This window comes from Ruegeria sp. CL5, from assembly GCF_056536485.1.
In genome coordinates this window covers 224750-336375 of the sequence record NZ_JBQFPS010000004.1, presented here as the reverse complement: position 1 = coordinate 336375, position 111626 = coordinate 224750, and the positions used below count along the sequence as shown (strand labels likewise).

Annotated in this window: 119 protein-coding genes (2 of these 119 running past the window's edge); 50 read left to right on the top strand and 69 right to left on the bottom strand. The window is 57.0% G+C overall.

Translation table 11 applies throughout. The annotated features are described in order from the left end of the window. From ACR0IU_RS09635 to ACR0IU_RS09625, 3 genes are all read left to right on the top strand, one after another. Positions 1-635 carry the end of an aldehyde dehydrogenase family protein gene (locus ACR0IU_RS09635; RefSeq protein WP_480716089.1) on the top strand. The gene continues 805 nt to the left of window position 1, outside the view, so the window shows 635 of its 1440 coding nt (coding positions 806-1440); its start codon lies off the left edge, out of view; its stop codon occupies positions 633-635. A 131-nt stretch (positions 636-766) separates the two neighbouring features. Next, positions 767-1309: an RNA polymerase sigma factor SigZ gene (gene sigZ, locus ACR0IU_RS09630; RefSeq protein ID WP_480716088.1), complete on the top strand. Its 543-nt coding sequence runs from the start codon at positions 767-769 to the stop codon at positions 1307-1309. 64 nt (positions 1310-1373) lie between these two features. Further along, positions 1374-2084 carry a glutathione S-transferase family protein gene (locus ACR0IU_RS09625; RefSeq protein WP_480716087.1) on the top strand — a complete coding sequence of 237 codons (711 nt, stop codon included), beginning with the start codon at positions 1374-1376 and terminating at the stop codon, positions 2082-2084. A gap of 45 nt (positions 2085-2129) precedes the next feature. Here the strand turns inward: ACR0IU_RS09625 and ACR0IU_RS09620 are convergent, their stop codons facing one another. Together ACR0IU_RS09620 and ACR0IU_RS09615 are read right to left on the bottom strand one after the other, a co-directional pair. Continuing rightward, a complete protein-coding gene (locus tag ACR0IU_RS09620) occupies positions 2130-2564 on the bottom strand; it encodes a glyoxalase superfamily protein (protein WP_480716086.1) in 435 nt (144 codons plus the stop codon). 176 nt (positions 2565-2740) lie between these two features. Continuing rightward, on the bottom strand, positions 2741-3592 hold the full coding sequence (locus ACR0IU_RS09615; protein WP_480716085.1) for a methylated-DNA--[protein]-cysteine S-methyltransferase: 852 nt from the start codon (positions 3590-3592) through the stop codon (positions 2741-2743). 118 nt (positions 3593-3710) lie between these two features. On the opposite strand from ACR0IU_RS09615, the gene nth reads away from it, so the two are divergent. Both nth and ACR0IU_RS09605 read left to right on the top strand, forming a co-directional pair. Further along, positions 3711-4355 (top strand): endonuclease III, encoded by a 645-nt coding sequence (gene nth / locus ACR0IU_RS09610; protein ID WP_480716084.1) that lies wholly within the window; start codon positions 3711-3713, stop codon positions 4353-4355. Then, positions 4352-5341 carry an adenosine kinase gene (locus ACR0IU_RS09605; RefSeq protein WP_010438587.1) on the top strand — a complete coding sequence of 330 codons (990 nt, stop codon included), beginning with the start codon at positions 4352-4354 and terminating at the stop codon, positions 5339-5341. The genes nth and ACR0IU_RS09605 overlap by 4 nt, the downstream gene beginning before the upstream one ends. A gap of 13 nt (positions 5342-5354) precedes the next feature. Here the strand turns inward: ACR0IU_RS09605 and ACR0IU_RS09600 are convergent, their stop codons facing one another. Beyond that, complete coding sequence (locus ACR0IU_RS09600; RefSeq protein WP_010438583.1) at positions 5355-5744, bottom strand: MerR family transcriptional regulator; 390 nt, start codon at positions 5742-5744, stop codon at positions 5355-5357. A gap of 89 nt (positions 5745-5833) precedes the next feature. Between ACR0IU_RS09600 and ACR0IU_RS09595 the strand changes: the two genes are divergently transcribed. Next, complete coding sequence (locus ACR0IU_RS09595) at positions 5834-6157, top strand: hypothetical protein (RefSeq protein WP_010438581.1); 324 nt, start codon at positions 5834-5836, stop codon at positions 6155-6157. Between the two features lie 4 nt (positions 6158-6161). Continuing rightward, entirely contained in the window at positions 6162-6380 is a 219-nt protein-coding gene (locus ACR0IU_RS09590) for a GDCCVxC domain-containing (seleno)protein (protein WP_083828990.1), read from the top strand. Positions 6381-6492: 112 nt separating this feature from the next. On the opposite strand, the gene ACR0IU_RS09585 is transcribed toward ACR0IU_RS09590, so the two are convergent. Then, complete coding sequence (locus ACR0IU_RS09585; RefSeq protein WP_480716083.1) at positions 6493-6984, bottom strand: RNA pyrophosphohydrolase; 492 nt, start codon at positions 6982-6984, stop codon at positions 6493-6495. A gap of 137 nt (positions 6985-7121) precedes the next feature. Between ACR0IU_RS09585 and ACR0IU_RS09580 the strand changes: the two genes are divergently transcribed. Next, positions 7122-9149 carry a 2,4-dienoyl-CoA reductase FMN-binding domain-containing protein gene (locus tag ACR0IU_RS09580; RefSeq protein ID WP_480716082.1) on the top strand — a complete coding sequence of 676 codons (2028 nt, stop codon included), beginning with the start codon at positions 7122-7124 and terminating at the stop codon, positions 9147-9149. Positions 9150-9249: 100 nt separating this feature from the next. Next, positions 9250-10539 (top strand): MFS transporter, encoded by a 1290-nt coding sequence (locus ACR0IU_RS09575; RefSeq protein ID WP_480716081.1) that lies wholly within the window; start codon positions 9250-9252, stop codon positions 10537-10539. Between the two features lie 4 nt (positions 10540-10543). Here ACR0IU_RS09575 and ACR0IU_RS09570 read toward each other — a convergent pair whose 3' ends face one another. Beyond that, on the bottom strand, positions 10544-10864 hold the full coding sequence (locus ACR0IU_RS09570; protein WP_480716080.1) for an NIPSNAP family protein: 321 nt from the start codon (positions 10862-10864) through the stop codon (positions 10544-10546). Positions 10865-10936: 72 nt separating this feature from the next. Here ACR0IU_RS09570 and ACR0IU_RS09565 point away from each other — a divergent pair, with 72 nt between their 5' ends. Continuing rightward, complete coding sequence (locus tag ACR0IU_RS09565; protein WP_480716079.1) at positions 10937-11617, top strand: ArsR/SmtB family transcription factor; 681 nt, start codon at positions 10937-10939, stop codon at positions 11615-11617. A gap of 3 nt (positions 11618-11620) precedes the next feature. Here ACR0IU_RS09565 and ACR0IU_RS09560 read toward each other — a convergent pair whose 3' ends face one another. Next, a complete protein-coding gene (locus ACR0IU_RS09560; protein WP_260023377.1) occupies positions 11621-12061 on the bottom strand; it encodes a DUF4399 domain-containing protein in 441 nt (146 codons plus the stop codon). 228 nt (positions 12062-12289) lie between these two features. On the opposite strand from ACR0IU_RS09560, the gene ACR0IU_RS09555 reads away from it, so the two are divergent. Beyond that, complete coding sequence (locus ACR0IU_RS09555) at positions 12290-13195, top strand: LysR family transcriptional regulator (protein ID WP_010438570.1); 906 nt, start codon at positions 12290-12292, stop codon at positions 13193-13195. An 81-nt stretch (positions 13196-13276) separates the two neighbouring features. On the opposite strand, the gene ACR0IU_RS09550 is transcribed toward ACR0IU_RS09555, so the two are convergent. From ACR0IU_RS09550 to ACR0IU_RS09530, 5 genes are all read right to left on the bottom strand, one after another. Then, on the bottom strand, positions 13277-14092 hold the full coding sequence (locus tag ACR0IU_RS09550; RefSeq protein WP_480716078.1) for a DUF2189 domain-containing protein: 816 nt from the start codon (positions 14090-14092) through the stop codon (positions 13277-13279). A gap of 148 nt (positions 14093-14240) precedes the next feature. After that, a complete protein-coding gene (locus ACR0IU_RS09545) occupies positions 14241-15143 on the bottom strand; it encodes an OmpA family protein (protein ID WP_480716077.1) in 903 nt (300 codons plus the stop codon). Then, the gene (locus ACR0IU_RS09540; protein WP_480716076.1) at positions 15140-15712 is read right to left on the bottom strand and encodes a peroxidase-related enzyme; all 573 of its coding nucleotides are present in this window, start codon (positions 15710-15712) and stop codon (positions 15140-15142) included. Before ACR0IU_RS09540 ends, ACR0IU_RS09545 begins: the two co-directional genes overlap by 4 nt. 10 nt (positions 15713-15722) lie before the next feature. Next, on the bottom strand, positions 15723-16433 hold the full coding sequence (locus ACR0IU_RS09535) for a GNAT family N-acetyltransferase (RefSeq protein ID WP_480716075.1): 711 nt from the start codon (positions 16431-16433) through the stop codon (positions 15723-15725). After that, complete coding sequence (locus ACR0IU_RS09530) at positions 16430-17152, bottom strand: competence/damage-inducible protein A (RefSeq protein WP_480716074.1); 723 nt, start codon at positions 17150-17152, stop codon at positions 16430-16432. Before ACR0IU_RS09530 ends, ACR0IU_RS09535 begins: the two co-directional genes overlap by 4 nt. Before the next feature lie 51 nt (positions 17153-17203). On the opposite strand from ACR0IU_RS09530, the gene sfsA reads away from it, so the two are divergent. Together sfsA and map are read left to right on the top strand one after the other, a co-directional pair. After that, complete coding sequence (sfsA, locus tag ACR0IU_RS09525; RefSeq protein ID WP_480716073.1) at positions 17204-17905, top strand: DNA/RNA nuclease SfsA; 702 nt, start codon at positions 17204-17206, stop codon at positions 17903-17905. Positions 17906-18014: 109 nt separating this feature from the next. Next, the gene (gene map, locus ACR0IU_RS09520) at positions 18015-18827 is read left to right on the top strand and encodes a type I methionyl aminopeptidase (RefSeq protein ID WP_480716072.1); all 813 of its coding nucleotides are present in this window, start codon (positions 18015-18017) and stop codon (positions 18825-18827) included. On the opposite strand, the gene ACR0IU_RS09515 is transcribed toward map, so the two are convergent. The 4 genes from ACR0IU_RS09515 to ACR0IU_RS09500 are packed head-to-tail and all read right to left on the bottom strand — an operon-like array spanning position 18815 to position 21422. Beyond that, positions 18815-18994 carry a hypothetical protein gene (locus ACR0IU_RS09515; protein WP_480716071.1) on the bottom strand — a complete coding sequence of 60 codons (180 nt, stop codon included), beginning with the start codon at positions 18992-18994 and terminating at the stop codon, positions 18815-18817. The two genes, map and ACR0IU_RS09515, sit on opposite strands and share 13 nt — an antisense overlap. A gap of 25 nt (positions 18995-19019) precedes the next feature. Then, a complete protein-coding gene (locus ACR0IU_RS09510) occupies positions 19020-19655 on the bottom strand; it encodes an HAD family hydrolase (RefSeq protein ID WP_480716070.1) in 636 nt (211 codons plus the stop codon). A 1-nt stretch (position 19656) separates the two neighbouring features. Continuing rightward, complete coding sequence (rsmD, locus tag ACR0IU_RS09505) at positions 19657-20214, bottom strand: 16S rRNA (guanine(966)-N(2))-methyltransferase RsmD (RefSeq protein WP_480716069.1); 558 nt, start codon at positions 20212-20214, stop codon at positions 19657-19659. After that, entirely contained in the window at positions 20211-21422 is a 1212-nt protein-coding gene (locus ACR0IU_RS09500) for an NAD(P)/FAD-dependent oxidoreductase (protein WP_480716068.1), read from the bottom strand. The genes rsmD and ACR0IU_RS09500 overlap by 4 nt, the downstream gene beginning before the upstream one ends. Before the next feature lie 99 nt (positions 21423-21521). On the opposite strand from ACR0IU_RS09500, the gene ACR0IU_RS09495 reads away from it, so the two are divergent. The 4 genes from ACR0IU_RS09495 to ACR0IU_RS09480 all read left to right on the top strand — a co-directional run bounded on the left by ACR0IU_RS09495 (position 21522) and on the right by ACR0IU_RS09480 (position 23044). Then, a complete protein-coding gene (locus tag ACR0IU_RS09495) occupies positions 21522-22007 on the top strand; it encodes a peroxiredoxin (protein ID WP_170541899.1) in 486 nt (161 codons plus the stop codon). 102 nt (positions 22008-22109) lie between these two features. Then, positions 22110-22355: a glycine zipper 2TM domain-containing protein gene (locus ACR0IU_RS09490; RefSeq protein WP_010438542.1), complete on the top strand. Its 246-nt coding sequence runs from the start codon at positions 22110-22112 to the stop codon at positions 22353-22355. Beyond that, on the top strand, positions 22349-22714 hold the full coding sequence (locus tag ACR0IU_RS09485; RefSeq protein WP_480716067.1) for an EF-hand domain-containing protein: 366 nt from the start codon (positions 22349-22351) through the stop codon (positions 22712-22714). Before ACR0IU_RS09490 ends, ACR0IU_RS09485 begins: the two co-directional genes overlap by 7 nt. 21 nt (positions 22715-22735) lie before the next feature. Beyond that, on the top strand, positions 22736-23044 hold the full coding sequence (locus ACR0IU_RS09480) for a hypothetical protein (RefSeq protein WP_170471619.1): 309 nt from the start codon (positions 22736-22738) through the stop codon (positions 23042-23044). On the opposite strand, the gene ACR0IU_RS09475 is transcribed toward ACR0IU_RS09480, so the two are convergent. From ACR0IU_RS09475 to ACR0IU_RS09460, 4 genes are read right to left on the bottom strand one after another with little or no spacing between them, the layout of a single operon-like run. Then, a complete protein-coding gene (locus ACR0IU_RS09475) occupies positions 23027-23332 on the bottom strand; it encodes a 4a-hydroxytetrahydrobiopterin dehydratase (protein WP_170471617.1) in 306 nt (101 codons plus the stop codon). The two genes, ACR0IU_RS09480 and ACR0IU_RS09475, sit on opposite strands and share 18 nt — an antisense overlap. Further along, on the bottom strand, positions 23329-24516 hold the full coding sequence (locus tag ACR0IU_RS09470) for a GNAT family N-acetyltransferase (protein WP_480716066.1): 1188 nt from the start codon (positions 24514-24516) through the stop codon (positions 23329-23331). The genes ACR0IU_RS09475 and ACR0IU_RS09470 overlap by 4 nt, the downstream gene beginning before the upstream one ends. Before the next feature lie 45 nt (positions 24517-24561). Then, positions 24562-25332 carry a glycerophosphodiester phosphodiesterase family protein gene (locus tag ACR0IU_RS09465; RefSeq protein ID WP_480716065.1) on the bottom strand — a complete coding sequence of 257 codons (771 nt, stop codon included), beginning with the start codon at positions 25330-25332 and terminating at the stop codon, positions 24562-24564. Further along, positions 25329-25784: a RidA family protein gene (locus tag ACR0IU_RS09460; RefSeq protein ID WP_010438528.1), complete on the bottom strand. Its 456-nt coding sequence runs from the start codon at positions 25782-25784 to the stop codon at positions 25329-25331. The genes ACR0IU_RS09465 and ACR0IU_RS09460 overlap by 4 nt, the downstream gene beginning before the upstream one ends. Before the next feature lie 296 nt (positions 25785-26080). On the opposite strand from ACR0IU_RS09460, the gene ACR0IU_RS09455 reads away from it, so the two are divergent. Together ACR0IU_RS09455 and ACR0IU_RS09450 are read left to right on the top strand one after the other, a co-directional pair. Next, positions 26081-26896, top strand: a complete 816-nt coding sequence (locus ACR0IU_RS09455; protein ID WP_010438526.1) for an MlaA family lipoprotein — start codon at positions 26081-26083, stop codon at positions 26894-26896. Then, positions 26886-27494, top strand: a complete 609-nt coding sequence (locus tag ACR0IU_RS09450; RefSeq protein ID WP_170541913.1) for an MlaC/ttg2D family ABC transporter substrate-binding protein — start codon at positions 26886-26888, stop codon at positions 27492-27494. Before ACR0IU_RS09455 ends, ACR0IU_RS09450 begins: the two co-directional genes overlap by 11 nt. A gap of 77 nt (positions 27495-27571) precedes the next feature. Here the strand turns inward: ACR0IU_RS09450 and ACR0IU_RS09445 are convergent, their stop codons facing one another. Genes ACR0IU_RS09445 through ACR0IU_RS09430 form a run of 4 tightly spaced genes read right to left on the bottom strand, consistent with a single transcriptional unit; the run spans position 27572 to position 31741 of the window. Continuing rightward, complete coding sequence (locus ACR0IU_RS09445; RefSeq protein WP_010438520.1) at positions 27572-28669, bottom strand: ABC transporter ATP-binding protein; 1098 nt, start codon at positions 28667-28669, stop codon at positions 27572-27574. Between the two features lie 5 nt (positions 28670-28674). After that, entirely contained in the window at positions 28675-29574 is a 900-nt protein-coding gene (locus ACR0IU_RS09440) for a carbohydrate ABC transporter permease (protein WP_010438517.1), read from the bottom strand. Next, positions 29567-30439, bottom strand: a complete 873-nt coding sequence (locus tag ACR0IU_RS09435) for a carbohydrate ABC transporter permease (RefSeq protein WP_170387762.1) — start codon at positions 30437-30439, stop codon at positions 29567-29569. The genes ACR0IU_RS09440 and ACR0IU_RS09435 overlap by 8 nt, the downstream gene beginning before the upstream one ends. Positions 30440-30496: 57 nt before the next feature. Continuing rightward, on the bottom strand, positions 30497-31741 hold the full coding sequence (locus ACR0IU_RS09430; protein WP_010438511.1) for an ABC transporter substrate-binding protein: 1245 nt from the start codon (positions 31739-31741) through the stop codon (positions 30497-30499). Between the two features lie 216 nt (positions 31742-31957). On the opposite strand from ACR0IU_RS09430, the gene ACR0IU_RS09425 reads away from it, so the two are divergent. Together ACR0IU_RS09425 and ACR0IU_RS09420 are read left to right on the top strand one after the other, a co-directional pair. After that, positions 31958-32695, top strand: a complete 738-nt coding sequence (locus ACR0IU_RS09425) for a response regulator transcription factor (protein ID WP_010438510.1) — start codon at positions 31958-31960, stop codon at positions 32693-32695. Further along, positions 32692-34134 (top strand): sensor histidine kinase, encoded by a 1443-nt coding sequence (locus ACR0IU_RS09420; RefSeq protein ID WP_480716064.1) that lies wholly within the window; start codon positions 32692-32694, stop codon positions 34132-34134. The genes ACR0IU_RS09425 and ACR0IU_RS09420 overlap by 4 nt, the downstream gene beginning before the upstream one ends. A 1-nt stretch (position 34135) precedes the next feature. On the opposite strand, the gene fliP is transcribed toward ACR0IU_RS09420, so the two are convergent. The 4 genes from fliP to fliF are packed head-to-tail and all read right to left on the bottom strand — an operon-like array spanning position 34136 to position 37326. Beyond that, the gene (fliP, locus tag ACR0IU_RS09415) at positions 34136-34864 is read right to left on the bottom strand and encodes a flagellar type III secretion system pore protein FliP (RefSeq protein WP_480716063.1); all 729 of its coding nucleotides are present in this window, start codon (positions 34862-34864) and stop codon (positions 34136-34138) included. Then, on the bottom strand, positions 34861-35148 hold the full coding sequence (locus tag ACR0IU_RS09410; RefSeq protein WP_170471601.1) for a FliM/FliN family flagellar motor C-terminal domain-containing protein: 288 nt from the start codon (positions 35146-35148) through the stop codon (positions 34861-34863). The genes fliP and ACR0IU_RS09410 overlap by 4 nt, the downstream gene beginning before the upstream one ends. Next, entirely contained in the window at positions 35141-35737 is a 597-nt protein-coding gene (locus ACR0IU_RS09405; RefSeq protein ID WP_480716062.1) for a FliH/SctL family protein, read from the bottom strand. The genes ACR0IU_RS09410 and ACR0IU_RS09405 overlap by 8 nt, the downstream gene beginning before the upstream one ends. Beyond that, on the bottom strand, positions 35737-37326 hold the full coding sequence (gene fliF / locus ACR0IU_RS09400; RefSeq protein WP_480716061.1) for a flagellar basal-body MS-ring/collar protein FliF: 1590 nt from the start codon (positions 37324-37326) through the stop codon (positions 35737-35739). The genes ACR0IU_RS09405 and fliF overlap by 1 nt, the downstream gene beginning before the upstream one ends. A gap of 119 nt (positions 37327-37445) precedes the next feature. Between fliF and ACR0IU_RS09395 the strand changes: the two genes are divergently transcribed. The 5 genes from ACR0IU_RS09395 to ACR0IU_RS09375 are packed head-to-tail and all read left to right on the top strand — an operon-like array spanning position 37446 to position 42064. Beyond that, positions 37446-37943: a flagellar basal body-associated FliL family protein gene (locus tag ACR0IU_RS09395; protein WP_480716060.1), complete on the top strand. Its 498-nt coding sequence runs from the start codon at positions 37446-37448 to the stop codon at positions 37941-37943. Between the two features lie 9 nt (positions 37944-37952). Next, the gene (locus tag ACR0IU_RS09390) at positions 37953-38414 is read left to right on the top strand and encodes a hypothetical protein (protein WP_319545562.1); all 462 of its coding nucleotides are present in this window, start codon (positions 37953-37955) and stop codon (positions 38412-38414) included. Beyond that, positions 38411-39004 carry a MotE family protein gene (locus tag ACR0IU_RS09385; RefSeq protein WP_480716059.1) on the top strand — a complete coding sequence of 198 codons (594 nt, stop codon included), beginning with the start codon at positions 38411-38413 and terminating at the stop codon, positions 39002-39004. The genes ACR0IU_RS09390 and ACR0IU_RS09385 overlap by 4 nt, the downstream gene beginning before the upstream one ends. Before the next feature lie 46 nt (positions 39005-39050). Continuing rightward, entirely contained in the window at positions 39051-39920 is an 870-nt protein-coding gene (gene motA, locus ACR0IU_RS09380) for a flagellar motor stator protein MotA (protein ID WP_170541948.1), read from the top strand. Positions 39921-39928: 8 nt separating this feature from the next. After that, a complete protein-coding gene (locus ACR0IU_RS09375; RefSeq protein ID WP_480716058.1) occupies positions 39929-42064 on the top strand; it encodes a hypothetical protein in 2136 nt (711 codons plus the stop codon). Between the two features lie 119 nt (positions 42065-42183). Here the strand turns inward: ACR0IU_RS09375 and ACR0IU_RS09370 are convergent, their stop codons facing one another. From ACR0IU_RS09370 to betB, 3 genes are all read right to left on the bottom strand, one after another. Further along, positions 42184-43536, bottom strand: coding sequence for an MmgE/PrpD family protein (locus ACR0IU_RS09370; RefSeq protein WP_170780270.1), 1353 nt, complete (start codon positions 43534-43536; stop codon positions 42184-42186). Beyond that, positions 43533-45974, bottom strand: a complete 2442-nt coding sequence (locus ACR0IU_RS09365; protein ID WP_480716057.1) for a GcvT family protein — start codon at positions 45972-45974, stop codon at positions 43533-43535. Before ACR0IU_RS09365 ends, ACR0IU_RS09370 begins: the two co-directional genes overlap by 4 nt. A gap of 120 nt (positions 45975-46094) precedes the next feature. Then, on the bottom strand, positions 46095-47549 hold the full coding sequence (betB, locus tag ACR0IU_RS09360; RefSeq protein ID WP_480716056.1) for a betaine-aldehyde dehydrogenase: 1455 nt from the start codon (positions 47547-47549) through the stop codon (positions 46095-46097). Positions 47550-47739: 190 nt separating this feature from the next. On the opposite strand from betB, the gene ACR0IU_RS09355 reads away from it, so the two are divergent. Further along, positions 47740-48069: a hypothetical protein gene (locus ACR0IU_RS09355; RefSeq protein ID WP_480716055.1), complete on the top strand. Its 330-nt coding sequence runs from the start codon at positions 47740-47742 to the stop codon at positions 48067-48069. A 6-nt stretch (positions 48070-48075) separates the two neighbouring features. Here ACR0IU_RS09355 and ACR0IU_RS09350 read toward each other — a convergent pair whose 3' ends face one another. Beyond that, positions 48076-48576: a potassium channel family protein gene (locus tag ACR0IU_RS09350; protein ID WP_170541963.1), complete on the bottom strand. Its 501-nt coding sequence runs from the start codon at positions 48574-48576 to the stop codon at positions 48076-48078. A gap of 63 nt (positions 48577-48639) precedes the next feature. Beyond that, complete coding sequence (gene trhO / locus ACR0IU_RS09345; protein WP_480606905.1) at positions 48640-49545, bottom strand: oxygen-dependent tRNA uridine(34) hydroxylase TrhO; 906 nt, start codon at positions 49543-49545, stop codon at positions 48640-48642. Positions 49546-49641: 96 nt separating this feature from the next. Between trhO and pncA the strand changes: the two genes are divergently transcribed. Further along, on the top strand, positions 49642-50235 hold the full coding sequence (pncA, locus tag ACR0IU_RS09340; RefSeq protein ID WP_480716054.1) for a bifunctional nicotinamidase/pyrazinamidase: 594 nt from the start codon (positions 49642-49644) through the stop codon (positions 50233-50235). A gap of 3 nt (positions 50236-50238) precedes the next feature. Here the strand turns inward: pncA and ACR0IU_RS09335 are convergent, their stop codons facing one another. Further along, complete coding sequence (locus tag ACR0IU_RS09335) at positions 50239-50769, bottom strand: hypothetical protein (RefSeq protein WP_480716053.1); 531 nt, start codon at positions 50767-50769, stop codon at positions 50239-50241. A gap of 164 nt (positions 50770-50933) precedes the next feature. On the opposite strand from ACR0IU_RS09335, the gene pncB reads away from it, so the two are divergent. Further along, positions 50934-52226, top strand: coding sequence for a nicotinate phosphoribosyltransferase (gene pncB / locus ACR0IU_RS09330; RefSeq protein WP_480455897.1), 1293 nt, complete (start codon positions 50934-50936; stop codon positions 52224-52226). On the opposite strand, the gene ACR0IU_RS09325 is transcribed toward pncB, so the two are convergent. From ACR0IU_RS09325 to ACR0IU_RS09300, 6 genes are read right to left on the bottom strand one after another with little or no spacing between them, the layout of a single operon-like run. Next, the gene (locus tag ACR0IU_RS09325) at positions 52223-53674 is read right to left on the bottom strand and encodes an aldehyde dehydrogenase family protein (protein ID WP_480716052.1); all 1452 of its coding nucleotides are present in this window, start codon (positions 53672-53674) and stop codon (positions 52223-52225) included. The two genes, pncB and ACR0IU_RS09325, sit on opposite strands and share 4 nt — an antisense overlap. Before the next feature lie 40 nt (positions 53675-53714). Next, entirely contained in the window at positions 53715-55313 is a 1599-nt protein-coding gene (locus ACR0IU_RS09320; RefSeq protein WP_480716051.1) for an ABC transporter ATP-binding protein, read from the bottom strand. Next, positions 55310-56125: an ABC transporter permease gene (locus ACR0IU_RS09315; RefSeq protein ID WP_480716050.1), complete on the bottom strand. Its 816-nt coding sequence runs from the start codon at positions 56123-56125 to the stop codon at positions 55310-55312. The genes ACR0IU_RS09320 and ACR0IU_RS09315 overlap by 4 nt, the downstream gene beginning before the upstream one ends. Then, positions 56122-57069, bottom strand: coding sequence for an ABC transporter permease (locus ACR0IU_RS09310; RefSeq protein ID WP_170471567.1), 948 nt, complete (start codon positions 57067-57069; stop codon positions 56122-56124). The genes ACR0IU_RS09315 and ACR0IU_RS09310 overlap by 4 nt, the downstream gene beginning before the upstream one ends. Before the next feature lie 40 nt (positions 57070-57109). Continuing rightward, positions 57110-58129: a hypothetical protein gene (locus ACR0IU_RS09305; RefSeq protein ID WP_480716049.1), complete on the bottom strand. Its 1020-nt coding sequence runs from the start codon at positions 58127-58129 to the stop codon at positions 57110-57112. A gap of 19 nt (positions 58130-58148) precedes the next feature. Next, positions 58149-59636: an ABC transporter substrate-binding protein gene (locus ACR0IU_RS09300; protein WP_480716048.1), complete on the bottom strand. Its 1488-nt coding sequence runs from the start codon at positions 59634-59636 to the stop codon at positions 58149-58151. A gap of 170 nt (positions 59637-59806) precedes the next feature. Between ACR0IU_RS09300 and panB the strand changes: the two genes are divergently transcribed. The 3 genes from panB to glpK all read left to right on the top strand — a co-directional run bounded on the left by panB (position 59807) and on the right by glpK (position 63043). After that, positions 59807-60646, top strand: a complete 840-nt coding sequence (gene panB, locus ACR0IU_RS09295; RefSeq protein WP_480716047.1) for a 3-methyl-2-oxobutanoate hydroxymethyltransferase — start codon at positions 59807-59809, stop codon at positions 60644-60646. Next, a complete protein-coding gene (panC, locus tag ACR0IU_RS09290; RefSeq protein ID WP_480716046.1) occupies positions 60643-61494 on the top strand; it encodes a pantoate--beta-alanine ligase in 852 nt (283 codons plus the stop codon). Before panB ends, panC begins: the two co-directional genes overlap by 4 nt. A gap of 70 nt (positions 61495-61564) precedes the next feature. Beyond that, positions 61565-63043, top strand: a complete 1479-nt coding sequence (gene glpK / locus ACR0IU_RS09285) for a glycerol kinase GlpK (protein ID WP_480716045.1) — start codon at positions 61565-61567, stop codon at positions 63041-63043. Here glpK and smpB read toward each other — a convergent pair. From smpB to ACR0IU_RS09235, 10 genes are all read right to left on the bottom strand, one after another. Next, on the bottom strand, positions 63040-63522 hold the full coding sequence (gene smpB / locus ACR0IU_RS09280) for an SsrA-binding protein SmpB (protein ID WP_170471555.1): 483 nt from the start codon (positions 63520-63522) through the stop codon (positions 63040-63042). The two genes, glpK and smpB, sit on opposite strands and share 4 nt — an antisense overlap. Before the next feature lie 44 nt (positions 63523-63566). Continuing rightward, positions 63567-64109 (bottom strand): isopentenyl-diphosphate Delta-isomerase, encoded by a 543-nt coding sequence (gene idi / locus ACR0IU_RS09275; protein WP_170471553.1) that lies wholly within the window; start codon positions 64107-64109, stop codon positions 63567-63569. A 147-nt stretch (positions 64110-64256) separates the two neighbouring features. Then, positions 64257-64670, bottom strand: coding sequence for a c-type cytochrome (locus tag ACR0IU_RS09270; RefSeq protein WP_010438429.1), 414 nt, complete (start codon positions 64668-64670; stop codon positions 64257-64259). Between the two features lie 113 nt (positions 64671-64783). Further along, the gene (locus ACR0IU_RS09265) at positions 64784-65797 is read right to left on the bottom strand and encodes a P1 family peptidase (protein ID WP_170780252.1); all 1014 of its coding nucleotides are present in this window, start codon (positions 65795-65797) and stop codon (positions 64784-64786) included. An 82-nt stretch (positions 65798-65879) separates the two neighbouring features. After that, the gene (locus tag ACR0IU_RS09260; RefSeq protein WP_480716044.1) at positions 65880-66626 is read right to left on the bottom strand and encodes an SDR family oxidoreductase; all 747 of its coding nucleotides are present in this window, start codon (positions 66624-66626) and stop codon (positions 65880-65882) included. Between the two features lie 60 nt (positions 66627-66686). Further along, positions 66687-67106, bottom strand: coding sequence for an alternative ribosome rescue aminoacyl-tRNA hydrolase ArfB (gene arfB, locus ACR0IU_RS09255; protein ID WP_480716043.1), 420 nt, complete (start codon positions 67104-67106; stop codon positions 66687-66689). A gap of 263 nt (positions 67107-67369) precedes the next feature. Continuing rightward, the gene (locus ACR0IU_RS09250; protein ID WP_010438419.1) at positions 67370-68017 is read right to left on the bottom strand and encodes a queuosine precursor transporter; all 648 of its coding nucleotides are present in this window, start codon (positions 68015-68017) and stop codon (positions 67370-67372) included. A gap of 91 nt (positions 68018-68108) precedes the next feature. Further along, positions 68109-68993, bottom strand: coding sequence for an esterase-like activity of phytase family protein (locus tag ACR0IU_RS09245; protein WP_480716042.1), 885 nt, complete (start codon positions 68991-68993; stop codon positions 68109-68111). Then, a complete protein-coding gene (gene mepA / locus ACR0IU_RS09240) occupies positions 68966-69829 on the bottom strand; it encodes a penicillin-insensitive murein endopeptidase (RefSeq protein ID WP_480716041.1) in 864 nt (287 codons plus the stop codon). The genes ACR0IU_RS09245 and mepA overlap by 28 nt, the downstream gene beginning before the upstream one ends. Continuing rightward, the gene (locus ACR0IU_RS09235) at positions 69826-71220 is read right to left on the bottom strand and encodes an MFS transporter (protein WP_480716040.1); all 1395 of its coding nucleotides are present in this window, start codon (positions 71218-71220) and stop codon (positions 69826-69828) included. Before ACR0IU_RS09235 ends, mepA begins: the two co-directional genes overlap by 4 nt. A 102-nt stretch (positions 71221-71322) precedes the next feature. Here ACR0IU_RS09235 and ACR0IU_RS09230 point away from each other — a divergent pair, with 102 nt between their 5' ends. From ACR0IU_RS09230 to yaaA, 3 genes are all read left to right on the top strand, one after another. Next, positions 71323-71610, top strand: a complete 288-nt coding sequence (locus ACR0IU_RS09230) for a YggT family protein (protein WP_010438415.1) — start codon at positions 71323-71325, stop codon at positions 71608-71610. Positions 71611-71688: 78 nt separating this feature from the next. Further along, positions 71689-73728: a DNA helicase RecQ gene (gene recQ / locus ACR0IU_RS09225; protein ID WP_480716039.1), complete on the top strand. Its 2040-nt coding sequence runs from the start codon at positions 71689-71691 to the stop codon at positions 73726-73728. A 33-nt stretch (positions 73729-73761) separates the two neighbouring features. Continuing rightward, complete coding sequence (yaaA, locus tag ACR0IU_RS09220) at positions 73762-74532, top strand: peroxide stress protein YaaA (protein ID WP_480716038.1); 771 nt, start codon at positions 73762-73764, stop codon at positions 74530-74532. On the opposite strand, the gene ACR0IU_RS09215 is transcribed toward yaaA, so the two are convergent. From ACR0IU_RS09215 to ACR0IU_RS09190, 6 genes are all read right to left on the bottom strand, one after another. After that, positions 74523-74984, bottom strand: coding sequence for a VOC family protein (locus ACR0IU_RS09215; protein ID WP_010438409.1), 462 nt, complete (start codon positions 74982-74984; stop codon positions 74523-74525). The genes yaaA and ACR0IU_RS09215 overlap by 10 nt on opposite strands. Before the next feature lie 9 nt (positions 74985-74993). Continuing rightward, positions 74994-77207 (bottom strand): response regulator, encoded by a 2214-nt coding sequence (locus ACR0IU_RS09210; protein WP_480716037.1) that lies wholly within the window; start codon positions 77205-77207, stop codon positions 74994-74996. Positions 77208-77274: 67 nt separating this feature from the next. Continuing rightward, positions 77275-79317, bottom strand: a complete 2043-nt coding sequence (locus tag ACR0IU_RS09205) for a hypothetical protein (RefSeq protein ID WP_480716036.1) — start codon at positions 79315-79317, stop codon at positions 77275-77277. Further along, on the bottom strand, positions 79314-82076 hold the full coding sequence (locus ACR0IU_RS09200; protein WP_480716035.1) for a DUF4159 domain-containing protein: 2763 nt from the start codon (positions 82074-82076) through the stop codon (positions 79314-79316). Before ACR0IU_RS09200 ends, ACR0IU_RS09205 begins: the two co-directional genes overlap by 4 nt. Next, the gene (locus ACR0IU_RS09195) at positions 82073-82948 is read right to left on the bottom strand and encodes a DUF58 domain-containing protein (protein ID WP_480716034.1); all 876 of its coding nucleotides are present in this window, start codon (positions 82946-82948) and stop codon (positions 82073-82075) included. The genes ACR0IU_RS09200 and ACR0IU_RS09195 overlap by 4 nt, the downstream gene beginning before the upstream one ends. Beyond that, on the bottom strand, positions 82945-83952 hold the full coding sequence (locus ACR0IU_RS09190; protein WP_480716033.1) for an AAA family ATPase: 1008 nt from the start codon (positions 83950-83952) through the stop codon (positions 82945-82947). The genes ACR0IU_RS09195 and ACR0IU_RS09190 overlap by 4 nt, the downstream gene beginning before the upstream one ends. A gap of 64 nt (positions 83953-84016) precedes the next feature. Between ACR0IU_RS09190 and ACR0IU_RS09185 the strand changes: the two genes are divergently transcribed. Then, positions 84017-84595 (top strand): DUF1285 domain-containing protein, encoded by a 579-nt coding sequence (locus tag ACR0IU_RS09185; RefSeq protein WP_480716032.1) that lies wholly within the window; start codon positions 84017-84019, stop codon positions 84593-84595. On the opposite strand, the gene ACR0IU_RS09180 is transcribed toward ACR0IU_RS09185, so the two are convergent. Continuing rightward, complete coding sequence (locus ACR0IU_RS09180) at positions 84553-85611, bottom strand: DMT family transporter (protein ID WP_480716031.1); 1059 nt, start codon at positions 85609-85611, stop codon at positions 84553-84555. The genes ACR0IU_RS09185 and ACR0IU_RS09180 overlap by 43 nt on opposite strands. A 95-nt stretch (positions 85612-85706) precedes the next feature. Here ACR0IU_RS09180 and ACR0IU_RS09175 point away from each other — a divergent pair, with 95 nt between their 5' ends. Continuing rightward, positions 85707-86462: a hydroxypyruvate isomerase family protein gene (locus tag ACR0IU_RS09175; RefSeq protein ID WP_480716030.1), complete on the top strand. Its 756-nt coding sequence runs from the start codon at positions 85707-85709 to the stop codon at positions 86460-86462. Between the two features lie 72 nt (positions 86463-86534). Next, complete coding sequence (locus tag ACR0IU_RS09170) at positions 86535-86765, top strand: DUF2798 domain-containing protein (RefSeq protein WP_010438389.1); 231 nt, start codon at positions 86535-86537, stop codon at positions 86763-86765. 36 nt (positions 86766-86801) lie between these two features. Here the strand turns inward: ACR0IU_RS09170 and polA are convergent, their stop codons facing one another. From polA to ACR0IU_RS09155, 3 genes are all read right to left on the bottom strand, one after another. Then, complete coding sequence (gene polA / locus ACR0IU_RS09165; RefSeq protein ID WP_480716029.1) at positions 86802-89603, bottom strand: DNA polymerase I; 2802 nt, start codon at positions 89601-89603, stop codon at positions 86802-86804. A gap of 104 nt (positions 89604-89707) precedes the next feature. Continuing rightward, entirely contained in the window at positions 89708-90373 is a 666-nt protein-coding gene (locus ACR0IU_RS09160) for a YrbL family protein (protein WP_480716028.1), read from the bottom strand. A gap of 41 nt (positions 90374-90414) precedes the next feature. Further along, a complete protein-coding gene (locus tag ACR0IU_RS09155; RefSeq protein ID WP_480716027.1) occupies positions 90415-90600 on the bottom strand; it encodes a zinc-finger domain-containing protein in 186 nt (61 codons plus the stop codon). Between the two features lie 87 nt (positions 90601-90687). Here ACR0IU_RS09155 and ACR0IU_RS09150 point away from each other — a divergent pair, with 87 nt between their 5' ends. Further along, on the top strand, positions 90688-91680 hold the full coding sequence (locus ACR0IU_RS09150) for an ABC transporter ATP-binding protein (protein ID WP_480716129.1): 993 nt from the start codon (positions 90688-90690) through the stop codon (positions 91678-91680). Here the strand turns inward: ACR0IU_RS09150 and ACR0IU_RS09145 are convergent. Then, positions 91677-92144, bottom strand: a complete 468-nt coding sequence (locus tag ACR0IU_RS09145) for a DUF1203 domain-containing protein (protein ID WP_480716026.1) — start codon at positions 92142-92144, stop codon at positions 91677-91679. The genes ACR0IU_RS09150 and ACR0IU_RS09145 overlap by 4 nt on opposite strands. A gap of 197 nt (positions 92145-92341) precedes the next feature. On the opposite strand from ACR0IU_RS09145, the gene ACR0IU_RS09140 reads away from it, so the two are divergent. Beyond that, the gene (locus tag ACR0IU_RS09140) at positions 92342-93280 is read left to right on the top strand and encodes a DMT family transporter (protein WP_480716025.1); all 939 of its coding nucleotides are present in this window, start codon (positions 92342-92344) and stop codon (positions 93278-93280) included. 38 nt (positions 93281-93318) lie between these two features. Here ACR0IU_RS09140 and ACR0IU_RS09135 read toward each other — a convergent pair whose 3' ends face one another. Both ACR0IU_RS09135 and ACR0IU_RS09130 read right to left on the bottom strand, forming a co-directional pair. After that, a complete protein-coding gene (locus tag ACR0IU_RS09135) occupies positions 93319-94038 on the bottom strand; it encodes an NYN domain-containing protein (RefSeq protein ID WP_480716024.1) in 720 nt (239 codons plus the stop codon). A gap of 96 nt (positions 94039-94134) precedes the next feature. Beyond that, positions 94135-95247 (bottom strand): S-(hydroxymethyl)glutathione dehydrogenase/class III alcohol dehydrogenase, encoded by a 1113-nt coding sequence (locus ACR0IU_RS09130; protein WP_010438374.1) that lies wholly within the window; start codon positions 95245-95247, stop codon positions 94135-94137. 129 nt (positions 95248-95376) lie between these two features. On the opposite strand from ACR0IU_RS09130, the gene ACR0IU_RS09125 reads away from it, so the two are divergent. Next, complete coding sequence (locus ACR0IU_RS09125; RefSeq protein WP_170774604.1) at positions 95377-95664, top strand: I78 family peptidase inhibitor; 288 nt, start codon at positions 95377-95379, stop codon at positions 95662-95664. Positions 95665-95666: 2 nt separating this feature from the next. Here the strand turns inward: ACR0IU_RS09125 and ACR0IU_RS09120 are convergent, their stop codons facing one another. Then, a complete protein-coding gene (locus tag ACR0IU_RS09120; RefSeq protein ID WP_480716023.1) occupies positions 95667-96392 on the bottom strand; it encodes an SDR family NAD(P)-dependent oxidoreductase in 726 nt (241 codons plus the stop codon). A gap of 183 nt (positions 96393-96575) precedes the next feature. Between ACR0IU_RS09120 and ACR0IU_RS09115 the strand changes: the two genes are divergently transcribed. Genes ACR0IU_RS09115 through ACR0IU_RS09095 form a run of 5 tightly spaced genes read left to right on the top strand, consistent with a single transcriptional unit; the run spans position 96576 to position 100773 of the window. After that, the gene (locus tag ACR0IU_RS09115; protein WP_480716022.1) at positions 96576-97904 is read left to right on the top strand and encodes an NAD(P)/FAD-dependent oxidoreductase; all 1329 of its coding nucleotides are present in this window, start codon (positions 96576-96578) and stop codon (positions 97902-97904) included. Further along, positions 97861-98397, top strand: coding sequence for a hypothetical protein (locus ACR0IU_RS09110; RefSeq protein WP_480455928.1), 537 nt, complete (start codon positions 97861-97863; stop codon positions 98395-98397). Before ACR0IU_RS09115 ends, ACR0IU_RS09110 begins: the two co-directional genes overlap by 44 nt. Then, on the top strand, positions 98397-99620 hold the full coding sequence (locus ACR0IU_RS09105; RefSeq protein ID WP_480716021.1) for an MFS transporter: 1224 nt from the start codon (positions 98397-98399) through the stop codon (positions 99618-99620). The genes ACR0IU_RS09110 and ACR0IU_RS09105 overlap by 1 nt, the downstream gene beginning before the upstream one ends. After that, positions 99617-100234 (top strand): DUF3833 domain-containing protein, encoded by a 618-nt coding sequence (locus tag ACR0IU_RS09100; protein WP_480716020.1) that lies wholly within the window; start codon positions 99617-99619, stop codon positions 100232-100234. Before ACR0IU_RS09105 ends, ACR0IU_RS09100 begins: the two co-directional genes overlap by 4 nt. After that, the gene (locus tag ACR0IU_RS09095; protein WP_170774592.1) at positions 100231-100773 is read left to right on the top strand and encodes a DUF3833 domain-containing protein; all 543 of its coding nucleotides are present in this window, start codon (positions 100231-100233) and stop codon (positions 100771-100773) included. The genes ACR0IU_RS09100 and ACR0IU_RS09095 overlap by 4 nt, the downstream gene beginning before the upstream one ends. 36 nt (positions 100774-100809) lie before the next feature. Here the strand turns inward: ACR0IU_RS09095 and ACR0IU_RS09090 are convergent, their stop codons facing one another. The 3 genes from ACR0IU_RS09090 to ACR0IU_RS09080 all read right to left on the bottom strand — a co-directional run bounded on the left by ACR0IU_RS09090 (position 100810) and on the right by ACR0IU_RS09080 (position 103761). Further along, positions 100810-101598 carry an ATP-binding cassette domain-containing protein gene (locus ACR0IU_RS09090; protein ID WP_010438358.1) on the bottom strand — a complete coding sequence of 263 codons (789 nt, stop codon included), beginning with the start codon at positions 101596-101598 and terminating at the stop codon, positions 100810-100812. A 1-nt stretch (position 101599) separates the two neighbouring features. Then, positions 101600-102724: an ABC transporter permease gene (locus ACR0IU_RS09085; protein ID WP_010438354.1), complete on the bottom strand. Its 1125-nt coding sequence runs from the start codon at positions 102722-102724 to the stop codon at positions 101600-101602. 86 nt (positions 102725-102810) lie between these two features. Beyond that, positions 102811-103761, bottom strand: coding sequence for a sugar ABC transporter substrate-binding protein (locus tag ACR0IU_RS09080; RefSeq protein WP_029621694.1), 951 nt, complete (start codon positions 103759-103761; stop codon positions 102811-102813). A gap of 188 nt (positions 103762-103949) precedes the next feature. Between ACR0IU_RS09080 and ACR0IU_RS09075 the strand changes: the two genes are divergently transcribed. Next, a complete protein-coding gene (locus ACR0IU_RS09075) occupies positions 103950-104948 on the top strand; it encodes a LacI family DNA-binding transcriptional regulator (protein WP_010438347.1) in 999 nt (332 codons plus the stop codon). A 2-nt stretch (positions 104949-104950) separates the two neighbouring features. On the opposite strand, the gene ACR0IU_RS09070 is transcribed toward ACR0IU_RS09075, so the two are convergent. The 3 genes from ACR0IU_RS09070 to ACR0IU_RS09060 are packed head-to-tail and all read right to left on the bottom strand — an operon-like array spanning position 104951 to position 108114. Next, complete coding sequence (locus ACR0IU_RS09070; protein WP_480716019.1) at positions 104951-106084, bottom strand: Gfo/Idh/MocA family protein; 1134 nt, start codon at positions 106082-106084, stop codon at positions 104951-104953. 13 nt (positions 106085-106097) lie between these two features. Then, positions 106098-106991 carry a TIM barrel protein gene (locus ACR0IU_RS09065; protein WP_480716018.1) on the bottom strand — a complete coding sequence of 298 codons (894 nt, stop codon included), beginning with the start codon at positions 106989-106991 and terminating at the stop codon, positions 106098-106100. A gap of 19 nt (positions 106992-107010) precedes the next feature. Continuing rightward, complete coding sequence (locus ACR0IU_RS09060; RefSeq protein WP_480716017.1) at positions 107011-108114, bottom strand: Gfo/Idh/MocA family protein; 1104 nt, start codon at positions 108112-108114, stop codon at positions 107011-107013. A 129-nt stretch (positions 108115-108243) separates the two neighbouring features. Here ACR0IU_RS09060 and iolD point away from each other — a divergent pair, with 129 nt between their 5' ends. The 3 genes in view from iolD to iolC are tightly spaced (each overlapping or abutting the next) and all read left to right on the top strand, a layout consistent with a single transcriptional unit that may run on beyond the window. Next, positions 108244-110112 carry a 3D-(3,5/4)-trihydroxycyclohexane-1,2-dione acylhydrolase (decyclizing) gene (iolD, locus tag ACR0IU_RS09055; protein ID WP_480716016.1) on the top strand — a complete coding sequence of 623 codons (1869 nt, stop codon included), beginning with the start codon at positions 108244-108246 and terminating at the stop codon, positions 110110-110112. Then, the gene (locus ACR0IU_RS09050) at positions 110112-110951 is read left to right on the top strand and encodes a phytanoyl-CoA dioxygenase family protein (RefSeq protein WP_480716015.1); all 840 of its coding nucleotides are present in this window, start codon (positions 110112-110114) and stop codon (positions 110949-110951) included. Before iolD ends, ACR0IU_RS09050 begins: the two co-directional genes overlap by 1 nt. Further along, on the top strand, positions 110948-111626 hold the 5' portion of the coding sequence (gene iolC / locus ACR0IU_RS09045; protein WP_480716014.1) for a 5-dehydro-2-deoxygluconokinase. The gene runs 299 nt beyond the window's last position; 679 of the gene's 978 nt are visible here — the first part of the coding sequence; the start codon lies at positions 110948-110950; its stop codon lies beyond the right edge, outside the window. The genes ACR0IU_RS09050 and iolC overlap by 4 nt, the downstream gene beginning before the upstream one ends.

Genomic DNA, 111626 nt, shown 5'->3' with positions numbered 1-111626 from the left:
GCGGCGTGCTGCACATGATGAACAACACCGGCCAAAGCTGCAACGCGCCCAGCCGGATGCTGGTGCAGCGTCCGATCTATGACCAGGCGGTTGAGACCGCCGCCGAGGTGGCCAACAAAATTACCGTGGGCAGCGCCGCTGAAGAAGGTCGCCATATTGGGCCGGTGGTGAATGAGGTTCAGTGGACCAAGATTCAGGACCTGATCCAGAAGGGTATCGACGAAGGGGCGCGCCTGGTTGCTGGCGGCACCGGACGGCCCGATGGATTGAACAAGGGCTATTATGTGCGCCCCACTGTATTTGCTGATGCCAACAACCAGATGACAATCGCCCGCGAAGAAATCTTTGGCCCCGTCCTGACCATGATCCCGTTTGATACCGAGGATGAGGCCATCGAGATCGCCAATGACACGCCTTATGGGCTAACCAATTATGTGCAGACCCAAGATGGCGACCGCGCCAATCGAATGGCCCGCGTGCTGCGATCCGGCATGGTTGAGATGAATGGCCAGTCTCGCAGTGCAGGGTCACCGTTTGGAGGCATGAAGCAATCCGGGAACGGACGCGAAGGCGGCGTGTGGGGGTTGGAAGACTTCCTCGAAGTGAAGGCAGTAGGCGGCTGGGCTGCGGAGTAAGCATCCATAACAATTGACTTTGGGGGAGTGCGCTTCGCAGGCGCGCTCCGCTTTCATTTGGATACGCATCCCAGCGTCTCGGAACTGGCCAAACTTGAAAAAAGCCTTCTGGGTGACCATACCTGCCAGTTATGCAAATAGAAGAAATCTGGCCAAACTACCGCGCACGTATCAAGGCGTTCCTGCATTCCAAGGTGGCAAACCCGGCGGATGTAGACGACCTTTTGCAGGAAATCTCGATCAAGGTTTTCACAGGGCTGCCGACACTCAGCGACCCTTCCAAATTGCAATCCTGGCTGTTCCAGACTGCTGACCGCACAATCATCGATTTCTACAGAAAAAACGCGCGGGCAAAGACCGTTGATCCTGAAGATCTTTGGTATTCCAGTGACAATCCGGGCATCCGTCAGGAACTGGAAAATTGCGTCGAGCCATTTATCCGCGGCTTGCCCGCCGAGACGGCAAAGTTGCTTATGGACATCGACATCAATGGCGTGTCCCAAAAAGAATATGCCAAGGCTCACGGACTATCTTATTCGACATTGAAATCCAGAGTTCAAAAGGGTCGCGACGACCTGCGTAAAGCATTTGACGATTGCTGTAACTGGACCATCGATACACGCGGAAATATCGCGGAATATCATTTAAAATCTGATAACTGCAAAAAATGTTGAGCCAATCTTCGTCTTTTTGATGCGGGCGCCGTCTTACAGGTGAACGTATCAAAAGGATAAAACGATGATCAAAATTATCAGCTTCAAAATCTGCCCGTTCGTGCAGCGTGTCACCGCGATGCTGGAAGCAAAAAACGTAGCCTATGACGTGGAATACATCAGCCTAAGCGACAAACCGGACTGGTTTTTGGAAATTTCACCGACGGGCCAAGTGCCTGTCCTGTTAACCGAGAACGGTACCGCGCTGTTCGAATCCGACGCGATCGTAGAATATATCGACGATGTCACCGCGCCATTGCAGGCAAACATTTCGCCCGAGCAACGCGCAGTTAATCGCGCTTGGAGCTATCAGGCGACGAAACACTATCTAGTCCAATGCGGTACGATGCAGAGCGCCGACAAGGCGACGCTGGATGATCGCATCCTCAAACTGGATGCGTCATTCGCCAGGATTGAGAAACAACTGGGCGAGGGCTCATTTTTTGCCGGCGAAGAACTCGGCAATGTTGATATCGCCTGGCTGCCGCTGCTGCACCGCGCGGCTATTGTCGAAAAACACAGCGGTTATGACATGCTGGCGGGTTATACCAAGGTGAAGGCATGGCAGCAGGCTGTGCTGCAAACGGGAATTCCGGCGAAATCCGTACCCGCGGATTTCGATCAGAAGTTCTCGGATTTTTATTTGGCCGAACGCACATGGCTTGGGCGAGGCGCAAACCTGAATGAAGCACCCAGCGCGCCCGCAAAATCAACCGGGAGCGGGTGCTGCGAATAGAATAGAAATGCTCCTGCCCTGCAAACGCCGGGCAGGAGCTCGCCATCAAACCGGTCGAATGGTCAGTTGAGGCTCTCCATTCGAGGTGTGCCGGGTGGATCGACCATCCCAGCCAATCTCGCCGGTGACACGCTGCCGATAAGCCGAAAAACTATCGAACTGTACCACATCTACAGGCGCGCCGAACTGCAGGGTCACCCGCCAATGTGATCCATCACTCAAAATTGTCAGGCCACGGATTTCCGCAGTAAAGGGCTGACCCAAATATCGGCCCTCAACCCGGTCACCAACGCGTAGTTGCATTCGATTACCGGCCATCGAATGCAATGTATTCCAGTCGCGGGCACCATGCTGATTCGCCAGCAGTTCCAAGGCCTCGCTATGCGATAGTTTCACCCCGCTATCCTGCAAACGTTTGCGCAGGCGCTTAGCCTGCTCTTTCAGCTCCGCAATCGGAGCGATGTATTGAGTATGTGTCATGATCTGCCTCGTTTCCTTGAACGGGCGCGAAATCTGGACGGGGCTCGCATTGCCATCCGCGCGCCTGGAAAGGGCAACAGATGCTATTCAACCGGGTTTCACCAAAGCCAAAGGCTGCGAACGGCGGGGGACCCGAACCTGCCGCGCCTTTTGGCAGCCTCGGATCGACCTGTCAATCAGGCGTCTGCCTGCGCCGCCTCAAAGGCCAGCATGGCGCGTTTGACCGGCAGTCCCCAGTGGTAACCACCCAGACCGCCCGATTTGCGCAAAGCACGGTGACACGGGATCAGCCAGCTGACCGGGTTCCGGCCCACCGCCGTGCCCACCGCACGCACCGCTTGTGGCGAGCCAACCCGCTGCGCGATTTCTGAATAGGTAGTGACCTGTCCAGATGGGATATGCATCAACGCCTCCCACACTTTGATCTGCAGCGGCGAGCCAATCAGATAGAGCGGGGTCGGCTGCAAGCGGTCACTTTCCGCGCCAAAGGCACTAAGAACCCACGGGCGCAAACGCATCGGGTCTTCGACGAACTCCGCCAGTGGCCAGCGCGACAGCATGTCTTCCATCGCCTCTTCTTCACCTGTTTCAGCGCCAAAGGCGATGCCGCAGATCCCCTTGTCGGTCCCCATGACCAGAGCCGGGCCAAATGGGCTTTCAAACCAACCCCAATAGATCGTCAGACCCGCGCCTTTACGCGCGTATTCGCCGGGGCTCATGGATTCCCATTTCAGGAACAGATCGTGTAACCGCCCGCTACCGGATAATCCGACGTTATGCGCGGTCTCTAGCGTGGTAAAACGTTCGCGCAGCAGTGCCTTGGCATGGCCCAAAGTCAGGTATTGCTGGTATCGCTTGGGCGACACCCCAGTCCAGCGCGAGAACAGGCGCTGGAAATGCGCTGGGCTCATATCCATTTGGCGCGCGAGATCTTCGAGGCTCAGGGTTTCTCCACCCTGATCGATCAACTCGATCGCACGCCGCATGACGTTGTAGTGATATCCGCTTTCCGAGTTCTGGATGTTCATGGGTCTCACCTCATTCGCTTGTGTAAATCATAGCGTGCAGGTCACGCCCCCGCGACCCGGAACATGCGCAATGGCTTTGGGCTTGTGTCAGAGGCCTGCGGGCGGCATTAAGGCCGGAATGGCAAAACAGCTTGGATATCACAGGATCCGCGAGATCTTTACCCGGTTTCAGGACGCTGATCCTGAGCCCAAGGGCGAACTGGATCATGTCAACGTCTACACACTGGTTGTAGCCGTGGCACTTTCGGCACAGGCAACCGATGCCGGGGTCAACAAGGCTACCCGCGACTTGTTCAAGATCGCCGATACCCCGCAAAAGATGCTGGATCTGGGCGAGGAGGGTCTGATCGAACATATCAAGACCATCGGTCTGTTCCGTCAGAAAGCCAAGAATGTGATCAAGCTGAGCCGCATTCTGGTCAAGGACTATGGAGGCGAGGTGCCGAACTCCCGCGCCGCGCTGCAATCGCTGCCGGGTGTGGGGCGCAAGACCGCTAATGTCGTACTGAACATGTGGTGGCGGTATCCGGCGCAGGCAGTAGACACGCACATCTTCCGCGTTGGCAACCGCACCGGCATCTGTCCAGGCAAGAATGTGGACGCGGTTGAGCGCGCTATCGAAGATAACATCCCGACCGATTTCCAGTTGCATGCGCATCACTGGCTGATCCTGCATGGCCGCTATCACTGCAAGGCACGCAAACCGCAGTGCCCGACCTGTATCATCCGCGATCTCTGCGAATTTGAGGACAAGACTCTATGAAGACCTACCAACTGACGGGCATCGGAAACGCCGTTGTAGACGTGATTTCCCAGGCGGATGACAGTTTCCTTGAGCTGATGGGTATCGAAAAGGGCATCATGCAGCTGATCGAGCAGGAACGCGGCGAAGTGCTGTACGCCTCGATGGAAGGTCGGGTGCAGACACCGGGCGGTTCGGTTGCAAATACCATCGCCGGGGCGGGTGCATTGGGCCTGGATTCCGCTTTCATCGGACGCGTACATGATGACGCACTGGGCCGGTTCTATGCGGATGCGATGAACGAAGATGGGGTTGATTTCGTGAACCCGCCGGTGCCGGGTGGAGAGCTGCCAACCTCGCGCTCGATGATCTTTGTCTCGCCGGATGGTGAGCGGTCGATGAATACTTATCTGGGTATCTCCTCTGAACTGTCTTCTGAGGATGTCTCGGAAGATGTCGCAGGCAACAGCCAAATCATGTTCCTCGAAGGCTATTTGTTCGACAAGGAAAAGGGCAAGGCGGCGTTTTTGGAAGCTGCGCGCAACTGCCACAAGGGCGGTGGTAAGGCAGGCATCGCCATTTCCGATCCGTTCTGTGTTGAACGGCACCGGGTCGACTTCCTGCTGCTGATCGAGAATGAGCTGGATTTCGTGATCGGCAATGAGGCCGAGATCAAATCGCTATTCGAAACCGACGATCTGGAAGAGGCGTTGGCCAAGACAGCCGAGATTTGCCCTCTGGTCGTCTGCACCCGGTCTGGCGACGGGGTGACCGTATTGAACGGCGACGCGCGAATCGACGTACCGGTCGAAAAGGTTATCCCGGTGGACGCGACCGGCGCAGGCGATCAGTTTGCTGCCGGGTTCCTGTACGGTATGGCCACAGGCCGCGATTACGAGACCTGCGCGCGGATCGGCAATGTCTGCGCCCGGGAGGTGATCAGCCATATCGGGCCAAGGCCGGAGGCAAACATGCTTGAGTTGTTGCGGGGGAAAGGGCTGCTTTGAGCCCAAAGTTACACTAGTCGGTGCGCAGTTTTGAGAGCATCGGGCAAGAGACATTCCCGCTGTCGCAGTTGGCTGTGAGTTCGTTCAGCGCCGCTTCCAATCGCTTCAGTTCGTTTATCTTTTCCCGCACATTGAAGATATGAAGCTCAGCCAGCTCTTTTACGGATCGGCAATCCTCTCCGTCGCCTTCGGACAGGCTGAGAAGCGTTTTTGTATCGGCTAGTGGAAAGCCCAAATCACGGCATTTCTTCAGGAAACGAAGCCTTCCAACATCGTGCGCGGAGTACATCCGCCGGTTATTAGGTGCCCGTTCTGGTTTGGGCACGATCCCTTCGCGTTCGTAGTAGCGGATCGTTTCAATGCCGACACCGCTTTGCCGGGATGCTTCCCCAATCGCAAACATGTGAGTTTTCCCGTCTTGATCCTGTAGCGTCTACAGAAGTTATACAAGCGGCTGACACTTCGACAACTCCAACTAGTCAAGGGAAAGAAATGCAGAAGTACCTTAGCGTTAGTTATCTGGGATCACTGTCAGCACTCGGCGTCGCGACTTGCTGTGTATTGCCCATGACAATGATGTTGATGGGACTAGGAGGCAGTTGGCTTGCCATTTTCGGAAAGATCGCGGCGGCAAGCAACTACGTATTGGCGATTTCGACGGTGCTTGTCGCTATATCGTGGCTTGTATCTTATCAGCGCGGTTCCCTAACAAAGTTGAAATGGTGGCTTTCGGGGACGACCGCAATCACCGCGTTAGCTTGGGTCGTCGTCTTTAACGAGGCCCGGATCAACGACTACCTGATAATGCAGATGTGAGACAATGACAGAGCAAACTGTAGTGCTTGAAAGCACCCTAACGTGCCCGAAATGCGGTCACAGCGAAACCGAAATAATGCCGACGGATGCTTGCCAGTGGTTCTATGAATGCAAGTCTTGCGCAGCGGTCTTGAAGCCGTTGGAAGGGGACTGTTGTGTCTACTGCTCCTATGCCACGGTGCCTTGCCCGCCGATCCAGAATGGCGATAGTTGTTGCGGATGACAAAGTCTGCTTTGTTCCGCATATCGGCCATTCTTCAGACCCTTCGGTACCGCTCCGCTTTGAGAGATTGACTGTCTGCAAACCGACATGCACTCAATGAAGTGAACTGCGGTCAAATCTCAGGCAAATGTCCTCGAAAGACCTCGACCACACGCGCATACACGTCTCGTTTGAAGGGTACGATTTCATCAACGAGCCGTGACGGTGTCTGCCACTTCCAGTGGGTGAATTCCGGGTGCTCAGTTGAGATGTTGATCTGATCATCCCGCCCCAGAAACCGCATCAGGTACCATTTCTGCTCCTGCCCGCGATACCGGCCCTTCCAGATTTTGGGCACAATGTCATGCGGCAAGTCATAGGGCAGCCAGCCGTCGGTCTCGGCGATGATTTCGACTAAATCAGAAGTCACGCCGGTTTCTTCCCACAGCTCGCGCAACGCCGCATCGCGCGGGTCTTCATCCTTGTCCACTCCGCCTTGGGGCATCTGCCACGCGTCTTTGTGGCGGTCATTGCGCTGACCGACAAAGATCTTGCCCTCTGCATTCATCAACATCAACCCCACGCAGGAGCGATAAGGCAGTTTGGCGATTTGGTCGGGGGTCATGCTTGGCCTCATGAAGATGCTTTGAAGCGTCTGTAGCAAGCACTGCGGAAAACGCAAAGGGAATGACGTTAGGTTTCGCGTGACAACGGTGACGCGAAGGTCAATCTGACGGACAAAGTCGGGAGGGAGAGTTTGCCATGACTGCGTACCCAAACATGCTGGCCCCGCTGGATTTGGGCTTTACCACGCTGAAGAACCGCGTGCTGATGGGCTCGATGCATACCGGGCTGGAAGAGACTGGCGACTGGAACCGTGTCGCCGAGTTTTACGCGGATCGCGCGCGTGGCGGTGTGGCCTTGATGGTGACGGGTGGAATTGGCCCAAACCTAGAGGGCTCGGTCCTACCCGGAGCCTCGATGATGACCAATGAGACAGAAGTGGCAAACCACTCCATCGTGACCAAACGCGTGCATGAGGCGGGTGGTAAGATCGCAATGCAGATTCTGCATGCGGGGCGGTACGCCTATGGGCCGAAATGCGTCGCCCCCAGCCCGGTGAAATCTCCAATCTCTCCGTTTCCGCCGCATGAACTGGACGAAGAGGGCATCGAAAAGCAGATCAGCGATATCGTCAACGCCGCTGTTCTGGCCCAGAAGGCGGGCTATGACGGGGTCGAGATCATGGGGTCCGAGGGGTATTTCCTGAACCAGTTCCTCGTGACCCACACCAACAAGCGCACCGACCGCTGGGGTGGGTCCTATGAAAATCGGATGCGCCTGCCAATCGAAGTGGTACGCCGCACGCGCGAAGCCGTGGGGACCGATTTCATCATCATCTATCGCCTGTCGATGATTGATCTGGTGCCCAATGGGTCGACCCATGACGAAGTCGTTGAACTTGCGCAGCGGATTGAGCAGGCCGGGGCGACAATCATCAACACTGGGATCGGCTGGCACGAGGCGCGAATTCCAACGATTGCCACCAGCGTACCCCGTGCGGCCTTTGCGTGGGTCACAAAGAAACTGATGGGCAAAGTTGGCATCCCGGTGATCACCTCGAACCGGATCAATACGCCTGAAGTGGCCGAAGAGGTTTTAGCCACCGGCTGCGCTGACATGGTGTCTATGGCCCGTCCGATGTTGGCCGATGCGGATTTCGTGAACAAAGCGATCGCCGGTGAAGCAGCGAAGATCGCCCCCTGCATCGCCTGCAATCAAGCTTGCCTGGATCATACCTTCAGCGGCAAGCTGACCTCGTGCCTGGTCAATCCGCGTGCCTGTCATGAAACCGAACTGGTGATCGGCAAGTCCGCGGTACGCAAGACCGTGGCCATTGTCGGCGCGGGACCTGCCGGTTTGTCGACCGCGATGACTGCCGCCCAGCGCGGCCATGACGTAACCCTGTTTGATCGCGCCGCCGAGATTGGCGGACAATTAAACATGGCCAAACAGGTGCCGGGGAAAGAAGAGTTCTGGGGACTGGTCGACTGGTACCGCACCATGATGGACGATCTGGGTGTGACGGTCGAACTGAACCGCGAAGTCAGCGCGGATGATCTCACCAGTTACGATGAAGTGGTCATCGCCACCGGTGTCACCCCGCGCGATCCGCAGATCCCCGGACAAGAGCAAGACAATGTGCTCAGCTATATCGACGTGCTACGCGACAAGGCCGAGATCGGCAAATCGGTTGCTGTGATCGGGGCCGGAGGCATCGGGTTCGACGTCTCCGAATTCTTGCTGGAAGATGGCCACAGCCCGACCACGGACCTGCCTCTTTGGATGAAGGAATGGGGCGTCACTGACCCGGCCGAACATCGCTCGGGACTGGCACCCGAAGGTCCGCAGCCTGAGGCGCCCGCGCGGCAGGTCACGTTGCTGCAACGCAAAGCAAAGCGTCACGGCAAGGGGCTCGGCAAGACAACGGGTTGGATTCACCGTGCGACCCTAAAGATGAAAGACGTTAATTTCGTAGGCGGCGTGAATTACGAGCGCATCGATGATGACGGCCTGCACGTGAGCTTTGGCGAAGCCCACGAAGACCCGACTGTGATCCCGGTGGATACGATCGTACTGTGCGCGGGTCAGGTCTCGGACCGTTCACTGGCAGATGAGCTAATTGAACGCGGGATAACACCTCATGTGATCGGTGGTGCAGATTTGGCCGCCGAGTTGGACGCAAAGCGCGCAATCAATCAGGGGACGCGGCTGGCGGCAACTTTCTAAATTGCATCGGATTGGCGCCAATCCGGTTGCCAATCCTTGCTATAGTCTCCCGTTTATCGTGAAGTTGGCACGATCAACACACGTTGTTTGAAACGGGACTATGAGTCAGGAGCCGTTCGTACCGCGCCGCAGCAACCTGCCGATTATAGCCGGCCAAGGTGCGCTGTCCGTCATGGCCTGGTCCATGGCCAGCCCGGCGATCGTATTGACTTTTCTTGCGGTGTCACTGGACCTGCCCGTCTTTTTGGCTGGCCTTTTGGTGACCATTCGGCACGCGGCGGGCACGCTTGCGGATATGTTCTTTGCACAGTCGATCGCCCGACTTCCCCAAAAGAAGTCAGCCATCGCCCGGGCTGATCTGGCGGTTGCTATATGTTTTCTGATTGTCATTTTCGCCGTTACCTATGGCAGTAGACCGGTAACCATTGCAGCATTTGTTGTTGGGATATTCGTCATCGGTGTCTTGGGAGAGATCAAGAGCCTGATGATCATCGATTTCATCAGCGACAATCTGACCTCAAAAGACAGGATGCGAATTAGTTATACGCAGAAGGCGCTTGGAGGCGCTGCAACGATTGCCATTGTACTGTTGCTGCATCAGCTATTTCAGGATGCCCCCGCACTGACACGACACAGCACAGTAGTCGGACTTGGTGCCACCTGCTTCGTTTTCTCAGCCGTATTCATGATGACTCTGCAAGAGAAATCGCCGGATCAGACCTCGAGCACCGCGTCGTCCGCCAACACACGTTCGGAGGCGATGAAGGCATATTGGCAAAAGGCCAAAGCGCTACTGAAAGAACGCTGGTTTCAGAAATATGTTCTGATCCGGCTTGCTTTTGTTCTGACCGGCCTGTCAGTTCCCTTCTACGCATTGCTGGCGGCAGAGGCGCACCACAGCTCGTCGCAGGGTCTGACAGCGCTTGTTGTATCGTCGGCAGCCGCATTGTTGGTGGCGTCGCCCCTTTGGAGGGCGCTCAGCAGTTATTCCAATCGAGTCGTCATGGTGGCCGGGGCGTCGATGGTTGCCCTTACAGGGATAGGGTTGGTAGCGATCCATCGTTGGGGATTTGATCACAACGTGCATCTGCATGCCGTGTCGCTGTTTATCGTAACTGTAGCCGTCACCGGGCTGGGCAGTGCTCGTGGGCTTTATTTTATGGACGTCGCCCCAAAATCCCAACGGATCGCGGCGCAAGCGATCTCACAAACGCTGGTGCGGGTTGCCGTCGTCGCCATCTCAGCGGCTTTGGCTGCGATTGCCCACATGAATGAAATCGTATGGGCGGTCGCTGCCATTTCGGCCGGTAGCCTGCTTGCGGTTGTGGCGATTCTGTCCTTTGTCGAACCGAGTATTCCGAAGGACGCGAGGCAGGAAGAAAAGGCGTAGTTCGTTACGTTCTATCATACGGCGCTGAGACACATCTGAGCCAAGTTCGATCCTCCCGTAGTATAAAGCCTTCTTGTTGCGCAAATGCGTAGTTCTCCTGCCCAAGTGGATCAGCCGACAGACGAGCGCGGTAGGACTCATATTCAGCAAGACTGGGAATGTTGTAGATTCCATAGGCTAAGGTCGATGACCCCTCATGCGGTGCGAAATATCCGACCAGATCAGCCCCGCATCGCGGAATCGCCTGTCCCCAATTGCGCGCATAGGTCTGAAACTGCTCTTTTTTCGTCGGATCGATCTGGTATTGGATTATACAAGTGAGCATAGATGCCTCCAGTTGATGATTGGCAAAGAATAACCTCTTGGATGCGGCTTATGTTTCGACTATGGTCGAAGCATGCGAGACGGACCGGATATTGCACAGATCGCGGCGCTGATTGGCGATCCTGCGCGTGCCAATATGTTAACAGCACTGATGTCAGGCAAAGCGCTGACGGCTGGCGAACTGGCGCGTGAGGCCGGGATCAGCCCCCAAACCGCAAGCTCACACCTGAAAAAGCTGCTTGCAGGCAGCCTGGTCCGGGTGCGTGGACAGGGACGGCACAAATATTACGGACTGTCCGGAGAAGATGTAGCGCATGTGCTGGAAAACCTTATGGGGCTGGCTGCAGGGCGCGGCCATCTGCGGACGCAGACCGGACCAAAAGATGCGGAAATGCGGTCAGCGCGGGTTTGCTACAACCATCTTGCGGGCAGCCGTGGGGTGCAGATGTTCACCGCAATGCAGAAACAAGGGTATCTTGAGGCAACGGAGGACGCGGTTCACCTGACCAAAGAGGGCACTCAATTCTGCACCGGCTTTGGCATCGATCTGGAAGGGCTCAGCCGCAGCCGCGCACCGCTTTGCCGCCCCTGTCTAGACTGGAGCGAACGAGAAACGCATTTGGCCGGTAAGCTTGGCCGCGCCATGCTGACCCGCATGGAAGAGATCGGCTGGCTGGTGCGTATACCTGACAGCCGCATCATCCGCTTTACCCGAACAGGAGAAACTGAGTTCGACGCACAATTCAGCGCTTAACCACTACTCTACAGTGATTGTAATCACCTCTGAAACGATTGGCGTCGCGTGGGGCACATGACCCGCATCACCCAACACAAGCTGCAAAGTGTGTTCCCCCGGGCTCAATTCCAGCGTGACCTCGGTCTGGCCGCCGCCAAAGTGGATGTGATTGTCATCTGCGGGCAGCCCATAGGCCAGTTCATCCGCGCCGTCTTCACCCTGCCCCAACGGAGGACGATCAACCAGAAGGTGATGGTGGCCCGTGTTCTCCTTTTCGGTTCCGGCAGGAGCGACACCCATGCCACTTAGGCCAAACACGATCGTGACGGGTGATTGTACGGTGTCTCCGTCAGTCAGATTTGCGAAATAAACCCTGGCATCAGGGTTTGACGGCGTTTCTCCTCCGGCCGACGCGAGAGTTGCGGACAGGCACAGAGCGGCAGCAGCAAATAGGGCTTTCATGATCTCCTCCATGGTCACAAAAATGCCATCCTCACCATAGCACGATAGAGAAAAAGTCCAGATATCGGTTATTTGTGTTGGGTGTTTGGAATTACAGCACGACAACTTCGGCGTTTCCCAGTCGCAAACGATCCCTATCAAAACCCTGATATTATCTCATGTCTGCCCAGTTCTCGCCCAGATTGATCGCGATAAAGAGACAACGAACAGAAGACCTGGGGAACGAGAATGGATCGACTGACCGAAATGGAGGCCTTTTCCAACGTGGTGGACCAGGGTGGTTTCACCGACGCGGCCAAAAAAATGGGTATCTCCAAATCAGCCGTGTCCAAACACGTGTCGAGCCTTGAGGCGCGGCTGGGTGCGCGACTGCTAAACCGCACCACACGCCGGGTTTCACCGACCGAGATTGGACTGGCCTATTATGATCGCGCCCGGCGCGTGCTCAACGATGCGGGCGAGGCAGATGCGCTTGTAACCTCGATGCAATCCGACCCTTCTGGTCTTCTGCGGATCAGTGTGGCGACAGATTTCGGTGTCAATCACCTGTCACCTGTGCTTTCGGAATTCCTGTCTGCCTATCCCGATATCACCGTGAACATGGTGCTGAACAACCGTTACGTCGAACTGATCTCGGAAGGCTTTGACGTGGCCGTGCGCATTGGGGAACTGGAAGACAGCACCTTGCGCGCCCGCAAACTGACTGAAACCGTAAAACGCATGGTCGTAGCGCCCAGCTATATCGAGCAGTTTGGGCGCCCGCAAAAGATCGACGACCTGAATGAACACAAGCTACTGCACTATTCGAGCCAGTCCTCGGGCAGCGTCTGGAAACTGACCGCGCCGTCGGGCGAAAAACGTCAGGTGCGCACCGCTGGTTGGTTAAGCGTAAATGACGGGCAGTCGCTGTTGAACGCCGCAATCTCAGGCCTTGGGATCGCACATCTGCCAAGCTATCTCTATGCCGACGCGCTGAAATCGGGCGAGGTGGTGGATGCGATGCCTTCGCTTCCGGACGAGGTGCAAGGCGTTTACGCAGTTTATCCGCCGGGCCGGTTCACCCAGCCCAAGGTGCGTGCTTTCATCGATTTTCTGGTCGCATCCTTCGCTGAAAAAGGTCCGATGGATTGGTAGAATTCTCCCTGTGGAACCTAAATGACCCGCGCTGATCAGTGCGGGTCTTTTTTTGTCGCTCGTTCGATCTGAATCTGCCGGTCAAACCTCAGCAGGTGATACAGCCCGCTGATACAGGTGCCATGTGGTGTGACCCAGGATCGGCAGCGTAAAGACAAGTCCCAAAAACGCAGGTACCAGCGATATCAGCATGGTGACCGAGATGATCGCAGCCCAGCCGAGCATCACCACCGGATTCTCGGAGACGGCGCGAACCGAGGTAAGCATGGCAGAGACGAAATTGGTTTCACGATCCAGCAGCATCGGCATGGCGATAACGGTTACCGAGAACAGCACAGCCGACAGAAACGCCCCGACGCAGGTGCCAATCGCAAGGAAGGTCCAGCCCTGCGGCGTGAAAAGCACGATGTTCAAGAACCCCTCAAAATCGGAAAATGACGCTTTTTGCAGAGTGATCGCCAGCCAAAGGCGGATTTGATAGGTCCAGACCCAGAATATGAACAGGGTGACGAAGGCCATCCAGCCCAGTTCGCGTTTGCGTTGATTGGCCATGACGGTGAGGATGTCGGACCACCCGAAGCTTTCCCCTTTTTGCAAGCGACGGGACATCTCATAGAGCCCCGCGGCTGCGAAGGGCGCGACCAGCGGAAAGCCTACCGCCGCAGGAATGATCATCCAGATTTTGCCAAGCCAGACTAGGCACCAGACGAACAGGATGCCGAATACCGCATAGAACAGGCCAAAAAAGCCGCTCATGACCGGGCGCGCAAGGAAGTCGGAAAACCCGGCCTTAAGCGACGCGGTGATATCTGCAGCTGTTAGCCTGTTGACCTCGGGCATGGCTTGTTGTGGGGCCATGTTATCCGGCGGTGTGGAATCGTCGGTCCTGGATGCCATGACGCACTCCTCCCTATGCATGGTGGCGGGTGGGACTGCCTGCCAACAGGTCCGACGGCAAGGCAGATGCCCCGTTCATCTGCAAGTGTGCATCAGGGTGCGGCATCAGGGCAAGAGGTGCGCAGGGCAGCTACGATGCCCGCGCCCGTCAGTTGACCAACAACACCGCCTCGACCCGGCGATTGATATCTCGGCCCTCGGGCGTGGCGTTCGAGGTGATGGGCGCAAGATAGCCCACACCCTGCGCCTCGATCCGGTCGGCGGCAACGCCATGCGCTTCGATCAGGCGCGCGCGCACGGCTTCGGCCCGTTTGGTACTGACCGCAATATTGGCCGACAGGGCGCCGGTATCATCCGTGTGTCCGACCAGCGCCAAGCGGGTCGATGGATTGTCGGCCAGATAGCCCGCAAGCAGCGCTAGCGAGGTAAATGGCCCTTCGCCCAGCGCGACTTCGCCGGTGCGAAAGTGCAGATCATCGAGAATGACGTGACCGGTGCCGCTGAGATCGCTGAGCAACCCGGCCGAGCCTTCAACGGTATCTTCGATCACCAATGGCGGCGCGGGTTGCGTGCCCAGCGGAGTCACCCGGATCATCTGCACATAGCCATCTGGCGGGTTACGGCTGACCAGCAGGCTCAGCACCTCGTCGCCGCGGGTCGCGGACAGAAAGCGGTAATCGTGGATCGCCACATACATGTCGGGTGTCGGCACCACCTCGGTGCCAAAGCGGAAATCGAACCCGCCACAATTGCGTGCCTCGCATTCAAACGCGATCTCGAAACCCTGCGCCTGAAGCTGGTCCCGCAGGGGCGCAAGGATTTGCAGCGTTGTGCTGGACCCAGCCTGAAGCCGCCATGTCAATCGCTCAACGCGCCCTTCGACGGTCCGCGACGGAACCGAGCCATCGGCAAACACGCCGGTCGGCACGTCATAGCTGTCCAGCGCGCTGGTGCGGTCAGATATCTGCCGGGTACCCGCAGGAAAATTCAACTCCTGCGCCAAGGCAGGCGCGGCTAGCAAAGCAATACAGATGCACAGGGTTCGGATCATCGGAACTGGGCGTGATACTCGGGGTTCGGGACCATCGCAGTGGCACTGGCCACGCGGTTGGTCATGTTGAAGAAACCGGTGACGTTGGCGATATCCCAGATGTCGCGGTCCGAGAATCCGGTATCGCGCAAAAGCTGGCGATCGGGCTCTTCTATTGTGGTGCTGGCGGTGGTCATCTTGGCGGCGAAATCCAGCATCGCACGTTGGCGTGCATCCAGCTTGGCGACACGGTAGTTCATGACCAGCATCTCGCCCAGTTGCGGGTCACCCGAAAGCTGCCGCACCGCCGCACCATGGGCTACGAGGCAATAGAAACACTTGTTGATCGAGGACACGACGACCGCGATCATCTCACGTTCCAGCTTGGTCAGCCCGCTGTCGGCCAGCATCAGGTCATTATACATCGAAGTGAAGGCGTTTAGTTTGTCGATATCGAAGGCATAGGCGCGCAGGACATTCGGCACCATTCCCAGTTTGTCGACACAGATATCAAAGTATTTCTGCGTCTCTGACGGTAGTGGGTCCACCATTGGCAGATCCAGGGCAGTGGGCATGTCCGGTTTGGTCAAATCGCTCTCCTCAGATGCGCTGGCGATAGTGGTATTCTCCGACGATCTTCATCCCCAGCGAGTGGTAGAGGCCATTGGCCCCCGCGTTCGCCTTGGTACAGATCACGCTAAGGGTCTGCGCGCCATTGTCCAGCGCCCAAAAGGCCGCGGCGCGCATGGCCCACTGGCCCAACCCCTTGCGGCGGTGATCCGGCAGGATTTCCAGCGCGTGCACCATCGCAATACCTTCATGAATAGCCACAAAGCCGGTTCCTGCGGGTTGATCGCTGTGGCGCAACAAAAGGCCGGTCTTTGGGCCCGGTGCCCGGTACATGATGGCAATCCGCTCGGGGCCGATACCGCCCTGCGCCCAGATCTCGCGCATGATGGCCAGCGGTTCCCAGATGTTGAACACGGTCACGCGCGGGATCGGGATATCGGTCAACTGCTGCGCCGGGCAGGAGTAGATATTGACCGGATCAAGGATGTCGTAGCCGCGTTCAGCAAGCTGAGCGTCCAGCGCCTCATCCCCCGGGCGCAGACAAAATATGCGCTTTTGGCCCATCGCCTGCATGGCGCTTTCAGCTGCTTCGATATCGGCGCAGGTTACCTCTCCGATCCGGCTGGCGGCGGATACGCGCGACCCTCCGCCCTGCCCTTGTCGCAGCCGAAATGGGCCTTGCATTTGATAGCCTGCAGCAGGCCATGTGCCGTCAACGATGGCGGCCCAATCGGGGCTCAAAGCTCGATCTCTTTCGCGAGGCGGGTCATGGCGGCATCGATGCGCCCGCCATCGACGCCACGGACGACCACATTTGCCCCGAACACACCATTGGTTTGGAACGGATAGCAACCGATCGCCAGATCGTCGAAATCCTTGGCCAGTGCGGCCAGGGTCGCCGCAATATCGCCCTCACCCCGATCCACGCGGAGGGTCTGCGACAAAAGCGGGCTGCCGCCGGTGAGCAACGGTAGGACGCTTGCCACCATGGCCTGAAAAACCAAAGGCACCCCGGCCATGACATGGACGTTCGCGATGGTAAAACCGGGCGCGGTTGAGACCGGGTTGTCGATCAATTCCGCCCCGTCCGGGATACGCGCCATCCGCAGGCGGGCTGCGTTCAGCTCCAGCCCGGATTTGTCGTAATGCGCCTCAAGCAGCGCCCGCGCGTCGTCACGAACATCGATATGCACGCCAAAAGCGCGGGCGATACAATCGGCGGTGATATCGTCATGGGTCGGACCGATGCCGCCGCTGGTGAACACATGGTCATGGGCCTGGGACAGCGCCCCGACTGCCGCTTCGATCGCGCGCGCATCATCGCTGACGATGCGCACCTCTTTCAGATCGATGCCGTGTTTGGTCAGCTCTCCGGCCAGATAGTGCATATTGGCATCGCGGGTGCGGCCCGAGAGGATCTCATCCCCGATCACCAACATTGCAGCGGTTGGATTGGCCATGGCGCGCCCTCCCTCTTGATCGACCGTTAGGGCAGGTATAGGCCCTTGGCCATGCGATTTGAAACCCCCCTTGTCCCCGCCCGCCTGATCCGCCGCTACAAACGCTTTCTGGCCGATTGCAGGTTGGAAGACGGGCGTGAGGTGACAGCCCATTGCGCCAATCCCGGCTCAATGTTGGGTCTGGCGGAACCGGGTGAGAAAATCTGGCTGGAGCCCAACGACGATCCCAAGAAAAAACTGAAATACGGCTGGCGGCTGGTCGATCATGAGAACGGGCATTTCACTGGGGTCGACACATCAGTCCCAAACAAGGCGCTTCGGGCGGCGCTCGAGGCACGTGAAATCCCCGAACTGTCGGCCTATGAAACCGTCCGCCCCGAGGTCAAATACGGTGAAAACAGCCGCATCGATTTCCTGCTGACTGGGCCGGGCCTACCCGATGCTTATGTCGAGGTCAAAAGCGTCACCCTATCGCGCCAGCCCGGTCTGGCCGAGTTTCCCGACAGCGTTACAACGCGCGGCACCAAGCATTTGGGGGAGTTGGCGGCCATGGCGGCGCAGGGGCACCGGGCAATCATGCTCTATCTGGTGCAGCGCTCCGACTGTGACAGGTTCGCTCTGGCTGCGGATATCGATCCGGCTTATGCGGCGGCATTTGAGTCCGCGATAGGGGTTGAGCGTTTTATCGTTGGTACGCGGATCACACCCGAAGGCGTCTGGGTCGAACCCGCCCGGCGATGGCACATGGGCTAGTACATAAATTACTCAGCCCTATTTACTGGTTGAAAACTGCACCCTCTGGTACTTTCTGCACAAGCAGCGTAAAAGAAGTGCTGCGTGAAATATTTGGAGTCTCGCACCGATGAAAGAACATCGTGGCCGTCTGACCAAGGATGGCATCCGTATCTACGAACAGACTGACTTTGCCGGAATGCATGCGGCAGGGGCGCTGGCTGCGCAGATATTGGACGATATTGCTGATCATGTTTTTGTTGGTCAGACCACTGGTGCGATTGACGGGCTGATCACTCAGATGGTCGAGGATGCGGGCGCAGAATCAGCGACCATTGGCTATAAAGGTTATCAGCACGCAAGTTGTATCAGCGTGAACCATGTAGTCTGTCACGGCATCCCCGGCGAGAAGAAGCTGAAGGATGGCGATATCCTGAATATCGACGTCACTGTGATCGTCAATGGCTGGTTTGGTGACACCTCGCGTATGTACGTGGCTGGTAAGCTTCCGCGTAAAGCCGAGCGGCTGATTCAGGTGACCCATGATGCGCTGTTCAAGGGCATCGATATGGTCAAGCCGGGCAATACCTTCGGGGATATAGGCCATGCCATTCAGGCCTATGTCGAGGCGCACCGGATGAGCGTTGTCCGCGATTTCTGCGGCCATGGGCTGGGCCGTGTTTTCCACGCGCCGCCCAATGTCCTGCACTATGGCCGTCCGGGTACAGGCGCGGTTTTGGAAGAAGGCATGTTCTTCACCATCGAACCGATGGTCAATCTGGGTCGCCCCGAAACCAAAACACTTGCCGATGACTGGACTGCCGTGACTCGCGACAAATCTCTGTCGGCGCAGTTTGAGCATTCGGTGGGTGTGACGGCCGATGGGGTTGAGATTTTCACGCTGTCACCGGGTGGCAAATATCATCCGACCTATTCGTCCTGATCGGTCGCCTGATCGCGTAACAGTTTCAGCAACAACGTCTCATCGCGCCAGGGGATCACCGCGTCGTTGATAAAAATCGGCGCGCGCATCGGTTTGGTCGGCGGCCCGGTGGTGGCGTCGCTGTCTGTCAAAAAGCCCCAAAACGGAGGTGTGATGGCGCGGTCCATGGGCCGACCTTAGCATATTTCTCGGTCAGAGTCCCAAAAGCCCCGGCACGTGTGACATATCCGTGAAGACCTCGGCCCCCAGCGTTGCCAGCCGCGCGCCGTCGTCGTGGGCTACATAGGCGAGGCAGCGCATATTGGCACGGATGGCGGCGGTGACGCCGTTCTCACTGTCTTCGATCACGACCGGCGATTTGGCGCCAAATTGCTGCGCCGCTGTCAGGAACAGGGTGGGGTCAGGTTTACCTGAGCCCAGCACATGGGCCGAAAACATGACCGTGCTGAACCGCTCCCACAGACCGTTCTGACCCAGAGTAATCTGCATTTTCTCTGGCCTGCCATTTGAGGCGACACAATAAGGAATGCTGGCTGCATCCAATTGCGTCAGCAATTCTGGGATGCCTTCAACCAAAGGAGTGCCCGCTCGCAGCCTCTCATAGATTTCCGAGTAGATTTGATCGGTCCAGTCGTCAGGCAGATCCGCACCGAGATCGCGCGCCTTGTCTCGGACACCAGTCATCGTACCACCGACGAAAAGAGACATGCACTCTGCAAGGGTCAGGTGCAGACCATATTGGGCCAGATTGTCGATCATGACCTGATTGGACAGAACCTCGCTATCAACCAGAACCCCGTCGCAATCGAAAATGACCAGATCATGCATATCAGCCCCCAGTTCGCCTCATCAGCGAAATGCACGTGTCGCCATATTTTCGCGCCTCATGCAGAGTGAACCCATTTGGAGCAATCATGGGGGCGTTTTCCTCCCACACGATCAGGGCGTCCTGGGCCAGCCAGCCACCTTTGGTGGCCGCCGCCAGCGCCTTTTGACCCAGGTCTTTGCCATAAGGCGGATCAAGAAAGACCAGATCGCATGCGTCGCCTGGGTTTTCCCCCAACCGCGTTGCGTCACGTCTGATCAGAGTGGTCTGGTCCCGACTTCCGGTCAGATCGATATTCTTGCGGATCAGACTCTGCGCAATTCGCCCATCATCGACAAACGTAACATGGGCCGCTCCGCGCGACAGCGCTTCAAGCCCCAACGCACCAGTACCTGCAAACAGGTCCAACACGTGCAGACCATCAATGTCGATCTGATGGTTCAGGACGTTGAAAAGGCTTTCCCGCACCCGATCGGTGGTGGGGCGCAGATGTGCTCCAGCATCGCCCTTGCCGACCGAGGCCAAAGCGCGGCCCCGGAAGTTACCGGCGATGATCCTCACGCTTTGAGCAGCGGTTTCAGTTCCGCTTCTGGGTCAGCCACCACCGTCGGATCGGCTGTTTTACCCGCATCGATCAGGCGTTTACCTACCATATAAGCGCGCGGGTCATTCATCGCGTCGACCGCAATCAGCTGATCGCCTTTATAGTACCAGAAGGACACCGTCGCGCCTTCACCCTTTCGGGTCACGACGCGATCATAGCCTGTATTTAGGCCCGCAATCTGCAGCTTGACGTCGTACTGATCCGACCAGAACCACGGCGTCGCGGTATAATCCTTGGCAGCACCCAGCATGTTCTGGGCCACAATCTCGGCCTGGTCGATGGCGTTGGGCACGCTCTCCAGACGAATGCGGCCCTCACCATGCGGGAACGAGGCACAATCACCCGCCGCCCAGATCGACGGGTCCGAGGTGCGGCCATGGGCATCGGTTTTGATGCCGTTGTCCAGCTCCAACCCCGCCATTTCAGCCAGTTGCGTTGAGGGCGCGATTCCGACCCCCACCACGACGAAATCCACCTTTAATTCAGTGCCATCGGACAGAATAGCACCCGTCACCTTACCATCTTCTCCAACCAAACGATCCAGCCCAACGCCTTCGCGAATGTCGGCTCCGTATTCCGTATGAAGCGTACGGAAATAGTCGCTGGTCTCTTTCGCGGCGACACGTTGCAGAATACGGTCTGCCATCTCGACCAAGGTCACCTTGACCCCACGCTTGGCACAAACCGCGGCGGCCTCGAGCCCGATATAGCCGCCACCGACGATCAAAGCGCGCGCGCCGTCGGTTACCCGAGGCTCCATCTCGTCGATATGCGCAAGATCGCGCACCACATGGACGCCTTCAAGATCGCCACCAACGGCTGCGGGCAGGCGACGCGGATCAGAGCCTGTGGTCAGTGCCAACTCGTCATAGGCGATCACGTCATCACCTATCGTTACCGTTTTGGCCTTGGGGTCAATTCCGGTCACACGCTGCCCCAGTCGCAGGGTGATGTTATTCTCGGCATAGAAGCTCTCGGGTCGAAGGAACAGGCGTTCCAACTCCATCTCGCCCAACAGGTAACCCTTGGACAAAGGTGGGCGCTGATAGGGCAGGTGCGGCTCGGCACCAATCAAGGTGATGTCGCCCTCAAACCCATCTTTGCGTAGCCGCGCCACGAGTGAAGCACCAGCCTGCCCTGCTCCGATCACGACGATATGGCTCATGTTGTGCTCCCCTGCAGAATTCCGATGGTCTCTTTCTTTCGACAACCTATATTGCGACAAAGCCCGACTCTGCAAATCCAAATGACAGGAGCTTAATAAATGATCTCAACAGGTGACATGCTGCCCGACGCGACGCTAATTCAGATGGGAGCCGATGGCCCTGAAGAGGTGCGGATTTCAGAAAAAACAAAAGGGCGCAAGGTGGTGATCTTTGCTGTGCCCGGCGCATTTACCGGGACCTGCACGACCGCGCATGTCCCAAGCTTCATGCGGACAAAAGGCCAATTCGACGCAAAAGGAGTTGATGAGATCATCTGTATTTCGGTCAACGATCCCTTCGTGATGGGCGCTTGGGGTGAAAGCACTGGAGCAACTGCCGCAGGACTGACCATGCTGGCTGACGCCGCATCAGAATTCACCAAGGCGATAGACATGGATTTCGATGCACCACCGGTTGGTCTTCTGGCACGGTCCAAGCGCTATGCCATGTTCGTCAATGACGGAAAGGTAATCGCCTTGAACATCGAAGAGAATCCGGGCGTTTGCGAGATTTCGGCTGGCGAAGGTCTGCTTGAAACCTTCTGATCCCGGTTGGCCCCGGCATCACCGGGGCCACATGAAACGCATTTAACTTGATGCAACGACCCGATGTGCCAATACTTGGACATACAACCCGGGAGTTCATTGATGCGACTGAAATTAATCACTTTGATTCTTGGTGGCGCCGGCGCCTTAGCCGCGTGCGGCCCTGCCCCTACACCCCAGCAACAAGCTGCTCGGCAACACGAGATCGCTTGTCTGAGCGGCACCATAGGCGGCGCATTGATCGGCGGAGTGATCGGCAATCAATTTGGCGGTGGATCGGGCAAAACCATTCTGACGGCGGCGGGCGCTGCTGCAGGTGGGTTGTCTGGCGAACGTTACGCATGCTGAGGAGATTGGATTTTAAACAAGCATTGATCATCATCGCTGTCATTCTGATGTCTGGCACCGCAAGCGCCGAAAGTGTCGCAGAACTGCACGATGCCGAGCTGAACAATATCGACAAGAACAATGATGGGTTTCTGTCCCGGGACGAATTCAACGCGTTCTCGGATTATGCGTTTCAAGCGATGGACGAAGACAAGAACGGCACACTTGGCCTGGATGAAGCTAAACCGTTCCTAGACATCAAGCAGTTTCAGAATGTTGACCGCGATGGAGATAACGCTATCTCACGGCCAGAATACGACGCCCAGATGGACAGCGATTTCACCTCGGCTGATCTGGATGGCAATGGGCAATTAAACTAATGCTCAATCAGGAGGCGTAAGATGACGAGATGGATCAGCCTCGGCGCGCTTCTGGTGCTCGCGGCTTGTGATGTACCGCAATCACCTGTTGTTACCGGCCCAGACGGACAGACCCGCATTCAGATCAATACCGCCGGTTTGACCTGTTATGAGACGCGATGCCTCGACATCAACCCGTCGACCCGCAGCGTCCGCTCGGTCGGCAGCCGCACGATCAGAATTCCGGCCAATATCGATATCAGCGGAGGAACCATTTCTCCAGATGATTTCAAACAACTAGGAACCGCTGCGTTGCTGGCAGGTGGTGCAGGGTCAGCTGGCGACCGATAGAAGGCTATCCATCTTGCGCGCCAGCTTGGCGTCTTGTGCGGACAGGCCGCCAACATCATGGGTGGACAGCACCACCTCGACTGTGCGGTAGACATTCGACCATTCGGGGTGGTGGTTCCATTTCTCGGCCCAGATCGCCACTTGCGTCATCCAGCCAAACGCGGCGACAAAATTGTCGAAGATGAAGGTCTTGGTGATCGCATCGCGGTCTTCAACCATGGTCCAGCCATTTCTGAACAGCGGGTCCAGCAGCGGGCCGCGGGTCTCGGTCGACAGAAGTTCGGTCATTGCTGTTCCTCCGGGTTCGATTTCCTGAACGGACCGTAATCCGTCAGAATCTCGATCTCTTCTCCCACTGCGTGGGCTTCGGCGTCCAGATATTTCTGAACTGCATCAGCAAAACCCGGATCACCGACCCAGTGCAAGCTATGCGTGCGGGTCGGCATATAACCGCGCGCTAGCTTGTGCTCGCCCTGGGCACCTGCCTCAACCCGGGCCAGCCCTTCGGCAATGGCAAAGTCGATCGCCCTATAATAGCACAGTTCGAAATGCAGGCAGGGATGGTGTTCCACGCAGCCCCAATAGCGGCCATAGAGCGTTTCCCGGCCGATGAAATTCAAGGCCCCGGCTACCGCGTATCCGTTGCGTTCGGCCAGCACCAGAGCGATGTCATCTGTCATGGTTTCCTGAGCGATATCAAAGAATTGCCGCGTCAAGTAGGGTGATCCCCATTTGCGCGCGCCGGTATCCTGGTAGAATCGCCAGAAGGCATCCCAGTGCTCGGGCCGCAGATCATCGCCTGTGATCGTACGAATCTGCCCGCCGAAGTCACAGGCCTGCTCGCGTTCTTTCCGGATATTTTTGCGTTTGCGCGAAGATAGCGCTGCCAGAAACCCATCGAAATCGGTGTATCCATCATTGAGCCAGTGAAACTGCTGCGAATGCCGGACCATCAGGCCCATCTGTTCGCCAGCCAGCGCCTCGGCCTCGGTGCAGAAGGTGGCGTGCAGTGAGGAGATGCGATTTTCGGCGGCTAACTGCACCGCGCCTTGCACCAGCGCTGACATGCCCACCGCATCATAGCCGGGCCGTACCAGAAAACGTCGGCCTGTTGCGGGTGTAAATGGCGCAGCGATCTGCAGTTTCGGATAGTATCGCCCGCCTGCACTTTCATAAGCATGGGCCCAGCTGTGATCGAAGATGTACTCACCCTGCGAATGCGATTTGGCATACATCGGCGCCGCACCGATCAGCATTCCATCAAGATAAGCCGTCAGATATTGCGGCTGCCAGCCTGTGCCGCGTCCGACCGAACCGCTTTCTTCCAAAGCCAGCAAAAATCGGTGTGCGGTGAACGGATCATGCGGTCGCCCGCCATCAGCAACCTCAGGACAGGCGCAACTGTCCCAATCGCCCGCTGTTATCTGCGATAGCGATGTCAGAACCCGAACCTCAATCTGTGCCTGATCCATGTCCCCTCCGCGCTGCACCTTTATCTGTGATCGCGCGCGGCAGGATCAAGCGGGATATTCGGCCAGATAGCCTTCGAAGGTCACATTATCGGCAACCCTGCGCGCCTCGGCCTCTTGTTCAGGCGAGCGCACCGTCCAGCACAGGATCGGCACACCTTGCTCCTTCAGCTCGGCGACCCGGGGTCGGTCAAGATCAGAAGCTTCATGGCTGATGAAACTGGCCCCAACACGGTCAAAATCCGGGATATTGCGCAGATGGTCGCAAATGGATTGCGGCAAAAGCTCGGCCTTTGGGTCGTAAGAGCCGGTAACGAGACCGCGCGGTAGGTGTGGCGCAAGGCGCGCGAGTTCGGCAACCGCGTGTGGGTTGAATGACATTAGTGCGACCAGTCCGACATAGCCTTTCAGCGCTATTACTACATCCGCTTCCAACGCACCGATATCAGGTCCCATTGCCCCATCCTGATCCTTAAGCTCAATCAGAAGAGGCACCCGACCGGCAACCATGTTCAACACCTCTTCGAATGACGGGATACTCTCACCGTCGGAATGCAGCAGAGGCTGCGCCTGAGCCTGCGCCGCAGTGATTTGCTGAATAGGTCCCGCGCGTCCGGTCAGGCGAGTCATGTCATAGTCATGAAACACCATCGCACGGTTATCGCGCGTGCGCTGCAGATCAATTTCAATGCCATATCCCGCGTCGATCGCAGCACGAATGGCGGACCGGCTGTTCTCGGGCCGCTGGTCTGCAACGTCATGCAGCGCCCGATGTGCAATCGGGCGCTTCAGAAACTCAAGGGGCAGCGAAGGTGTCATTGAACCTCGAAGATGCCTTCGATTTCGACCGCGACGCCTAGCGGCAGCGACGCCGCGCTGACGGCTGAGCGCGAGTGACGACCAGCCTCACCCAGCGCCTCAACCAGAAAATCGGACGCGCCATTGATCACCTGCGGTTGCGCGGTGAAATCAGCAGTCGAGTTCACGAAACCAGTCAGTTTGATCACCCGCACCAGTTTGTCGATATCGCCGTCGCACGCCGCTTTTACCTGAGCCAGCAGATTGATGGCGCAGACCTTGGCCGCAGCCGCACCTGCCTCAATATCCATGTCATCGCCCAGCTTGCCTGTGATCAGATCGTCCGCCTTGGAGATTTGGCCCGACACATAGACGATGTTGCCGATGCGCACGAACGGAACGTAGTTTGCTGCGGGCGCGGGCGCGTCCGGTAAATTGACACCCAAGCTGTCCAGTTTTGCTGCAATACTCATGTGGTTGATCCTCATCTCACAGTGATTCCGCGCGGACGCTAACCGGGAACGCAGGTTTCGGAAAGCGGGAAAGCGGTAATTTTCTTAAGGCCTGCGAACTGCGCGGGTGTTCTCCTGTTCAGGAAGTGTTGAATTCGTGTCACTTTACGACCTCCCACCTACTGAGGTAAACGCGAGTCGTTGTTTCATATTCCGCGCGAAACCTCTATGTGAGACGAATTGCGCACCATGAGCGCAATGGCCGTATTGATTGAAGGCCCGGCACACCACCGGGTATTTTTGGAGTAAAGAAGACAGTGCCAAGCTATATTCGCCTGAAGCACCTATTCATATTCGCCATCATGACGGTTCTGTCGGCATGCGCAACGCAGCCACAGGACGCTGCCGCGCGAGGTGAGATTTTCGACCCTTACGAAGGTGCCAACCGTGGCATTCACAAGTTCAATCTGGGCGTTGACCGGTTCCTGTTCCGTCCAGCCTCAAAAGGCTATGTGAAGATCGTGCCCGATCCGATGGTCACCAGCTTCAATCACTTTGCTGAAAACCTGACCATGCCAGGGCAGGCTCTGGATTATCTGTTGCAAGGCAATCTGAAACAATCGGGCAACGCGTTGCTGCGCTTTCTGATCAACTCGACCGTGGGTGGATTTGGCCTGTCCGCTCCGGCGGATGAATTGAACCTGCCGCCCGTCGACACTGATTTCGGAGAAACCTTGCATGTTTGGGGTGTCAGCGAGGGCGCCTACGTGGAACTTCCTTTCTATGGCCCGTCGACCGCACGTGATGCTGTCGGCGTCGTATTCAATCTTTTCTCGAACCCAATTAACTTCTCTCCGGTGCGTCCGGTCGACAACATTGGTGTCTATGCCGAGGTTGTGCGGCGCATGGGGGATCGTGGACGGTTCTCGGATACGGTCGATTCAATTCTTTATGACAGTGCCGATAGTTACGCGCAGGCACGTACGATCTATTTGCAAAATCGCCGCTTTGAACTGGCAAGGGATGATGAAGACGCCTATCTGGGTCTGTATGACGATCCCTACGCCAACACCGGGACCGACCCTGTCAGAGACCCCTATCTTGACCCGTATGAGGACCCCTATGCCGAATAACCTGTTGAACAGACGCCGATTTGTAGCCGCTGCCCTGACCGGGATGACAGTTGCCGCATTGCCTCTGCCCGCGTTTGCGCTGACCGAAGCGCAGGCCAAGCAACTGGTCAACAGCGTGGTGGCCGATATCACGCGTATCATCGACTCCGGCAAATCCGAAAATGCCATGCTACGCGATTTTCAGAAGATTTTCGTTCAATACGGTGATGTGCCGATCATGGCCCGCTATGCGTTGGGGGCGGATGCACGCACAGCGTCATCCGCGCAGCTGCGCCAGTTCACCAAGGCGTTCGAGGGCTATATCTCGCGCAAATATGGTCGCCGGTTCCGCGAGTTTATCGGCGGCGAGGTAACCGTGCGCAATGCGCGTAAGATCAAGACCGGATACGAGGTCAGAACCTCAGTCAAACTGCGCGGCTCGTCCCCATTCGAGGTGACCTTCCTGGTGTCGGACAAATCGGGTCGCGGCAAGTTCTACAACATGTTCATCGAAGGCGTGAACCTGCTGCTGACCGAACGCACTGAAATCGGCGCGATGCTGGATGCGCGTGGCGGTGACCTAAATCGCCTGATCAAGGACCTGAAAAACACCGGCTGATCCTGATATCCGAAAACGAGCGTGCCGCCGGTTAACACCGGCGGCACAGTGGTGATCCGTTGCCTGAATCCACGGAATCAATTGAGCCGTTCACCGGTTTCCTTGGCGAAATACGACACCTTGCTCATGTCGAAAGCCAGGTTCAACATCTGGCCCGCCTGCGCGCTGGTTTCGGCATGCAGGCGCGCTGTGACCTGCTTGCCCCCCAGTTCTGACACCACATAGGTGTCGGCCCCGGCAGGTTCGACCATATCGACCATGCAGGCCGCCTCTTGCACACCTGCCCCGGCGCGGAAACCGGCCTCGGCGATGTCTTCCGGGCGTAGACCGAGGATGACATCCTGCGGCAGTTCCGGTGCGCGCGCATCGGTTAAGACCAGCGTATCGCCGGTTTCTCGCGTGATCGAAATCTGCGTCCCCGAACCATTGTTCGATGCCTGTGCTGGGATCAGGTTCATCGCCGGAGAGCCCATGAAATCCGCTACGAAAAGGTTGGCCGGGTTGTTGTATATCTCGGCCGGTGTTCCGATCTGCTGCACGATCCCGCCTTTAAGCACGACGATCTTGGTCGCCAGCGTCATCGCTTCGATTTGGTCGTGGGTCACGTAAACGATCGAAGCGTCCAGCGTCTGGTGTAGCTTCTTGATCTCGGTCCGCATCTCGACCCGCAGCTTGGCATCAAGGTTCGACAGGGGTTCGTCAAACAGGAACAGCTTAGGATCACGCACCAGCGCCCGACCCATTGCGACCCGTTGACGCTGACCGCCCGACAATTGGCTTGGGCGGCGGTTGAGCAGCGGTTCGATCTGCAGCAGCGACGCGACCTCTTTCAGCTTGGCATCCTGAGTGGCCTGATCGACCCCACGCACTTTCATGCCGAAGGTGATGTTCTTGGCGACCGACATGGTCGGGTACAAAGCGTAGGACTGGAACACCATCGCGATGTCGCGGTCCTTTGGGCTGACATGAGTCATGTCGTTGCCGCCGATGGACAATGTGCCGCCGGTGATCTCCTCCAGCCCCGCGATGCAGTTCAGCAGGGTGGATTTACCGCAGCCTGAGGGGCCGACAAGCACCAGGAAATCGCCCGGTTCAATCGAGATGTTTATGTCTTTCAGAATTTCGACAGGGCCGTAATTCTTGTAGAGTTTGTTGATATCAAGGATGGGAGCCATGGGTCTTATCCCTTCACTGAGCCAGCGGTCAGGCCGCGGATGAAATACTTACCGGCAACGACATAGACGAGCAGCGTCGGCAGACCCGCGATGATCGCGGCCGCCATGTCGACGTTGTATTCTTTGACGCCGGTGGTGGAGTTTACGATATTGTTGAGCGCCACGGTCACGGGCTGTGTCCCCGCCTGGCTGAAGGACACACCGAACAGGAAGTCATTCCAGATCTGCGTGAACTGCCAAATGACGGTCACCACGATGATCGGCAGCGACAGCGGCAGGAAGATCGACCAGAAGATCCGCATAAACCCGGCCCCATCGACGCGCGCAGCCTTGGTCAGCTCAGCCGGAATGGTGACATAGTAGTTGCGGAAGAACAGCGTGGTGAAGCCCAGCCCGTAGATCACGTGGACGAAGATCAGACCCGGAATGGTTCCTGCGATTCCCATGATGCCCAGAAGGCGCGCCATGGGCAGCAGAACCACCTGGAACGGGATAAAGCAACCAAACAGCATCAGCGAGAAGATGATATTCGCGCCTTTGAACCGCCACTGCGCCACGACATAGCCATTCAGCGCGCCCAGCAGGGTCGAGATGGCCACCGCAGGGACCGCGATCAGGACCGAGTTCCAGAAGTAAGGCCGCAGACCTTCGCACTGGATACCGGTACAGGCGCCGGACCATGCAGTTTTCCAGGCGTCAAAGCTGACCTCTCGCGGAAGCGAAATCAGGCTGCCAGTACGAATTTCCTCAAGGCTTTTCAACGATGTGGTCAACATCACGAACAGCGGCATCAGGTAATACAGCGCGAACAGGCCCAGCAGGACGTAAAGCAGCCAACGCAGGGCAATCTTACCAGTGGCGCTTTGGGTACGGGTTTGGGTTTGGGGCATCGACAGATCAGTCATTTTTCGCCCTCAGCTCTGAGTAAAGATAGGGAACCACGATGGCAAAGACGACCAGCATCATGATCATCGCGGACGAGGCCGCCTGACCAATATCGCCGCGAGAAAACGCCATGGCGTACATATAAGTGGCAGGCAAATCAGTCGCGTAGCCCGGACCGCCACCCGTCAGGGCGATGACAAGGTCAAAGCTTTTGATCGCGAGATGCGCCAGTACGATGAAGGCTGACAGGAAGATCGGGGCCATCGAGGGGATGATGATCGCAGTATAGATGCGCCATGTCGGGATGCCATCGACCTGCGCGGCCTTGATGATCTCTCCGTCCACTGACCGCAGACCGGCCAGGAACAGCGCCATGACGAAACCCGAGCTTTGCCAGATCGCGGCCATCACGATGGTGTAGATGGCGTAATCAGGGTTCACCAACCAATCGAACTCGAAGTTTGTGAAGCCCCAGCCCTGCACCATGGATTCTATGCCCAGGCCCGGGTTCAGAATCCACTTCCACGCGGTACCGGTCACAATCATCGACAGCGCCATCGGGTAGAGGTAGATCGTGCGGATGGCTCCTTCGACGCGGATTTTCTGATCCAGCAGGATGGCCAGCAACAGGCCCAGTACCATCGCGATGACGATGAACAGCGCGCCAAAGATATACAGGTTGTTGATCGCCGTATCCCAACGGGGCGAGTCAAAGAGGCGTTCATACTGGATGAAGCCCTTGATCTCGTATTTCGGCAGTAGTTTCGATCGGGTCAGCGACACCCATGCGGTCCATCCGATAAATCCGTAGACAAAGATCAATACGGCGATGAACGACGGTGCCAGCACCACCTTGGGCAGGTGGTTTTCCAGCCATTCGGACATTTTAGCCTCCGGGGAAAAATGCTCTGCCCCTCAGTATAGGGGGCAGAGCGTATTGGATCAGTAGCTGTTTGCTACCGCGTCCGCCAGTTGCTGAACCGCGTCAGCAGAGGACATATCCGAGTTGAAATGTGCGGTCACAACATCGGTGATCGCACCGGACTGCGACCCGCGCAGCGCCATGCCATGGGCGTAAGACGGCAGCAGCGAACCTGCGGCAGATGTCGAGCCCATGTCTTCGGCCGACAGGTTGGCACAGATGTCAAAATCTTCCAGACCAACATCGGTCCGCGCAGGGATCGAGCCTTTGTTCAGGTTGAACACTTTCTGGAAGTTCGGTGCAACGATCAGCTTGGCGAGCAGGTCCTGACCGGCTTTCTTGTCGTCGCCTTCCACGTCAAACATGGCAAAGCTGTCGACGTTGTACAGATACCCGTCGCCGGGGGTCGAGGCGCACAGGAAATCTTCGCCGGGCTTTTTGCCAGCCGCCAGGAATTCACCCTTTGCCCAGTCACCCATGATCTGGAACGCGGCTTCGCCGTTCATCACCATCGCGGTTGCGAGGTTCCAGTCGCGGCCCGAGAAGTTCTCGTCCACGTATCCGCGCAGGGTACGCATCTGATCAAACGCCTGCACCATGGTGTCCGAGGTCAACGCTTCGGGGTCCAAGTCGACCAGTGCTTTCTGGTAGAACTCAGGTCCACCGACGCCCAGCACAACTGCTTCGAATACGGTGGCGTCCTGCCATGCCTGACCGCCATGAGCCAGCGGGATCACACCGGCGGCTTGCAGTTTTTCGGCAGCGGCATTGAATTCATCCCAAGTGCTGGGCATCTCGATACCGTTTGCAGCCAGAACGTCCGCGTTGGCCCAGATCCAGTCAACACGGTGAACGTTCACCGGAGCCGCGCACCAGGTCCCTTCACACTTCATGTGCCCCGCGATCGACGCAGGAAGGACATCAGCCCAGCCTTCTGCCTCGGCCACGGCCGAGATGTCTGCCAGAACGCCTTCTTCATACCATTCCTGAATGGCGGGGCCTTTCAGCTGAACAGCTGTCGGCGCGTTACCGGCCAGAACACGTGCGCGAAGCGCAGTCATGGCCGCATCACCGCCGCCACCTGCGACCGGCATATCGGTCCATGTGCCACCGTTCGAGGCAAACTCCTCCTGCAGAACCGCGACTGATTTCGCTTCACCGCCGGATGTCCACCAGTGCAGAACTTCTGCCTGCGGTTCGGCCACTACCGACGACCCGGCCGCAATGGCAAAGGTCGACACAGTGACAAATGCAAAACGCTTCATATTTGTTCTCCTCCCTGAGAATTCGGTGCCACCCAATGGGCGGCGATGCTCGATATAGCGCTAACAGAATGCCGCATGGCAACGCAGAATGCAGAGCAATATCCTGACAAGGCGGAAATTTTCACCGCTTTTGTTACCGCGTGTTACTTTGGGCTTGAATCCGTTTCCATTCGTTACAATTGGCGGCAGCGGAGGAAGTTTGAGAGGAGGATTAGAGTGGGTATTCCCCGGCTCCTGGTGGTGGACGACGATTCTGAGATGCGTTCGATGATGACCCAGTTCTTTCAGCAGAACGGGTATATAGCGCTGCCTGCCAGTTCGGAAAGTGAAATACGCACGCATCTGACCTCAGGTCGGATCGACCTGATCCTGTTGGACGTGATGCTGGGCGATGAGAACGGTGTGGAAATTTGCGCCAGATTGCGTGCCGAGCAAGATGTACCGATCATTCTGGTCTCTGCCTTGTCGGCAGATCACCAGCGCATGGCGGGATATGAAGTTGGCGCGGATGACTACATTGCCAAGCCATTCAACCCGCAGCTTCTGCTGGCCCGCGTCCGTGCTGTGATGCAGCGCGCGCAACGCACCCCTTCGCTGGCTTATCGCCGCCGTACCCGTACATTTCACTTTGACGGCTGGGTCTTTGACGGCAAACGGGACGAGGTACATTCGCCCGACGGCTATTTAGTCTCGCTTTCACAGCGCGAGACCGCCCTGCTGAAAGTCTTGCTAGCAAATCCGCACATCCCGCTAACCCGGGATGAGATCGCCACCGCGCTTGATGTCACCGGCGAGGCTGACAAGCCCGAGGCGCAAGGCCGCGCCATCGATATGTTGGTTGGGCGACTACGCTCTAAAATCGAGGCTAATCCGAAAGAGCCTCAGATGCTACGCACTGAGCGTGGGGTTGGGTACATATTTACCGCCGACATTTCGGTAGATGAGGACGCATGACATTGCGCCTGCGCAGTTTTGGTTGGGTCTGGACGCTGTCAGCCTTCGCTGCAGGGATGTTGGCAACCGTATTGTGGTTCACCTCTGCACAGGCCTGGAACCGTTTCCAAACTCAGGCATTTGTTGCGGGATTCACCGTATACGAGGATTTGCGGACGGGGATGGCACCGCCACCCGGCTTGCTGATCAATCCCTTGCCGGCCAAGGCCGCCGCACTTGCCGATAGGGGAGAATTCCAACAAATGCCGGGCTTTTCGGATCGCCGCTTTGTCACCAATCTGTCGATCCTGACCGACAGTTCAGCCCCTCTGAGTGGACGCGAACTGACGCTAGCGGTATTGTCCGATCGTCTGGTCTATCCGGTCTCGGATATCGTGTCGGGCAACGATCAGACCGGGCCCGAGAAGATGGGCAATCTGACGCGCCTGCTTGCGACCTATTGCAGCGAACCCATCCTGATCGCGCAATTCGGGCGCGGGGTTTGGCAGCAGGTCGATGGCACCGAAATCTGGGGCTGCAAAGCTGCGCCGATTGATCTGCGCCTGCCCGCGATATTGCTGGGAATAGTCGCGCTGGCCGCGTTGCTGACCTCGGTCGGGAATGTCTCAGACAGCTTCACGCGCTTTGCACAGGCACTTGGTGACCGCAAACGTCGCGGTGGGCCACAAAGTTATGATGCGGACGGGCCGGAAGAGCTGCGCGATATCGTGGCTGCAGTGAATGATCACCTTGAGGCTGAACGCGCGCAGCTTGAGAAACGCGCCATTGTGCTGTCGGGTGTTAGCCACGATCTGGGTACGCCGGCAACGCGTGTCCGGCTGCGTGCCGCCCTGATCGACGATGCCGAATTGCGCGAGAAGCTCGAAGCAGACGTGGATCAGATGACCGGCATGATCGAAAGTGTACTAACCTATACAAGGTCCGAGCTCAGCGTTGAAGAACCGCGGCAGATCTCGTTGACCTCACTGGTCGAGTCACTGGTCGCCGACTATCAGGATATGAACTTGCCGGTATCTTTGAAAGCAATTGAACCTGTGGCTGTCGAAGGTGCGCCGTCATTGTTCATGTCGCGCCGGGGGCACGGATCGCTGCCTGAGACACGGCGCATTCTGGTGATGGGTCGACCAATCTCGTTGAGGCGGGCGCTGTCAAATCTGATCGACAACGCCTTGAAATATGGGCGCCGGGCCGAGGTTGAGCTGGAAACCGATGCTCAATCCGCCACGATTATTGTCGAAGATAAAGGCACCGATTTGTCGGTTGATGATATCGAGGCATTGCTGGCCCCGTTCCAGCGTGGGTCAAACACCGGTTCGTCAGATGGCTTTGGGCTTGGCCTGACCATCGCACGCACCGTTGCCGAGCAACATGGCGGAACGCTGAGCTTTGAGGCCGGAGACCAAGGCTTGCGCGCCTGCCTGCAGATCACCCGGCAATAGATCAAGGCGAATAGCTGCGTACCAGCGCGCTTGCGATCAAAGCCCAACCATCTGCAATCACGAAAAATGCCAGTTTGAACGGCAGGGAAACCGTGGCCGGAGGCACCATCATCATACCCATCGACATAAGGACGGCCGCAACAACCAGATCGATGATCAGGAACGGCAAAAATATCAGAAACCCGATCTGAAATGCCCGCGCAATCTCGGACAGCATGAATGAAGGCATCAGAACGGACAGAGGTGCCTCGGGTGACAGCTGCAAATCCACGCCATCCGGTCGCAATGCTGCCATCGCCTGGAACGTATCGACATCCAAACGCGCCGCCATGAAGCTGCGAAACGGCACCAGCGCGCGTTCCAGCGCGGGCTCCACGTCGATTGTTTCCTCGACCATTGGCTGGATGCCGACTTCCCACGCTTCGGTAAAAACCGGCTCCATGATGAAATAGGTCAGAAACAGCGCCAGACTGACAATCAGCATGTTGGGCGGCGATTGCTGCAACCCAATCCCTTGCCGCAGTATCGCCAATACGGTGATCAGAAACGGAAAACAGGTGATCATGATCGCCAGACCCGGTGCCAGGCTGAGCACCGTGATCAGCAATATCAGCTGAATCGTCCGGGCCGAAATCGATCCATCTTCGCCCATAGACAGCGACAACTCCTGCGCCATGCCGCTGGTGGGGACGACCAGCAGAATTGCCAGCCAGATCAGATGGCGCATCATCCGATCCCGTTTTGCAGATCCGAGATCTCTGTCAGCCGCACAGCCAGCTGCCCAGCCTGATCTCCTTCCATTTCCTCCAGCAGCCCGCGCGCGACCAATTGGTCCCCGACATACAGGTCGACGGGGTCTTCAATACGTTTGTCCAGCGCCAGAACGGCGTTTTCGCCCATGTTCAGCAGATCACGGATCAAAGGTCGCGCCCGACCGACCGAAACTGTGACTTCGATCGGAACCGCTTCGAACGGATTTGGCTTTTCGGATTTCGGAGCTTGGGAATCACTCATTTGACAGAGCCTCTTTTGCTTCAAATAGATAGGCTTCGAAAGTTGCGGCAATGGACGCGAGCAAAGCGCTACAATCCACCTCTCGATAGGCGGTGCCCACTTGCAAACGCGCCTGTCCCGGCTGCAGAGAAGGGTCCTCGGCAACTTGTGGCAACGGCGTGAGATCTTGTGGAAGAACTGCCTGAACCTGATCGGCGGCACCGTCCGGAACGGTAAGTAGCATCGGCTGCCCGATCTGTTCCCGGGCCATCTCACAAAGCTGTTCAGTCAATCTGGCGGAAAAGCCCAGTTCGACGGTTTCGGGCAAAACCACCTTTATCAGGCTCTGAAACATCGGTTCCAGCGACAATGTCATCCGGGTTAACGCCTCCTGATAGGTAAACGACAGGTCTGCTAGCGCTGCAGACAAGTCAGAGCTCAGCTGCGCCCCACCCTGTTCCCGCGCCTGCACCGCATCTTCCCAACCGGCACCATAGCCTTGCTCAAAGGCCGCAAGGCGTTGTTCTTCCAGTGCCTCTTCATCCAATAGATGAACAGCGACACAAGCTGCTGGGGCGGTGAAATCCTCAAGGAGATGAGCGATAGACATCACACCCTCTCCTCACCTTCTTCAAGCCAGCTTCGCAGGATCTCAACCGTCTCTTCCTGTTTGTCACCGATCATGGCGCGCAATCGGTCGACGGGGTCTTCACCATGGGCGCTGGCTATTACCGGAACATTTGTCTGAGCGGTCTCAGGAAGTGATGTGAACTCTTGCGCATCACCATTTGCGATCTCTCCCGTCAAGTAAGTTGCAGGCTCCGCTTCCAGCGGTATGCCTGCCGGTAGCAACGCAGGTGCAGCAGATTGTGTCAAAATGGGTCGTATGACAAACAGACCCAAAACAAGGGATACCAGTGCCAAAACGAACATCTGAATCAGCGACAAGGCATCAAGATGAATCTTCTGCCAGATCGACGACGATACCAATGTACCCTGCGGCTCAACAACAGGTAGATCAAGCGATTTCAGGGTAATGACGTCACCGCGTTCGGCATCATAACCTACGGCTGAGGAAACGAGCTCCTCCAACGCGTCAAGCTCTGGCTGCGGCATGGGTTCAAATCGTTCGACGCCTTCTGCATCAACCGTTCGGGCACCGTTGACCAGCACTGCAACGGTCAGACGTTTGATGGCGCCCGGCGCTCGGTGAACCTCGAGTTCGGTCTCGGAAACCTCATAATTCACCCGCTCGCGGGTCTGGGTGGCATTTGAATTGGATTCGTCCCCGCCAGCACCATCCCCATCCGGCAGATTTGACGCCACGGTCACGTCTGCAGACTGATTTCGCGCACTGTCAGACCGTTCTTCAACATCCGTACTGATCGCTACGCGACCTTTAGGATCGAAGCGGCGCTCACGGATCGACTCGGTTTCGGTCACCGTATCCACGCTGACCTCGACCACGGCATTACCGGCCCCGACGCGTGCTTCGACAAGTCGAAGAACTTTTTCCCGCAACTGGCGTGCTTTATCGTCTGCAGTATCAGCGGCCACGGTTGATTCCTGTGCTCCGATCACAGCGCCGTTCGAATCGATTACGGTGACGTTTTCTGGTGCAAGCCCGCTGACAGCTGACGCCACCAGTAACCGGATCGCCTTGGCCTGATCTCCTGTGATCTGCGCACCCGATGGCACCAAATATACCGAAGCAGTCGGCGCAACACTACGTTGAAACGGGTTGGCCGAACCGTTGGCGATGTGTACGCGTGCCTGGCTGACATGTGAGCTGCCGACAATCGTGCGGGCCAACTCGCCCTCTTTTGCCCGCCAATAAGCAGCGTCAAACATCTGCGACGTCGTGCCAAATCCACTGAGTGAGTCCAGCAACTCGTATCCGCGGTTGCCGTTTGCTGGCAGTCCTTCACTGGCCAACGTCATGCGCAACTCATCCCGTTGCGAACCCGGTACATAGATCGAACCACCCCGGATTTCATACGCAACACCGCGCTGATCCAGCGATCGCACGATATCACCCGCCGCACCGCTTTCGAGACCTGAATATAACAGCGTCATCGACGGTGCCGTCGCAATCCGTGACATCGCAAGCACGCCCAGAAACACCAGCACTACCGCACCGGCCACGAAAATTTGTTTGCGCTTGTCCAAACTTGCCCAGACAGTTCCGATCTGCTGCACACTCACCTCCGACTCACCGACATTCTGCTCGGCTCAACCCCTGTTTGGACGATTGCCCTTAACAATCGGTTAGTCCCTGCGGGGTTATGACAGTTGCCGAACAGATTCATGAGGACGGCATGACCGATGCAACAGCTGACGAAGTGGAAACCCCTAAAAAATCAGGAAATAAGGGCCTGATTCTTGGGATGATTCTGGCCGTGGCAGGCGGTGTTGGTGGCTATTTCATAACCGCCTCTGGCTTACTGCCAATTGGTAGCGGTGCCGAAGCAAAAGAAGAAGATAGCAATAGCAATAAAAGGCCAGCGACGGCGTTGCCAGACGTGAGCTTTGTTGATCTGCCGCCGGTGATCGTTTCGGTCAATGCAGGCGATTCACGGCATCTCAAGTTCCATGCACAACTCGAGGTGAACGCGGGCTACGCCGCCGAGGTTGAAAAGATGCAGCCGCGAATCATGGATGTTCTGAACAGTTATCTGCGCGCGGTCGAGCTGAACGACCTTGAAGATTCACTCGCCTTGGTGCGCATCCGTGGGCACCTGCTGCGACGTATAGGAATTGTCGTGGGTGACGGCCGTGTGCGCGACGTTCTGGTGACAGAATTTGTATTGAATTAGGAGGCGAAGGTGGAACTGATTGCCGATATTCTGCTGGTAGCAGGCGCGCTTGGGGCAGGACTGTACTGTTTCATTTTGGCGCGACGTTTGCGTCGATTTACTGATCTTGAAAAGGGCGTGGGTGGTGCGGTTTCCGTTCTTTCGGCCCAAGCGGAAGAGCTGCGAAAATCGCTCGATAGCGCCCGTCAGTCTTCCGACGAGTCCGGGGTTGCCCTGCAGACTTTGACTGAACGGGCGGAGTCGGTAGCGCAGCGCCTGGAACTGATGATGGCCTCGATGCACGATGTCGTACAGGAAGACCAACCAAGCCCTGAGCAGCCCGAAGAGCACGCGCAGGAAAAATCTGACGTGGACGCTGTCGAAGAAACTGTTCCTGAAAATTCTGAGCCCATATCCCTAAAACCCGTAACAAAGCCCGAGGGCTTGATGTTCTTTCGGCATGCTGCAGCGTCAAGCGGGTCGGGCCAATGATCCGCCAAAGAAAAAAGAATTCTGACCAGCGCCCGCGCGGAGGAGTTCTGACCGTCATCTCCTTGCTGATGATCGGGTCCGCCATCATTCGGATCGGGCTTGAGGCTGGGCCTGCGGTGGCGCGTGGGACTGATCCGGCCTTGGCAAAGCAAATCAAGTCGGAGCGCATTGAGACCAGCGCCGCGGATCTGCAAGTTTTGCTAGCAGAACTGCTACGCCGCGAAGTCGAACTGAATCAGCGGGAAAGCACGATTGTCGATCGAGAACATGCGCTGGACATCGCAGATCAGGCCATTGAAGCCCGGTTGGCCATGCTGCAGGAAGCCGAAGAGTCGCTGCGTGAGACCGTCGCTATTGCCGAAACGGCCGCCGAAAGCGACCTGACGCAACTGACTGATGTTTACCAAAGCATGAAACCAAAGAATGCCGCGGCCTTGTTCGAAACCATGGATGCAGTATTCGCCGCCGGATTCTTGTCACGCATGCCACCGGAGGCTGCCGCCAATGTGATGGCCGGTCTCAGCCCCGAGGCCGCCTATGGTATCAGCGTCATCATGGCTGGGCGCAACGCCCGCGCCCCACAGGAATAATGCTGATGGGCAACCACTTCTCCCACCTTAACGCCGGAGATCACTTATGATCGGACTCATCGGAATTGCTGTTATCTTCGTTATGGTTTTTGGCGGATATCTCGCCGCTGGCGGCAAGATGGCGATTATCATGAAGTCATTACCGTATGAAATGATGATGATCGGAGGCGCCGCGATTGGTGCTTTTATGATCAGTAACGACATGGGTGGGGTCAAACACACCGCGAAAGATATTGGCAAAGTGTTCAAAGGCGCGAAGTGGAAGCCCGAAGATTATCGTGATCTGCTTTGCCTGTTGTTCTCGTTGATCCGGATCGCGCGCGCAAACCCGGTTGAGGCCGAACAACACATCGAAGAGCCTGAAAACTCGTCGCTTTTCTCAGCTTATCCCAAGATCAAAGCCGACAAAGAAGCCGTGGATTTGATCTGCGACACCATGCGCTCAGCCGCGATGAACTATGACGACCCGCATCAAGTCGAAGAGGTGCTTGAAAAACGGATGGAGGCAAATTTCCATCATGCCATGCACTCGAGCCATGCCTTGCAAACTGTTGCCGACGGCCTGCCTGCTCTTGGTATCGTAGCTGCGGTTCTAGGCGTTATCAAAACCATGGGTTCGATCGACCAGCCGCCAGAGGTGCTGGGAAAACTCATCGGCGGCGCGTTGGTCGGCACTTTTCTGGGCGTTTTTCTTGCCTATGGTTTGGTCGGTCCGTTTGCTGGCAAACTGAAAGCTGTAGTTGAAGAAGACAACCATTTTTATCAACTCATCAAGGAGGTTCTGGTCGCGAATCTGCACAATCACAACGCTGCGATGTGCATCGAGGTCGGACGCCAAAACACGCCAACCCACAACCGCCCAAATTTTTCGGAGCTTGAAGAGGCCTTGAAAGAAATCAAACAGGCGGCTGCATGATACGGGCTTTGACATTAATTTTATTGGCCCTTGGCACCAGTGTGTCAGCGCAGGTGCTGCGTGTTCGCTCGGGTGAACACGATGGATACACCCGTCTGGTGATACAAGTGCCTGCCGGCACCGATTGGGTTATGACTCCAAACGAACGCGGTGCTGATCTGAATATTGCTATCAAAGGCGCCACATTCGATACCGGAACCGTATTTGACCGGCTGACCAGCAAAAGACTTCAGTCTCTAACTCAGGCTAGTTCAGGTGGAGCTCTGAAGATGGTCTTTGGATGTGAATGTGTCGCCACCGCATTTCTGCATCAACAAACTATGGTGGTCGTGGACATCTCGCCCGGTAAATTCATTCCGGTTGCGGTTCCAAAAATCGACGTGGTGACAGACCTTCACCCGGACATCGCAAAGCAAGCTCCGCCTCCAGCACACATCCCTGCAACTGCGCTGGCGTTGCCCTTGTTGCAAATGAGTCATCAAAACTTTGAGGACGAGCTGATATCCCGCATATTACAAAGCGCAGATCGTGAGGTTATTGACCTCACACTTGCTGGTGTTGGGCGCAGACAATCCGCTCGTTTTGGACCTTTGAAAACCTCAGACGCACAAGCGCCCAATTTACGATTGTCTTCAGTTCTGGACGACGCCCGGGGTCTCGAAAGTCTGGAACTTCCGGAATTCGATGCCAAATTTGAATGCATCACCGATGCTGAACTGGAGTTCGACTCCTGGGCAGGCCCCGAACCATTTGTGGTGCAGGTAGCGCGTCTGCGAACGGGGCTATTCCAGGAGTTTGATCGACTCGATCAGGAAAAGGCCCTGAATCTGGCCAAGCTGTACACATATTATGGATTCGGAGCCGAAGCGCTGCAGGTGTTAGATCTGCTGCCAGGAACGACGACAGAGCAACAACGTATTTCGGCGATGGCGTCTACTCTCGATGGTTTGACTGCGTCTGAACCGCACTCATTCGAAGGTCAACAAAGCTGCGAAAGCGCTGCAGCGCTATGGGCACTTCTGGCCGAGAAGAAATTGGCACCGGAGGCACAGCTGAACATAATCGAGCAAGCATTCAACCGGCTTCCCGAACACCTTAGGCGGCAACTCGGGTCGACTCTGGCAGACTTGCTGGCAACAACCGGGCGGCTGGAAGCAGCGCGGCGTATTTTGCGTTCGGTCGACAGATTGATGACCGCTGAAACGGCCGACGTGACCCTGACCAGGGCCACGATCGCCGATGCCGAAGGCAATGCACATACCGCGAGCGCTCACTTGACTGAAGTCATAGCCACCCCAAGTGCTTCTGAGGAAGCGCCTCTGGCGCTGGCGCGGTTGATCGAAAAAAGATGGGCTGATCGGGTTTCGATACCACCCAAAGATCTCGATTTAGCGGCAGGTTACGCACGTGAACTCAGAAACTCCGAACTCGGGCCCATGATGGCGCGCGCTCATGTGCTTGCGTTGTCGATGTCGCAGGAGTTTGATGGTGCCATGCATCATATCCAAAATGCACCTGATGATAAGGATTGGCGCCGCACGCGAGATCAGGTGCTGCAACTGCTTGTTGAGCGGGCGGATGACATCACCTTCCTGCGCTACATTTTCGGACTGAAGGAGAAAACTCGCATTACCCTGAGCGTGGATACGGCCACATCGGTGGCGCGTAGGTTGGTCAATCTTGGGTTTTCGAGCGCTGCCCGGGAATGGACAGACCCATCGGGCGATCAAAACCATGCTATCGAGCGTGCCCAGATTCGGGCGCGTTCATCTCTACTAAGCGACCATCCTCGCCAGGCTTTGCTAGAATTGTCTGAAGATCCCTCGGACGACGCGCGAGTAATGCGGGCTCAAGCTTTGGCGCGGGAGCAAAACTTCAACGCCGCGGCGGAATTGTTAAGAGAAACTGGTCAGATCGAGGCTGCCGACCGCCTATCCTGGTTGGCGGGCACGAATGAGATTGATGCGGAGGATTCGAATGTCTTCAGCGATCTAAATCGAATCAGAATATCGTTAGATCAACCGATTGAACGGCAATCTGACAAACCTCTGGCAGATGCCAAAACGCTTACTAAGGAGAGCGCCAATGCCCGCGCGCAAATTTCTGATATGCTTGAAATCGTGCAAACAGGCGGATTGAATTGATCGGACCCGCAGCGCCCAGTGGTTATGCTGTTTCAGAGTTGGTCATTCGTTTTACACCTTATATCAGTCTCTAACTTGGCGATTCTCGATCATGTAATTTAATTCGGCGTGGTGCCGTATCAACATGCGGGTGGGTCGTATATCAGGGCAGACAGATTGGAAAAGCTCGACCCGGGTTGGGTCAAATTCAATGTGGCCGCAAGGATCTGGGCGGCCCGATCGCCACCCACAGCTGGCGCTGCAAATTCGGTGAATTTATCGGTAATCTCCTGTTTGCTCAGGGGATTTTCCTGACCACCGCGCGCGTTGATATCACCTGAATGATAAACAGATCCGTCCAAGGTTTCGATCTCGACATCTGCCCATCGTCCTGCTGGGAAACGGGCAGAGTGACGTGGGCTCTCATTGACCTTAATCAGCCTTGTGATCTCTGCGACCGCTGGATCGGACAGGCCTTCGCCCGAGATATGTTCCACGCCAATGCGGCCGTGAACTGCCTGAACCGCTACAGCAAATGGCAACGAGTATTGAGCTTGTGAGGTAGTCAGAGGGTGGTCAGAATACAGACAAGCTGCTTCTTTAAAGCTATTGATGCGGATGGCTGCGATCTGTTGATGTGTCAGCTTGTGTACCTGCATCAGCATCTGAACACCGTCGATTGATGCATGTGCCCAACGGCAGATTGGATAGGGTTTGATATATTGCTGCTCAACTTGCCAGACCCGGCCAAGATCGTCCCAGAATGGAACAGCCTCTTTCGCCTCGATCGTGATTGCAGGTGATCCGGTAAATCCGCGCTCGGCCAGGATGGCAGATGACAACCCCACCAGGGCACCCCAACCGGAACCGTCGTGCAACATTGTTGGATTTGCAATCTCGCGCATCATTTGGCTGCGTGGCCCGTGGAATTCTGCAATCCCCAACGCCTGTCGCAGTTGATCTGGGGCATGACGGCGTAAACGCGCCGCCAAAGCAGCCACGCCCAACGCATTCCAGGCACCGGAAGTGTGATAGTCACTGACCGTTGCGTGTAGGGTCAGGCCAGCCCGACCCGCGATTTCATACCCGATGATCATAGCCGCCAGAGCCTCACGACCCGACAGATCCGGGCATTGTTCGGCCAACGCAGCAAGCGCCGGAACAATGGCAACTCCGATGTGGCCTTTGACGGGATTGAACCCGTCATGGGCATCCAGATTATCGGTTTGGCTGGCAGTTGCATAAGCTGCACCTGCAAGACTGGCGCGCCGCCCGTCGAACAGCATCCGAGCGCTAAAATCAGGCTCTGAACTTGCAAAAAGCAACGCTGCGGTATCCCGGGCGATCCCACCGGCCTGCATCGATCCTGCAGCGATTAGAACACCCATCGTATCCAGCAACAAATACGCAGCTGTCTCGCGTGCTGTGTCGGGAATGTCTTCGGCGGTACCGTTCAGAGCAAACTCGGCAACCCGGTCAAAAACGTTGGTCATTTCACTGGCTCCGCAACGGCTTTCGTATCGCGTAATCTGTTTCCGGCGGGGTCGAACGGTGGCTTTGAAAGGAATTTAGCTTTGTGTGGTTTTCCAAGGATGAAGATGTCAACCGTGTCTCCGGGTTTTGCGGCTTTGGGGTTGGCGTAACCCAGGGCCAGGGATTTGCCGACCGAATACCCATATGCGCCGGAAGTTACCCGGCCCACCGGGGTACCGTCGGGGGTGAAGATCGGTTCACCGCCAGTGGCGTCGGCTTTGTCCGCATCGACCTCGAATATCGAGAGCACCTCGCGCGGGGCGTTATCCTTGACCCGTAGATAAGCATCTTTGTGCAGAAATTCTTTGTCCAACTTGATCAGACCTGACAGGCCAACCTCTTGTGGCCAGTATTCCTGAGAATATTCTCGCCCCCACGAGCCATACCCCTTTTCGATGCGCAACGATCCCAGTGCGCGGCCACCAACCGGGCCACCGCTCAGGTCTTTTGCTGCCTCAAATAGCGCTGAATAGAGCCTGATTTGATCTGATTCCGCGCAATGCAACTCCCACCCCAGATCGCCAGTAAAGCTGACGCGGATGGCCAGGCAATTAATGCCCACCACCTCGATGGTGCGCGAGCGCATAAAGCGGAACGCGTCGTTTGAAAGGTCCGCATTGGTCAGCCGCTGTAACAATTCGCGCGACTTGGGCCCAGCCACGTTGAAGCCTGCAATGCGATCGGTGGCGACCTCGAACGTGGTGCCTTCAGGCAAGCCGATCATGTTGAAAAACCGCTGATGATAACGCTCGGCCATACCCGAACCGATCATCATATACTCTTCATCAGCTAACTTGGTGATGGTAAAGTCACCAGCCACGCCGCCGCGAACTGAAATCAGGGGCGTCAGGCACGAACGACCAACCTCGGTCGGGACCTTGTTGGCCACCAGACGATCCAGCCAGTCATAAGCACCTGGGCCTTTCACGACGTAATTGGCGAAGTTCGAGATGTCGATCACACCCACATGATCGCGCAGCATCTGCACCTCGCGGCCCACCGGTTCCCACCAGTTCTGACGGGTGAACCCATTGGTTTCCTGTAAACCGGGCTGATCGGCAAACCACAGCGGATGTTCCCAGCCGCAGTTCAAGCCAAAGACCGCGCCCATATCCTTTTGCATTTCATAGGCGGGACGCAGGCGCGCGGGGCGTCCCGCGCTGCGCTCCTCATTGGGGAAATGGATGGCGAAACGGTGAGTATAGACGTCCTCGACCCGTGCCTTGGTAAAGGCCTTGTCGGCCCAGTCGCCGAACCGGGCTAGATCCCAGGCGAACATGTCGTATTGCGGCTCGCCTTCGATCATCCATTGCGCAGACAGCAGACCCAGCCCGCCCGATTGCGAGAAACCGGGAATGATGCCGGTGCAGCAGAAATAGTTCTGCAGCTCGGGCACTGGACCCCAGATTGCGTTTGAATCAGGAGACCAGATCATTGGCCCGTTGATCACTCGTTTGACGCCCGCCGTGGCAGCAACCGGGACCCGTTCTGTGGCGCGGATGACATTTTCCATGATCCGGTCCAGATCGTCTGGGAACAGGTCATGGGCAAAATCCAGCGGCGTGCCGCTTTCGGCCCAAAACCGCATGTCTTTCTCGTAGGCGCCGATCAGAAGGCCGTTGCCTTCCTGGCGGAAGTAATATTCTCCGTCCCGGTCAGCGATCGAGGGTAAGCGGTGCCCAAGATTAGCCACTTCGTCGATGGCTTCAGTGACGAAATACTGATGCTCGGTCGGTTGCAGTGGCAGTTCGATGCCCGCCATTGCAGCCACTTCGCGCCCCCACAGGCCCCCCGCATTCACAACCCATCGAGTGTGAATGTCCCCCTTATCCGTGCGCACGATCCAAGAGCCATCGGATTGCTGTTCAGTCCCTATTACAGGGCAAAACCGCTCAATTGTGGCCCCCATTGCCCGCGCACCCGCAGCGTAGGCGTGGGGAACCCCGGACGGATCGACATTGCCCCCATCGGGTTCGAACATGATGCAACGGATGTCGTCAAACTGCGCCAACGGGTGAAGTTCACACGCCTGTTCGCGGCTGATCTCATAAAAGTTCAAACCGTAGAACCGGGCTTTCGCCTCCTGCAGTCGTAGCTGATGTTCGCGATCTTCGGTTTGCGCCAGATACAACGAACCAGATTGGAAAACCCCGCAGCCCTGCCCGGTTTCCTTCTCCAGCTCTTTGTACAGGTTCATCGTATAGTGCTGGATGCGGGTGATGTTGTTGTTGTCATGCAGGCCGTGGATGTTCGCTGCCGCATGCCAAGTTGATCCCGAGGTCAGCTCATCGCGTTCCAACAGAACCACATCGGTCCAACCAAGCTTGGCCAAATGATAGAGGATTGAGCAGCCAACCAATCCTCCTCCGATCACGACGGCCTGAGCGTGGGTCTTCATGGTCTGATCTCCTGTCTGCGAACCTAGTGCTCTCAGGAAAGTCAGCCACAGCCAAATGTCAGGTTATGCTCTGTTCCCGACGCGAAATGTCGGGAACAGAGTCTGAATGACCGGTTTTGATCAGTAAGGGGCCTCGACATCGTTCATCGAAACATACACTGTCTTCATCTCGCTAAAGTGGTTGATCGCCAGTTTCGAGTTCTCGCGCCCCACGCCCGACATCTTGGACCCACCGAACGGGGCCTCAACCGGGGCGAGGTTATAGGTGTTGATATAGCAAGTGCCAGCTTCGAACCCCGCCACAATTCTATGGGCGCGGGTCAGGTCATTGGTGAAGACACCGGCAGCCAGACCGAATTCGGTATCATTGGCACGCGCCAGCACCTCTTCTTCGGTTTCAAAATCCAGCACCGACATCACAGGTCCAAAAATCTCTTCTCGTGCGATTGCCATATCGTCGGTGACGTCGGCAAAAACTGTGGGCTGCATGTAGTACCCGTCACCTGCGATCCTGTCGCCGCCGTAGACCAACCTCGCACCCTCGGCTTTACCTTTTTCGACATAGCCCAGCGCAATATTCATCTGGTTTTCGCTGACCATCGGGCCAAAATTGACCTCCTCATCCAGCGGATCACCAATTTTCGCAGTGGCCAGACGATCGGACAAACGCGAAAGAAATGCTTCCTTGATACCCTTTTGTACAAAGACGCGAGTGCCGTTGGAACATACCTGCCCCGAAGAATAGAAATTGCCCAAGATCGCACCCGAGACCGCATTGTCGAGATCTGCATCGTCGAAAACGATCATCGGGGACTTCCCGCCCAGCTCCATGGTGACGTGTTTCATGCCATCGGCTGCCGCCGCATAGACCTTGCGGCCCGTTGGAACCGACCCCGTCAGCGAGACCTTGGCCACACGCGGATCGGTAACCAGGCTGGCCCCGACATCTCCATAGCCTTGCACCACGTTGTAGATACCTTTTGGCGCGCCCGCCTCGATCAAGATTTCGGCCACCTTCAAAGCTGACAATGGTGTGGTTTCAGACGGTTTGAAGACCATCGCATTGCCGCAGGCCAGCGCTGGGGCACCTTTCCAACAGGCGATCTGGGTCGGGTAGTTCCACGCACCAATGCCGACACAGACACCCAATGCCTCGCGGATCGTATAAACGAAATCTCCACCCCCCAGTGGGATATGTTCGCCGGTCAGAGACCCTGCCAAGCTACCAAAATATTCCAAAGCATCTGCGCCGCTTGTCGCATCTGCCACAAGTGTTTCCTGCAGTGGCTTGCCGGTGTCATGGGTTTCGAGAACTGAAAGCGCCCGATTGCGATCCCGCATGATGTCCGACGCACGCCGTAGGACCCGGCCCCGTTCCGTGCCCGACATGGCGGCCCAGCTTGCCTGAGCCGATTTTGCGCTGTTTAGAGCCTGTTCTATGACTTCAGGTGTTGCAGAATGCAACCGCGCGATAACTTCACCGGTGGCTGGATAGATAACGTCGATTGGGGTGCCTCTGGTATCTTCAACATAATTGCCGTTGATGAAATGGCTGGCCTTGGGCTGAAATTTCATGCCGAGTCCTTCTCTTTTCGGATCACCCCTGCGCAAGGGGAGGTGTGTGTTGCTGACAGACTTAGCTTTCATTGATTGACCAGTCAATAAATCCAGTGATTGGCAGGTTCTCGCCGAATCCAAATGGCCTTCTCTTGAAATGAAAGGTTGATGTTCTATTTATGTTCTACATAGTCAGAGGATAACCCCGATGGCCCAGAACATGCGAAAAGCCGCACTTGGCGGCACGTCAAACGATTATCACCTGTTGCCTGTGACAGATCGGCAGATGCGCTATGCCCGCGCGATTGCGCAACAGTCCGCGCTTGAGATTCCTGTCGAGGCGCAACACGACCGTAAATCACTATCAGACTGGATATCGGCCCATAAGCCGCATGACCCGTCGCCTTTCGCAAACTATCCAACGGGCAAGCAGGTCGCGTTTGCGGAGCGTATCTCGCGCACCAAACGGCGTCCGATCCCGTCCGAGTGTTTCCGCGACAGACAATTGATGTCTCGATGGATCGATCACAACAAATAAGCTGGTCTACTTGCTGTGGTTGCGCGCGTATAGCGCCACGGCTGCGGCTACAAACATGCCCAACAGGATATAGCCCGTAACCGCCTCGGCCACGGCCAACCCACGGCACAGGCCGGTCGGAGACATGTCGCCATATCCGACCGTGGTGAAAGTGACGTACGAAAAATACAGAATATCTGCCGGTCCTTTGGCGCCGACAACACAATGATCCTCATACCCGAAGGCGCCGTAGACGGCTGCAAATAGGAACGGCACAACCTGAATGAAGGACACCCCCATCAAAAACAGCATTCTGCGCGGGGATTTCACCTGGGTTATGTAGTAGTAGGATTGCGAAACCATCCAGACCACCAGCCCAACCGATGCAATCGTACCGATCGTGTCACCTGCGGTGGTTTCATTCAGACGCGACAAACCGTACCAAGCGAGGAAACTGGCCAGAACCAGCCCTAAGGCTGCCAATAGGGTGGATTTCCATTCTTCCAGGGTTCTGGGTTCGTGAGTCATATCCGCTCCATCAGGCAGGCCCAAAGGCATCATCCGTTTTTCGGCATAGCCTGCAAGATGAATTCAATCTGACCCCAGATGTTCCTCACCTCGCGCGCGGGCCAGCTGGATTTGTCTCTGCCGCTCGCGAAACCGTGCCTTGTCCTGTTCGGACGTCTCATCAACACATCGATGGCAAGATACACCATGTTCGTATTCAGGGCGCTTTACATCTTCAGGCAGGATTGGGCGGCGGCAGCCATGGCAAAGCTTGTGTGGGCCTTCGACCAGCCCATGACCAACTGAAACGCGATTGTCGAAGACAAAACACTCACCCTGCCACGTGCTGTCTTCGCGTGGCATCTCCTCGAGATAGCGCAGGATGCCACCTTTCAGGTGGTAGACATCCTCGACGCCCTGCCCCAGCAGATAATTAGTGGACTTTTCACATCGAATTCCGCCGGTGCAGAACATGGCGACACGCTTGTTGTGAAATCGCTCTTTGTTTTCTTCCCACCATGCTGGGAAATCGCGGAAACTTGCCGTGTTTGGATCTATTGCGCCTTCAAACGTGCCGATTGCAACTTCGTAGTCATTGCGCGTATCGATCACCACCACATCGTCCGAGCGGATCAGATCGTTCCAGTCCTCGGGCTCAACATAGTTTCCGACACTGGCACGTGGGTCGACATCGGGCTGCCCCATCGTCACGATCTCTTTTTTCAGACGCACCTTCATCTTACCAAAGGGTGGGTGGTCTGAGGTTGCCTCTTTCCATTCCAGATTGTTGCAACCCGGAAGCGCGCGGATATGCGCCAGCACCGCATCAATCCCAGCGCGGGGGCCGGCTATGGTGCCGTTGATCCCCTCGTGCGCCAGCAACAGGGTTCCTTTCACCGATTGAGCGCGGCAAAGCTCGTGCAAGGCAGGGCGCAATGCATCAGGATCAGGGAAGCGTGTGAAATGGTATAGGGCAGCGATTGTGTACATGTGCGCGATCTAATGCGCCTGATGAAAACACTCAAGAGACAGCATTGACGATCCACGCTGCGCGCCATACCGATTATGTAACTGAAGGAGACCAACATGTCCCACGCGCTGCTCGTCATCGATGTTCAGAATGATTTCTGCCCGGGAGGTGCACTCGCCGTTGCGGGTGGCGATGAAATCGTCGCTCCGATCAACGCGATCATGGGCGATTTCGACGCGGTGATCCTGACTCAGGATTGGCATCCGGCGGGGCATTCGTCTTTCGCCAGCTCACATGACGACAAATCCCCGTTCGAAATGATCAAGATGCCCTACGGCGCTCAAGTCCTGTGGCCTGATCACTGCGTTCAAGGCTCGGATGGCGCGGCCTTTCACCCGAACCTGCGTACCGATGGCGACCTGATCATCCGAAAAGGCTTTCGCCGCGACATCGACAGTTATTCGGCATTCTTCGAAAATGATCATTCCACTCCGACTGGTCTGAAAGGCTATCTTGAAACGCGCGGGATCGGACAGTTGACGATGGTTGGACTGGCGACAGATTTCTGCGTCCATTATTCGGCGGTAGATGCGGCACAACTGGGATTTGACGTTACTATCAGAACCGGTCTGTGCCGTGCGATAGATATGGATGGATCATTATCAGCTGCCGAGAAATCAATGCGCGAAGCGGGTGTCAAATTGGCCTGAGGATCAATTCGCTGCGCCGTACTCCGCCAGGAGCTTCAGTATCACAAACAATATCACAGCCAGCCCCAACGCAAATCCCAATCGCCCAACCAGGGTGCGCCGTTCCGGGCGTACCGACTCGGGGCTTTGGGCTTGTACGGCTCGCGCAGGTGCCGGGCGGAGAACATGACCGGGCTTAGCTGCCCTGATGTGTGCCAGGAAGTGATGAAAATCAAACTCGCCGCAATATTCGCCCTGAACACCCATGTTCCGAATGTTTGCAAAAAGCCGTTTCAGAATTACGACGCGATTCTCGGAATCCTCGGGCCGGTAATATCCGGTGGACCGATTGTCACTCACCGTATCCAGACTGAAGCCAGATTCCAGAAATATGCGACGTATTTTAGGCGAAGCTGCCCGCAAGGCATCTGCAGTCTTGATATTCCTGAACTGCGCGCGCACCGGGGGTCGCCCTGTTACCGCTGTGTGTCCATGTTCCGGATCAACCTCATCCGGAGCAATCGCCACTATGTCAAAGTCGTACTCGAGACTCATTCACCAAATTCAACCTCTCAACCATCCCCACCCCCTCACTAAAGCGTGAAGGACACTCATAATATGCCCGCAATGTGACTTGTCATGGGCATTGTTACCAATCCGGCGACTCTTGCCAATCAGCGCGCTGATTGATCTAACAACGGAAATCGCAGGAGGTCCCCATGGTCGACATCGCGACGCGGGTCTACAATCACAAATGGAAGATTGACCCAATTGTGCGGTCATTAATAGACACAGACTTCTACAAACTGCTGATGTGCCAGTCAGTGTTTCGTAATAAGCCCCAAACAGACGTGGTTTTTTCGCTCATTAACCGGTCGAATCACGTTCCATTGGCCAAATTGATCGATGAAGGTGAGTTGCGTGAACAGCTGGATCATATCCGATCCCTCAGTCTCAGCCGGGGTGAAAGCACCTGGCTGCGCGGCAATACGTTCTATGGCAAACGCCAGATGTTCCGCCCTGATTTCATGGAGTGGTTCGAAAATCTGCGTCTGCCGCCTTATCATCTGGAACGCAAAGGCGATCAGTATGAACTGACCTTCGAAGGCAAGTGGCACGAGGTCATGTTGTGGGAAATCCCAGCATTGGCTGTGCTGATGGAACTCCGCTCGCGCGCAGTTCTAAACGGGATGCGTCGGTTCGAGCTTCAGGTACTGTATGCCCGCGCAATGACACGCGTTTGGGAAAAAATCGCCCAGCTTCGCAACATTGAGGGACTGGGAATTGCGGATTTCGGCACACGACGGCGGCATTCGTTTCTGTGGCAGGACTGGTGCGTGCAGGCGATGATCGAAGGTTTGGGATCATCCTTCACCGGTACGTCCAACTGCCTAATTGCGATGCGCCGCGAAGTAGAGGCTATCGGCACCAATGCACATGAATTACCCATGGTCTATTCGGCTCTGGCTGAAGATGACGCTGCGCTCGCCCAAGCGCCATATGATGTGCTTAGCGACTGGCATGAAGAACATGACGGTAATCTGCGTATTATTCTACCTGATACCTATGGCACCAAAGGGTTTTTGGACCGCGCTCCCGACTGGCTGGCAGGCTGGACAGGAATACGTATCGACAGCGGCGATCCTGCAACCGGGGCCGAAATTGCAATTGATTGGTGGAAATCTCGAGGTGAAGACCCCACTCAGAAACGCATTATCTTCTCGGACGGATTGGACGTGGACAAAATTCGCGAGCTGCACGCCCAGTTTGCTGATCAGACTAACGTATCGTTTGGCTGGGGCACTCTGCTGACCAACGATTTTCGCGGGCTTGTTCCAAATGACGCGCTGGCCCCTTTCTCGTTGGTCTGTAAGGCAGTGTCCGCCAATGGCAAACCAACCGTGAAGCTGTCTGACAACCCGGAAAAGGCAATGGGGCCAACAGATCAGATTGAGCGGTACAAGCGGGTTTTTGGCGTCGGAGCGCAGAAAGCGATCGAGGTGATCGTTTAGCCGTGATAGGCAGCGACCGTCTTAAGCTGTGAGAACCCGTACAGCGCCTCGAAGCCTTTTTCGCGGCCGTGGCCGGATTTACCAACACCTCCAAAAGGCAACTCAACACCGCCGCCCGCACCATAGTTGTTGATGAAGACTTGCCCCGACTGCAGCCCCTTGGCCAGTCGCATCTGGCGTGCCCCATCCCGCGTCCAGACGCTGGCGACAAGGCCATAGTCGGTGCTATTCGCTATGCTTAGAGCCTCTTCCTCGGTTTCAAACGGTATCAAAACCTGAACCGGGCCAAATATTTCATCCCGCGCAAGCACATGGTCCGGAGAGACGTCAGCAAAGAGTGTGGGCAGGACATAAGCCCCATTTTCTGGGGCGTTTTCCACGATTTGCCCCTGTCCGGCGATGGTCAAATCCGCGCCCTTCTCAAGAAAACCGTTTACGATCTGTTTTTGCCGTTCCGAGATCAACGGCCCGACGCGCAGATCGTTCATCGCCGGTCCCACGGATAGCTCGCTATATGCCTCTGACATACGGGACTTGACCTGCTCATAAACGCCCCGCTGAACCAAAATGCGAGATGAGGCCGAGCATGTTTGGCCCGCATTCTGAATGCCCGCATTCACCAGAAACGGCAGCGCAGCATCCAGATCGGCATCATCGAAGACCAGTTGCGGAGACTTGCCGCCCAATTCCAGCGTCACCGGAACAACATTTCGACCCGCCGCCTGCTGAACCAACGCGCCCGTCGCGACCGAACCTGTGAATGAGATGTGATCCACACCTAGATGCGCCGACAGGGCCGCGCCCGCCTCACCTCCCAGTCCGGGCACCACATTCAAGGCCCCGGGTGGCAAGCCCGCCTGTGTCGCCAGGTGAGCGAAGGCCAATGCGGTCAGGCAGGCTTCTTCCGCCGGTTTCAGAACGCAGGCGTTGCCCATCGCCAGCGCCGCCCCGACCGAGCGGCCAATGATCTGCATCGGATAGTTCCACGGCACGATATGGCCGGTCACACCATGCGGTTCACGCAGCGTGTAGACCGTATAACCATCCAAGTAGGGAATGGTCTCGCCCATCACTTTATCAGCAGCACCGCCGTAAAACTCGCAATACCGCGCCAAGGCAACGGCATCCGCCCGTGCCTGGGTCAGCGGTTTGCCGACATCCATCGCCTCAAGCTGTGCCAGATCATCCACCCGTTCCAGAACCAGTTGCCCCAACCGGGTGAGAACACGCCCCCTTTCCAGCGCGGTCATGCGACCCCATTCCTCATCGCGCGCAGAACGGGCGGCCTGCACCGCAGCATCTATATCGCGTTCGTTACCCCTTGCGATCTGGCAGATTTCAGAGCCGTCCGAGGGATTAACAAGCGTCAAGGATTGCCCTGACGCAGGTGTTTTCCATTCACCACCAATCAGACACAGGCTGGGATCGAACCAGAGGGGATTAGACATCAGAAACTCCTAAAACAGGCTCTAATAAAGTACTTTTGGATCATGCAGCTCCCTGTCCGATCTCTTGCAGACTGGGCGCTGCATCAATTAGCGTTCGCGTGTAGGGGTGCTGTGGCTGGATAAAGACCTGCTCGGTTTCACCCTGCTCGACAATCTTGCCGGCCTGCATCACCAGCACGCGGTCGGTGATCGTACGAACCACACTCAGATCGTGGCTGATAAACAGATATGTCAGATCGTAGGTCTCACAAAGCTCGACCAAAAGATCGAGGATCTGGGCGCGTACCGAGACATCGAGGGCCGAGACAGCCTCATCGAACAGGATCAACTCGGGCTGGATGATCAGTGCACGGGCGATGGCGATCCGTTGGCGTTGCCCGCCCGAAAACTCGTGGATATACCTGCTTGAGTCATCCGGGCTGAGGCCAACCGCAGTAAGCATTTCGGCAATGCGATCCTGCCGTTCGGACCCGTTTGGCGGGGTTTCGAGTAGGTGAAACGGCTCGGTGATCAGGCGCGCAACCCTGTGGCGCGGATTAAAACTGCCGTAGGGGTCCTGAAACACCACCTGCATCTTGCGACGTACTGCCAGATTGGGTTTATGGCCTGTAAATACAGGCTGACCATCCAGAGATATTCGGCCTTGTTGCACCTCTTCGAGACCCAATATCGCCCGCGTTAGGGTCGATTTTCCGCAGCCGGACTCACCAACCAACCCCAATCGTTCCCCTCGGTTCAGCGTAAAGCTAACCTGATCGACGGCCCGGTGATGGCCAGGTGCATCGAACAAGCGCTTTCTGGGCAAGCGGTAGTCCCGAACCACTTTGTCGACTTCCAGCAATGGCCGTGGCTCTGGGGCTACCGGCAGGTTGACCTGATGCCCCGAAGCCTCGAACAGCATGCGGGTATAGGGGTGTTGCATATGGCGTAGCAGATGTTCAGTTGCGCCGGTTTCAACCACCTCGCCATGCCGCATAACTACGATCTGATCCGCCATGCCAGCAACCACTGCCAAATCATGGGTGATCATCAGCAGACCCATGCCGTATTCCGTCACCAGTCCTTTGAGCAAGTCGAGGATTTGTGCCTGCGTCGTCACGTCCAGCGCCGTTGTCGGCTCATCTGCGATCAGCAGTCGGGGGCGCAACGCAATCGCCATGGCGATCACCACACGCTGACGCTGTCCACCCGACAGCTCATGCGGAAAGCGTGTCATAGGGAACCGGTCGGTGGGCAATCCGACCCGCGCCAAAACCTCTTCGGCCCGTGCGCGCGCCTGGGCGGGGGGCATGGCCTTGTGGATCAGGATGGTCTCCATCACCTGATCGCCAATTGTCTTCACCGGGTTCAAGGCAGTCATCGGCTCTTGGAAAACCATTCCGATCGCGGCACCCCGCAGGGCGCACATCTCTGCTTCTGACTGATTCAGCAGGTTCTGACCGTCAAGCTGCAGCACTCCTTCCGCATCAGCCCCGTTGGGTAGCAACTGCATCACGGCAAGGGCGGTCATAGACTTGCCTGAACCGCTCTCGCCCGTCACAGCCACAATCCTCCCCGGCGCAAGTGATAGGTTGATCCGTTTCAGGATTTGAGTGCCGTGAATGGTTAGCGAAAGGTCCTTGATCTCAAGTAAGCTCATGCGCGGGCCACCCGTATCCGAGGGTCCAACCAGTCGCGCAAGCCATCACCCAGAAGGTTCAGACCCAGAACCGTCACGATGATCGCCAAACCCGGAATCAGAGCCAAATGCGGGGCAAAACTGACCATTGTTTGCGCGTCGGCCAGCATTCTGCCCCAACTTGGTGTGGGCGGTTGCGCACCCAGGCCGACATAAGACAGCCCGGCCTCGGCCAGAATACCCAGAGAGAATTGAATCGTTCCCTGAACGATCAGCAGATTGGCGACATTGGGCAGGATGTGTTCAGCCGATATGCGTGCCGCCCCTTTGCCTGACACGCGGGCGGCGAGGATGAACTCGCGCTCCCACAGCGACAGGGCCGCACCTCGGGTGATGCGCGCAAAGACAGGGATATTGAAGATACCAATGGCGATGATCGCGTTGATGGCCCCGGCACCAAAGACAGCGGTGATCAGAATGGCGATGACAAGAGAGGGAAATGCAAAGACCAGATCATTGCCGCGCATGATGATTTCGTCCAGCCACGATCCTTTGCGCGCGGCAGCGGTCAGGCCCAAGGGGACGCCCAGCGCCATGCCGATCCCGACGGCCACCAACGCCACCGCAATCGAGGTACGCGCACCGACCATGATCATCGAGAACATGTCGCGCCCGAAATGATCGGTGCCGAACCAGTGTTGTGTGTTTGTCGGTTGCAGCTTGGCCGGTATATTGAGCGCGGCATGGTCATATGGCGTCCAGACAAACGATACGAGCGCTGCCAAAAGCACCAGTGAGGACAGCGCGGCACCGAGGATTAGGTTGCGGCTCATGTCCTGCTCCTCAGTCTTGGATCGACGGCGGCATAGGCCAGATCGACCAAAAAGTTCACCATGATGACGGCGAAGACCAGCAACATGACGACCGATTCCACTACGATCAGGTCACGTGCAGAAATCGCCTGAAACACCAGCCGTCCAAGGCCTGGCAGATAGAAAACCTGTTCGATGATGATCGAGCCTGCCAGCAGGAAGGAAAATTGGAGCCCGATGATCGTCAGCACAGGAATCAGAGCATTCCGCACCCCGTGTCGCCACAGCGCTTGACGGCGTGACAGACCCTTGGCGCGGGCAGTACGCATGAAATCCTCGGCCAGAATGTCCAGCAATGCTGATCGCATAACCCGCGCAAGAATAGCCGCCTGTGGCAGGGCTAGGGCGATCGCGGGCAGGGTCAGAGAATGCAGGCCTGTCCAGACGCCGTTTTCCCAACCCGCGAACCCGCCGGCATTGAACCAGCGCAGATTGATCGCAAAGATCAGCACCAGCATCATTGCAAACCAGAAGTTCGGCACTGCTATCCCGAGTTGCGTTGCGCCCATTACAGCCAGGTCACCCGGTTTGCCACGCCGTGCCGCTGCATAGATACCAGCGGGAAACGCAATAAGCGTGGACAGGGTCAGTGCGTACAACGCCAGCGGCAACGACACCCATAGTCGATCCGTAATCATCTGCGACACCGGCGTGCGATAAGTGTAGGATGTGCCGAAATCCCCAACCAGCATCCCGCCGACCCAGTTGAAATACCGTTCGACTTTGGAGACATCGAGGCCCAATTCAGCCCGCAGGGCAGCCAAAGTGTCTGCCTGCGCGTTCACACCCAGCATGAACGACGCCGGATCACCGGGCGCAATCTCGATCACCGCGAAGATGACAACCGATGCGACGGCCAGACTCAGGATCAGCGACAGCAGGCGTTTGAGGGCATAACGTAGCATTGGTAACAGGTTAAGTGTCTGGGTTGCGCGGGTCCAGCACCTACTCGTAGGCCTGCCGCTCGTCGTTGACCAGTTTGATCGCACAGGCCGAGAGATCGGCGGCGGGCTCAGTCTCTGACAGCCAATCAAGATTGGTTTCAGTACGAGCCAGCGCGGCGCGGCGCAGGACCATCAACCGGGCGCGCGGACTATCCAGAAACTCATCTTGCGGGATCACAGTTTCAAGCGGGCTGTCGATCCGGATGGCCTCATAATACCCGCCCGTCAGTGCCAAAAATGCAAAAGCGCAGGCCGGAGCGTCATCGGTACATTGCTGATTGCAAAGTTGGGCAATGGGGTGTGTCTCTTCCGATGACATCAGCCAGCTCTCTACCGATTGACGCCACGGGTTATCCAGCGAGATATCGCCGTACCCTAGCCCAAGCGCCAGCAGACCCGCCATACCCAGCGCTTGGTCCGAGTTTGCGTCGACCGGATCAGGTTGAATATGACGCAATGCTGCAAGCCCGTCTCCGCGTGGTTCTGGAGTTTGAGACAGATAGGCCAAGTAGGGTTTCAAGGCCTGCATGACTTGATCGTTGGCCTGCAGAGTCTCACGCATGCTGGCGTTACCATACAAAGCCACGATGCGTGTTGGATAATCGGTGGCCTGATGCTCACCAAGCGCGTTGAGTTTTGCGATCAGGTCAAGATCGGGGTTCGGATGCTTGGCCTGGAGTAAGATTTGCGCCAACTCGTTTCCAGCGCGCGCCTCGACCGTTAACCACGACTGCCCAAAGGCCGACCAATCTTTCTGGCGAAAAAGCTTTCGCGACTGTTTGGGTCCCAGCGATTGACGATATGGCGACGGCCCAAGATCCGATGTTTCGATCCGACCCAGTAACAGGCGCGCTTCTACGTCACCTTCAGCGGCAAGCTCTGCCAGCATGGGCAGGGCCTGCTCATCGTCGCCTTGCAGCCACAACTCAACCGCCTGGCTAAGCGATGATTCGGCCCGAGCAACAGATGTAATAGCGATCTGCGCCGCGAGGGTAAGAGCGACGAAGATTGACTTGACCATGCACGGACCTCCCTAGGGTCTATTCGTCCCAGCTGATGGCAGTCAGGTCGATCGCTGCAGTGGGCGCGTTTTCCCAAAGACCCTGAACACCCGCCTTGGCAACCCCGAGCTTGGCAAGCTGAAACAGATACCCGTTAACGTAATCGGTTGCGATCAGGCGCTGCGCCTCCCCCAACAGACGAGTGCGTTCATCAGGGTCGGTGGTGGAATTCAGAGTGTCCATCAAAGCCTGAAAATCGGTGCTGTCATATTGGAAGTAATAGTCAGGACGCGCATAGATACCGATATCCATAGGCTCGGTGTGGCTGACGATGGTCAGGCCGAACTCCTTGCCTTTGAACACGCTTTCCAGCCATTGCGCCCATTCCACATTGATGATCTCGGCTTTGATGCCAATCTCGGCCAGCTGAGCAGCGATGATCTCACCCCCGCGCCGAGCGTAAGAGGGCGGCGGCAGGTGCAGAGTGGTCTCAAACCCGTCGGGATATCCGGCCTCGGCGAGAAGTGCCTTAGCTTTCTCAGGGTCGTAGGCCGAATTACCAATCAGATCGACATAAGCCGGGTTGTGCGGCGCGAAATGAGTGCCGATGGGCGTGCCATAACCGAACATCGCGCCGTCGATGATGGCTTGCCGGTCGATGGCATGGGCTAGGGCCTGCCGCACGAGTACATCGTCGAAGGGTTCTTGTTTATTGTTGGTCGATAGGATTGTCTCACCCTCAGTCGAGCCGACAAGAACCTGAAAGCGCGGATCGGCCTCGAACTGAGGCAGGTTCTCGGGAGCAGGGAAATTGTCGAACACGTCCACATCCTCGGCCATCATGGCAGCGAAGGCGGCGGTCGGGTCCGAAATAAATTTGAACGTTGCAGTCTCTAACGCGGGCTGATCGCCCCAATAGTCGGGATTTCGATTCAGGGTGATGCTGTCTCCTTGCACCCAATCGGCAAAGGTGAACGCACCCGTGCCAACCGGGTTGGTCTTAATATTCTCGATACTTTCCGGCGCAACGATGACCGCGTCACCCCAGGCAAGGTTGAAGAGGAAATTACCGTTCGGTTCCTTCAACGTCACCTGAACGGTCAGAGGATCTACAACTTCGACAGTCTCAATCCCAGCAAACAGAGCCTTTTGTGCATTGGCGCTGTCTTCTGCTGTCGCCCGGTCGAGGCTGAATTTGACGTCCTCGGCATCCATCGTAGTGCCGTCATGAAAAGTCACGCCATCGCGCAGTTTGAATGTGTAAACGGTGCCGTCATCCGAAATCTCCCAGCTTTCAGCCAACCCGGGAACAACCGATCCATCGCCCATAAAGCGGGTCAGACCTTCGAAGATGTTGGTGTAGACAACCGAATCGATTGCCTGAGCGGCGGCGCTGGTTGGGTCCAGATGCGGCGGCTCTAGTTGCATGGCGATGGTGATGTCGGATTTAGCCAGAGCCTGCGTGGCAAACAGGCTGGAACCTAGGGCCAAGGCCGACGCGAATGAGCGAAAGCGCTGCTTTGTCATGAAAATCTCTCCCCACATTATACGACTATTCCGCTGACTACGGATCGTTCTGAGACCGATCCTGCCAGAAACCCCGGGTCAATCAAGGGATTGTTGGCGCAACCGGGGTTTCTTTGCATCTGCCGCATCTGCTATGCCGCACTGCAACATGAACCCTGCGAGGAGTGATCATGAGCGCCACCGCCCGCAAGAAAGCCCCGAACGCCGAGGATATCCGCGCCCGGAAAGGCACTGAACCTCTGGTCTCGCTGACTGCCTACACGACGCCGATGGCGCGGTTGATGGACGCGCATTGTGATTTCGTCCTGGTCGGTGACAGCGTCGGAATGGTGCTGCACGGGCTGACCTCGACCCTCGGGGTGACGATGGACATGATGATCATGCACGGCCAGGCCGTCGCCCGCGGGCTGGACAGAGCCATGATGGTGATAGACATGCCTTTCGCCAGTTACGAACACGACCCGGCGCAGGCCTTCCGCAACGCGGCCCGCTTAATGTCCGAAACCGGTGCAGGCGCGGTCAAGCTGGAAGGCGGCGTGGAGATGGCCAAAACCATTCGTTTTCTCGTCAAACGCGGCATCCCGGTGATGGCGCATATCGGTTTGACACCGCAATCAATCAACACGCTGGGCGGCTACAAGGTACAGGGGCGCGACAAACAGGCCGATGCCGTACTGGCCGACGCCCGTGCCGTTGCCGAGGCCGGTGCGTTTTCCGTCGTGTTAGAGAAGGTTCCGCAAAGCTTGGCTGACCGGATCACGTCCCAGATTGCGATCCCCACCATCGGTATCGGCGCCTCCGCCGGGTGTGATGGGCAAATTCTGGTGGTAGACGACATGCTGGGCTTTTTCACTGCTTTCAAACCAAAATTCGTCAAACGCTATGCCGATCTTGGCCCGCTGGCCGAAGCAGCAATTGCAGAATACGCAGCCGAGGTTCGTGCCCGTAGCTTTCCGGCAGACGAACATGTCTTTGCAGATCAGACCCCTTCAAAAGGGTCCAAGTCATGACCGCGCCTATTCTGCGTCGGTTGGCGGATTTGCGTGCACTGACCCGTGAATGGCGCCAAAAGGGCGAGGTGATCGGAGTCGTCCCGACCATGGGCGCGCTGCATCAAGGACATCTGTCACTGGCCGAAGCCGCCAAAGCGGATTGCGACCGAGTGGTCGTGACAATCTTCGTGAACCCCAAACAGTTCAACAACCCAGAAGACCTTGCCAACTATCCACGCACCGAACAGGAAGATGCCGAGAAGCTGGCCCCTTATGACGTTGATGCGATTTACGTACCCGACCCTCAGGAGATCTATCCCGAGGGATTCGCCACCACAGTCTCGGTCTCGGGCCTGACTGACACAATGGAGGGTGAATTCCGCCCGGGTCATTTCGATGGCGTGGCGACCGTTGTCGCCAAACTGTTCCTGCAAACGCAGGCGGATCGAGCCTATTTTGGGGAAAAAGACTATCAGCAGCTTATGATCGTCCGACGGATGGCCCGCGATCTGGATATTCCGATCAAGGTGATTGGTTGCCCGACGGTACGAGAGCCCTCGGGTCTTGCCATGTCTTCGCGCAACCAGAGGCTGTCGGATCAGGGTCTGGGAATTGCGGCTAAAAAACACCGCATCATGCGCGCACTTGTTCAGGCTCTGAAAAACGGCGAAGAATTCGATGCTTTGGCATCCCAGGCACAGGTCGATCTTTTGGCCGCCGGTTTCGACGAGGTGGAGTATCTGCAACTGCGCTGCGCTGAAACGCTGGAGCCTCTGACACATGCAAACCGACCGGCACGCCTGTTTGCAGCCGCCTTGGTCGAGGGCGTGCGGCTGATCGATAATCTGCCGGTGTCAAAGGTCTGATTTCCCCTCTGGAACGTTTGGCATTGTTTGCGCTAAAGTCCCGCAAAACCAATGCGGGAGGGGCGCAGGCATGACCTATATTCTGGCAATCGATCAGGGCACCACATCGTCTCGTGCGATCCTGTTTGACGCGCAAATGCAGCGCGTCGGCACTGCGCAGCACGAGTTTACGCAGCATTTCCCGCAGGAAGGCTGGGTCGAACATGATGCCGAAGAAATCTGGGACAGCGTCCTGACCGTTTGCCGGGAGGTGTTGGAAACCACCGGTGTTGCCGCCAGCCAGATCGCCGGAATTGGGATCACCAATCAACGCGAAACCACAGTTATCTGGGATCGCGCCACCGGTGCCCCGATTCACAACGCGATTGTCTGGCAAGACCGGCGCACTGCTGAAATTTGCGAACGTCTTCGCAAAGCGGGGTGCGAAGATGACGTGACCGCCCAGACGGGGCTGCTGCTGGACCCTTATTTCTCGGGCACAAAGGTCAAATGGCTTCTGGATACCGTGCCAGGCGCGCGCGACCGTGCCGCCGCGGGAGAGCTGCTGTTCGGCACAATCGACACCTTCCTGATCTGGCGACTGACCGAAGGGCGCATGCACGCCACCGACGCCACCAACGCCGCTCGTACATTGCTGTTCGACATTCACAAGGGGGAATGGAGCAGCGAGATTTGTGACTTGCTGGACATCCCCCAGGCCTTGTTGCCCGATGTGCGGGATTGTGCCGCAGATTTCGGATCAACATCCCTGTTTGGTAGTGAAATCCCGATTCTCGGCGTGGCAGGGGATCAACAGGCTGCCACCATCGGGCAGGCCTGTTTCCAGCCGGGCATGATGAAATCCACCTATGGCACGGGGTGTTTCGCGCTGCTCAACACCGGTGCGCAGCCGGTGGACTCGAAAAACCGCCTGCTGACCACCATTGCCTATCAGCTGGACGGGCAGAAAACTTATGCGCTTGAGGGCTCGATCTTCATCGCCGGTGCGGCAGTGCAATGGCTGCGCGATGCGTTGCAAATCATCGAAGCCGCACCGCAAAGCGGTGAACTGGCCGCGCAAGCTGATCCAAACCAACATGTTGTCCTTGTGCCTGCCTTTACCGGGCTCGGTGCGCCCTATTGGAAACCCGATTGCCGCGGCGCAATCTTTGGCCTGACCCGCAATTCCGGCCGCGCCGAAATCACGCGCGCCACGTTGGAAAGCATCGCGTTCCAAACCCGCGACCTATGGCACGCAATGCAGGGCGATTGGGGGGCCGAGGCTGACGTGATCCTGCGCGTCGATGGCGGAATGAGCGCATCGGACTGGGCCATGCAGGGGCTTTCGGACATTCTGGGCGCGCCCGTTGACCGCCCGGTGATGCAGGAAACCACCGCGCTGGGTGCCGCCTGGCTGGCGGGAATGAAAGCAGGTGTCTACCCGGATCAGGCAGGATTCGCCGAAACCTGGGATCTTGACTGTCGGTTTGAACCCCAGAAGGCCGAGGCCGACCGAGACGCGGCCTATGCGCGCTGGCAGCGGGCCGTTCAGGCGACCATGGCGTTCTAGCTGTGGTCCTTCATCAGACGCTGTTTCTGGCGTGACCAGTCGCGCTTGGCCTGTGTTTCGCGCTTGTCGTGCAGTTTCTTTCCCTTGGCGATGCCGATCTTCAGCTTCGCCCGGCCTTTGTGGTTGAAGTACAGCACCAATGGCACCAGCGTCATACCCTTGCGCTGAGTCGCGTTCCACAGGTTTGCCAACTCTTTGCGCGACACCAGCAGCTTACGGCGGCGGCGCTCTTCGTGTTTGAAGACCTTCGCCTGTTCATAGGGCGCGATATAGCTGTTGATCAGCCACAGCTCTCCGTCATCAACCGACGCATAGCTTTCAGCAATGTTCGACCCGCCCGCGCGCAGAGATTTGACCTCGGACCCTTCCAGTACGATGCCGCACTCGATATCGTCTTCGATCGCGTAATCGAATCGTGCACGCCGGTTTTCGGCAATCACTTTGTAATTCGGGTCAGTTTTCTGCTTCTGCTTGGCCATGACGCGTTGATGTATTCCGCTTGCGAGCGCCTTGCAAGACAGGGTTACGATTTGGCTGAGATAATCAAGTCAGGCCCAAAGATCGTATCCGCGTGGTTGTGCAGATAAATCTTGAGCCATGGCGTAAAGCGGTTCGGGTGCCGTTTCACCTCAGCCAGCAGATCGTGATAGTCGACCCAACGAATATCCATCACTTCGTCAGGATTAGGCTCGATTTTCAATGGTCCACGCACGTGCGCCAGAAAGACATCGACCACCTCGTTCTCAACCATGCCATTGCCAACGTCGGCGTGATATTCAAGCTTGTGGCGATACTCAGGATATAGCCCGGTAATCCCCAGCTCCTCGCGCAGACGACGTACCGCGCAATGCGAGGCGCTTTCTTCCCAATCTGGATGTGTGCAGCAGGTATTCGCCCAAAGACCCGGCGTGTGATATTTGCCCATCGCCCTGCGCTGCAGCAAGATTTCGGTTCCGCGCACAACGAAGACCGATACGGCCTTGTGCTTGAGGCCTTTCTCGTGTGCCTCAAGCTTGTCAACGGGGGTCAGTTCGCCTTCAACCCAGGCCGGAATCATGATTCCCATCTGTCGTCTCCTGTTGGCGAATCCCGGCGCTCAAAGTCATACCGGTTTTTATCCAAAGTGACGCCGATGGAGGCATCATTCAACCGCACGAAAGGCCGCAGGGGCTGCGGCCTTTCGCACTATTTTACATGATATAGACGAACCTGGTTATTCGCCCGAAACGCTCACGATATAAGCGTAAACGTCTTCAGCGCCCTTTTTCAGTTTAAAGGTCATTTTTGACTTGGCCGAGGTTTCACCCAGATAATCTTTCAGAAACGCTTTGGGGTCCTGGGCGTAAGACACAAAAGTCTCTTCATCCCAGACCAAGCCGTTTTCACCCGCTTCAACAATGCTGTCGCCGTATTTGAACCCTTCGACAGTGCCGGCGGTACGACCCGCAACACCATAAAGGTTCGGTCCTGTCTTGCCGCCTTTGACGATCACTTCACCGGCGGGATCAGCGATCAGGTGACAGGATTTGCATTTGTTAAAGGCTTTCTTGCCAGCTTCGGCGTCACCTTCAGCATAGGCGGGAAGGGCCAGCAGACCAGCAATTGCGGTGGCAAGGATACGATTCATAGCTTTTGCTCCGATACGAATTGGCTGCACAGAAAGGACCTTTGGCGCAGCAGAGAGTCAACGCGCAGATTGCCGCGCGAGGGCACTGTGTCACAGCGGAGACTAGTTCGTCCTTAACTTAAGTCATGTACGGCAGACCAGCAGGGCAGAAGATCGCCTGCACTGGGTGACGCCAAATAGACCGCGCGCGCAATCGCCCGCGCCAGACAGATTGAGGCCGCGTGGCCGATCATCGCCATTGCTTCGGCCTCAACTTCACGGGCAGCTGTGCTGAGGCCAAATACAAGATCTCCATCGCCGGGCGTGTGCGCGGGAACAATGGCGCGGGCGATGCCATCATGGGCAGCCACCGCCACTCGCTGGCATTGCGGTTTAGTCAGTGCAGCGTCGGTTGCAACGATAGCAATGGTTGTGTTTGTCCGATCTGGCTGGGCTGGTTTCATGGCCTCCGCCTTGCGGCTGGTGTGGATGCGGCCAAGACCCGAGGCCGGATCCGGGCCATGCCCGCCAAACTCGGAACCGATCTCGAATGGTGCCGCCCAAAAATGGCGATCTCCGGGCGTACTCACACTGCCCAGCGGGTTGGCTGCAACCAGTGCGCCAACAGTTGTTCCATCCTCAAGTACTAGCGAGGCCGAGCCCAGTCCTCCCTTATGCATTGCCGCCAATGCGCCGGTTCCGGCCCCGGCAGTCCCCAGTTCAAATTCTGGTGAGGCGTTCAGATACGCGGCATTCCCCAGCGCGCGATAGGGGTTTTCGACCCAGTCTTTATCTCCGCCATTAAGCAAATCGAACAGAATCGCCCCCGGCACAATCGGGACGATGGCCGAACCAGCTACAAAACCGCGCCCCTCTGCGCGCAAGGCATCGGATACACCCGAACAGGCATCCAGCCCAAAGGCCGATCCACCGGAAAGCGCAATCGCATCAACCCGGTCAACGGATTTGTCAGCCGCCAAGAGATCGGTTTCACGCGTGCCCGGCGCCCCACCCATGACATGCACCGAAGCCGTGAAAGGGTGATCCGCAGTCAAGACGGTCGTGCCCGATTTCAACGCCTCGTCCTGCGCATTGCCAACCTTCAGGCCCGGAACATCGGTGATCAGGTTTTTGGGGCCGGGTGTCATCGAAACCTCTGATGTTGGGCAGATAAGCGCGCCGCGGCGCGCTGCCTCCGGCGGAGATATTTTTGGCCAGATGAAGAGCGGATCAGATGCATCGGCCCCCATCCACCTCAAGCGCGGTGCCCGTGATCATGCTGGCCTCGTCCGAGCACAGGAAACAGGCGGCGTTGGCCATGTCTTCAGGGGTCGAAAAGCGGCCCAGCGGGATGGTCGAGAGGAACTTGGCGCGAATTTCCGGTGTGTCTTCGCCCATGAAGGATTTCAGCAGAGGCGTTTCTCCTGCCACCGGACAGATCGCATTGACGCGCACGCCCGATGGGGCGAGTTCCACCGCCATCGTTTTTGTTGCCGTGATCATCCAACCTTTGGACGCGTTATACCAGTTCAGATTGGGGCGCGGTGACAGACCTGCTGTTGAGGCCACGTTCAGGATCGCGCCCATGCCGCGCGCCTTCATGCCCGGCACAAAGGCGCGCGCTGTCAGGTAGACAGATTTCATGTTCACTGCAAAAACCCGGTCGAAGTCAGCTTCACTGACGTCTTCCAGTGGCGTTGGCATATGAGTCACGCCCGCATTGTTCACCAGTACATCAAGCGATCCGAAGACACTGTTTACGACATCAGCCATGGCTTGAACGGAGTCCACATCCGAGACGTCAACTTGCTGAGAAATGGCATCCTGGCCCGATGCAGCGGCCATATCGCGGGCGGCATCGCCATTGATATCGGCAATCATAACGCGGGCACCTTCGGAAAGGAACTTTTGCACAATTCCCGCACCGAACCCGGATGCACCACCGGTCACGATTGCGGTTTTACCCTCCAGCCTCATGTTGTTGCCCTCCTGCCCTTGTTGCGGGTCAGACTATCAACCAAGAGCCGAGATGCCAGATCATTCTTCGGACACTTTGCCCCGTAGCGCCTTGACATCGCCGCGTGCTTTTTTGGCTGCCAATCGACGCTTGACCGAGCCATAGGTCGGTTTCGTTGCAATCCTACGCTTGGGTTTGACCAAGGCGCGGGCAATCAGTTCCCCCAGCCGGGCGCGCGCAATCTCGCGATTGCGGGCCTGGGAACGGGTTTCTTCGCATTGGATGACAATCGCTCCGTCCTTAGTCCATCGCCGCCCAGCAATACGTTTCAATCGATTTTTGACCGGGTCGGGCAAGGAGGGTGAGCGCGCTGCTTCGAACCTTAGCTCGACAGCCGTTGAAACCTTGTTGACGTTCTGCCCGCCGGGACCGGAGGAGCGCACGAAGCTTTCGGTCAGTTCCCAGTCTTGCAGGATGATATCGTCGTTGATGCGCAACATGGGTCAGACCTTACTAGGCACAGGTAAAAACAAAAAGGGCCGCCCCGCTGGGACGGCCCTTCGAAAGTTCAGGAGGTGGGGTCGGTTAGATCAATCGACCAGCCGGAGCGAGCGCTCCGCCAAGGGCTGCCTTAACAGGCGATCCCCCCGGTTGTTCCGACACCTCTCTCCAATCTCTTTCTCGACACTGGATCACCTCCTTTTCTATCTGTTGCGGTTAGAAAGGAGCGTGACACAACTTGTGCCAATCTCAAAGAACTTTTTTACGCAGGCTGTGCAGCGGTCAAGCGGGCAACGATCACTTTGAACGGAATCAACGCGATCAAAGCCAGTGACAGTTTCACAAGCCAATCAGCAAAAGCCAGTGTCACCCAGAGCGGCGCCATCGGGCCAGACAGCATGAATGGCACAGGTTCCCACGCCCAACTGATCGCGGCGTCAGCATTGGCACCAAAAAAGGTGACCGAAGCCGAGAAGGCGATGGTGAAGAACAGCGCGGTGTCCAGTGCAGACCCAACCAGCGTCGAGACCAGCGGTGCGCGCCACCAGCGTCCGCCACGCAGTGAATTGAACACGGTGACATCGGTTAGTTGTGCGATCAGGAACGCGGTGCCCGAGGCAACGGCAATCCGCAGCGGTACGGCGGCATAGGTGAAGCCGTCACCCTGCAGCATGATCTGGCTGCCGATCAGCGAGCAGATGATACCGGTGACAAAACCGGCAAACACGACCTTGCGGGCTGGACCTACGCCATAGACGCGATTCATGATGTCCGTGACCAGGAAGGCCAGCGGATAAGTGAAAGCACCCCAGGTCAACAGCCCATCAAATATGAGGAACTGGACTAGGATGTTTGAGGCCACGACAATGGCGGCCATGGCAATGATGCCGGGAATAAAGCTGCGTTGCATTTTCAGATGCCCGTTTTGACAAGGTAGCGGCGACTTGGCCCCAGGCTCATCCCAAGGCAGGCCGTGCGTTTAGACCTTTGATAACGACCTGTCAATCGGGCAACAGGTATTCAACCACTTCTGTCCGTTGCAGTGCCAGAAAGTTGTCGTCCGAGATCATCGTAGCGCGCAAACGCATCTGACCGTCGCGCCAGATCGACAATCCTTCGAGGTTGTCGTGAAGTCCGGTGCTGGTTTCAAGTACCACTTCTTCGGACTGAGGGGCATCATTGACAATCTCCCATCGACGCAGGCGCGTTCGAAAGCCAATGAATGCAACGGCACGCTCAAGTACATAAAACCGCCCGTCAGGACCGAAATCGGCGGCAACCGGCAAGAACTTTCCGCGCGACTGCAAAACAAACGGCGTTGACCAGCGTCTGCCATCCCAGCGATAGACCGGGATATCCCCGCGAGTGGTCCTGCTTTTTTCAGTCAGTGTATAAAGCCGTCCCCGATTGTCGATCGCCAGCGCCTCGAATGACCCGTTGCGGTCCAAATTCAGAAACTCTCGTGGACGCGGCAGAACCCGTGTATTTGTGTTGTGCGCCGTATAATGTGCGATGCGGTGAACACCTTCGAACGAGATGTAGATACTTTCATCCGAGGCAACCGCAATCCCTTCGGAATCCCCTGCCCGTCCCTTTAGGACGCGCCCTTTGCTGGACAGGATTGGCCATTGCCCGAGAATTTCGATACCGATGATCTTATCACCGTCCCGATTGACCCGCGCTGTGATCAGTCTTGACCGGTCACTGATCGCGATCAAACGTTCGCCGACTTCTGCGATGTGAATCGCCGAAAATCCACCAAACCAATCAGAAGTGTTGCGCCAGACATAAATGTCGAGCAACGAAGCCCGCTTTAGCTCGACTGCCCAAACCTGCCCTGTTAGCAGCAGCGCTAATATCAGTTGGCTTGCAAAACAGCGGTACATTGCTTGGGTAAGTCAGCCAGACGGTATTCTCGTCGTTTCTTTGGTGGAGGCGCATTCGGATCAGGCGGCGGAGGGTTCAGAATATTGCGCACCCATTGCTGTGCCTCGGCGCAACCGTCGCCCTTGGGTGGCGGGTCCTGATTGACACAACCTCTCGACCCTTTCGGGCACTTCAGCCGCACGTGGAAATGATAGTGATGCCCCCACCACGGTCGGATTTTACGCAGATAGGCTTTGTTGCCCTTCTCGTCATTGCACATCTGCACCTTGGCACCAGGGAACACAAAGATCCGGGCAACGCGCTTGTCCTTGGCGGCTTCGCGCAACACCGCATGATGCTGCTTGGTCCAGTTGCCGTTCACATAGGCGCCGTTCGCGCGGCGTAAGGATATGGACGAGATATTCTCGCGCGCTTTACGGCTAAGGCGCATGTTGTCACCCGGCAGCATCCAAATATCGATATCCAGACCCAACTGATGCGAACGATGGCCCGATGTCATCGGCCCGCCCCGTGGTTGGCTGATATCCCCGATATAGAGACCATTCCACCCCGGCTGTTTCGCGGCAAACCGGCTGAGATCCTGCACATAGTCGATCGCCTGCGGATGCCCCCAGTTGCGATTGCGGGACAGGCGCATCGCCTGCCATGTTGGCCCAGTTTCGGGCAATTGCACCGACCCTGCAGCGCACCCGCGCGAATAACTGCCGAAAGCCGCTGATTTTTGCTGAGACCCCACCTTCTGAGCCCCGAACAATTGCTTGGCCAGCGGTTGCGCCCCTGCCGCGCCTGCAAGTGTCATCACCGTTAAGACAGCTAAAAAACGTAATAAAATCATCTGCTCTGATCCCCTTCCGGTTTCACCCAGCGCATCAGGACTAGTCCTAGAATAAACAACAGAATGATCGGTGACACCCCTAGTCTTGCACTACCGGTCACTGCCGTTGCTATCCCGATCAAAAGTGGCGCTGCAAAGGCGGTTGCCCGACCCGAAAGCCCATAAAGCCCAAAACTTTCAACCGGGGTGGCGGGATCAGTATGGCGCACCATCATAGATCGGCTAGCCGATTGCAGGATACCTCCCATACCGCCAATCAGAATTCCGCACCCGAAGAACGCCATATCCGGCAGGCCAGAGCCTTCGGGCAATGAAATTCCGTAGATCTGAGTTCGATCCATCGACACAACCGTCAGGCAGACAAAGATCAAAACCCATATGGCGACCAGTATCACTGGTTTAGGGCCGTATTTCCGATCCATCTTACCGCCGACCCATGCGAAGATGGCCGAAGCCAGTACGCTGACGATCCCGAACACACCGATCTTGACGATATCCCATTCCAGGACCAGCGCAGCGTATGTTCCACCAAAGGTATATAGCCCGTTCAGAGCGTCGCGGTAGAACATCGACGACCCAAGATATGTCGCCAGGCTCACCCGATGACGCAAGGCAGCGACGGATTTTCCCAGCAACCGCAAGGCTTCGCCCACGCTGCCTTGTTTATCAGTGTTCGTGTCGTCCCTGACCCAAAGAAAATACGGCACCATGAACAGGATGAACCACCCGGCTGTGAAGGGCCCGACAAACCGAGTACCTTCCTGCGTTGCCGCATCCAGACCGAACATCGGGTCCATCCCGATCAGGGTTTTGCCATTGGGCTGCTCGACGAACAGTGCCAGCATAATCGCCAGCGACAGCAATCCTCCGAAATAGCCAAACGCAAAACCTGATCCCGAGATCTCACCGACCTCACTGTCATCCCCCAAATCGGGCAGCTGAGAATTGATGAAGATGAGCGCATATTCGGCCCCCACAAAGCCCAGCCCAAAGGCCGAAATCATCAGCCACATATTCGAGCCATCAGGCATCGTGTACCAAAGCGCCGCGGATCCCACCACGTACATCAGCGAAAATCCAAATATCCAAGGGATACGCCGTCCCGAGACATCTGCCATCGCGCCCAGCAATGGCGCACCAAAGGCAATGATCAGCCCGATAATGGTCATGCCGTTCGCCCAGACAACCTGCGCCTGCGCCTTGGCAGCCTCCTCCACCAGACCTGATGTCAGATAATACTGTGCAGCAACACTTACAAAATATGGGCCAAATACAAAGGTCACCAGCAAGGTGTGATAGGGCTGCGAAGCCCAGTCGAAAAACCACCAGCCCCAGATGCGCTTGCGCTTGGAAATTTCCGCCATTTCTGCCCCTGTTCTTGTTGAATTCATAAGAGGGGGCTTTGTGGTAATTCGCAAGCGTTGTGTTGCTGCAGACTTGCTCTTTGGCGCAGGCGCGCTTAGGTCTCTGGGCAATTGACGAACGGAGTGCCCATGCTGTCGCTGATCCAAATCCTGCTTTTGATACTAGACATTGTCTGGTTCATCATTCTTGCCCATGTGATCATGAGTTGGCTGATCAACTTTCAGGTTCTTAACCTGCACCAGCAACTGGTGGCGCAAATCTGGTATGGGCTGAATCGGATATTAGAACCGATTTATAGCCCCATCCGTCGCATCCTGCCCAACATGGGCGGTCTGGATCTGACGCCTCTTGTCGTGCTGATCGGGGTCTATGCCCTGCGGATCATCCTGATCAACAATGCGGTCTATTTCTACTGACCTCTTGTTCACCGAATCTTAGTATGTGATGGTCCTGTCTTAAGAGCAGACAAACCTTAATACAGGACCCTCCGGCGCATGTTCGACTCCGCACCCTTGTTGCGAGACGTCTTTGGATTCGACGACTTCCGCCCCGGGCAGGAAGAGATTGTCGATGCCGTGACCGCGGGCGAAAACGTGCTGGCTATCATGCCCACGGGTGGTGGTAAATCCCTTTGTTTTCAATTGCCTGCACTGTTGCGCGACGGGGTAACTGTGGTGATATCTCCGCTCATCGCCCTGATGCGCGATCAGGTACGTGGGCTGCAAGAGGCCGGTGTCGAGGCAGGCGCGCTCACCTCGGGCAATACACCTGAGGAAACTGATGCCGTTTGGGATGCTATAGAGGATGGTCGGCTCAAGCTGCTTTATATGGCGCCGGAACGGCTGGCCGCAGGGTCTGCACTGGGAATGCTACGTCGGATCAACGTCAATCTGATTGCCGTGGACGAGGCGCATTGTGTTAGCCAATGGGGCCATGATTTCCGCCCTGATTACCTGCGGATCGGAGAGCTGCGTCGCACGTTAAATGTACCGCTGGCCGCTTTTACAGCGACAGCGGATGCGGAAACGCAGGAAGAGATCGTCGAAAAGCTGTTCGACGGTGTTGAGCCGCGTAAATTCCTGCGCGGGTTTGACAGACCCAATATCCATCTGGCCTTTGCGGCCAAGGATGGACCGCGCAAACAAGTCCTCGATTTCGCTGCCGCCCGAAAGTCCCAATCCGGCATCGTCTATTGCGGCACCCGCAACAAGACCGAAGTGCTTGCGCAAGCCCTGCGCGCCGAAGGTCACACGGCCTGCCACTATCACGGCGGGATGGAGGCCGAAGATCGCCGCATCGTCGAGACCCGCTTTGCGCGCGAGGATGGGCTGATCGTCGTCGCCACTGTCGCGTTTGGCATGGGCATCGATAAGCCCGACATCCGCTGGGTTGCTCATGCGGACCTGCCTAAATCGATCGAAGCTTACTATCAGGAAATCGGCCGTGCCGGGCGCGATGGTGGTCCTGCCGAAACCCTTACGTTGTTTGGCCCTGACGATATCCGACTGCGGCGGTCGCAGATCGACGAAGGGCTGGCCCCATCTGAACGGCGGATGGCGGATCATGCACGCCTGAATGCGTTGCTTGGATTGGCCGAAGCCCTAAAATGCCGCCGCCAGACCCTGCTGGGATATTTCGGAGAACAGATCGAACCTTGCGGCAAATGCGATCTTTGCGACAGTCCTCCTGAAGTGTTCGATGGCACCACGCCGGTTCGCATGGCCCTGTCCGCTATTCTGCGCACAGAAGAATGGTTCGGCGCGGGTCATCTGATCGACATCCTGTTGGCCAATGAGACCGACAAAATCCGAGCACGTCGGCACGACAATCTATCCACATATGGCATCGGTAAAGACTGGTCGCGCCCGCAATGGCAAGCGATCTTCCGGCAGATGATGGGCTACGATCTGGTCCGTCCCGATCCTGAACGCCACGGTGCGTTGCGCATGACCGAAACCGCCAAACCGATCCTGAAAGGTGAGGCGCAGATCGATCTACGCAAGGATACCATCCGCAAAGCCACCCGGCGACCCGCGGTCAAGGCGATGGTGTCCGAGGAAGACGCGCCGCTGCTCTCGGCGCTCAAGGCCAAGCGGCGCGCACTGGCCGAGGCCGCGCGGGTTCCGGCTTATGTCATCTTCCCAGATCGCACCCTGATCGAGATGGCGGAAACTCGACCCGCAAATCTGGACGATATGGCCCGGATCAGCGGTATAGGGGCGAAAAAGCTGGAACGCTACGGTGCGACCTTCCTCGAAGTTCTGATCGGGGCAGTCGAAGAGCTGCACCCCGCGAGGCGCAAACTTGCCGGCCGCAATCAGGGCGACATTTACGATCAGTTGCTTGAGGTTCAATCACAATTGTCGCGCGGCCCCGACGGGATCGACAAACCACTGAGCTGTTCGGCATCGCAACTGGCCAAGGTGGCGCAATTACGCCCGGATGATCCACGAGCGATGGAGCAAGTTCTGGGCGACCGTCGTCACGAAAGGTTTGGTGCGGCGTTTCTGGACGTGCTGCAACAGGCGGGCTAGATACGCCTGAGCAGGCGAGAAACGAGGGCGGATATGCTGGTAGTGATTTCCCCGGCCAAGCGGCTGGATTGGGCAGAACGAAACGTCCAAGTGACCCAACCCGATTTTCAGGATGACGCGATCCGCTTGTCGAAGACCGCCCGCAACCTGACCTTGGGCGATCTGAAAAAGCTGATGGACCTGAGCGACGACTTGGCCCGCCTGAATCGGGACAGGTACCGTGTATTTTCAGACGCGCCGGAAGCAGATGCAACGCGCCCTGCCGCTTTGGCCTTTGCAGGCGATACCTATCAGGGGCTTGAGGCCGCATCGCTGGACGCCGACGAAATGGCCTGGGCACAAGATCATTTGCGCATCCTATCTGGGCTTTATGGTGTATTGCGCCCACTGGATGCCATTCAAGCCTATCGGCTTGAGATGGGCAGCAAACTGAAAACCCGACGTGGCAAAAACCTTTATGAATACTGGCGCGATCAGCTGAGCAAGGCGCTGAACGCCCAAGCTGCTGAGGCTGGCAGCAAAGCTCTGGTGAACTGCGCCAGCCAGGAATATTTCAGCGCAGTCGACCTGAAAGCGCTGAAGCTGCCCGTTGTGACCCCGGTATTCAAGGAGGACAAGGGCGGCACCCCCAAGATCGTCAGCTTCTTTGCAAAGAAGGCGCGTGGTGCGATGGCCCGGTACATCATTCAACATCGACTGACCGACCCCAAAGGCCTGCTGGATTTTGATAGCGGCGGGTACGAATACCGGGCCGATCTGTCGGAAGACGACAAACCCGTGTTTGTACGCCCCTATCAGGCCTGATCAAGCATCGAAGGATCGTAAGCCACAAGTTCCACCGTGTTCCCCTCGGGGTCTTGAGTGAAGATGCCGCGCCAGCCGATCCAGCCGAAATGCTCAACCCGATAGGGCTGCCCGATTTGGTCGTACCAGCGCATGACCGCGTCCTGCTCGGCAAAGGGCACCGACAGCGCGATATGGTGCAGGGCCGAAGCGCCCCCTGTTACCGGCACTGTCTCGCCAGTCTGCTCTGGTCCACGCTCAGAGCCAACTGATTGGTGAAACAGGGCCAGCACCTGTGTATGCCCGCCGAACCCTTCGGCGATCCGAAAAAAGGTGATGGCGCTGTTATGGTCGCCTTGCAGCCGCTGCAACCCGATCACCTTCTCATAGAATTGTACCATTGCCGCCATATCGGCGCAGCGAATTGCAATCTCGCCCAATCCTCGGGGACGAAAACCGCGCTCATCTGACATCAATCGATCCTATTCCGTGCCTTCACCGTCTGCACCGACCGCACGAGCCTCAGCAGGTCGATGTTCCAGTATCATCTTTTGGATCAGTTTCTTGTGCAACGGTTTGGTCAGGTAATAGTCAAGCCCCGCCGCCAGTATCCCCTGGTCATCCCCTGTCATGGCATGGGCCGTCAGGGCCACGATGGGAACATGGCGATCTGTTCCGATCTCGCGTCGCCGGATTTCACCTGTCGCCTCTTTGCCATCCATCTTGGGCATCGAGATATCCATGAAGATCAGATCCGGATCAAAGCTGGCGAAGGTTTCGACCGCCTCCAACCCGTTGGAGACGAATTTCAAATCGATGTTCAGCTCCTTGGTCATCTTTCGAAGGATCAGCTGATTGGTTCGATTGTCTTCGGCTGCCAGAACCCGCATCAGCCTCTGCTCCTGCGGAACTTGTGCATTAGTCTCGAGATTAGAGGCGCAGTCGTCGCTGCGATCCGGCTTGAATACAGGCGCGCCCAGCGCCATCAGCCGCGAATACAGCTCGGCGCGCGGGATGGGTGTTTGCAACACACCGTTAATGAGCCGATGGGCCGGATCGGCGTGGAACACACCGGGATTGGCCGACATCACCACGATTGGCAGATCACCCCATCCTTTGTCACGCAGAGTGGTGGCAAGCTCCAACCCATCCATGTCTGGCAGATCGTGATCGCACAGGACCAGATCAATCGTTTTGTCCATTGCAGACAGCGCTTCGGCCCCCGTCGAACAGGTCAGCGCCTGAGACCCGAGGCGGTCTAATTGCTTGGTCAGGATGGCACGGTTGACGGCCATATCTTCGACCACCAAAACACGCCCCAATTGCCCCGCCAAATCGGGTGGAATAGGTTGCGGACCTTCAGCAGTGGGCAACGATATGCGGAAACCGAAGCAAGATCCTTTGCCCGCATCGCTTTCGACCCAAACGACACCGCCCATCATCGAGATCAGACGCTTGGTGATCGCCAGCCCCAGACCCGTGCCTTCGAACTGGCGGTTCTGGGCATCCTCGACCTGATTGAATTCACCAAAGATGTGCGGGACCTTGTCAGCCTCAATCCCGATGCCCGTATCCTCGATGGCTACGTGGATATCGCAGCTTTCTGTGGTCATGTCTGGTACGCCTGTCACACGGATCAATACATGGCCTTGTGCAGTAAACTTCACCGCGTTCCCCACGAGGTTGGTCAGAATCTGACGAATCCGCCCCGGATCACCTACAAAAAGCGTGGGCAGGAACAGGTCATAATCCACTAACAAAGTCAGGCCTTTGTCGCGTACGCTAGGCTGCAACAGCATAGCGACCTCTAGGATACAGCGCTCAAAATCGAACTGCTCGGGGTGCAGCGTCAACTTGTCGGCCTCGATCTTTGAATAGTCGAGAACATCGTTGATGATGGCCAGCAGTGCCTCGCCCGAATTACGAATTGTGCTGACATAGAGCCTTTGTTCTTCGTTCATCGGAGTTTCGGTCAGCAGTTCGGTCATGCCAACGATCCCGTTCATCGGCGTGCGAATCTCATGGCTCATATTGGCCAGAAAGGCGGATTTGGCGCGGTTGGCAGCCTCGGCCCGTTCACGCGCGGCGTTCAGTTCGGCCTCATGCCGGACCGAGGCGGTGATGTTCAGCGCAAGGCTCAGCACGTCGCCGCCGTGGCCCCGCTGATCGATCAACCGGATATACTGGCCGTTCCACAGCTGGATCACTTGAGGTTCCGGGTGCGGTTGCGCCCAGCGCGCGAGCATACGGGCCTGCCAGTCCGCAATCTTTTCCGCGCCGATATCCACGATCCCTTCATGGGTCAGAATCTCAAGAATACGCGGATAGCTGATCCCCGGTGCGACTTCTTCCAGCCCATCGAAAACGCTAAGGTAAGCGGCATTGGCACCGATCAGTGTGTTGTTGCCATCGAAAAATGCAAACCCGTCGGGGATGGTCTGGATCGAGTGCCAAAGGCGACGTTCAGCCACCTCTATCTTGGCATTGGCTACGGTCAGATCTGATTTGACCTTTTCGTTTTCATCGCGAACCGTCGCAACCTCGGCCTGAGTCTCATCGATCTGACGTGTCAGAGCGATGGCATGACGCCCCAGTTTGCGGTTGGCGGCAGAGAGCTCGGCCTGTTTCAGATGCAACAGGCGCTCAGCAGCCAATCGCGCGCGCCGTTCCCGTGCCAGTTTCTCAGCAAGACTCATGTAAAATTTTCCCGCGATAATCTGCTCAGAGCATCGCGGGAGAGCGTGAAAAAGTGCTTAAGCCGCGCTAGCGACGCCCCTCGCGCAACCAACCGGCCAAGAGGAACCCACCGGCCAGCAGCAACACCAGCCAGGGGGGAAGCAACCCGGCCTGTGTAACATCGCGGGTTTCGTAGGCGTCGCGCGGTGTCAGCCCAATCCAGCCCCGTCCTGCTGCCGGTCGGCCCACACGGACGTTCCGGATTGAGGGCAGGCCCTCTTCCACCCGAATCGAACCGCCGCGCAGGCTGGCCAGAACCGGGCTTAGGATTACATCGGTTGCGATCGTGCGTTCGAATTCCTTGGGTGCGGCAGGGCCCAGGCCGATCACGGCGGAATGCTCACCCTCTTCCAGATGGTAAAGGCCAATTTCGGGGCCGAAATACTGCGCCTCGAACCGACCAGGCAAGACCTCGGTCAGCGTGATTTCCAAGGTGTCGCCGTTAGGGCGGGTGACGGTGACGGAGCCAACCTCATCCTCCAGCGTCTGGCGGATGATACGCATCGACTGGCCATTCGCTTCGGCCCACAGCGCCTCTTCCTCAAGCTCGGGTTCTTTCATCATCCAGTGGGCCAGCCTGCGGAGTAGCTCCAACTGAGGGCCACCGCCCTCAAAACCGCGACTCCACAGCCAGGCGTGATCAGAGGCCATCAGCGCCACACGCCCTTCGCCCACGCGATCCAGCACCAGCAACGGACGGTCATCCACGCCGGTCATGAGCATGTCGCCGGATAGCTGGCTGACATCAATCTGGCGCAACCACGCGCCCCATGATTCAGAATCGCCCAGGTCAGTAGTCACCGGGTGGCGCTGGCCCAGATCGGTAACCATAGGCACATACCGTTCCTCATAGACCCGTGCGCTGGGTTTTGCGGGCAGGACTGGCCCAAGCGGAGAGCGGAAAAGGCTGTCCGCAGTGGCAAAATCGGGGCCCGCAGCAACCAGCACCGCGCCGCCATTGACGATATAGTCGCCTACGTTATCAAGATAGATTGCAGGCAGGATGCCACGCCGCTTGTAGCGGTCAAAGATGATCAGGTCGAAATCATTGATCTTTTCCAGAAACAGCTCGCGCGTCGGGAAGGCAATCAACGAGAGTTCATCCACCGGGACGCCGTCCTGCTTTTCCGGTGGCCGCAAGATGGTGAAATGGACCAGATCAACCGAGCTGTCGGATTTCAGCAGGTTACGCCACGTGCGCCCGCCGGGGTGCGGCTCGCCCGACACCAGCAGGACGCGCAGACGATCCCGCACGCCGTTCATCTGGATCAGAGCCGTATTGTTGCGGTCAGTCAACTCGCCTTCGGCCTGCGGAACCGAGAACTGGATGACGTTTCGCCCACCATGCGGCAAGGTAATCGGCAACTCTACGTCCACACCGATGGGAATGGTGAAACGCTCAGGCTCAGCACCGTCGACCGAGATCTCAAGCGGGGCGTTTGTGACACCTACAGGTGCTACGCCGGTATCCTCGACGCGCAAAGTCAGGGTCACGGGTTCACCGATGATGGCGAAGGCCGGGGCATTACGCACGATCAAGCGCCGATCCCAGTCACCCGCGCGCCCGGTCTGCAACAGATGCATCGGAGCAGGCAGGTCAGGCGCGAGTTCCGCGTCATGGACGATGCCGTCTGACACCACAATGATACCGGCAATTCGCGCACGCGGTTCCTCGGCCAGCGCTGCGTTCAGCGCGGCCATGACCTGCGTGCCCTCGTCTCCGTCGCCGTCAGCAACCTGGATGCGGCGCAGCTCGGTATTGTCGCGGGCTTCGATCTCGGTCGCGAGGTCGTTCGCGGCCTGAGCGGTTTGTTCGGCACGATCCGACAGGGTTTGGCTGGCGCTTTCATCTTCGATCATCAGCACGATATCAGTCAGCGGCGCGCGATCCTCGACCTGATATGCTGGGCCGCTAAGCGCGGCGAGGACAACAAAAGCAGCCAAACCGCGCAACGCCCAACCCGACAGACCACGCCAGAGCGCCAGCACTACCCCGGCAAGCGCGATGGCGGCGACAACGGCCAAGACGGGCCATGGGATCAGCGGATCAAAGATGACGGTACCGGTCATTGCCCCAACCTATCCAAAAGGGCGGGCACGTGGACCTGATCGGATTTGTAGTTTCCGGTCAGTACATGCATCACCAGATTAACGCCAAAGCGATGGGCCAGTTCACGTTGCCGTTCGCCAGCATAGCCGCGACCCACAGGCAACAGGGACTGACCGTTGCGATCCACCGCCCAGGCCCCGGCCCAGTCATTGCCCCCGATCACTACCGGAGTCACGTTGTCATTGAGATTGCGGAACGGCATCCCCTCGATCTGCTCGGCATTCGGCGGCGCGGCTTCGACCCAGACTTCGGTGCCGGAATAGCGACCGGGGAAATCCTGCAGCAGATAAAAGGCGCGAGTGAGAACATGATCACGCGGAACCGGCTCTAATGAGGGAATATTTAGCGGCGCAGCCAATTGCTGCAGCTTGCGCCCATTGGGGCTTGACGCCCCGAAGCCAGCGATGTCGGCGTCGCGCGTGTCAAACAGGATCATCCCGCCTGATCGCAGATAGGCGTTGAGCTTGGCATAGGCCTCGGCCGAAGGTTGCGGCTGATCGGTTGTGATCGGCCAATAAAGCAGTGGAAAGAACGCAAGCTCATCGCTTTCCAGATCGACCCCGATGGGATCAGCAGGCTCGACCGAGGTGCGATAATGCAGCGTTTGCACGAGCCCGCGCAGCCCAGCCAGCGCGATATCATCTACTTGCGCATCGCCCGTCAGGACATGAGCCAGTACGAGTTCCTGCGTCGCATTCAGCGCGAAATCGGTATCATCCGGCGTCTGCGCCTGCGCATCCGGAACAAACAGCAATGCGCCCAGCATCACGGCTGCCGCGCGCGCCAGACCCAAACGTCCGGAAAGAGCCAATGACGCGATCACGTCAATCGTCAACAGCACAAGCGAAAGGCTAAGCAACAGACCCGCCAACGGCGTCTCTGTTGTGATATCCTGCCCCCGGATCGGGACATCGGTAGGCCAAACGGCTGGCGTCAGCACCGCATCCTCGGCCAACACATTCCGTGCAAGTTTCTGCTTGCCGCTTTCATAAAGGCCCGGGCGCAAGTCTGGTCCGATCTGGCCCGAGACCAGCTCGACCCCATCCACGCCGGCCAATGTTCCGGCATCGGTCAGAGTGCCAAAACCATCCAGTATCTGAACCGGCTCCCACACTGTTCCCTGCATCTGCGCCTCTTGCCGAGATTTGGCGGCAGAAGCGACGGCCAACCGGTCCAACATCTCCACAAATAGGCCAGATAGTGGCAGGCTTGACCATTCCGCATCCGCCGTAACATGGAACAGCACCACCTGCCCCAATCCTAGGGGTTTGCGGGTAACCAAAGGCGTACCATCGGATAGTGACGCAATCACCCGATCGGCCAGATTAGGGTCTGGTTGTGCCATCACCTGAGTTGTTACCGTGACATCCTCGGGTATGGTTAGCCCGTAGAATGGCGAGTTTTCTGAGAACGGCGCTAAACCCTTGGCCTCGCCCCAACTCATCGCGCCGCCGACGGAACGGCCACCGCTACGCAGACGCACCGGCAGCAAATCATCTTCTTCATCTCGACCCAAATCGCTTGCGGCCATACGCGGTCCAGCAAAGCGCAGCAGGAGGCCGCCTTGTTCAACCCACTCAATAACCTCAGCCTGTTCTGAATCAGAAAGCTTCGCTACATCCGCGAGCACGATCACATCCGGGTTGGCGGGGAGGACTTCGGTCAAACCTCCTTCAACAAAATCAGCAGTTGGGATCAACACCTGTGTCAGATAGTGGAGCGGTGAAAGCAGCTCCAACCCTTCGCGGTTCAGCGTGCCCGCAATCAGCGCCACTTCGCGCCGCCTCAGGCTGTCATCTGTTAGGGTCACCGCACCGGCAGAGCGCTGGCCCTGAAGCTCGAACCGTGTAATTCGAGCGCGCAATTCCGAGGGCAGCGCGAGATCGATTTGCGCCTGTGTAGAGCCGCTTTCAAACTCCAGTGACGTGGATTGCAGCACGCGCATCGCGCCCGCTGTATCGCGCCCTTGCGCCAGCACAGTAACGTTTTCGGCTGGGCCCGGATTGGCACGTAGAACGCGAAGCTGGATCGCTCCGTCCTGATACGTTGCAGGCAGGATCGCGGTCGCGGATGCGGGGGATTGATAAACGATCACTTCGCCCCGCCCCTGCAGGGCCGAAACCAGACGATCATGACCCTCAAACGCCAACTGGTCAGAGAACCAATGGGTGTCAAAACCACCTTCTACCTGCTCCAGTGCGGCCAAAGTTTGGGGAATCTGTGCTTCGGTAGGTTGCCAAGGCATCGGTGTAAGACCTGGCAATCGCCCGCGCCAAGCTTCGGCGGCCTGAAACACAGGGGGCTCAGGTTCGGTCAGGCGTAAGATCGAGACCGGGCGACCAGCACGGCCGGCTTCGGTCAGTTGTGCATCGATCTGATCCAGCGTCGATGACCAGCGCGTCGCACCTGCCCAGCTGGCATCCAGCACCAGCAGCAACGGCCCGGATCCGGTTTCATCGCGCGAGGGATTTAGTACCGGCCCTGCCAGCCCGATGATGATTGCCGCAGCCGCCAGCATTCTGAGCAGCAACAACCACCAAGGCGTGCGGTCCGAGACACTTTCGTCGTCCTTCAGGCCCAACAACAACGTCACAGCCGGGAACAGGCGACGGATTGGCGCTGGTGGGACAGCGCGCAGGATCAACCAAAGGATCGGCAGGGTCAGAAGCCCCAGAAGCACCCAAGGCGCGGTAAAGCCAATGCCCGCCAGAACTGTCATTGCGCACTCCCATCCAAGGCGCGATAGAGCCACAATAGAGCCGATTGTGCACTGTCACCCGTATGGTGTAGCCCCATCTGCCAGCCGGTCGCGCGGCAAAGATGCGTCAATGCGTCTTTACGCCGTGCAAGGCGATCCAGATAGCGATCTCGTAGGTCTGCAGCTTTCAAAGTCTCATGCCGGGCAGTGCCGCCGACGCTTTCAAAGATGGTACGCCCGGAATAGGGAAAGGATTCCTCGCTGGGATCCAGAAGCTGCATTAGAACGCCGCGAACACCTCGGTCGGCTGCTTTGGTAAGCGCCAACTCAACCTCATCCAGCGGTCCCAGGAAATCCGAGATAAACACTGCGCGCGCATGCGGAATCATCGCGCGGTGTTCGGGTGGAGCATAATCGGTTTGCGAATCCTCAGACCAGGCCTGCGCCAATCTTATGATCTGTGCATTGCCCCTGCGTGGGGGCAGGGTTGTTCCCGTCAAACCAACGCGTTCACCGCCACGCACCAGCAGGATGGCCGTTGCAAGCCCCAGCAGGCGGGCGCGGTCGATCTTGGTTGGCAAGGTCTTGTCTGAAGCAAACCGCATCGACGCACCCTGATCGACCCAAAGCATGATCGACTGCGCAATCTGCCATTCACGTTCGCGCACAAACTGCTGGTCGCCACGGGCCGAGCGCCTATGGTCAATCATCCGGCGACTGTCGCCGATTTGCGCTGGACGGTATTGCCAGAAATCATCCCCCAGACCCGAGCGTCTGCGCCCGTGATCTCCCAATAACACGGTTCCGGCCAGATGTTCGGCGCGCGCCAAAAGGGGTGGCAGCCGGGACGCCTCGGCCTCGGATCGTTCGCGTAGGGTCTGGGCGGTGTTCACGCCGCAGCCTCGGTACGGACCAGACCGGCAGCGGTGGACTCGATCAGGTCAGACAGGCTGTCGCCTCGTGCTCGGGCTGCAAAGTTCAGCGCCATGCGGTGGCTGAGAACCGGTCGCGCCATGGTCAGCACATCCTCGGCATTGGGGGCCAGTCGGCCTTCCAGCATCGCATTGGCACGTACGGTCATCATCAGCGCCTGCGCAGCACGCGGGCCGGGGCCCCAAGCGACGGTTTCCCTCACCCGCTCGGACGCGCCTGCCTCATCCGGGCGGAAGGCACGGACCAGATCGAGGATCAGTTCGACAACCGACTCTCCAACCGGCATCCGACGCAACAGAACCTGTGCGGCCAGTAAATCTTCCTTAGTGAAAATCTGATGCGCCTCTGCTTCTTCGACACCGGTTGTGGCCAGCAGAATGTCGCGTTCGGTTTGGCGATCCGGATATTCCACATCAACCTGCACAAGGAAACGGTCCAGCTGAGCTTCGGGCAGCGGGTAGGTCCCCTCCTGCTCAATCGGGTTCTGCGTGGCCAGCACATGGAATGGCACGCCCAAGTCCCTATCCTCTCCCGCAACGGTCACCGTGCGTTCCTGCATCGCCTGCAGCAGCGCTGATTGGGTCCGCGGGCTAGCGCGGTTGATCTCATCCGCCATCAGCAGCTGGCAGAAGATCGGGCCGGAAATGAACCGGAAATGGCGGCTGCCATCCTCGGCTGTGTCCAATACTTCGGATCCCAGAATATCCGCTGGCATAAGGTCCGGGGTGAACTGGATGCGATTGCCATGCAGGCCCATGACCGTCGACAGCGTCTCGACCAGCCGTGTCTTGCCAAGCCCCGGCAATCCGATCAACAACGCGTGACCGCCGCACAACAAGGCGGTCAAGGTCAGATCGACGACCTTTTCCTGCCCGATAAAGCGGCGGGTGATCGAGGCTTTGGCCTCTTGCAGCTTGTTTTCCAGCGCTTCGATCTCGGACACGAGGTCGGCAGGTTCGGACATGAGGTTCCCTTCCGTGGACTGTTATGATTGAAGTGTATCGCGCTGAGAGGAAATGGCAAAAGCAATGAGCGGACAAATACCCGTGACCCCCTCGCCCGAAGGTCTGGCGGCATCGGTCAAAGCGGCCCAAAAACAGGGTTTACCGCCTGTTCACCTATGGAATCCTCCGTTTTGCGGCGATCTGGACATCCGGATCGCAAAAGATGGCTCTTGGAGTTATCTAGGGTCACCCATCACCCGGTTCGAGCTTGTGAAGCTATTTTCCTCAATTCTTAAGAAAGAAGAGGGCAAATATTTTCTGGTTACCCCGGTCGAAAAGGTGGGAATCACCGTCGAGGATGCGCCGTTCGTCGCCGTCGATTTCGATCAGGATGGTGAGGGTTACGCCCAGCGCCTGACGTTTACCACGCAGGTGGGCGATACAGCCACTGCTGGGCCCAATCACCCAATCCGCATTGTATTTGATGCGGAAACAGATGAGCCGTCACCCTACATATTGGTTCGCGACAACCTGGAGGCGCGCATCGATCGCAAGAGCTTTTACCGATTGGTTGAGATCGGCAACCATCATGACGGTTGGTTCGGGGTCTGGTCCGAAGGTCAGTTTTTCCCGCTGATCGCCTCTGCTGCACTTGAAGATTGAACCGGTCGCGGCTTGCGGTCTTGTGCCAACACCACCGCCAGCGCCACGATCGCCGCACCCAGCGCACGGGTCCAGTTCCACTCCTCTCCCAACGCCATCATGATCACCATCACATAAAATGGCGCGATGTTGATATGGAATGAGGCCAGCGCCACTCCCAATTTCCCAACAGATGCAATAAAGAAAAATTGGCTCAGGCCCAGTGAGAACAAAGCATAGAAAACCAACATTCCCATCTGTGCTGCGTCGACCGGCCGAGTGGGCATGACTTCAAACCCCAGAAAACCGGCTACCGGCAACAGTACGACCGCGGTCAGCAACCCTCCGACAAGCGTAATTGCGCAACGGCCCAACTGGCTGAGCTCGGGGAAATCGCGCGCCGTTGCCATGCTGGCCCAACAAAACAGCGCGGTCGACACCACGGCGCAAACCGCACCGATCCCCAACTGCGCAGGTGCGACGGCGCTGGTCGCAATCAATCCGCCTAGGATCGAAATTCCCATACCTATCGTAAATTTCCACCGCAATCGTCGTGTCCCTGCTGCCAGTTCCAACAGCGTCGCGATCAGAGGTGCGCAAGAAGCGATGATTGCAACCGTGACCGGGTCGGTCAGCTTTTGCGCGACCAGGATTAGAAACATCCCTGTTCCAATCCCCAAACCGCCAACAAAAAAAGCATGCCCCCAGCGGGCGCGTAGAACGCGCGCTGGCCCATCCAACAGTATCCAGATCGGCATCATCACCAGAACCGCAAGCATCATACGCGCCGCAAACAGCGTTATTGGCGGCCAGGTTTGCAGTAAAACTTCAGCGGCTGGAAAACCCGCCGCCCAGGTCAACATTGATGCCACCGCTAACGTGTTCCCGGTAAACGCGGCTTGACTGTTATCGGATACAGCAAGGGTGTTCCCGCGCGCGGGTTCAGGGCTCATTGCCATCTTATTCAGACCTTTTGTTGACGCAGCCCCCTGCACCGAGGCACCGCTTGAACCAAAGGTTTTCTGATTCGAAGCCATTGATCTGGCCGATTTTCGACAAACTGTCGTTTTCCGTCTCTTTTAGCCGCCTAACTTGGTCGATATGCTCAGACACTCAGGAGACCGCGCACCCAATGCCCAAATTTGCCGCCAATCTTTCGCTGTTATTTACAGAGTTGCCCTATCTCGACCGGTTTTCAGCCGCCGCACAGGCCGGGTTTTCGGCGGTTGAAATTCTGTTCCCTTACGATCTGGCAGCCAAGGAAACCCGCAGGGCGCTATTGGCAAACGGGCTTGATCTGGTGCTGATCAACGCTCCACCGCCAAACTATGCCGGTGGCGAGCCGGGATATGCGGCCGTTCCCGGTGGCACAGCTCGGTTTCAATCCGACATCCGACGCGTTCTACGCTATGCCAAAGTTCTAAAGCCTCAATATATCCATGTAATGGCGGGATACGCCTCGGGAGAAGAAGCGCTTGCGTGCTTTGTTGAAAACCTGCAATGGGCCGCAGATTTCGCGCCCGACCAAATGTTCACGATCGAGCCACTCAATCCCGTTTCACAACCTGACTACTTCTTGAATGACTATGAGCTTGCCGCAGACGTTCTCGATCACGTTGAACGGTCAAATGTTGGCCTGCAATATGACAGCTTTCACGCGCAAATGATCCATGGCGACGCACTTACAATCTGGGACCGCTTCAAGGCTCAGATCGTCCACGCCCAGATTGGGGCCGCGCCAGATCGCTCGGAACCCGGACGAGGTGAAATGGATTTCGCAGCCCTGTTCAAGGCGATGGATCAATCTGATTATCAGGGTTGGGTCAGCGCCGAATACACGCCCTCAACCCGGCGAACCGAAGACACTTTGATCTGGTTACGTCAGTAAAGCCATGAAGAAGGCTGGATTTTCTTACTGAAATGTCGCAATTGAAAACATCGACACCCAAGGACAGCACTCATGATCCCCGCCCGTTTTGCCAATGCTTTGTTCGCCCTGATCATGTCGGGCCTGATGTCTTGCGTCGTCACGGGCATCGCAACGGTCAAGGCTATTGGCTTCGGCCCGTCGACTTTCGCGGATTGGATGGGTTCATGGGCATTTTGCTGGCCAATCGCCTTCACAGTAATCCTGACGCTGGGACCATCCGTAAAACGACTAATCGCGCGCCTGGTCAGGCCCGAGGCCTGACCCGCTGCAAAGAGGGCCTGATAAGCAGCGCCGCCCTTAGTGCGCTTCGGCCCAGTTTGCACCCTGACCGGCGTCGACAGACAGTTTAACGTCCAGTTTGACAGCTGGGTCCGACGCCCCCTCCATCACATCGCGCGCGATTGAGATCGTTTGATCCACGGCGCCCTCAGCAACCTCGAACAACAATTCGTCATGAACCTGCAGCAACATTTTGGCGGGCAATCCGTTGATCGCATCAGGCATCCGCACCATCGCGCGGCGGATCACGTCCGCCGCCGTCCCCTGAATTGGAGCGTTGATCGCGGCCCTGCGTGAGAAGCCTGCATGCGGGCCTTTTGCGTTTATTTCTGGCGTATGGATCTTCCGCCCGAACAGAGTCTGCACATAGCCATGCTCTTTGGCGAATGCGACAGTGTCGTCCATATAGGTCCGAATACCCGGGAAACGTTCGAAATAGCGGTCAATGAATCCCTGCGCCTCGGCGCGCGGTATGCGCAGATTACGGGCCAGCCCAAAACCCGAGATACCATAGATCACACCAAAGTTGATCGCCTTTGCCTGACGGCGGATATCAGGCGTCATCTCATCCAACGGCACATCGAACATCTCGGATGCGGTCATGGCATGAATATCCAAACCATCCGAAAACGCCTGCTTCAGGGTCGAAATATCCGCAATATGAGCCAATATCCTCAGCTCGATCTGGCTGTAGTCCAAACTGACCATCACATTGCCCGGTTCGGCAATAAACGCCTCACGAATGCGACGCCCTTCTTCCGTCCGTACCGGGATGTTCTGCAGGTTGGGATCAGTTGAGGCCAGACGGCCGGTGTTCGCCCCGGTGATCGAATAAGACGTGTGCACCCGGCCTGTATCCGGGTTGATATGTGTTTGCAGCGCGTCGGTATAGGTTGACTTCAGCTTGGAGAGCTGCCTCCAGTCCAACACCCGACGGGGAAGTTCATGTTCGGTGGCAAGATCCTCCAGGATATCGGCCCCGGTCGAATATTTCCCGGTTTTGCCCTTCTTGCCGCCCTCAAGCCCCATCTTGTCGAACAGGATCTCGCCCAGCTGCGCAGGCGAACCAACGTTAAAGCTCTCACCAGCCAATTCGTGAATTTCAGCCTCTAACCCGGCCATTTTCTGCGCAAATGCGTTTGACATCCGGCTGAGAACATCGCGGTCGACCTTGATGCCGTGCATCTCCATTTCTTTGAGAACCGGTACCAATGGACGTTCGAGGGTTTCGTAAACCGTGGTCACCTGCACCTGATGCAGTTGAGGCTTGAACAGCTCCCAGAGACGCAGGGTGATATCCGCGTCTTCGGCAGCGTAGGCCGTAGCCTCGTCAATCGGAACCTTGTCGAAGGTGATCGCCGATTTGCCGGACCCCAGCAATGGCTTGATCGGGATCGGCGTGTGGCTCAGATAGCGTTCCGACAGCGTATCCATACCGTGCCCATGCTCACCGCCGTGCATGGCGTATGACATTAGCATCGTGTCATCGATGGGGGCGACGTCGACGCCGTATCGCTTAAAGATCTTGGCGTCGTATTTCATGTTCTGTCCGATCTTCAGGATCGATGGATCCTCAAACATCGGTTTCAGCAGGTTTAAAGCCTCATCCATCGGCATCTGTCCATCGGCCATCGCGTCGGAGCCAAACAGATCATCGGTCGCGCTTTCGCGATGGGTCAACGGGATGTAGCAGGCCTCACCGGCCTCGACACATAGCGAGATACCCACCAGATCGGCGATCATTTCATTCAGGCCGGTGGTCTCTGTATCTACCGCGATCCAGCCACGCTCATAGGCCTGATCGATCCATTTCAGCAAAGCAGCAGCATCGCGCACGCATTCGTATTTCGAGGCGTCAAACGGCAGGGCCTCGGCCTCTTCCGCTTCAACAGGCGCAGGGGCATCTGCGATCACCGGGGCTTCGGCCCCCAGCTTGTCGGCGATGCGCTTGGTGAGGGTGCGGAACTCCATCTCAGCGAGAAAACCCAGCAGGGTCTCTGCATCGGGATCTTTCACCTCCAAGTCATCCAGCGTGAAATCTAGTGGGGTGTTTTCGTCCAACTGCACCAGCTTCTTCGACAGCTCGATCTGGTCGCGCTTTTCGATCAGGGTCTGACGACGCTTGGGCTGTTTGATCTCTTCCGCGCGATCCAGCAGGGTTTCCAGATCGCCATATTCATTGATCAGCAGCGCGGCCGTTTTAACGCCAATGCCCGGGGCACCCGGCACGTTATCCACTGAATCCCCTGCCAAAGCCTGCACATCCACAACTCGTTCGGGCCCGACGCCGAACTTCTCGACGACTCCATCGCGATCAATGCGCTTGTTCTTCATCGCATCCAGCATCTCAACACCGCCGCCCACCAGCTGCATGAGATCCTTGTCAGAGCTGACAATGGTCACCCGCCCACCGGCCTCACGCGCCTGAACGGCGAGGGTGGCGATGATGTCATCGGCCTCGTACCCCTCAAGCTCTTTGCAGGCGATATTGAAGGCCTTCGTTGCCTCTCGGGTCAGCGGCATCTGCGGGCGCAAATCCTCGGGCATCGCCTCACGGTTGGCTTTGTACAAGTCGTACAGATCATTCCGGAACGTGTGCGAGCCTTTGTCAAAGATCACCGCCACATGAGTCGGCGCATCAGGACCGGAATTTCCTTCGACATATTTCTGCAGCATATTGCAGAATCCCGACACGGCCCCAATCGGCAAACCATCCGATTTCCGCGTTAAAGGCGGCAGCGCATGATAGGCGCGGAAGATAAAAGCTGATCCATCAATTAGATGCAGATGGCAGCCTTTTCCGAATTGGGTGCTAGTCATATGAGGCTCCTGCGCTGGGTTGCGCCAAGTTGTACAGAAGGGCTGAACGAAAGACGAGGCCGCTTGGCCAATTCGTTCCGACCTAATTTGCCAGACGTCTGACCTTAGCTATTCGAAAAATTCCGTTTATCCGCATTCCACGTCAAACCCGCTTTTTGCGCAATCATCGCAAACTGTTTGTTCAGCGAGCGATCATTCAAATGTCGGGACAAGCTGCGCAGCGGGATGAGGTTCCGCTCCCCATATCCGTCGATCAGGAAACAGGCCGGGCCGGCGCCCCGTGTTCCATATACGATATTCGAGCTTTTGACGTCGCGCGCCACAATATGCAGGTCAAACATCCGCCCGACAAAGACATTCAGCGCGTCTATTGCCCCACCATCCAAACCGCTTCGGCAGACTTCATAAAGCTTAGGTGCAAGCCCGCCATCAAGGCCCGATATACGCTCGACGACCACCCCGGCACCGCGGCTGGTTTGCACAACGCCCAACATTCTGGAAAGCGGCGAAAGCTCAATATCCGCCCCGAGTTTCAGCGACACGCGAAGCTCGCATTCCAGTTCTTTCAGGGTGCTGCGATATTGCGCCTCGGGGAAAAGTCTCCACACCAGTCGCTTGCCAAGCCTGTGCGAAACGCGGTCTTGAGATCGGGTGAAAACCTTGATCAGAAGGTCGGGTTGTCCGGGAAAATCGAAGACACTGCGAACGGTCCCGTTGGCAATTGGCTGGCTCTCGGAAAGGTCAATCGTTTTGGCTGTGAACAGCATCATCTATCCTCGCCAGTTGAGACCGCCTGCCGTTCTGACCGCCCTTAAGCTTCCTGTTCGGAAACCGCGCCGCGCAGCACGTATTTGCAATCGCAATAAGGGCATTCGACCCAACCGGTATCCTCGGGGATCTGCAGCCAGACACGCGGATGGCCCAGTGCGCCCTCGCCACCGTCACAGGCGACGCGGGTGGTTTCCACGATTTTGGTTTCCGGCGCTTCGATGGTCACGGCTTGCGATCCTTCTTTGGTTGTCGGCCTCGCGGGCATGTATTAGGTGCGTTTATGAGCGATGAGCAATCCGGGGGCAAGGGCCACATGTCCGATGCGGCAATCACAATCAAATCACTGCGCAAGACCTATCGTGGCAGCAAAGGTCAGCCCGAGAAACAGGCCCTGAAAGGGATCGATCTGACGGTACCGCATGGGTCCGTTTTCGGCCTGCTTGGCCCCAATGGTGCCGGCAAATCAACCCTGATCAACATTCTGGCGGGGCTGGTTGTCAAAACATCTGGCAGCGTCTCGATCTGGGGCTTCGATCAGGATCGAAACCCGCGCCAATCGCGCGCCGCCATCGGCGTGATGCCGCAGGAACTGAACCTTGATCCGTTCTTTACACCACGCGGCGCGTTGGAGGTGCAGGCCGGGTTGTATGGCATTCCAAAATCGGACCGGCGGAGCGATGAGATTCTTGACCTCGTTGGCCTTGCCGAAAAGGCCGAGGCATATGCACGTACGTTGTCCGGCGGAATGCGGCGGCGTCTGCTGTTGGCCAAGGCACTGGTGCATCATCCCAAGATTCTGGTGCTGGACGAACCAACCGCTGGTGTGGATATCGAACTGCGACAGATGCTGTGGGCCAATGTGCGTAAGCTGAACGAACAGGGTATGACCATCATCCTGACCACGCATTACCTGGAAGAAGCGCAGGAGATGTGTGATGAGATCGCCATCATCAATCACGGCGAAAAGATCGCGCAGGACAGCACCGCAAATCTGTTGGGCCGCATGGACAGCAGGACCATGGTGATTGTGCCGGATCGCCCTATTCAGGCTCTTCCAATGGCAGAAAACGTGACCGCGGCACAACGTGAGAATGGCGATCTTGTGCTACAGTATCACAGCAATCTGACCACGGCTGAGCAGGTACTGGAGGCAGTACGTCAGGCCGGTATCCGCATTCAGGATGTGCGAACCGAAGAGGCCGATCTTGAGGATGTGTTCCTAGCTCTCACTTCGAGCCGGGCCGACGACCTGCCAGTCGACGACCCGAACCAACCACGTCGCGGGATGCATCGCGTCAAGCTTTAGGCACGATCAATCCGCGCGTGATAGCAGTTGTTCAGCGCTGATCGGACATGGATGTATGCAACGTCGGCACGGTCAAATATGTTCGCAACCGCTTCCTGAAACTGCGCTTGAGGCGCAATGATGCCGGTTCCATAGATAATCCGATCATCCGATCCATAGCCTTTGATCAAGTAGTTCGGCGAGTCGGTCAGCGTTTCGGGAACCCCATCTTCATCCTCGTGGCGCGCGCAAGGTTCGGCACATAGGAAGATCGGGCCGGTTTCCGCATAGGGCTGAGTTTCCGCAAAGGGCCTGTACGCTAGTACCAGCATGTCTTTGCCCTCTGGTATGTATTTTAAGCAATGACGGCAAGGATTTCCCCCACCGTCAGAAATTGCGCGCTCTGGCTGGTTTCCATAACCATCAGGCCCGCCGGAACGGTAGGCCTGAACTTGTTCGGTCGGTAACGCTGAAATCCTGTACATGATGTATCTCCTTGATTTTGAGAGATCATGACCATCGCTTACCGCTGGTTCGACCCGTTTCCTGCGCATTGCAAAATTTGCAATGCGGCTTGCCAAGAGATGTTAGCGGTAAAATTAGGGCTACCCGTCGCGGCAAATTGAGTCTAAGCAACCAACAAACACTCCAAACGAATTCTTCCGTGATTGAGGCCTCTGATATGAGCGCTCAGAACTCCACCCTTCGTGGGCTAGCCTTTGCGTTCTTGGGCTTTGCCGTCTTTGCCACCCATGATGTGTTCATCAAAGTGTTGGGCGGTACCTATTCGGTATTGCAGATTATTTTCTTTGCCACTTTGTTTTCGTTTGTTCCGATGGCAGTGACTATTCTGGCTGACAGAACGACTGGCAACTTCGTGCCGCACCACCCGTGGCTGGTGCTGCTGCGATCCGCCTTGATGGTCACTGCGATGTCCTGCGCGTTCTACGCCTTTTCGGTCCTGCCGTTGGCCGAGGTCTATTCGCTGCTGTTTTCCTTCCCTCTGATCGTTACCGTCCTCTCGATCCCAATTCTTGGCGAAGTGGTCCGCGCTCAGAGATGGGCTGCAGTCGGTGTCGGCCTGATCGGTGTCCTGATCGTCCTGCGCCCAGGCGCAACCGATATTACATTGGGCCATCTGGCAGCCCTGTCCGCAGCCTTCTGCAGCGCGTTCGCCTCGGTTCTGGTCCGCAAGATCGGCAATGAAGAGCGGTCGGCTGTTCTGATCCTCTACCCGATGCTGCTCGCCATTGTGGTCATGAGCATCGCCCAACCAGCAGTGTATCAACCACCCTCACTGCTGCATCTGGCGATGATGGCATTAGTCGGCGTGCTCTCGGTGATTGCACAGCACCTGATCATCCTCGCCTACCGAGCCGCTCCGGCAGGGGCCGTTGCCCCCAGTCAGTACAGCCAAATCATCTGGGCTACGATTTTCGGCGTAATATTCTTTGGCGAACACCCGGATATCTGGGTCGCGGTCGGCGCAAGCATCATCATCGCTTCTGGCGTTTTTGTGGTTTGGCGTGAAAGCCGGACGAACACGACTTCGGCCAATACGCCGGTGTTGCGGGTCAGATCGCCTCGGTCGGATACTGGCGCGACACGACCTGGGGAGTAAACCAATTTGAGATCAATCACCTAATGCCCAAAGGCAGATCATCTTCCGGCCTTTAATCTGATCTTGAAGTCACCGTTTGTGCCTTTCTCATCAAACTTACCAGTGGCACGAACCAATTCACTTAGCTTCGAGAATCCATAGGTCCTGGGATCAAAATCAGTATAGATTTTGTTGAGCTGGCTGCCCACCAGTCCCAATTTTAGCCAACCTTCTGGCTCATCAAAATTACGCATGACGTTTCTGATCAACTGAAACGCATGGTTCAATTCGCGCTTCGATTTCAGCGCATCGTCTCTTTCTTCATGGGGTGCGCTTGCTTCAATGTTTTCGATGTAAATAAACCGGTTGCACGCTGCGACAAACGCCTGTGGGGTTTTGAGTTCTCCAATTCCATACACATCCAACCCTTGCTCACGAATACGACTGGCAAGGCGCGTGAAATCACTGTCCGAAGATACCAAAACAAACCCGCCGAACCGTCCAGAGTGCAGAATATCCATAGCATCAATGACCAGCGCGATATCACTGGAGTTCTTTTTGGACGTATTGGCAAATTGCTGATGGGGAACGATGGCATATTCCGCCAAGGTTTTACCGTCCCATCCTTGAGACGAACCATTAGAAAAGTCACCGTAAACTCGCCTTAACCCGGCCTCACCCAATGTGGCGATTTCTTCAAATATCTCTGCAGAATGTTTTGCGGGTACGTTGTCCGCATCAATCAGAACCGCCAGACGGTCCGTCGTTCTAGTTGCCACCTTAATCCCTCAACTCAAAATTTAATTCATAAAGAGGAATGTAGGCACAAAAAAAGGGCGGGCAAAAGCCCACCCTCAGCAATTATCTATTCTTAATCAATAAACTACGACTGATCGGATACTCTCGCCCTTATGCATCAGGTCAAAACCATGATTAATATCGTCCAGACCCATGGTGTGTGTGATCATTGGATCAATCTCGATTTTTCCGTCCATGTACCAATCGACGATCTTCGGAACGTCGGTCCGGCCACGCGCGCCGCCAAATGCGGTACCACGCCAAGAGCGACCGGTGACCAGTTGGAACGGACGGGTCGAAATTTCGGCACCTGCAGGCGCCACGCCGATGATGATCGATTCACCCCAGCCTTTGTGGGCCGACTCAAGTGCAGCGCGCATCACGCCTACATTACCGGTGGCGTCAAAGGTATAGTCCGCGCCGCCCTTGGTTAGGTTAACCAGATAAGGCACCAGATCGCCTTCAACTTCGGACGGATTGACGAAATCAGTCATGCCGAACTTGGTGGCCATTTCCACCTTGGCCGGGTTGAGGTCGACACCGACGATCTGATCGGCTCCGGCTAGGCGAAGGCCCTGAATGACGTTCAGGCCGATACCGCCCAAACCGAACACGATGGCACGGCTGCCGATTTCTACCTTGGCTGTGTTGATCACCGCGCCGATACCGGTGGTCACACCGCAACCGATATAGCAAATCTTGTCGAAAGGCGCGTCCTCGCGCACTTTGGCCAGCGCGATTTCCGGAAGAACCGTGTGGTTCGAGAAGGTCGAGCAACCCATGTAGTGCAGGATCGGATCACCATCCAGCGTCGAAAAACGCGAAGTGCCATCGGGCATGAGACCTTGGCCCTGCGTCTCACGGATTGCCTGGCACAGATTGGTCTTTGGGTGCAGGCAGTATTCACACTCACGACATTCAGGAGTGTAAAGCGGAATGACGTGGTCACCCGGCTTTAGGCTGGTCACGCCCGGACCAACCTCGACCACCACACCGGCACCTTCGTGGCCCAGAATGGCGGGAAACAGGCCCTCAGGATCCGCCCCAGACAGGGTGAATTCATCGGTGTGACAGATGCCTGTCGCCTTGATCTCGACCAGAACCTCACCCGCTTTGGGGCCTTCAAGGTTCACGTCCATCACTTCCAAAGGTTTGCCTGCCTGAACGGCAACGGCTGCACGGGTTCGCATGGTGCATATCTCCCTGTCTATTTTGCCCGACCCTGCGTCAATTGCAGGGTTTTTTCAACTGCACTTTCGTGACAGGTTGGCTAAATCTTTGATATTTCAGAAACGACACCACCAGAAAGTCCTGCGCCAATGTACCGTTTTTTTCCGATCCTGATCCTATTAGCCGCATGTACCGAAGGCTCTGTTCCGCAAAATGAAACGCTTGCAGCGGAAGATGTGGCTGTCGATTTGGCCTTCTGTAAGGGTGAACCTTTTGCTGATGCAATCGGCCAGCCGGTCTCAACCATACAGGCGCAACTTCCCGAACGGTCACGCGTTCTAGGCCCGGATGATATCGCCACTCAGGATTATCGCATCGATCGGCTAAACGTCTATGTGAATGGCTCAGGCACCATTCAAAGACTTACCTGCGGATGAAATCACTTGCCCCGATAGACCAGAATGTCAGGCAAGTAGTCGATCAGGCGGATAATCCAAGAAAATGGGGCCGGAAAATCGGTACGGAATCGGCGGTGGGACATCGCCCGGACCACCCGATCAGCAGCATCTTCGGGCGTCATTATCATGGGCATGTTAAAACTGTTCTTGTTGGTTAGACGGGTTTTGATGAATCCCGGATTGACGATCCGGACAGTGACGCCTGTACCTGCCAAATCATGGCGCATCGTCTCGGCCAGCGAGATCAGGGCAGCTTTGCTGGAGCCGTAAGAGATCGCATTGGGAAGCCCATGATACCCGGCTAGCGATCCGATCAGGGTGATGTCTCCATTTCCCTTCTGAATTAAGTCAGGTACCGTTTCGCCCAGAACACGCAATGCGCCGAAATAATTAACGTCACTGATCGCCAAGGCAGCTTCGGTGTTCCAATCGGCCGTATTGATCGGATCATAGGTGCCCGCATTGTAGACAAGCCCATCAAATGCGCCGACCTCAACCACAGCACGGCAGACAGCATCAAGATCGGTCACATCAAATGGGACAGCACGTGTATTGGGCAACTTCTCACAAATCTCGGCCAGTCGTGATGCATTGCGCGCCGACAAGATAAGACGCGCCCCTTGACGGCTAAGCGCCTCGGCCAGCGCTTTGCCCAGCCCTTCGCTGGCGCCGATGATCCAATAGGTCTTTCCGTCAAATCTGCTCATTTAAGGGCCTTTTTCGCACTGCTGAGTTCAATACGGCGCGATGACTACTTTGGATCACGCGTAGTGCTCTGAGCATAGGGCAGTCATCATCACGTAGTGCGATGGAAAAAAACTTCTACTCCGATTGATCCAGTGCGCCATTCCCTGCGTATCCTTTTGTAAAAGCCGAATAACGAGGATGGAATGTTCGACGAAACCCGGTGCGTACGCAAGAAAATCGCAGTTATTGGTGCAGGCATTTCAGGTCTCTCCGCAGCTTATTACCTTTCTGAAAATCACGATGTCACCGTGTTCGAGGCTGAACCTCGACTTGGTGGCCATGCCCGTACGGTAATGGCCGGTAAGAATGGTGATCAGCCGGTCGATACCGGTTTTATCGTCTTTAACTACGTCACCTACCCCTATCTGACGCGATTGTTCGATGAATTGAACGTGCCCGTCACAAAAAGCGAAATGAGCTTTGGCGCCACCATCGACAATGGCCGCATCGAATACGGGCTGAACAACCTGCGCACACTGACGGCGCAGAAACGAAATCTTGCGCGTCCGGCCTATTACAAGATGATCGCCGACATCCTGCGCTTTGGAAAAGAGGCCCCCGAGGCCGCCCAGGACGATGACACCACTATCGGAGAGCTGGTGGATCAGCTGCGCCTCGGCCACTGGTTTCGGCACAATTACCTGATGCCAATGTGCGGCGCGATCTGGTCAACACCGGTTGAGTTTGTCGATCAATTCCCCGCCCGCTCTCTGGTCCAGTTTTTCCGTAACCATGCGCTGCTGGCTTCCGGCCGCGCCAATCAGCATCAGTGGTACACCGTGAAAGGCGGCAGCATCGAATATGTCCGTCGGATCGAGGCAGCTTTGCGCAAGCGAGGCAGCGATATTCGTCTAGCTTCACCCGTACAAGGGATTGAACGGCATGATCTGGGCGTCACCGTACATGCAGGTGGCGAGACTGATTTGTTTGATGAGATCATTATGGCCACCCATTCAGACCAGTCCCTCGCCATTTTAGGTGATGCGGCGACAAAGGCGGAAAAACATGCTCTCGGTGCGATCAAGTATCAGCCGAACAAAGCCATTCTTCACTGTGATCCCCGCCAGATGCCACGGCGGCGTGCCTGCTGGTCCAGTTGGACCTACCGGTCGCAAAAAGGCAATGTTGGGGTCACATATTGGATGAACCGGCTACAGAACATCCCCGACAGTGATCCGCTGTTCGTGACACTGAACGCTGCATCAGACATTCCTGCGGACAAAATCTATGACGAGGTCGAATTCGCCCACCCGGTATTCGACAAAGCCGCCTTGCGCGCTCAAGGGCAGATTCGTCAGATGCAGGGACATAACCGAACCTGGTTTGCCGGTGCCTATAACCGGCATGGCTTTCACGAAGACGGGATCGCCAGTGCCATGCACGTGGTTGAGCGCATAACTGGCACCCCGCAGATAATCGGAGCTGACAATGATATCTCTGAAAAAGAAATCGCCGTTCCTGCCTCGGCCTAATCTAACTGCGACGTTGGTGTCGCTGGTGCTGCTAGCCCCCGGAGGACTGGCAGCGTCACCCGTTTTTGGTGCCCTAAACGATGCTGAGTTACGCGGATCAGCGACGTTCCGCTATTTGGGATTCCCGATATACGATGCGCAGCTGTTCACCCCAGGCGGCACGCCTCTGAACTGGAGCCAGGATTTCGGGCTTGAACTGCGCTATCGCCGAAACCTGTCCAAAAAGGCTCTGGTGAACTCCACATTGGACGAGATGAAGCGGATCGGACGTGCCGCCCCCGTGCGCAGCCAACTTGATGTCTGTTTCGACGCCGTCAGCAAAGGCGATCGCTACCTTGCAATCTCGCAAGGGCCAAACAAGGTTGGGTTCTGGCTGAACGGGCGCAAAGTTTGCACCATGTCCTATCCGGGCATCAAACGCAGCTTCATGTCGATCTTTTTGGGCGACAACACCCGGTCGGCATCATTCACCCGGACATTGCGAGGCAACTGATGCTGTATCCGCGGGTCAGCCTCTATGCGTTGATGCTGGCTGCGGCGGGTATCCCGCTTTACATCCATCTTCCGCGGTTTGCGGCCGTAAATCTTGATATCGGGCTAAGTGTGATCGGGGCCGTTCTGCTGGTCATCCGGCTAGTTGATCTGGTGCAGGACCCGCTGATCGGCTGGGCGATTGATCGCTGGCCGGGCGGGCAAATCCTGTTCGCCACGGTCGCTGCGCTGGGTCTGGCGGTCGGGTTTCCATTACTTTTCGGACTGCCGGAAGGGGCCAGTATCCCTGTATTAGTGTCGATTTTGATCCTTTTGTTTTCAGCCTACAGCCTCGGAACCATCCTGCTCTACGGACGCAGCGCAACGCTTGCAAAACAGGCCAACCCGAAAGAGTTAATGACTCTGGCTGCGTTCCGAGAGGGTGGGCAACTGACCGGCGTGATAATCGCCGCCGCTGCACCCGCCCTGTTCGTAGCCGTTGGTGCTGGCGCACAAGGATATCCGGCCTTTGGTGTGTTCCTGGGAATTCTGGCGGTCGTGACATTGGCCGTGACATTGCCAATGTGGCGACGCACTCCAATCACTGGGCACGGGCTGTCCTTCGCGGGCCTTGGGCAGGCGGGGGCTTTACGTCTACTCGCTCTGGCGTTGGTGAACAGCCTACCCGTTGCGATCACCTCAACCCTGTTCCTGTTCTTTGTCGAAGACCGACTGCAACTGCCAGGCAAAGCGGGGCCTTTATTGATCTTGTTTTTCCTCAGCGCGGGACTCAGCGTGCCGTTCTGGGCAAAGCTCAGCAACCGAATTGGCCCGAAACAGACTCTGATGATTGCCATGCCGCTGGCCATTCTCGGTTTTGTCGGGGCCGCGCTTCTGGCCCCCGGCAATCTGGCCGGTTTCGCGATCATCTGCCTGGCATCCGGGGCCGCTTTGGGCGCGGATATGGTAGTTCTGCCCGCCATGTTCTCGGTCGTTTTAACCCGGGCCGGGTTGAACGCCTCTGCTGCATTCGGCATCTGGTCCTTCGCAGGCAAGCTTGGGCTCGCGCTGGCTGCCTTTTTCACTCTGCCGCTGCTTGAACGCAGCGGCTTTACACCCGGACAGGCAAATTCGGCTGAGGCTTTGAACACACTCACCCTCGCCTATGCTGTCCTGCCCTGCATTCTTAAACTCGGAGCGTTTAGCTTGGTCCTGACGCTCCCGACAGAGGTCTCTGCCAAATGAAAACGCTCATGTTCTGTCTTCTCGCCATATTTGCGGTGTTCGCTGTGAAGAACCGTTTCCTCAGCTTCCGGTCGCAATCACCGTCCGACTACAGCGGGACCGGGCCTGAGTTTTCGCTGAAGAAGAACCTGAATGGAGAGATCCTATCGGAAGGGCTGATCTATGGCCCGAACGGCAAGATGTCGAACAGCTTTGTCGCGCGAATGGTCGGCGAATGGGAGGGCAACACCGGCACGTTGTCCGAGTATTTCACTTATTCCAATGGCAAACATATGACCCGCAAATGGTATCTGACGCTAGGCACCGGAAACACCTTCACCGCCACGGCCGATGATATTGTGGGCGAGGGCAAAGGTGTGATCTCGGGCGCGACCGTAAAACTGACCTATCGCATCATCCTGCCCGAAGATGCGGGCGGGCACACACTGGATGTGACGGACTGGATGTACCTGACTGAAAATGGGGTGATCATGAACCGTTCCGAGATGCGCAAATTCGGGATCAAGGTTGCAGAGTTGGTCGCCACGATGCGCCCGGCCCCCGAGGTCAAGTCGACCCATCTGCGTGGCGCAAATGTGCATGATTCAGACTCTGATCTGCGGATTTTGCAATGATCACCCGCCGCACTCTTGTTGCGATCGTCGCCCTCGCGGGGCTGGCGACGCTTGCCGCCTGCGCGGGTAAACCCCGCGTCCCTAACACGTTCCTGTCAGACCGCCAGTTGAACCTTGAGGAATTCTTTGAAGGTAAGACCGTCGCCTACGGCCAGTTTCAGGATTTGCTGGGCAACGTCCCTCGTCGCTTCACGGTCGATATCGACGGCAAGTGGGACGGTGAGACCCTGACGCTTGTTGAGGATTTCGTCTACGACGATGGCGCCACCGAGCAACGGATTTGGACTCTGACCAAAACCGGCGAAGACACTTGGACCGGCACCGCGCCCGGTGTGCTGGGCACTGCCAGCGGGGTTGAGCGAGGCGATACGTTTAACTGGAAATACAAAATCGATCTGCCGGTTAAAGATGGCACTATGCGGGTTAATTTCGATGACTGGATGTGGCTCTTGTCCGATGACCGGCTACTGAACCGAGCCTACGTCTCACGATATGGCGTGAGGTTGGGTGAGGTCATTTTGTTCTTTGAGAAAAAGTAGCCACCCCGCCAGTACAGCCAGCGGGGTGTAATAAGCTCAAACCGTTCCGCCCAAGCTGCCTTCCAGCTCGACCATTTCCTGACCACCGGCCATCAGGTCCTGCAGCTCTTCAGGGGTGATCTGGCCACGCTGCGCCGTACCTAGCGTCTGGCCACGGTTTAGAACCGTGAATCGGTCACCCACTGCCAATGCATGACGAACGTTATGGGTGATGAAGACAACGGCAATGCCCTGCTTGCGCACTTTGTCGATCGTCGCCAGCACGTTGGCCGTTTGGCGCACACCAAGGGCCGAAGTCGGTTCGTCCAAGATCAACACCTTAGCCCCGAAATGCACAGCACGCGCAATGGCAACAGTTTGGCGTTCACCACCCGATAACGTGCCAACCGCTTGATCGGGTCCACGCAGGTTGATGCCCATCTTCTTCATTTCTTCCATCGTAACCTTGTTGGCATAGTCATGATCGAAAAGCTGGATAGGACCGACCTTCTTGACCGGCTCGTTGCCCATGAAGAAGTTACGAGAAACCGACATCAGAGGGATCATCGCCAGATGCTGGTGGACTGTCGCGATCCCGGCTTCGATCGCATCGCGCGGGTCCGCGAAATGCATGGGGTGGCCTTCAAACAGAATCTCGCCATGCGTGGGCTGGTGTACCCCGGACATAGTCTTGATGAAGGTCGACTTACCCGCGCCGTTATCGCCAAGAAGACAATGACATTCACCGGGGAACACATCCACCGAGACACCTGCCAGTGCGATCACGCTGCCGAAGTGCTTTTCGATGTTCTTCATCTGGATGATGGGTGCATGTTCGGGATTCATATCAACGCTCCCCTGTGATGATGCGGCGAATATAGGTGTTAAGGATCACGGCCCCCAGAAGGATCACACCCAGGAACACCCGGAACAGTGAGCTTTCGACCCCGGCAAAGAACAAGCCCTGCTGCACGACCCCAAAGATCAACGCGCCAAGCGCAGCACCCAGAACCGAGCCGTAGCCTCCGGTCAGAAGCGCGCCACCGATGACAACGGCAATGATCGCTTCGAACTCTTTCAGCAGACCCCGATCGGCACCTGCGGATCCAAACTCCATCACCTGACAGACGGCGAAGATCGTGGCGCAGAAGGCGGTAAACATGAACATCAGAATTTTGACCCGGTTCACGGGAACACCCGAGTTACGGGCCGCCTCAGCATCACCACCCGACGCGAAAATCCAGTTTCCGAATTTGGTCTTGGTCAGCAACACATGGCCAAAGATGATCAACACGATCGCCCAGACAATCAGCATCGGAACCCCATCCACGACGGGCTGACCTTGACGCGTGCCGCGTTCGAACACGGCGATGATCCCGGCGTCCCCCATCCACTGAAAGAAACCTTGCAGGATTTTGCCGCCAAAGATTGGCGCCAGCCAATCACCCTCGGCCGCATCCTTTACACCACCAATGATGGTTTTGCGTTCGATCACCTGCGGCAGAAAGATTGTGAAACCACGCAGGATAAACAAGAAGGCCAGGGTGACAATGAAGCTGGGAAGCCCAGTACGGATCACGATCCAACCATTCAGCGCCCCAATTGCCAGTGCCATGGCGAAGGTAACGATGATGGCCATCCAGACCGGCCAGGCCAGTGTGACCGAAAAGATTGCGATCATCATCCCTGAAAAGCCGATCATCGAACCGACTGACAGGTCAAACTCACCGGCGATCATCAGAAGACAAGCACCCACGGCAATGATCATGAACTGCGCTGATACAACCGACCAGTTCATCATGCCCTGTGCGTTAAACATCCCGCTGTCGAAAGCAAAGAGCAGGAAAAAGGTGAACACAGCGACCGTGCCAACCATTCCGCCAAGTTCCGGCCGGATCAGCGCCTTGCGCAGCGGAGAAATCTCTTTGATCCGTTCGTCGGTTACAGCCGTATTTTGAGCAGACTCGCTCATAAGAACGCCCCTCCGAGTTATGCAGTGATTTTGCGTCTGAAAGTCAAAACGGGCACCCCATGCTCAGGGTGCCCGCGTTTAAAGAATTAGCGGTACTCGCCAGCGAATTCTTCGATTTTGCTCAGACCGTCTGCAGTTACGAAACCGGGGCCCGAGTTGATGTTGTTGCCTGGCAGAACACCGTAGCGGTGGTAGTTTGCCATAACAACAACCGGCAGATATGCCTGCAGGAAGGGTTGCTGGTCGATACCCCACTGGATCACGCCGGACTTGATGCCTTTGACGATTTCACCACCCAAATCGAAGGTGCCGAAATAGATGTCACCAGCCATGCCGTTTTCTTCCAGGGCCAGGATAGTCGGATCAGCCGAGGTCGGGCCAAGCGTCAGCACGGCATCCGTATCCGGATTCGCCGACAGATAGGCCAGCACACGGTTCTTAATTTCGGCAGGGTCCTGACCGGCGTCAATCATCTGATCGCCCAGTTCGATCCCCAGACCGTCTGCAAAACCCTGGCAGCGTTCCTGGCTGGAGGGTTGCACGATATAGTGGTTCACGCACAGGAACGAGCCGATTCCGTCGCCTTTGGCCCGCTGGCCTGCGGCGAATCCGGCGTCATATTCGGGCTGACCAACATACATCAGAGCGCCAACTTCACGCGCTTGATCCGGGGTGCCGGTATTCATGATGATCACGTCTACACCCGAATCCACGGCCGATTTGATTGGACCACTCAACACGTCATAGTCCGCCAGCGTGGTAATGATCCCATTCGGTCCCGAGGCCGCGGCCTGATCGATGATCCGCGCCATATCGGCAAGGTCGCCGGTAGGCGGGTTGCGATATTCAACCTCGACACCCATCTGGTCGCCCGCAAGCGCGATACCATTCTTGATGGTATTCCACCAGCTGTCGCTGTCAGGGGCGTGGCTAACCAGAATGTATTTCTCACCCTCAGCCGCAGCGCTCGTGGCTGCGATCAAAGGCGTCGCTGCGACGACAGCGGCCAGTGCCAGCTTCTTCGTCAGTGAAGTCATAATGTCCTCCCAAAACATATCGTTTTCCCGGAATGAGGTTTTTTCTCCGAACCTCTCCGACTCGATTTAGAACATATCTGATATCTTTTTGCAACCGGTTGCAAAACATATTGGAAGTGTTTCATACTGTATCTGCCAGAGAATACGGGTAAAAGGGCTGCTAAAAACTTAGAAAGGTCAGGCGGAATATGGCTGTCACATTGAAAGAGGTTGCAGAACGCGCGGGGGTTTCCCGGTCCGCTGTGTCGCGCACTTTCACCGATGGAGCCTCGGTTTCCGACAAAATGCGCCGCAAGGTTGAGAAGGCCGCGCGTGAGCTGGGATACAGCCCAAACGCCCTGGCATCCTCGCTGACAACAGGACGTACAAAACTGATCGGGCTGGTCTCGAACAACTTTCATAACCCTATTTTTCTTGAAGTCTTCGACCTTTTTACCCGCGGTCTACAGGACCGCGGCCTGCGCCCGTTGCTGGTGAACCTAACCGATGAGGTAGATCCGGCAAACTCGGTTCGTATGCTGCGGCAGTATTCGGTTGATGGCGTCGTGGTGGCATCCTCGACGTTGCCACCTGGTTTTGCCAAAGCGTTTCGCGATGCAGGTGTACCAGTGGTTCACAGTTTCGGCAGGTCCTCTTCGTCACCCCAGGTTCATGTTGTGGGCATCGACAACGTGGAATGCGGGCGCATGGCGGCGCGCGAACTTGTTGCACGCGGATATGGAAAGGTGGCTTTCCTTGGCGGACCCGAAGCCGCAACTTCTACACAAGATCGCCATGCGGGCTTCATGTCGGAAATGGCGCTGCACCCTCAGATCACTGTGACCTGTTCATTTGCCGAGGCCTACTCATTTGACGCAGGTCGTCAGGAAATGCTGAGCCTTTTGAAATCTGAACGGGCTGATGCCTATTTCTGCGGTGATGACGTATTGTCCATCGGAGTGTTGTCCGCGATTCTGGATAGTGGCCTAAACGTGCCCGAGGATATTGGCATCATTGGCCTGAACGACATGGAAATGGCGCGGTGGGAGAATATCGACCTCACCACGATCCATCAGCCAATCCGCCAGATCGTCAGTTCCTCGATCGAGTTGATGGTGGCGACCCTGAACGAGCCTGACCGATACCCTGAAGCGCGCATCTTTCCCTGCTCGGTGGTGGAACGGGGCACGTTGCGCCCCGTCCCTTAAATTTATCGGAACATCGGTGGGCGCGCATCCATCCACACGCTGCCCTGTTTTGCCGACTCGACTGCAGTATGCACCGCTGCCATCGACCGAACGCCGTCTGCAGCATTCGGCAGACCGTCACGGGTTTCTCCGGATATGGCATCCGCCAGATCGCAATAGATATTCGCAACAGCCAACGGGAACCCTTCAGGATGCGCAATCGCCACGCGGCTTAGGCGCTGAGCCTCTTCGTGCAAACCGCCTTCACCTTTTTCGATGATCTGCATGCGACCGCCAACAGGCGTATAGATCAACTGATTTGGCTGCTCGGACGCCCAGCGCAAGCCGCCTGTTTCCCCAAACACCTGAATGTCGAACCCGTGCTGCCGACCGATGGCGACAGACGATGTCCACAGCCGACCGACCGCGCCTTTTTGCGTCCTGAAATTGACCATGGCGTCATCTTCCAGTTCGCGGCTACCAATGGTGGATGCGAAATCCGCCGACAGAGTCTCAACCTCATCATCGGCGATAAAACCAGCCATATGCATTGCATGGATTCCACAATCGGCGAACTGCCCGGACACGCCCGCCATCGCCGGATCATAGCGCCAGCGGACGCGCGGATTGTCGGCATCAGTGGCATCCCCATGATGGCCATGGCTGAAATTGGTGACGACAAGACGGACCTTACCAATCTCACCGGCGCGCACCATCGCACGGGCCTGACGCACCATCGGATAGGCCGAATAGCAATAGTTTACCGCGCAAATCTTGCCGGATTTCTCGGCAACTTTGACGATCTCTTCGCCCTCCTCCACGGTCATGGTCATGGGTTTTTCGCAAAGCACATTGAAGCCGGCCTCAAGGAATTCCTTGGTGATCTCAAAATGCGTGGCATTGGGCGTGGCCACGGTGACCAGATCGATCCGGTCTTCGCGTCCGCGCTCACCTGCCAACATCTCAGTCCAATCGCCATAGGCACGGTCTGCCGCGATGCCCAACCTTTGCGCGTATTCGCGACCAACATCGGGCCGGTGATCCAGCGCCCCAGCAGCGAATTCGAAATGCCCGTCCGCCAGCGCGCCCAAGCGGTGCGCCGGTCCGATCTGGCTGCCTTCGCCGCCGCCAATCATGCCCCATTTCAGCTTGGTCATCGTCTTGGCCTCCTCAATTGAAACCAATGGATTCGAGGTATTCGCGGTTCTTCCGCGCGTCGCCGACTGGATCAGGATCGAGTGTAGGATCGCAGTCCTGTTCAACCGTGCACCACCCGGTGAAGCCTGCATCCAGCAGCACCTGACGGACCGATGGGAAGTCCACGTCGCCTTCACCCAGATTGCAGAAAATCCCCTGCCCGCAGGCATCGTAAAAGCCCGTCCGGTTGGCAATGACATCCGCCTTCACGGTTGGCGAAATATCCTTGAAGTGCATATACGAGATCCGATCAACGTAGCGCTGCATGAAGCCAACCGGATCAAACCCGGCATAAGAATGGTGCCCGGTGTCGAAGCAGATTTTCAGAAGGTTCTCATCGACTTCATCCAGCAATCGAATGAGTTCCGGCTCAAAGTCCATGAAACCTGCCGCATGGGCGTGCATGCCCACCGTCAGCCCGTATTCTTCCGCGCCAATGCGTGCGCTTTCGGCGATCCGGTCGCGATATGCCGTCCACTCGGCCTTATCCATCTGTTCGGCCTCATCTGCACGGCCGGCGGTTGGTGCGCGACGGGGTGAGATCGCATCGATCAACACCAGATGCTGCGCCCCATGCGCCTTCAACGCGCGGGCGGTACGATGAGTGGCATCCAGCACATCCTCCCACGCGTTAGGGTCATGATAGTTGCGGAACACCACGCCCCCGATCAATTCCAGATCATGCTCGGCAAGCGCATCGGCCAGAACTGTTGGGTCTTCAGGCATAAAGCCCACTGGGCCCAGTTCGATACCCTTGTACCCAGCCTCGGCACAGTCGCTGAGAACGGTTTTCCAATGCGGATTGCGCGGGTCCTGCGCGAATTCCACGCCCCAGGAACAGGGCGCATTACCAATTCTGATGCTCATCTTGTCTTGTCTCCGATGCTCAGAAATCTTCGATGTTTTTCCAGTTTTCATCCGCCGACGACGCCAGCGCCGCAGCAACGATCCGGTTGACCTCATGCCCGTCACGGAAGGTCGGCCAAACCGGCTTGCCTGTCTCGATCGCGCGTAGGAAATCACGCGCTTCGATGATGATCTGATCCTGATAGCCCGTGCCATGGCCAGGGCCCTGACAGAACGGCTCATAGTCCGGATGGGCGGGGCCGGTCAGGATTTTGCGGAAGCCGCGTTCGGACTCGGGGCCTTCCATGCGGTAGAGCCACAATGCGTTCTGATCCTCCTGATCAAACCGGATCGCACCCTTGGTGCCGCTGATCTCGTAGGCGTATCCCATCTTGCGTCCGGTCGCGATGCGGCTGAAATACATCGATCCCATCGCTCCGTTAGCGAAGCGAACCATCATCTGGGCGTGATCGTCGTTATCCACTTCACCACCCGGGCGGGTTTTATGAACCGTTTCAATCTCGGCCATCACGCGCTCGATTGGCCCAATTAGGGCTAGCGCCGCGTTTATCATGTGTGGCGCTAGATCGCCCATCGTCCCGTTGGACATTCCAGATGTGCGCCAGGTCGCCGGTGCCTGCGGGTCGGCATAAAAATCTTCGGTATGCTCGCCGCGAAACCATGTGACGTCACCGATCTCACCATTGGCGATCAACTGACGGGCATGTTGGCTGGCGGGTGTGCGTATATAGTTGAACCCGACCATGTTGGTCAGACCTGAGGCCTCAGCCGCAGCCACCATGGCATCGCCATCTTCCATCGATGCACCCAGGGGTTTCTCGCATAAAACCGGCTTACCCAGCGCAAAGGCTGCCAGAGCAATCTCACGATGCGTTTCCTGAGGGGTAGCGATCACGACCGCCTCGACCTTTGGATCACTCACAAGCTCGCGCCAGCTATCTGTCGAACGCGCGAATCCATAAGACTGACGATAACGCTCAGCACTTTCTTGAGAGGATGCGCACACCATCTCAAGTCGCGGGCGCAAAGCGGTGTTGAACACTGCCCCGACTGAAGACATGGCGACCGCATGGGCCTTACCCATATACCCGCCGCCCAGAATGCCAATGCCGATATCTGCCATTCCGACGCCCTCCTCCGCTTTTTCTTGAAAACCATTTGCAACCGGTTGCAAAACTTGTATCGTGAGAATAGGACTCTCGCAAGCTGCATTCGGCATTGCACCTCAATTTTCCTAAAGGAGCCCGCAGACATGTCCGCGCAACATGACACTGTTTACCTGACAACGGCGCAGGCGATCATTCGCTGGCTGTCGAACCAATTTATCGAGATCGACGGACAGGAATATCGTTTATGTGGCGGGGGTTTCGGGATTTTCGGCCATGGCAACGTGACCTGCCTGGGAGAGGCCCTGAATACCGTGCGGGATGAGTTGCCACTCTATCGTGGGCAGAATGAACAGAGCATGGGATTCGCGGCCGCAGGCTATGCCAAACAATGGCTGCGTCAACGATTCATGTTCTGCACCGCCAGCGCGGGGCCCGGTACTGCGAATCTGCTGACCGCCGCCGGGCTTGCCCATGCCAATCGCTTGCCGATGCTGATGCTGTGCGGGGATACTTTCATCACCCGCTTGCCTGACCCGGTTCTGCAGCAGATGGAGAACTACTATGACCCGACCTTCGGCGTGAACGACGCCTTCAAGCCGGTCAGCCGCTATTGGGATCGTATCACGCATCCGGCACAGGTCATTCAATCTCTGCCCGCCGCCATTGCGACGATGCTGGACCCGGGCGATTGCGGGCCTGCTTTCCTCGGGTTGCCGCAAGACGTGCAGGGTTGGACCTACGACTACCCGGTGAAGTTCTTTGAAAAGAAAGTCCACCGCATTCGTCGCCAATCGCCCGATGCGGATGAGATCGCTGATGCGGTTGCCGCGCTGGCAGGCGCGAAACGCCCGATGATCATCGCAGGTGGCGGCGTTCAGTATTCCAAAGCTGTCACCGAACTGACTGAGTTTGCCGAGAAGCACCAGATCCCGGTCGTCGAAACCATCGCAGGCCGCGCCAACATGCTGGCAACCCATCCGCTGAATATCGGCCCGATTGGCGTGACGGGTTCAGACAGTGCCAATGCGATTGCAGAAAAGGCCGATGTGATCGTCGCAGTCGGCACGCGGCTACAGGATTTCACAACCGGATCGTGGACCGCCTTTGCCAAGGACGCTCAGTTCATCTCGATCAACGCAGCGCGGCATGATGCGGGCAAGCACATGTCTTTGCCGGTTGTTGGTGATGCCAAGCTATCTTTGAAGTCTCTAACACAGGCAGTTTACTATACCGCTCCTGCTGAATGGGTCTCGTTGGCTCAGGAAGAGCGGCACAAGTGGGATGCCTATGTGACCGAGAATGTCTCTTACGGAAACCGTCCGAATTCCTACGCCCAGGCCATCGGCGTTGTGAACGAACTGTGCGACACGCGCGACCGCGTGGTCGCCGCTGCTGGGGGATTGCCCGCCGAGGTTACAGCCAACTGGCGCACTCTGGATATCGGTACCGTCGATGTCGAGTTCGGCTTTTCCTGCATGGGCTATGAGATCGCAGGCGCCTGGGGTGCGCGCATTGCCCAATCCGAGCGCGAGCCTGAGAAAGACACCATCACCTTCTGCGGTGACGGCTCGTACATGATGTTGAATTCAGACATCTATTCCTCGGTCCTGAGCCGTAAAAAGATGATTGTTCTGGTGCTGGACAATGGCGGCTTTGCAGTCATCAACAAGCTTCAGAACAACACAGGCAACGAAAGCTTCAACAACCTGCTGGAAGATTGCCCGACCATCCCGGAACCCTTCGGGGTTGATTTCACGGCCCATGCCACCGCGATGGGAGCGACGTCCGAGAAGGTGGCGAACCCAGCGGAGCTGGCCGAGGCATTCAAACGCGCCAAAGCCAGCGACAAGACCTATGTGATCGTGATGGATGTGGACGCCTATGAAGGTTGGACAACCGAAGGCCATGCCTGGTGGGAGGTTGGAACCCCTCATACCTCGGCCGATGAAAACGTGCGCAATGCCCATGTTGAATGGGAAACCACTCGTGAAAAGCAGCGTAAGGGTATCTGATGAAACGGTTTACAGCAGAGACAGCCGATCCTGACGTCATTGTCGATGAGCTGCTGAATGGCGGCGGAGCCGTAGCCATCTCAGGCCTGTTCACACCCGAGGAAATCGCCGAAGCCCGCGCGATCGTCATGGAGCATTCCGATGCAGCTGCAGAGAAAGTGACCCACTTTCAAGGTGCTGCGGAAGAGGATGGCAAACTGAACCTGCAGCGACGGGTTTGGAACCTGTTGGCGAAGGGTGATGTGTTTTCTCGCATGGCGGCGCATCCGGTTCTGATGAAGATCCTCCGCAAGTTTCTGGGGACTGAGTTCATCATGGGCTCAATCGCCGCCAACCGCATCCTGCCCGGCGGTCCGGGGCAAGAGCCGCATGTGGATTATCCCTATTGGGACTTTCACAGCCCCGAAACGCATCCCGTGGGTCTCAATGGGTCATTTCCGATGAACGCGCAGGTCTCGGTTTTGCTGGACCCGTTCACTAAGGAAAGCGGCGCGACCGGCTATGTGCCCGGATCGCAGAAAGAGCTGCGGTATCCCACACCTGAAGACAAGTTCTTCGACAAATGCGAGCAGATGACCGGTGAGCCCGGTGATGTCGCTCTGTTCTATGGCGTGACATGGCATTGCGCGATGCCAAACAACGCAGATCACGACCGCAGTGCGATCCTGATCCAGTACCTGCCCAAATGGGTCAAACCGATGGAAGATATGCCTGCTGCGCTACCGCAAGATTTCCTCAATCAAGCAAGCCCCGACATGCGGCAATTGCTGGGTCTGAACTATCCCTACCCCGAGGTGCTTGATGCTGCGCGGGCAGGCAATACCGAGGGGCGCAAGTGACACTAATCAAAGGCATAAAAGGCAACCGCTTTGCCGTGTTTGGACGCGCGGGTATGGATTTGTTTGCTGGTCCCACCGGCACCAAAAGCGTTGATGCGGATACGTTCCATGCCGATCTGGGCGGCTCAAGCGCCAATATCTGCGCGGGGCTGGTCAAGCTTGGCGCTCAGGCCGCGTTGGTTACATCTGTATCAGATGATGCAGTCGGCCGGTTCTGTGTGAACCGGCTGCAGGATTATGGCGTTGAAACGCGATATGTCCGTGCTGTGGGCGGCGAGGCGCGTACGTCCTTGGCTGTCTACGAAAGCTGCATCGAAGACTTTCAGAATGTCATCTACCGCAACGGCGCCGCCGATTTTCAGGTGACCGAAGCTGATATGGATGCGGTGGATTATACCTCGTTTTCTGCCTTGATCACGGCAGGCACAGTGTTTGCGGCAGAGCCTTCTCGCTCGGCTACGTATCGCGCGTTTGAAAACGCGCGCGCCGCTGGTTTACCAGTAATCTTCGACATTGATTATCGTCCCTATAGTTGGCCCTCGGCGCAGGTGGCCTCAGATGTTCTGACCCGCGCTGGGAACGAAAGTGATCTAATCGTCGGCAACGACGAAGAATTCGGCTTTATGGCGGGCGGCATTGAAAAGGGCTTGGACAAAGCCCGCGAACTGGCCGCCA

Bases quoted from the DNA above. Each gene is read 5' to 3' on its own strand.
- sigZ (WP_480716088.1), top strand. From the start codon at position 767: ATGCAAATAGAAGAAATCTGGCCAAACTACCGCGCACGTATCAAGGCG.
- ACR0IU_RS09625 (WP_480716087.1), top strand. From the start codon at position 1,374: ATGATCAAAATTATCAGCTTCAAAATCTGCCCGTTCGTGCAGCGTGTC.
- ACR0IU_RS09620 (WP_480716086.1), bottom strand. From the start codon at position 2,564: ATGACACATACTCAATACATCGCTCCGATTGCGGAGCTGAAAGAGCAG.
- ACR0IU_RS09615 (WP_480716085.1), bottom strand. From the start codon at position 3,592: ATGAACATCCAGAACTCGGAAAGCGGATATCACTACAACGTCATGCGG.
- nth (WP_480716084.1), top strand. From the start codon at position 3,711: ATGGCAAAACAGCTTGGATATCACAGGATCCGCGAGATCTTTACCCGG.
- ACR0IU_RS09605 (WP_010438587.1), top strand. From the start codon at position 4,352: ATGAAGACCTACCAACTGACGGGCATCGGAAACGCCGTTGTAGACGTG.
- ACR0IU_RS09600 (WP_010438583.1), bottom strand. From the start codon at position 5,744: ATGTTTGCGATTGGGGAAGCATCCCGGCAAAGCGGTGTCGGCATTGAA.
- ACR0IU_RS09595 (WP_010438581.1), top strand. From the start codon at position 5,834: ATGCAGAAGTACCTTAGCGTTAGTTATCTGGGATCACTGTCAGCACTC.
- ACR0IU_RS09590 (WP_083828990.1), top strand. From the start codon at position 6,162: ATGACAGAGCAAACTGTAGTGCTTGAAAGCACCCTAACGTGCCCGAAA.
- ACR0IU_RS09585 (WP_480716083.1), bottom strand. From the start codon at position 6,984: ATGACCCCCGACCAAATCGCCAAACTGCCTTATCGCTCCTGCGTGGGG.
- ACR0IU_RS09580 (WP_480716082.1), top strand. From the start codon at position 7,122: ATGACTGCGTACCCAAACATGCTGGCCCCGCTGGATTTGGGCTTTACC.
- ACR0IU_RS09575 (WP_480716081.1), top strand. From the start codon at position 9,250: ATGAGTCAGGAGCCGTTCGTACCGCGCCGCAGCAACCTGCCGATTATA.
- ACR0IU_RS09570 (WP_480716080.1), bottom strand. From the start codon at position 10,864: ATGCTCACTTGTATAATCCAATACCAGATCGATCCGACGAAAAAAGAG.
- ACR0IU_RS09565 (WP_480716079.1), top strand. From the start codon at position 10,937: ATGCGAGACGGACCGGATATTGCACAGATCGCGGCGCTGATTGGCGAT.
- ACR0IU_RS09560 (WP_260023377.1), bottom strand. From the start codon at position 12,061: ATGAAAGCCCTATTTGCTGCTGCCGCTCTGTGCCTGTCCGCAACTCTC.
- ACR0IU_RS09555 (WP_010438570.1), top strand. From the start codon at position 12,290: ATGGATCGACTGACCGAAATGGAGGCCTTTTCCAACGTGGTGGACCAG.
- ACR0IU_RS09550 (WP_480716078.1), bottom strand. From the start codon at position 14,092: ATGGCATCCAGGACCGACGATTCCACACCGCCGGATAACATGGCCCCA.
- ACR0IU_RS09545 (WP_480716077.1), bottom strand. From the start codon at position 15,143: ATGATCCGAACCCTGTGCATCTGTATTGCTTTGCTAGCCGCGCCTGCC.
- ACR0IU_RS09530 (WP_480716074.1), bottom strand. From the start codon at position 17,152: ATGGCCAATCCAACCGCTGCAATGTTGGTGATCGGGGATGAGATCCTC.
- sfsA (WP_480716073.1), top strand. From the start codon at position 17,204: ATGCGATTTGAAACCCCCCTTGTCCCCGCCCGCCTGATCCGCCGCTAC.
- map (WP_480716072.1), top strand. From the start codon at position 18,015: ATGAAAGAACATCGTGGCCGTCTGACCAAGGATGGCATCCGTATCTAC.
- ACR0IU_RS09515 (WP_480716071.1), bottom strand. From the start codon at position 18,994: ATGGACCGCGCCATCACACCTCCGTTTTGGGGCTTTTTGACAGACAGC.
- ACR0IU_RS09510 (WP_480716070.1), bottom strand. From the start codon at position 19,655: ATGCATGATCTGGTCATTTTCGATTGCGACGGGGTTCTGGTTGATAGC.
- ACR0IU_RS09500 (WP_480716068.1), bottom strand. From the start codon at position 21,422: ATGAGCCATATCGTCGTGATCGGAGCAGGGCAGGCTGGTGCTTCACTC.
- ACR0IU_RS09495 (WP_170541899.1), top strand. From the start codon at position 21,522: ATGATCTCAACAGGTGACATGCTGCCCGACGCGACGCTAATTCAGATG.
- ACR0IU_RS09490 (WP_010438542.1), top strand. From the start codon at position 22,110: ATGCGACTGAAATTAATCACTTTGATTCTTGGTGGCGCCGGCGCCTTA.
- ACR0IU_RS09485 (WP_480716067.1), top strand. From the start codon at position 22,349: ATGCTGAGGAGATTGGATTTTAAACAAGCATTGATCATCATCGCTGTC.
- ACR0IU_RS09480 (WP_170471619.1), top strand. From the start codon at position 22,736: ATGACGAGATGGATCAGCCTCGGCGCGCTTCTGGTGCTCGCGGCTTGT.
- ACR0IU_RS09475 (WP_170471617.1), bottom strand. From the start codon at position 23,332: ATGACCGAACTTCTGTCGACCGAGACCCGCGGCCCGCTGCTGGACCCG.
- ACR0IU_RS09470 (WP_480716066.1), bottom strand. From the start codon at position 24,516: ATGGATCAGGCACAGATTGAGGTTCGGGTTCTGACATCGCTATCGCAG.
- ACR0IU_RS09465 (WP_480716065.1), bottom strand. From the start codon at position 25,332: ATGACACCTTCGCTGCCCCTTGAGTTTCTGAAGCGCCCGATTGCACAT.
- ACR0IU_RS09460 (WP_010438528.1), bottom strand. From the start codon at position 25,784: ATGAGTATTGCAGCAAAACTGGACAGCTTGGGTGTCAATTTACCGGAC.
- ACR0IU_RS09450 (WP_170541913.1), top strand. From the start codon at position 26,886: ATGCCGAATAACCTGTTGAACAGACGCCGATTTGTAGCCGCTGCCCTG.
- ACR0IU_RS09445 (WP_010438520.1), bottom strand. From the start codon at position 28,669: ATGGCTCCCATCCTTGATATCAACAAACTCTACAAGAATTACGGCCCT.
- ACR0IU_RS09440 (WP_010438517.1), bottom strand. From the start codon at position 29,574: ATGACTGATCTGTCGATGCCCCAAACCCAAACCCGTACCCAAAGCGCC.
- ACR0IU_RS09435 (WP_170387762.1), bottom strand. From the start codon at position 30,439: ATGTCCGAATGGCTGGAAAACCACCTGCCCAAGGTGGTGCTGGCACCG.
- ACR0IU_RS09430 (WP_010438511.1), bottom strand. From the start codon at position 31,741: ATGAAGCGTTTTGCATTTGTCACTGTGTCGACCTTTGCCATTGCGGCC.
- ACR0IU_RS09420 (WP_480716064.1), top strand. From the start codon at position 32,692: ATGACATTGCGCCTGCGCAGTTTTGGTTGGGTCTGGACGCTGTCAGCC.
- fliP (WP_480716063.1), bottom strand. From the start codon at position 34,864: ATGATGCGCCATCTGATCTGGCTGGCAATTCTGCTGGTCGTCCCCACC.
- ACR0IU_RS09410 (WP_170471601.1), bottom strand. From the start codon at position 35,148: ATGAGTGATTCCCAAGCTCCGAAATCCGAAAAGCCAAATCCGTTCGAA.
- ACR0IU_RS09405 (WP_480716062.1), bottom strand. From the start codon at position 35,737: ATGTCTATCGCTCATCTCCTTGAGGATTTCACCGCCCCAGCAGCTTGT.
- ACR0IU_RS09395 (WP_480716060.1), top strand. From the start codon at position 37,446: ATGACCGATGCAACAGCTGACGAAGTGGAAACCCCTAAAAAATCAGGA.
- ACR0IU_RS09385 (WP_480716059.1), top strand. From the start codon at position 38,411: ATGATCCGCCAAAGAAAAAAGAATTCTGACCAGCGCCCGCGCGGAGGA.
- motA (WP_170541948.1), top strand. From the start codon at position 39,051: ATGATCGGACTCATCGGAATTGCTGTTATCTTCGTTATGGTTTTTGGC.
- ACR0IU_RS09370 (WP_170780270.1), bottom strand. From the start codon at position 43,536: ATGACCAACGTTTTTGACCGGGTTGCCGAGTTTGCTCTGAACGGTACC.
- ACR0IU_RS09365 (WP_480716057.1), bottom strand. From the start codon at position 45,974: ATGAAGACCCACGCTCAGGCCGTCGTGATCGGAGGAGGATTGGTTGGC.
- betB (WP_480716056.1), bottom strand. From the start codon at position 47,549: ATGAAATTTCAGCCCAAGGCCAGCCATTTCATCAACGGCAATTATGTT.
- ACR0IU_RS09355 (WP_480716055.1), top strand. From the start codon at position 47,740: ATGGCCCAGAACATGCGAAAAGCCGCACTTGGCGGCACGTCAAACGAT.
- ACR0IU_RS09350 (WP_170541963.1), bottom strand. From the start codon at position 48,576: ATGACTCACGAACCCAGAACCCTGGAAGAATGGAAATCCACCCTATTG.
- trhO (WP_480606905.1), bottom strand. From the start codon at position 49,545: ATGTACACAATCGCTGCCCTATACCATTTCACACGCTTCCCTGATCCT.
- pncA (WP_480716054.1), top strand. From the start codon at position 49,642: ATGTCCCACGCGCTGCTCGTCATCGATGTTCAGAATGATTTCTGCCCG.
- ACR0IU_RS09335 (WP_480716053.1), bottom strand. From the start codon at position 50,769: ATGAGTCTCGAGTACGACTTTGACATAGTGGCGATTGCTCCGGATGAG.
- pncB (WP_480455897.1), top strand. From the start codon at position 50,934: ATGGTCGACATCGCGACGCGGGTCTACAATCACAAATGGAAGATTGAC.
- ACR0IU_RS09325 (WP_480716052.1), bottom strand. From the start codon at position 53,674: ATGTCTAATCCCCTCTGGTTCGATCCCAGCCTGTGTCTGATTGGTGGT.
- ACR0IU_RS09320 (WP_480716051.1), bottom strand. From the start codon at position 55,313: ATGAGCTTACTTGAGATCAAGGACCTTTCGCTAACCATTCACGGCACT.
- ACR0IU_RS09315 (WP_480716050.1), bottom strand. From the start codon at position 56,125: ATGAGCCGCAACCTAATCCTCGGTGCCGCGCTGTCCTCACTGGTGCTT.
- ACR0IU_RS09310 (WP_170471567.1), bottom strand. From the start codon at position 57,069: ATGCTACGTTATGCCCTCAAACGCCTGCTGTCGCTGATCCTGAGTCTG.
- ACR0IU_RS09305 (WP_480716049.1), bottom strand. From the start codon at position 58,129: ATGGTCAAGTCAATCTTCGTCGCTCTTACCCTCGCGGCGCAGATCGCT.
- ACR0IU_RS09300 (WP_480716048.1), bottom strand. From the start codon at position 59,636: ATGACAAAGCAGCGCTTTCGCTCATTCGCGTCGGCCTTGGCCCTAGGT.
- panB (WP_480716047.1), top strand. From the start codon at position 59,807: ATGAGCGCCACCGCCCGCAAGAAAGCCCCGAACGCCGAGGATATCCGC.
- panC (WP_480716046.1), top strand. From the start codon at position 60,643: ATGACCGCGCCTATTCTGCGTCGGTTGGCGGATTTGCGTGCACTGACC.
- glpK (WP_480716045.1), top strand. From the start codon at position 61,565: ATGACCTATATTCTGGCAATCGATCAGGGCACCACATCGTCTCGTGCG.
- smpB (WP_170471555.1), bottom strand. From the start codon at position 63,522: ATGGCCAAGCAGAAGCAGAAAACTGACCCGAATTACAAAGTGATTGCC.
- idi (WP_170471553.1), bottom strand. From the start codon at position 64,109: ATGGGAATCATGATTCCGGCCTGGGTTGAAGGCGAACTGACCCCCGTT.
- ACR0IU_RS09270 (WP_010438429.1), bottom strand. From the start codon at position 64,670: ATGAATCGTATCCTTGCCACCGCAATTGCTGGTCTGCTGGCCCTTCCC.
- ACR0IU_RS09265 (WP_170780252.1), bottom strand. From the start codon at position 65,797: ATGACACCCGGCCCCAAAAACCTGATCACCGATGTTCCGGGCCTGAAG.
- ACR0IU_RS09260 (WP_480716044.1), bottom strand. From the start codon at position 66,626: ATGAGGCTGGAGGGTAAAACCGCAATCGTGACCGGTGGTGCATCCGGG.
- arfB (WP_480716043.1), bottom strand. From the start codon at position 67,106: ATGTTGCGCATCAACGACGATATCATCCTGCAAGACTGGGAACTGACC.
- ACR0IU_RS09250 (WP_010438419.1), bottom strand. From the start codon at position 68,017: ATGCAACGCAGCTTTATTCCCGGCATCATTGCCATGGCCGCCATTGTC.
- ACR0IU_RS09245 (WP_480716042.1), bottom strand. From the start codon at position 68,993: ATGTACCGCTGTTTTGCAAGCCAACTGATATTAGCGCTGCTGCTAACA.
- mepA (WP_480716041.1), bottom strand. From the start codon at position 69,829: ATGATTTTATTACGTTTTTTAGCTGTCTTAACGGTGATGACACTTGCA.
- ACR0IU_RS09235 (WP_480716040.1), bottom strand. From the start codon at position 71,220: ATGAATTCAACAAGAACAGGGGCAGAAATGGCGGAAATTTCCAAGCGC.
- ACR0IU_RS09230 (WP_010438415.1), top strand. From the start codon at position 71,323: ATGCTGTCGCTGATCCAAATCCTGCTTTTGATACTAGACATTGTCTGG.
- recQ (WP_480716039.1), top strand. From the start codon at position 71,689: ATGTTCGACTCCGCACCCTTGTTGCGAGACGTCTTTGGATTCGACGAC.
- yaaA (WP_480716038.1), top strand. From the start codon at position 73,762: ATGCTGGTAGTGATTTCCCCGGCCAAGCGGCTGGATTGGGCAGAACGA.
- ACR0IU_RS09215 (WP_010438409.1), bottom strand. From the start codon at position 74,984: ATGTCAGATGAGCGCGGTTTTCGTCCCCGAGGATTGGGCGAGATTGCA.
- ACR0IU_RS09210 (WP_480716037.1), bottom strand. From the start codon at position 77,207: ATGAGTCTTGCTGAGAAACTGGCACGGGAACGGCGCGCGCGATTGGCT.
- ACR0IU_RS09205 (WP_480716036.1), bottom strand. From the start codon at position 79,317: ATGACCGGTACCGTCATCTTTGATCCGCTGATCCCATGGCCCGTCTTG.
- ACR0IU_RS09200 (WP_480716035.1), bottom strand. From the start codon at position 82,076: ATGACAGTTCTGGCGGGCATTGGCTTTACCGCGCCTTGGGTGCTTCTG.
- ACR0IU_RS09190 (WP_480716033.1), bottom strand. From the start codon at position 83,952: ATGTCCGAACCTGCCGACCTCGTGTCCGAGATCGAAGCGCTGGAAAAC.
- ACR0IU_RS09185 (WP_480716032.1), top strand. From the start codon at position 84,017: ATGAGCGGACAAATACCCGTGACCCCCTCGCCCGAAGGTCTGGCGGCA.
- ACR0IU_RS09180 (WP_480716031.1), bottom strand. From the start codon at position 85,611: ATGGCTTCGAATCAGAAAACCTTTGGTTCAAGCGGTGCCTCGGTGCAG.
- ACR0IU_RS09175 (WP_480716030.1), top strand. From the start codon at position 85,707: ATGCCCAAATTTGCCGCCAATCTTTCGCTGTTATTTACAGAGTTGCCC.
- ACR0IU_RS09170 (WP_010438389.1), top strand. From the start codon at position 86,535: ATGATCCCCGCCCGTTTTGCCAATGCTTTGTTCGCCCTGATCATGTCG.
- polA (WP_480716029.1), bottom strand. From the start codon at position 89,603: ATGACTAGCACCCAATTCGGAAAAGGCTGCCATCTGCATCTAATTGAT.
- ACR0IU_RS09160 (WP_480716028.1), bottom strand. From the start codon at position 90,373: ATGATGCTGTTCACAGCCAAAACGATTGACCTTTCCGAGAGCCAGCCA.
- ACR0IU_RS09150 (WP_480716129.1), top strand. From the start codon at position 90,688: ATGTCCGATGCGGCAATCACAATCAAATCACTGCGCAAGACCTATCGT.
- ACR0IU_RS09145 (WP_480716026.1), bottom strand. From the start codon at position 92,144: ATGTACAGGATTTCAGCGTTACCGACCGAACAAGTTCAGGCCTACCGT.
- ACR0IU_RS09140 (WP_480716025.1), top strand. From the start codon at position 92,342: ATGAGCGCTCAGAACTCCACCCTTCGTGGGCTAGCCTTTGCGTTCTTG.
- ACR0IU_RS09130 (WP_010438374.1), bottom strand. From the start codon at position 95,247: ATGCGAACCCGTGCAGCCGTTGCCGTTCAGGCAGGCAAACCTTTGGAA.
- ACR0IU_RS09125 (WP_170774604.1), top strand. From the start codon at position 95,377: ATGTACCGTTTTTTTCCGATCCTGATCCTATTAGCCGCATGTACCGAA.
- ACR0IU_RS09120 (WP_480716023.1), bottom strand. From the start codon at position 96,392: ATGAGCAGATTTGACGGAAAGACCTATTGGATCATCGGCGCCAGCGAA.
- ACR0IU_RS09115 (WP_480716022.1), top strand. From the start codon at position 96,576: ATGTTCGACGAAACCCGGTGCGTACGCAAGAAAATCGCAGTTATTGGT.
- ACR0IU_RS09110 (WP_480455928.1), top strand. From the start codon at position 97,861: ATGATATCTCTGAAAAAGAAATCGCCGTTCCTGCCTCGGCCTAATCTA.
- ACR0IU_RS09105 (WP_480716021.1), top strand. From the start codon at position 98,397: ATGCTGTATCCGCGGGTCAGCCTCTATGCGTTGATGCTGGCTGCGGCG.
- ACR0IU_RS09100 (WP_480716020.1), top strand. From the start codon at position 99,617: ATGAAAACGCTCATGTTCTGTCTTCTCGCCATATTTGCGGTGTTCGCT.
- ACR0IU_RS09095 (WP_170774592.1), top strand. From the start codon at position 100,231: ATGATCACCCGCCGCACTCTTGTTGCGATCGTCGCCCTCGCGGGGCTG.
- ACR0IU_RS09090 (WP_010438358.1), bottom strand. From the start codon at position 101,598: ATGAATCCCGAACATGCACCCATCATCCAGATGAAGAACATCGAAAAG.
- ACR0IU_RS09085 (WP_010438354.1), bottom strand. From the start codon at position 102,724: ATGAGCGAGTCTGCTCAAAATACGGCTGTAACCGACGAACGGATCAAA.
- ACR0IU_RS09080 (WP_029621694.1), bottom strand. From the start codon at position 103,761: ATGACTTCACTGACGAAGAAGCTGGCACTGGCCGCTGTCGTCGCAGCG.
- ACR0IU_RS09075 (WP_010438347.1), top strand. From the start codon at position 103,950: ATGGCTGTCACATTGAAAGAGGTTGCAGAACGCGCGGGGGTTTCCCGG.
- ACR0IU_RS09070 (WP_480716019.1), bottom strand. From the start codon at position 106,084: ATGACCAAGCTGAAATGGGGCATGATTGGCGGCGGCGAAGGCAGCCAG.
- ACR0IU_RS09065 (WP_480716018.1), bottom strand. From the start codon at position 106,991: ATGAGCATCAGAATTGGTAATGCGCCCTGTTCCTGGGGCGTGGAATTC.
- ACR0IU_RS09060 (WP_480716017.1), bottom strand. From the start codon at position 108,114: ATGGCAGATATCGGCATTGGCATTCTGGGCGGCGGGTATATGGGTAAG.
- iolD (WP_480716016.1), top strand. From the start codon at position 108,244: ATGTCCGCGCAACATGACACTGTTTACCTGACAACGGCGCAGGCGATC.
- ACR0IU_RS09050 (WP_480716015.1), top strand. From the start codon at position 110,112: ATGAAACGGTTTACAGCAGAGACAGCCGATCCTGACGTCATTGTCGAT.